This window comes from Novosphingobium guangzhouense, from assembly GCF_002896965.1.
In the GTDB taxonomy this organism is placed as follows: Bacteria; Pseudomonadota; Alphaproteobacteria; order Sphingomonadales; family Sphingomonadaceae; genus Novosphingobium; species Novosphingobium guangzhouense.
This window is the reverse complement of sequence record NZ_LYMM01000062.1, coordinates 55,247-169,919: the sequence shown is the minus strand read 5'-3', so window position 1 is coordinate 169,919 and position 114,673 is coordinate 55,247. Positions and strand designations below refer to the sequence as shown.

General features: G+C 64.9%; 97 protein-coding genes and 2 tRNA genes (2 of these 99 cut by a window edge). 48 read left to right on the top strand and 51 right to left on the bottom strand.

All coding sequences use genetic code 11. From position 1 onward, the window contains the following. A protein-coding gene (locus A8V01_RS21240; RefSeq protein ID WP_103098286.1) for a M16 family metallopeptidase crosses the window boundary here: on the bottom strand, nucleotides 1-1,960 show its 5' portion. Its footprint begins 971 nt before the window's first position; only the first 1,960 of its 2,931 coding nucleotides appear in the window; its start codon is at nucleotides 1,958-1,960; its stop codon lies off the left edge, out of view. Between the two features lie 83 nt (nucleotides 1,961-2,043). Further along, nucleotides 2,044-2,499 carry a nuclear transport factor 2 family protein gene (locus A8V01_RS21235; protein WP_103098285.1) on the bottom strand — a complete coding sequence of 152 codons (456 nt, stop codon included), beginning with the start codon at nucleotides 2,497-2,499 and terminating at the stop codon, nucleotides 2,044-2,046. 272 nt (nucleotides 2,500-2,771) lie between these two features. Between A8V01_RS21235 and clpB the strand changes: the two genes are divergently transcribed. Next, entirely contained in the window at nucleotides 2,772-5,351 is a 2,580-nt protein-coding gene (gene clpB / locus A8V01_RS21230) for an ATP-dependent chaperone ClpB (protein WP_103098284.1), read from the top strand. A gap of 134 nt (nucleotides 5,352-5,485) precedes the next feature. Here clpB and A8V01_RS21225 read toward each other — a convergent pair whose 3' ends face one another. Both A8V01_RS21225 and A8V01_RS21220 read right to left on the bottom strand, forming a co-directional pair. Further along, entirely contained in the window at nucleotides 5,486-8,473 is a 2,988-nt protein-coding gene (locus tag A8V01_RS21225) for a TonB-dependent receptor plug domain-containing protein (RefSeq protein ID WP_103098370.1), read from the bottom strand. Between the two features lie 274 nt (nucleotides 8,474-8,747). Beyond that, a complete protein-coding gene (locus tag A8V01_RS21220; protein ID WP_170066024.1) occupies nucleotides 8,748-11,792 on the bottom strand; it encodes a TonB-dependent receptor plug domain-containing protein in 3,045 nt (1,014 codons plus the stop codon). A gap of 468 nt (nucleotides 11,793-12,260) precedes the next feature. On the opposite strand from A8V01_RS21220, the gene A8V01_RS21215 reads away from it, so the two are divergent. From A8V01_RS21215 to A8V01_RS21205, 3 genes are read left to right on the top strand one after another with little or no spacing between them, the layout of a single operon-like run. After that, the gene (locus A8V01_RS21215) at nucleotides 12,261-13,046 is read left to right on the top strand and encodes an SDR family oxidoreductase (RefSeq protein ID WP_103098282.1); all 786 of its coding nucleotides are present in this window, start codon (nucleotides 12,261-12,263) and stop codon (nucleotides 13,044-13,046) included. A gap of 6 nt (nucleotides 13,047-13,052) precedes the next feature. Then, entirely contained in the window at nucleotides 13,053-13,691 is a 639-nt protein-coding gene (locus A8V01_RS21210; RefSeq protein ID WP_103098281.1) for a TetR family transcriptional regulator, read from the top strand. Then, nucleotides 13,691-13,954 carry a hypothetical protein gene (locus A8V01_RS21205; RefSeq protein ID WP_103098280.1) on the top strand — a complete coding sequence of 88 codons (264 nt, stop codon included), beginning with the start codon at nucleotides 13,691-13,693 and terminating at the stop codon, nucleotides 13,952-13,954. The genes A8V01_RS21210 and A8V01_RS21205 overlap by 1 nt, the downstream gene beginning before the upstream one ends. Nucleotides 13,955-14,655: 701 nt before the next feature. Here the strand turns inward: A8V01_RS21205 and A8V01_RS21195 are convergent. The 7 genes from A8V01_RS21195 to A8V01_RS21165 form a co-directional block, all read right to left on the bottom strand. Beyond that, nucleotides 14,656-15,669 carry a type II secretion system F family protein gene (locus A8V01_RS21195; protein ID WP_103098278.1) on the bottom strand — a complete coding sequence of 338 codons (1,014 nt, stop codon included), beginning with the start codon at nucleotides 15,667-15,669 and terminating at the stop codon, nucleotides 14,656-14,658. A gap of 10 nt (nucleotides 15,670-15,679) precedes the next feature. Further along, nucleotides 15,680-16,651: a type II secretion system F family protein gene (locus tag A8V01_RS21190; RefSeq protein WP_103098277.1), complete on the bottom strand. Its 972-nt coding sequence runs from the start codon at nucleotides 16,649-16,651 to the stop codon at nucleotides 15,680-15,682. Between the two features lie 42 nt (nucleotides 16,652-16,693). Continuing rightward, on the bottom strand, nucleotides 16,694-17,962 hold the full coding sequence (locus A8V01_RS21185) for a P-loop NTPase family protein (RefSeq protein ID WP_103098276.1): 1,269 nt from the start codon (nucleotides 17,960-17,962) through the stop codon (nucleotides 16,694-16,696). A 5-nt stretch (nucleotides 17,963-17,967) separates the two neighbouring features. After that, the gene (locus A8V01_RS21180; protein ID WP_342747404.1) at nucleotides 17,968-18,624 is read right to left on the bottom strand and encodes a CpaD family pilus assembly protein; all 657 of its coding nucleotides are present in this window, start codon (nucleotides 18,622-18,624) and stop codon (nucleotides 17,968-17,970) included. A gap of 15 nt (nucleotides 18,625-18,639) precedes the next feature. Continuing rightward, nucleotides 18,640-20,241 carry a type II and III secretion system protein family protein gene (locus A8V01_RS21175; protein WP_211295099.1) on the bottom strand — a complete coding sequence of 534 codons (1,602 nt, stop codon included), beginning with the start codon at nucleotides 20,239-20,241 and terminating at the stop codon, nucleotides 18,640-18,642. A gap of 47 nt (nucleotides 20,242-20,288) precedes the next feature. Beyond that, a complete protein-coding gene (gene cpaB, locus A8V01_RS21170; protein ID WP_103098274.1) occupies nucleotides 20,289-21,299 on the bottom strand; it encodes a Flp pilus assembly protein CpaB in 1,011 nt (336 codons plus the stop codon). Nucleotides 21,300-21,402: 103 nt separating this feature from the next. Beyond that, on the bottom strand, nucleotides 21,403-22,137 hold the full coding sequence (locus tag A8V01_RS21165; protein WP_103098273.1) for a prepilin peptidase: 735 nt from the start codon (nucleotides 22,135-22,137) through the stop codon (nucleotides 21,403-21,405). Between the two features lie 95 nt (nucleotides 22,138-22,232). Between A8V01_RS21165 and A8V01_RS21160 the strand changes: the two genes are divergently transcribed. Next, complete coding sequence (locus A8V01_RS21160; protein WP_103098272.1) at nucleotides 22,233-23,231, top strand: alpha/beta fold hydrolase; 999 nt, start codon at nucleotides 22,233-22,235, stop codon at nucleotides 23,229-23,231. A gap of 72 nt (nucleotides 23,232-23,303) precedes the next feature. Continuing rightward, a complete protein-coding gene (locus tag A8V01_RS21155; protein ID WP_103098271.1) occupies nucleotides 23,304-24,389 on the top strand; it encodes an NAD(P)/FAD-dependent oxidoreductase in 1,086 nt (361 codons plus the stop codon). A gap of 3 nt (nucleotides 24,390-24,392) precedes the next feature. On the opposite strand, the gene A8V01_RS21150 is transcribed toward A8V01_RS21155, so the two are convergent. From A8V01_RS21150 to ispH, 4 genes are all read right to left on the bottom strand, one after another. After that, nucleotides 24,393-25,496: an FUSC family protein gene (locus A8V01_RS21150; protein ID WP_245892758.1), complete on the bottom strand. Its 1,104-nt coding sequence runs from the start codon at nucleotides 25,494-25,496 to the stop codon at nucleotides 24,393-24,395. Nucleotides 25,497-25,561: 65 nt separating this feature from the next. After that, nucleotides 25,562-25,996, bottom strand: coding sequence for a ribonuclease HI (rnhA, locus tag A8V01_RS21145; RefSeq protein ID WP_103098270.1), 435 nt, complete (start codon nucleotides 25,994-25,996; stop codon nucleotides 25,562-25,564). Continuing rightward, nucleotides 25,993-27,009, bottom strand: coding sequence for a homoserine kinase (gene thrB / locus A8V01_RS21140; protein WP_103098269.1), 1,017 nt, complete (start codon nucleotides 27,007-27,009; stop codon nucleotides 25,993-25,995). Before thrB ends, rnhA begins: the two co-directional genes overlap by 4 nt. A 3-nt stretch (nucleotides 27,010-27,012) precedes the next feature. Further along, the gene (gene ispH, locus A8V01_RS21135) at nucleotides 27,013-27,987 is read right to left on the bottom strand and encodes a 4-hydroxy-3-methylbut-2-enyl diphosphate reductase (protein ID WP_103098268.1); all 975 of its coding nucleotides are present in this window, start codon (nucleotides 27,985-27,987) and stop codon (nucleotides 27,013-27,015) included. A gap of 68 nt (nucleotides 27,988-28,055) precedes the next feature. Here ispH and A8V01_RS21130 point away from each other — a divergent pair, with 68 nt between their 5' ends. After that, nucleotides 28,056-28,715 carry a hypothetical protein gene (locus A8V01_RS21130; RefSeq protein WP_103098267.1) on the top strand — a complete coding sequence of 220 codons (660 nt, stop codon included), beginning with the start codon at nucleotides 28,056-28,058 and terminating at the stop codon, nucleotides 28,713-28,715. A gap of 21 nt (nucleotides 28,716-28,736) precedes the next feature. Here the strand turns inward: A8V01_RS21130 and A8V01_RS21125 are convergent, their stop codons facing one another. The 6 genes from A8V01_RS21125 to A8V01_RS21100 form a co-directional block, all read right to left on the bottom strand. Then, nucleotides 28,737-29,486, bottom strand: coding sequence for a lysophospholipid acyltransferase family protein (locus A8V01_RS21125; protein WP_425437351.1), 750 nt, complete (start codon nucleotides 29,484-29,486; stop codon nucleotides 28,737-28,739). A 19-nt stretch (nucleotides 29,487-29,505) separates the two neighbouring features. Then, complete coding sequence (locus A8V01_RS21120) at nucleotides 29,506-29,949, bottom strand: Fur family transcriptional regulator (RefSeq protein WP_103098265.1); 444 nt, start codon at nucleotides 29,947-29,949, stop codon at nucleotides 29,506-29,508. A 190-nt stretch (nucleotides 29,950-30,139) separates the two neighbouring features. After that, nucleotides 30,140-30,586: a Ros/MucR family transcriptional regulator gene (locus A8V01_RS21115; RefSeq protein ID WP_103098264.1), complete on the bottom strand. Its 447-nt coding sequence runs from the start codon at nucleotides 30,584-30,586 to the stop codon at nucleotides 30,140-30,142. Between the two features lie 167 nt (nucleotides 30,587-30,753). Then, on the bottom strand, nucleotides 30,754-31,212 hold the full coding sequence (locus A8V01_RS21110) for a GNAT family N-acetyltransferase (RefSeq protein ID WP_103098263.1): 459 nt from the start codon (nucleotides 31,210-31,212) through the stop codon (nucleotides 30,754-30,756). Further along, nucleotides 31,212-31,853, bottom strand: a complete 642-nt coding sequence (gene tsaB, locus A8V01_RS21105) for a tRNA (adenosine(37)-N6)-threonylcarbamoyltransferase complex dimerization subunit type 1 TsaB (protein ID WP_103098262.1) — start codon at nucleotides 31,851-31,853, stop codon at nucleotides 31,212-31,214. The genes A8V01_RS21110 and tsaB overlap by 1 nt, the downstream gene beginning before the upstream one ends. A 34-nt stretch (nucleotides 31,854-31,887) precedes the next feature. Continuing rightward, the gene (locus A8V01_RS21100; RefSeq protein ID WP_103098261.1) at nucleotides 31,888-32,463 is read right to left on the bottom strand and encodes a NifU family protein; all 576 of its coding nucleotides are present in this window, start codon (nucleotides 32,461-32,463) and stop codon (nucleotides 31,888-31,890) included. Nucleotides 32,464-32,592: 129 nt separating this feature from the next. Between A8V01_RS21100 and A8V01_RS21095 the strand changes: the two genes are divergently transcribed. From A8V01_RS21095 to A8V01_RS21085, 3 genes are all read left to right on the top strand, one after another. Further along, complete coding sequence (locus tag A8V01_RS21095; protein ID WP_103098260.1) at nucleotides 32,593-35,526, top strand: M16 family metallopeptidase; 2,934 nt, start codon at nucleotides 32,593-32,595, stop codon at nucleotides 35,524-35,526. Between the two features lie 172 nt (nucleotides 35,527-35,698). Continuing rightward, on the top strand, nucleotides 35,699-37,072 hold the full coding sequence (locus A8V01_RS21090) for a class II 3-deoxy-7-phosphoheptulonate synthase (RefSeq protein WP_103098259.1): 1,374 nt from the start codon (nucleotides 35,699-35,701) through the stop codon (nucleotides 37,070-37,072). Between the two features lie 152 nt (nucleotides 37,073-37,224). After that, the gene (locus tag A8V01_RS21085; protein WP_103098258.1) at nucleotides 37,225-39,117 is read left to right on the top strand and encodes a CocE/NonD family hydrolase; all 1,893 of its coding nucleotides are present in this window, start codon (nucleotides 37,225-37,227) and stop codon (nucleotides 39,115-39,117) included. Between the two features lie 82 nt (nucleotides 39,118-39,199). On the opposite strand, the gene A8V01_RS21080 is transcribed toward A8V01_RS21085, so the two are convergent. Together A8V01_RS21080 and A8V01_RS21075 are read right to left on the bottom strand one after the other, a co-directional pair. Next, nucleotides 39,200-40,951, bottom strand: coding sequence for a chloride channel protein (locus A8V01_RS21080; RefSeq protein ID WP_425437350.1), 1,752 nt, complete (start codon nucleotides 40,949-40,951; stop codon nucleotides 39,200-39,202). A gap of 78 nt (nucleotides 40,952-41,029) precedes the next feature. Beyond that, nucleotides 41,030-41,824, bottom strand: coding sequence for an SDR family oxidoreductase (locus tag A8V01_RS21075; RefSeq protein WP_103098256.1), 795 nt, complete (start codon nucleotides 41,822-41,824; stop codon nucleotides 41,030-41,032). A 214-nt stretch (nucleotides 41,825-42,038) separates the two neighbouring features. Here A8V01_RS21075 and A8V01_RS21070 point away from each other — a divergent pair, with 214 nt between their 5' ends. Continuing rightward, on the top strand, nucleotides 42,039-42,536 hold the full coding sequence (locus A8V01_RS21070) for a nuclear transport factor 2 family protein (protein ID WP_170066023.1): 498 nt from the start codon (nucleotides 42,039-42,041) through the stop codon (nucleotides 42,534-42,536). Nucleotides 42,537-42,552: 16 nt separating this feature from the next. Here A8V01_RS21070 and A8V01_RS21065 read toward each other — a convergent pair whose 3' ends face one another. The 7 genes from A8V01_RS21065 to A8V01_RS21035 all read right to left on the bottom strand — a co-directional run bounded on the left by A8V01_RS21065 (nucleotide 42,553) and on the right by A8V01_RS21035 (nucleotide 49,890). After that, on the bottom strand, nucleotides 42,553-42,987 hold the full coding sequence (locus A8V01_RS21065) for an Rrf2 family transcriptional regulator (RefSeq protein WP_103098254.1): 435 nt from the start codon (nucleotides 42,985-42,987) through the stop codon (nucleotides 42,553-42,555). 179 nt (nucleotides 42,988-43,166) lie between these two features. Next, nucleotides 43,167-43,820, bottom strand: a complete 654-nt coding sequence (locus A8V01_RS21060) for a YjbE family putative metal transport protein (RefSeq protein WP_103098253.1) — start codon at nucleotides 43,818-43,820, stop codon at nucleotides 43,167-43,169. Then, the gene (locus A8V01_RS21055) at nucleotides 43,817-44,899 is read right to left on the bottom strand and encodes a D-alanine--D-alanine ligase family protein (protein ID WP_103098252.1); all 1,083 of its coding nucleotides are present in this window, start codon (nucleotides 44,897-44,899) and stop codon (nucleotides 43,817-43,819) included. The genes A8V01_RS21060 and A8V01_RS21055 overlap by 4 nt, the downstream gene beginning before the upstream one ends. Further along, nucleotides 44,892-45,956, bottom strand: a complete 1,065-nt coding sequence (locus tag A8V01_RS21050) for an AbrB family transcriptional regulator (RefSeq protein WP_245892757.1) — start codon at nucleotides 45,954-45,956, stop codon at nucleotides 44,892-44,894. The genes A8V01_RS21055 and A8V01_RS21050 overlap by 8 nt, the downstream gene beginning before the upstream one ends. After that, nucleotides 45,953-47,254 (bottom strand): CitMHS family transporter, encoded by a 1,302-nt coding sequence (locus tag A8V01_RS21045; RefSeq protein ID WP_103098251.1) that lies wholly within the window; start codon nucleotides 47,252-47,254, stop codon nucleotides 45,953-45,955. Before A8V01_RS21045 ends, A8V01_RS21050 begins: the two co-directional genes overlap by 4 nt. Nucleotides 47,255-47,293: 39 nt before the next feature. Beyond that, nucleotides 47,294-48,796: an OprO/OprP family phosphate-selective porin gene (locus A8V01_RS21040; RefSeq protein WP_211295098.1), complete on the bottom strand. Its 1,503-nt coding sequence runs from the start codon at nucleotides 48,794-48,796 to the stop codon at nucleotides 47,294-47,296. Then, the gene (locus A8V01_RS21035) at nucleotides 48,793-49,890 is read right to left on the bottom strand and encodes an ABC transporter substrate-binding protein (RefSeq protein ID WP_211295097.1); all 1,098 of its coding nucleotides are present in this window, start codon (nucleotides 49,888-49,890) and stop codon (nucleotides 48,793-48,795) included. The genes A8V01_RS21040 and A8V01_RS21035 overlap by 4 nt, the downstream gene beginning before the upstream one ends. A gap of 96 nt (nucleotides 49,891-49,986) precedes the next feature. On the opposite strand from A8V01_RS21035, the gene A8V01_RS21030 reads away from it, so the two are divergent. After that, on the top strand, nucleotides 49,987-50,652 hold the full coding sequence (locus tag A8V01_RS21030) for a response regulator (protein ID WP_170066022.1): 666 nt from the start codon (nucleotides 49,987-49,989) through the stop codon (nucleotides 50,650-50,652). Continuing rightward, complete coding sequence (locus tag A8V01_RS21025; RefSeq protein WP_103098249.1) at nucleotides 50,649-52,040, top strand: sensor histidine kinase; 1,392 nt, start codon at nucleotides 50,649-50,651, stop codon at nucleotides 52,038-52,040. Before A8V01_RS21030 ends, A8V01_RS21025 begins: the two co-directional genes overlap by 4 nt. Nucleotides 52,041-52,124: 84 nt before the next feature. Here the strand turns inward: A8V01_RS21025 and A8V01_RS21020 are convergent, their stop codons facing one another. The 7 genes from A8V01_RS21020 to A8V01_RS20990 form a co-directional block, all read right to left on the bottom strand. Continuing rightward, on the bottom strand, nucleotides 52,125-52,988 hold the full coding sequence (locus tag A8V01_RS21020) for an OmpA family protein (RefSeq protein ID WP_103098248.1): 864 nt from the start codon (nucleotides 52,986-52,988) through the stop codon (nucleotides 52,125-52,127). Between the two features lie 442 nt (nucleotides 52,989-53,430). After that, nucleotides 53,431-54,093 (bottom strand): acetyltransferase, encoded by a 663-nt coding sequence (locus A8V01_RS21015; RefSeq protein WP_146037344.1) that lies wholly within the window; start codon nucleotides 54,091-54,093, stop codon nucleotides 53,431-53,433. After that, nucleotides 54,086-54,955 carry a glucosamine kinase nucleotide-binding domain-containing protein gene (locus A8V01_RS21010; protein ID WP_103098246.1) on the bottom strand — a complete coding sequence of 290 codons (870 nt, stop codon included), beginning with the start codon at nucleotides 54,953-54,955 and terminating at the stop codon, nucleotides 54,086-54,088. Before A8V01_RS21010 ends, A8V01_RS21015 begins: the two co-directional genes overlap by 8 nt. After that, nucleotides 54,952-56,649, bottom strand: coding sequence for a D-lactate dehydrogenase (gene dld, locus A8V01_RS21005; RefSeq protein ID WP_103098245.1), 1,698 nt, complete (start codon nucleotides 56,647-56,649; stop codon nucleotides 54,952-54,954). Before dld ends, A8V01_RS21010 begins: the two co-directional genes overlap by 4 nt. Continuing rightward, entirely contained in the window at nucleotides 56,646-57,737 is a 1,092-nt protein-coding gene (locus tag A8V01_RS21000; protein ID WP_103098244.1) for a beta-N-acetylglucosaminidase domain-containing protein, read from the bottom strand. The genes dld and A8V01_RS21000 overlap by 4 nt, the downstream gene beginning before the upstream one ends. Then, nucleotides 57,734-58,897, bottom strand: a complete 1,164-nt coding sequence (nagA, locus tag A8V01_RS20995; RefSeq protein ID WP_103098243.1) for an N-acetylglucosamine-6-phosphate deacetylase — start codon at nucleotides 58,895-58,897, stop codon at nucleotides 57,734-57,736. The genes A8V01_RS21000 and nagA overlap by 4 nt, the downstream gene beginning before the upstream one ends. Beyond that, on the bottom strand, nucleotides 58,894-59,916 hold the full coding sequence (locus A8V01_RS20990; RefSeq protein ID WP_103098364.1) for an SIS domain-containing protein: 1,023 nt from the start codon (nucleotides 59,914-59,916) through the stop codon (nucleotides 58,894-58,896). The genes nagA and A8V01_RS20990 overlap by 4 nt, the downstream gene beginning before the upstream one ends. Nucleotides 59,917-60,095: 179 nt before the next feature. Here A8V01_RS20990 and A8V01_RS20985 point away from each other — a divergent pair, with 179 nt between their 5' ends. The 7 genes from A8V01_RS20985 (at nucleotide 60,096) to A8V01_RS20955 (ending at nucleotide 69,593) form a co-directional block, all read left to right on the top strand. Further along, the gene (locus tag A8V01_RS20985; RefSeq protein WP_103098242.1) at nucleotides 60,096-61,193 is read left to right on the top strand and encodes an anhydro-N-acetylmuramic acid kinase; all 1,098 of its coding nucleotides are present in this window, start codon (nucleotides 60,096-60,098) and stop codon (nucleotides 61,191-61,193) included. Between the two features lie 146 nt (nucleotides 61,194-61,339). Continuing rightward, complete coding sequence (locus A8V01_RS20980; protein ID WP_103098363.1) at nucleotides 61,340-64,051, top strand: TonB-dependent receptor domain-containing protein; 2,712 nt, start codon at nucleotides 61,340-61,342, stop codon at nucleotides 64,049-64,051. Nucleotides 64,052-64,253: 202 nt separating this feature from the next. Next, nucleotides 64,254-65,816, top strand: coding sequence for a sodium:solute symporter (locus A8V01_RS20975; RefSeq protein WP_103098241.1), 1,563 nt, complete (start codon nucleotides 64,254-64,256; stop codon nucleotides 65,814-65,816). A 13-nt stretch (nucleotides 65,817-65,829) separates the two neighbouring features. After that, nucleotides 65,830-66,732, top strand: coding sequence for an N-acetylmuramic acid 6-phosphate etherase (locus tag A8V01_RS20970; RefSeq protein ID WP_103098240.1), 903 nt, complete (start codon nucleotides 65,830-65,832; stop codon nucleotides 66,730-66,732). A gap of 6 nt (nucleotides 66,733-66,738) precedes the next feature. Beyond that, on the top strand, nucleotides 66,739-67,467 hold the full coding sequence (locus A8V01_RS20965; protein WP_103098239.1) for a GntR family transcriptional regulator: 729 nt from the start codon (nucleotides 66,739-66,741) through the stop codon (nucleotides 67,465-67,467). A gap of 93 nt (nucleotides 67,468-67,560) precedes the next feature. Then, the gene (locus tag A8V01_RS20960; protein WP_103098238.1) at nucleotides 67,561-68,238 is read left to right on the top strand and encodes a response regulator transcription factor; all 678 of its coding nucleotides are present in this window, start codon (nucleotides 67,561-67,563) and stop codon (nucleotides 68,236-68,238) included. Beyond that, entirely contained in the window at nucleotides 68,235-69,593 is a 1,359-nt protein-coding gene (locus A8V01_RS20955) for a sensor histidine kinase (protein WP_103098237.1), read from the top strand. Before A8V01_RS20960 ends, A8V01_RS20955 begins: the two co-directional genes overlap by 4 nt. A gap of 185 nt (nucleotides 69,594-69,778) precedes the next feature. Here the strand turns inward: A8V01_RS20955 and A8V01_RS20950 are convergent, their stop codons facing one another. From A8V01_RS20950 to yghU, 4 genes are all read right to left on the bottom strand, one after another. Continuing rightward, nucleotides 69,779-72,277, bottom strand: coding sequence for a TonB-dependent receptor (locus A8V01_RS20950; protein ID WP_211295095.1), 2,499 nt, complete (start codon nucleotides 72,275-72,277; stop codon nucleotides 69,779-69,781). A 197-nt stretch (nucleotides 72,278-72,474) separates the two neighbouring features. After that, a complete protein-coding gene (locus A8V01_RS20945) occupies nucleotides 72,475-73,575 on the bottom strand; it encodes a CorA family divalent cation transporter (protein ID WP_170066021.1) in 1,101 nt (366 codons plus the stop codon). A 37-nt stretch (nucleotides 73,576-73,612) separates the two neighbouring features. Further along, nucleotides 73,613-73,687 (bottom strand) — tRNA-Gln (locus A8V01_RS20940). A 101-nt stretch (nucleotides 73,688-73,788) separates the two neighbouring features. Beyond that, nucleotides 73,789-74,634, bottom strand: coding sequence for a glutathione-dependent disulfide-bond oxidoreductase (gene yghU / locus A8V01_RS20935; RefSeq protein WP_103098235.1), 846 nt, complete (start codon nucleotides 74,632-74,634; stop codon nucleotides 73,789-73,791). Between the two features lie 187 nt (nucleotides 74,635-74,821). Between yghU and A8V01_RS20930 the strand changes: the two genes are divergently transcribed. Then, nucleotides 74,822-75,409, top strand: a complete 588-nt coding sequence (locus A8V01_RS20930) for a DUF7700 domain-containing protein (protein WP_103098234.1) — start codon at nucleotides 74,822-74,824, stop codon at nucleotides 75,407-75,409. Nucleotides 75,410-75,465: 56 nt separating this feature from the next. On the opposite strand, the gene A8V01_RS20925 is transcribed toward A8V01_RS20930, so the two are convergent. Both A8V01_RS20925 and A8V01_RS20920 read right to left on the bottom strand, forming a co-directional pair. Further along, entirely contained in the window at nucleotides 75,466-76,566 is a 1,101-nt protein-coding gene (locus A8V01_RS20925; RefSeq protein WP_103098361.1) for a branched-chain amino acid aminotransferase, read from the bottom strand. A gap of 602 nt (nucleotides 76,567-77,168) precedes the next feature. Next, the gene (locus tag A8V01_RS20920; RefSeq protein ID WP_245892756.1) at nucleotides 77,169-77,771 is read right to left on the bottom strand and encodes a hypothetical protein; all 603 of its coding nucleotides are present in this window, start codon (nucleotides 77,769-77,771) and stop codon (nucleotides 77,169-77,171) included. Between A8V01_RS20920 and A8V01_RS20915 the strand changes: the two genes are divergently transcribed. The 8 genes from A8V01_RS20915 (at nucleotide 77,764) to A8V01_RS20880 (ending at nucleotide 83,420) form a co-directional block, all read left to right on the top strand. After that, nucleotides 77,764-78,546, top strand: coding sequence for a TlyA family RNA methyltransferase (locus tag A8V01_RS20915; RefSeq protein ID WP_425437349.1), 783 nt, complete (start codon nucleotides 77,764-77,766; stop codon nucleotides 78,544-78,546). The two genes, A8V01_RS20920 and A8V01_RS20915, sit on opposite strands and share 8 nt — an antisense overlap. Before the next feature lie 103 nt (nucleotides 78,547-78,649). Beyond that, nucleotides 78,650-79,204 carry a TspO/MBR family protein gene (locus A8V01_RS20910; protein ID WP_103098232.1) on the top strand — a complete coding sequence of 185 codons (555 nt, stop codon included), beginning with the start codon at nucleotides 78,650-78,652 and terminating at the stop codon, nucleotides 79,202-79,204. 62 nt (nucleotides 79,205-79,266) lie between these two features. Beyond that, nucleotides 79,267-79,518 carry an accessory factor UbiK family protein gene (locus A8V01_RS20905; RefSeq protein WP_103098231.1) on the top strand — a complete coding sequence of 84 codons (252 nt, stop codon included), beginning with the start codon at nucleotides 79,267-79,269 and terminating at the stop codon, nucleotides 79,516-79,518. A 76-nt stretch (nucleotides 79,519-79,594) separates the two neighbouring features. Beyond that, nucleotides 79,595-79,858, top strand: coding sequence for a hypothetical protein (locus A8V01_RS20900; protein WP_103098230.1), 264 nt, complete (start codon nucleotides 79,595-79,597; stop codon nucleotides 79,856-79,858). 27 nt (nucleotides 79,859-79,885) lie between these two features. Then, complete coding sequence (gene recO, locus A8V01_RS20895; protein ID WP_103098229.1) at nucleotides 79,886-80,491, top strand: DNA repair protein RecO; 606 nt, start codon at nucleotides 79,886-79,888, stop codon at nucleotides 80,489-80,491. Nucleotides 80,492-80,501: 10 nt separating this feature from the next. Further along, on the top strand, nucleotides 80,502-81,545 hold the full coding sequence (leuB, locus tag A8V01_RS20890; protein ID WP_103098228.1) for a 3-isopropylmalate dehydrogenase: 1,044 nt from the start codon (nucleotides 80,502-80,504) through the stop codon (nucleotides 81,543-81,545). A 58-nt stretch (nucleotides 81,546-81,603) separates the two neighbouring features. Beyond that, a complete protein-coding gene (locus A8V01_RS20885; RefSeq protein WP_103098227.1) occupies nucleotides 81,604-82,800 on the top strand; it encodes a glycosyltransferase in 1,197 nt (398 codons plus the stop codon). Next, a complete protein-coding gene (locus A8V01_RS20880; RefSeq protein WP_103098226.1) occupies nucleotides 82,785-83,420 on the top strand; it encodes a DUF2238 domain-containing protein in 636 nt (211 codons plus the stop codon). The genes A8V01_RS20885 and A8V01_RS20880 overlap by 16 nt, the downstream gene beginning before the upstream one ends. Here A8V01_RS20880 and A8V01_RS20875 read toward each other — a convergent pair. Next, nucleotides 83,407-84,702, bottom strand: a complete 1,296-nt coding sequence (locus tag A8V01_RS20875) for a phospholipid carrier-dependent glycosyltransferase (RefSeq protein ID WP_103098225.1) — start codon at nucleotides 84,700-84,702, stop codon at nucleotides 83,407-83,409. The two genes, A8V01_RS20880 and A8V01_RS20875, sit on opposite strands and share 14 nt — an antisense overlap. An 80-nt stretch (nucleotides 84,703-84,782) precedes the next feature. Between A8V01_RS20875 and A8V01_RS20870 the strand changes: the two genes are divergently transcribed. From A8V01_RS20870 to A8V01_RS20855, 4 genes are all read left to right on the top strand, one after another. Beyond that, nucleotides 84,783-85,991 (top strand): trans-sulfuration enzyme family protein, encoded by a 1,209-nt coding sequence (locus A8V01_RS20870; protein ID WP_103098224.1) that lies wholly within the window; start codon nucleotides 84,783-84,785, stop codon nucleotides 85,989-85,991. A gap of 87 nt (nucleotides 85,992-86,078) precedes the next feature. Then, a tRNA-Asn gene (locus A8V01_RS20865) sits at nucleotides 86,079-86,153 on the top strand. 133 nt (nucleotides 86,154-86,286) lie between these two features. After that, a complete protein-coding gene (gene apaG / locus A8V01_RS20860) occupies nucleotides 86,287-86,685 on the top strand; it encodes a Co2+/Mg2+ efflux protein ApaG (protein ID WP_103098223.1) in 399 nt (132 codons plus the stop codon). 37 nt (nucleotides 86,686-86,722) lie between these two features. Then, nucleotides 86,723-87,511, top strand: coding sequence for a LysR family transcriptional regulator (locus A8V01_RS20855; protein ID WP_103098222.1), 789 nt, complete (start codon nucleotides 86,723-86,725; stop codon nucleotides 87,509-87,511). Nucleotides 87,512-87,629: 118 nt separating this feature from the next. Here A8V01_RS20855 and rlmN read toward each other — a convergent pair whose 3' ends face one another. After that, nucleotides 87,630-88,946 carry a 23S rRNA (adenine(2503)-C(2))-methyltransferase RlmN gene (gene rlmN / locus A8V01_RS20850; protein WP_103098359.1) on the bottom strand — a complete coding sequence of 439 codons (1,317 nt, stop codon included), beginning with the start codon at nucleotides 88,944-88,946 and terminating at the stop codon, nucleotides 87,630-87,632. A 313-nt stretch (nucleotides 88,947-89,259) separates the two neighbouring features. Between rlmN and A8V01_RS20845 the strand changes: the two genes are divergently transcribed. Beyond that, nucleotides 89,260-89,931 (top strand): outer membrane protein, encoded by a 672-nt coding sequence (locus A8V01_RS20845; protein ID WP_103098221.1) that lies wholly within the window; start codon nucleotides 89,260-89,262, stop codon nucleotides 89,929-89,931. Nucleotides 89,932-89,987: 56 nt separating this feature from the next. On the opposite strand, the gene A8V01_RS20840 is transcribed toward A8V01_RS20845, so the two are convergent. From A8V01_RS20840 to A8V01_RS20825, 4 genes are all read right to left on the bottom strand, one after another. After that, nucleotides 89,988-90,482: a hypothetical protein gene (locus tag A8V01_RS20840; RefSeq protein WP_103098220.1), complete on the bottom strand. Its 495-nt coding sequence runs from the start codon at nucleotides 90,480-90,482 to the stop codon at nucleotides 89,988-89,990. Between the two features lies 1 nt (nucleotide 90,483). Next, the gene (locus A8V01_RS20835) at nucleotides 90,484-91,260 is read right to left on the bottom strand and encodes a TSUP family transporter (RefSeq protein ID WP_245892755.1); all 777 of its coding nucleotides are present in this window, start codon (nucleotides 91,258-91,260) and stop codon (nucleotides 90,484-90,486) included. Continuing rightward, nucleotides 91,257-91,736: a transcription elongation factor GreB gene (greB, locus tag A8V01_RS20830; RefSeq protein ID WP_103098219.1), complete on the bottom strand. Its 480-nt coding sequence runs from the start codon at nucleotides 91,734-91,736 to the stop codon at nucleotides 91,257-91,259. Before greB ends, A8V01_RS20835 begins: the two co-directional genes overlap by 4 nt. Before the next feature lie 69 nt (nucleotides 91,737-91,805). Further along, nucleotides 91,806-93,800, bottom strand: a complete 1,995-nt coding sequence (locus A8V01_RS20825; protein WP_103098218.1) for a lytic transglycosylase domain-containing protein — start codon at nucleotides 93,798-93,800, stop codon at nucleotides 91,806-91,808. Between the two features lie 100 nt (nucleotides 93,801-93,900). On the opposite strand from A8V01_RS20825, the gene dapA reads away from it, so the two are divergent. From dapA to A8V01_RS20785, 8 genes are all read left to right on the top strand, one after another. Beyond that, entirely contained in the window at nucleotides 93,901-94,782 is an 882-nt protein-coding gene (gene dapA, locus A8V01_RS20820) for a 4-hydroxy-tetrahydrodipicolinate synthase (RefSeq protein WP_103098217.1), read from the top strand. A gap of 131 nt (nucleotides 94,783-94,913) precedes the next feature. Beyond that, nucleotides 94,914-95,396: an SsrA-binding protein SmpB gene (gene smpB, locus A8V01_RS20815; RefSeq protein WP_103098216.1), complete on the top strand. Its 483-nt coding sequence runs from the start codon at nucleotides 94,914-94,916 to the stop codon at nucleotides 95,394-95,396. Between the two features lie 9 nt (nucleotides 95,397-95,405). Beyond that, the gene (locus A8V01_RS20810; RefSeq protein WP_103098215.1) at nucleotides 95,406-96,005 is read left to right on the top strand and encodes a DUF2062 domain-containing protein; all 600 of its coding nucleotides are present in this window, start codon (nucleotides 95,406-95,408) and stop codon (nucleotides 96,003-96,005) included. Then, a complete protein-coding gene (locus A8V01_RS20805; RefSeq protein ID WP_103098214.1) occupies nucleotides 96,002-98,422 on the top strand; it encodes a hybrid sensor histidine kinase/response regulator in 2,421 nt (806 codons plus the stop codon). Before A8V01_RS20810 ends, A8V01_RS20805 begins: the two co-directional genes overlap by 4 nt. Nucleotides 98,423-98,544: 122 nt before the next feature. After that, nucleotides 98,545-99,618, top strand: a complete 1,074-nt coding sequence (gene recA / locus A8V01_RS20800) for a recombinase RecA (protein ID WP_103098213.1) — start codon at nucleotides 98,545-98,547, stop codon at nucleotides 99,616-99,618. Between the two features lie 201 nt (nucleotides 99,619-99,819). Continuing rightward, the gene (alaS, locus tag A8V01_RS20795; protein WP_103098212.1) at nucleotides 99,820-102,468 is read left to right on the top strand and encodes an alanine--tRNA ligase; all 2,649 of its coding nucleotides are present in this window, start codon (nucleotides 99,820-99,822) and stop codon (nucleotides 102,466-102,468) included. Continuing rightward, nucleotides 102,465-102,956, top strand: a complete 492-nt coding sequence (locus A8V01_RS20790; protein ID WP_103098211.1) for a hypothetical protein — start codon at nucleotides 102,465-102,467, stop codon at nucleotides 102,954-102,956. The genes alaS and A8V01_RS20790 overlap by 4 nt, the downstream gene beginning before the upstream one ends. Further along, nucleotides 102,949-103,881, top strand: coding sequence for a glutaminase (locus tag A8V01_RS20785; protein WP_103098210.1), 933 nt, complete (start codon nucleotides 102,949-102,951; stop codon nucleotides 103,879-103,881). The genes A8V01_RS20790 and A8V01_RS20785 overlap by 8 nt, the downstream gene beginning before the upstream one ends. A gap of 5 nt (nucleotides 103,882-103,886) precedes the next feature. On the opposite strand, the gene A8V01_RS20780 is transcribed toward A8V01_RS20785, so the two are convergent. Continuing rightward, complete coding sequence (locus A8V01_RS20780; protein ID WP_103098209.1) at nucleotides 103,887-104,825, bottom strand: DMT family transporter; 939 nt, start codon at nucleotides 104,823-104,825, stop codon at nucleotides 103,887-103,889. A 113-nt stretch (nucleotides 104,826-104,938) separates the two neighbouring features. Between A8V01_RS20780 and A8V01_RS20775 the strand changes: the two genes are divergently transcribed. Further along, complete coding sequence (locus A8V01_RS20775) at nucleotides 104,939-105,415, top strand: Lrp/AsnC family transcriptional regulator (protein ID WP_103098208.1); 477 nt, start codon at nucleotides 104,939-104,941, stop codon at nucleotides 105,413-105,415. Here the strand turns inward: A8V01_RS20775 and A8V01_RS20770 are convergent. Then, nucleotides 105,412-107,190: a cation:proton antiporter domain-containing protein gene (locus A8V01_RS20770; RefSeq protein ID WP_103098207.1), complete on the bottom strand. Its 1,779-nt coding sequence runs from the start codon at nucleotides 107,188-107,190 to the stop codon at nucleotides 105,412-105,414. The two genes, A8V01_RS20775 and A8V01_RS20770, sit on opposite strands and share 4 nt — an antisense overlap. Before the next feature lie 100 nt (nucleotides 107,191-107,290). Here A8V01_RS20770 and A8V01_RS20765 point away from each other — a divergent pair, with 100 nt between their 5' ends. The 5 genes from A8V01_RS20765 to ligA form a co-directional block, all read left to right on the top strand. Continuing rightward, nucleotides 107,291-108,085: an outer membrane protein assembly factor BamD gene (locus A8V01_RS20765; protein ID WP_103098357.1), complete on the top strand. Its 795-nt coding sequence runs from the start codon at nucleotides 107,291-107,293 to the stop codon at nucleotides 108,083-108,085. A 425-nt stretch (nucleotides 108,086-108,510) separates the two neighbouring features. Further along, complete coding sequence (locus A8V01_RS20760; protein ID WP_103098206.1) at nucleotides 108,511-111,000, top strand: TonB-dependent receptor; 2,490 nt, start codon at nucleotides 108,511-108,513, stop codon at nucleotides 110,998-111,000. A gap of 271 nt (nucleotides 111,001-111,271) precedes the next feature. Beyond that, nucleotides 111,272-111,424, top strand: a complete 153-nt coding sequence (locus A8V01_RS28750) for a hypothetical protein (RefSeq protein WP_170066020.1) — start codon at nucleotides 111,272-111,274, stop codon at nucleotides 111,422-111,424. A 65-nt stretch (nucleotides 111,425-111,489) separates the two neighbouring features. Then, nucleotides 111,490-113,154 (top strand): DNA repair protein RecN, encoded by a 1,665-nt coding sequence (gene recN / locus A8V01_RS20755; RefSeq protein ID WP_103098205.1) that lies wholly within the window; start codon nucleotides 111,490-111,492, stop codon nucleotides 113,152-113,154. Between the two features lie 90 nt (nucleotides 113,155-113,244). Beyond that, a protein-coding gene (gene ligA, locus A8V01_RS20750; protein ID WP_103098204.1) for an NAD-dependent DNA ligase LigA crosses the window boundary here: on the top strand, nucleotides 113,245-114,673 show its 5' portion. It continues 707 nt past the right edge of the window; 1,429 of the gene's 2,136 nt are visible here — the first part of the coding sequence; its start codon is at nucleotides 113,245-113,247; its stop codon lies beyond the right edge, outside the window.

Genomic DNA, 114,673 nt, shown 5'->3' with positions numbered 1-114,673 from the left:
GTTCGGCCTGTGCCTGCCCGCGCGCGCGATCGAAATCGGCCTGCGCGAAGGCAGGGTGCAGCAGGATATCCGAGGCGAGCGCCAGCGAGGGCGCGAGATTGGCGCTCAGCGCGCTCATCGTCAGGCTGCTGGTGTCCATCGAGGCACCGGTGCCGATGGACGCGCCAAGCCGTTCCTGCTCCTCCGCGATCTGCGTGGCGTTGAGGCTGGTGGTGCCTTCTTCCAGCATACCCAGCATCAGCCCCTGCGTGCCCGGCGTATCGAGCGCGTCGGCGGCGTAGCCGGCATCGAAATCGATCGACATGACCAGCTTGGGCACCGTGGTGCGGCGGGCAAGGGCGACGGGGATGCCGTTCGAAAGCGTCGTGCGTTCGATCGCCGGGAAGGCGAGGGCGCTGACCGGCGCGACCGGCGGCGCGGCGCGCTTGGGCGCAGGCGCCAGCCGGGGCGCCTTTCCACCCTTGTCCGCCGGAGCGGGCGGATTGGTCGCTTCATCGCCCCAGCCGCCCATGCTTGCGCCGTCTTCGGTGCGCTGGCCGGGGACCACGGCAATCTTGTAGACCGGCCGGCTCAGCCACTTGTGCATGGCCGCCCGCACGGCAGCGGGCGTCAGCGCGGCGATGGCCTGAAGGTCGGCCTTGTACTTGGCCGGATCGTTCGAATAGACCTGCCCTTCGGCCAGCGTGGCGCCCTTGCCGGAGAAGCCGCCGACCTGTTCAAGCCCGCCGATCTCGCCCGACAGGATCGAGGTGACGGCACGGCGCACTTCGTCCTCGCTTGGCCCGCTGGCGACGAAATCTGCGATGACCTTGTCAAGCGCGGCTTCGGCGCTTGCCCGCTCGACGCCCGGCTTCACGTCCATCGAGGCGTCGAGGAAACTGGCCTGCTCGAACGTCATGGCCGAAGCGGAGGCGGAGACGGCCAGTTGCTGCCCGCGCACCAGTTCGTTGTCGAGCCGCGAGCTGGCAAGGCCGCCCAGGATGTGCATGCCGATCCGCAGCGCCGGGGCGTCGGCATCATTGAGGCCCGGCCCGCTCCAGTCGCGGCTGAGGCGCAGGGTCGGCACCTGATCGGTCAGATCGCGGGACATCGGTGCGGGCAGGGTGACCGGCCCTGCGGAAACCGGCGCGACCTCAGGCCCCTTCGGGATGGCACCGAACCACTTTTCGACCTTGGGCTTCGCCGTTGCCGCATCGATATCGCCCGAAAGGACAAGGACGACATTGTTGGGGCCGTAGTGGTCGGTGAACCACTTGCGCACGTCGGTCAGGCTGGCGGCGTCAAGGTCTGCCATCGAGCCGATGGTGGAGTGGTGATAGGGGTGGCCGACCGGGAACAGCCCTTCGGCCACGGCATATTCGGCAAGGCCGTAAGGCTGGTTGTCGCCCTGCCGCTTTTCGTTCTGGACGACGCCGCGCTGCTTGTTGAGCTTGTCCTGGGTGACTGCGGGCAGCAGCGCGCCCATGCGGTCGCTCTCCATGAACAGCGCAAGGTCCAGCGCGCCGGTGGGCACCGTTTCGATGTAGTTCGTGCGGTCGTACCAGGTGGAACCGTTGGTCGAGGTGGACCCCGCAGCTTCCAGCGGGATGTCGAAGTTGGGCACGTTGGACGAGCCGCCGAAGAACAGATGCTCGTACAGGTGCGCGAAGCCGGTCTTGCCGCGCGGTTCGTTCTTGGAGCCGACCTTGTAGTATAGCGTGACGCCCACGATCGGGGCCTTGCGATCGGTGTGGACGATGGTGGTCAGCCCGTTGGCCAGAACGAACTTTTCGTAAGGAATATCGACTTTGGCGACCAGTTCCTGCGGCGAGGCTGCGGCGGGCCGGGCCTGAGCGGGTGGCTGTGCCGCAGGCGCTGCCGGCGTACCGGCGACGGGTGTGCCCGAGGGCGCAGCGGCACATGCGGAGAGGAGAAGGGCGGCGGCAAGAGCGCTCAGGCTCGACGTGGATACGGGTCGCATCAGGGGAGGTTAGCAGCTTGTTTGCGGCTGGCCAGCGGCAAACTTTGCAGGGCCTTCCCGAATTTGCGGGTGTGGCGTTCCCTTTACCCCCGCTTGAAGATCTGTCCCGAATCGAACAGCGATATGCGCCATTCCCCATCGGCATCGCGGCGGCATTCCATTTTCACGTCCGCCACCGCCAGCGGATCGCAGTATGTGTCGAAAGGCCCGTCGCCGAGCGCGGCGAAGAAGACCAGCAGATAGCCCACTTTGGCGTGGTCTTCGGCTTCGAACCCGACGCGCAGCGAAGTGATGATGTGGCGCATGGTCATGAGCCCGGCGCCCGCCTTCATGGTTTCGGCACGGCCCTTGTAGAACGCCTCTACGTCTTGCAGCCCTTCGCGCCACTGGCCGCCCACGTTGTAGCGCACGTCTTCGGAAAGGCAGCCGGTCTTGCGCATTTCAAGGCCGTTGTGGATGTCGAGTTCATCGCCCCACTCGTAGATGACCTGCTTGATCGCAAGCACGTCTGCCGCCTGCTGGGGTGTGAATTTCGCCATAGAGCCTCTTCCCGTCGGGTTATCGCCGCAAGGCTAGGGCAGCGGTTCCGGCGCGGCTAGGCGGGCGCCTGTTTTAACGCCCCGGCGAAGCCCCCTCTGGCAATTCCCGTAACCCTCACCCATCTTTGGCGCGGAGCCGGTTCCGGCCCGTTCTCGTTGCGCCCGATCAAGGTTCGCGGGCAATTTTGCAGAATAATCGAAAATCGGGCAGGCCAGCCCTTGTGTTGTATAAATGCAACACTATCTCGGTGGGATCAGGAGGCAAATCCAAGATGAATCTCGAAAAGTTCACCGACCGCGCCAAGGGTTTTCTGCAGGCCGCGCAGACCGTCGCGATCCGCCTGAACCACCAGCGCATCAGCCCGGAACACATGCTCAAGGCCCTGCTTGACGATCCCGAAGGCATGGCCGCCGGGCTGATCAAGCGCGCGGGCGGCAACCCGGTCTTCGCGACGCAGGAACTCGACAAGGCGCTGGGCAAGGTTCCGGCCGTGTCGGGCAGCGGCGCTTCGGGGGCGCCGGGGCTGGACAACGACGCCGTGCGCGTCCTCGATGCCGCAGAACAGGCGGCGACCAAAGCGGGCGACAGCTTCGTTACCGTGGAGCGGCTGCTGCTGGGCCTTGCCCTGTCGCTGACGACCCCGGCGGGCCAGGCGCTCAAGGCTGCCAATGTCACCCCGCAGGGGCTGGAAGCGGCGATCACCGAACTGCGCGGCGGACGTACCGCCGACAGCGCAAGCGCCGAAAACGCCTACGATGCGATGAAGAAGTACGCCCGCGATCTGACGCAGGCTGCGCGGGACGGCAAGCTCGACCCGGTCATCGGCCGCGACGAGGAAATCCGCCGTACCGTGCAGATCCTTGCCCGCCGCACCAAGAACAACCCGGTGCTGATCGGTGATCCCGGCGTGGGCAAGACCGCCATCGCCGAGGGGCTTGCCCTGCGCATCGCCAACGGCGACGTGCCCGACAGCCTGAAGGACCGCCAGCTGATGGCGCTCGACATGGGCGCGCTGATCGCGGGTGCCAAGTATCGCGGGGAGTTCGAGGAGCGGCTCAAGTCCGTGCTCGACGAAGTGAAGGGCGCCGAGGGCCAGATCATCCTGTTCATCGACGAGATGCACACGTTGATCGGGGCGGGCGCTTCCGAAGGCTCGATGGATGCGGGCAATCTCTTGAAGCCTGCCCTTGCGCGCGGCGAACTGCACTGCATCGGCGCCACTACGCTGGATGAATATCAGAAGTACGTGGAGAAGGACGCCGCCTTGCAGCGTCGTTTCCAGCCGGTCTTCGTGGGCGAACCTACGGTGGAGGACACGATCTCCATCCTGCGCGGGCTCAAGGAAAAGTATGAACTGCACCATGGCGTGCGGATCACCGACGGCGCGATCGTGGCGGCGGCGACGCTGTCCAACCGCTACATCACCAACCGCTTCCTGCCCGACAAGGCGATCGACCTCATGGACGAGGCCGCGAGCCGCATCCGCATGGAAGTGGAGAGCAAGCCCGAGGAGATCGAGAAGCTGGATCGCCGCATCATCCAGCTCAAGATCGAGGAAATGGCGCTTGGCAAGGAGACCGACGAGGCATCGAAGGACCGCCTCGCCATTCTGCGCGAGGAACTGGCGAACCTTGAACAGCAGTCGAGCGAACTGACCACCCGCTGGCAGAACGAGCGTGACAAGATCGCCGCCGAGGGCAGGCTGAAGGAACAGCTGGATGCCGCGCGGATCGAACTGGAACAGGCCCAGCGCGGCGGTGACTACGCAAAGGCGGGTGAACTGTCGTACAGCACGATCCCGTCGCTGGAAGCCAGGCTGGTCGAGGCGCAGGCGTCGGCCGGGAATGCTCTGCTGCGCGAGGAAGTGACCGAGGACGATATCGCCGGTGTTGTCAGCCGCTGGACCGGGGTGCCGGTCGACCGGATGCTGGAAGGCGAGCGCGAAAAGCTCCTCAAGATGGAGGAAGTGATCGGCGCGCGCGTGATCGGGCAGAAGGACGCGGTGGCGGCCGTATCCAAGGCGGTGCGGCGTGCACGGGCGGGTCTGCAGGACCCGAACCGGCCGCTCGGCTCGTTCCTGTTCCTTGGCCCCACGGGCGTCGGCAAGACCGAACTGACCAAGGCGCTGGCCGGCTTCCTGTTCGATGACGATACCGCGATGGTCCGCATCGACATGTCGGAGTTCATGGAAAAGCACGCGGTCGCCCGCCTGATCGGCGCGCCTCCGGGCTACGTGGGCTACGAGGAAGGCGGCGTGCTGACCGAGGCAGTGCGGCGGCGCCCTTATCAGGTCGTGCTGTTCGACGAAGTGGAGAAGGCGCATTCCGACGTCTTCAACGTGCTGCTGCAGGTGCTTGACGATGGCCGCCTTACCGACGGGCAGGGCCGCGTGGTGGACTTCACCAACACGCTGATCATCCTGACGTCGAACCTTGGCAGCCAGTACCTTGCCAGCCTTGACGAAGGCGTGGACGTGGCCACGGTCGAACCGCAGGTGATGGAAGTGGTGCGCGGGCATTTCCGGCCCGAGTTCCTCAACCGTCTGGACGAGATCGTGCTGTTCCATCGTCTTGGGCAGGAACACATGGCGCCGATCGTCGAGATACAGGTGGCCCGCGTGCAGAAGCTGCTCAAGGACCGCAAGATCGTGCTCGACCTGTCGGAATCGGCAAAGCGCTGGCTGGGCCGCGTCGGCTACGATCCGGTCTACGGCGCCCGCCCGCTCAAGCGCGCCGTCCAGCGCTACCTGCAGGACCCGCTGGCGGAAAAGCTGCTGGGCGGCGAAATCCCCGACGGCTCGCACGTGCGCATAGACGACGGCGACGGCGCGCTGGCGATCAGCGTGGAATAAGGCTGCGCGGGGCTTTGTCCCGCCAGCCGGAGCGGAGCGGGGGGAGCGGTCCCCGCTCCGCTCGCAGGGGATGGAAAACGGGCCGGGAAGCAGTGCTTCCCGGCCCGAATTTCATGCAGCCATATGCCTGATTATCAGAACACGTTGGCCTTGATGCCCATGAAGAACGAGCGGCCGACCGCGCTGATCGGGTAAGCCACCGCGCCCACGTCAGGCTTGGTATCGAACAGGTTGTTGATGCCGCCGTACAGGGTGAAGCGGTCGTCGACGTTGTACGATGCGTACAGTTCGTGCTCCCACTTTTCCTTGTACCAGATATAGCCGGCGGGCACGTAGTCGGGGTTCGCGGCTTCCTGCTCACGCGTGACGCGGCGGGTCTTGTCGAACCAGTTGATGCCGTAGTTCAGCGAGAACGGCCCCTTGATCCAGGTAAGGTCGAAGGTCGCGCTGAACTTGGGTGCCGGGTAATCCGAGCTGTCACGCTCGTTTTCCGCGACCGCGCCGGGCGAGGGCACGAATTCCAGCTTGTTGAGATAGTTGCCGACCAGGCTCAGCATGAAGCTGCCCACTTCGGGCGAGGCTTCGAAGCGATACTTCAGGTTGAGGTCCAGACCGGCGGTCTTGTACGAGGCGACGTTCTGCGGAACGACGCTGAAGTCGTTGATGTAGCCGGTGGTGCCGCTGCGGCTGATGAGCGAGCAATACTGGTTTTCAAGCGTCGGCTGATCGTAGCACAGATCGACGATGTCCTGCGCGGTCGAGTAGTTGATCGCCTGCGTGATACGAATGTTGTACCAGTCGGCGCTCAGCGTGAAGCCGGGCAGGAACTGGGGACGCAGCACGACGCCTGCGGTCCAGGTCTTGGCCTTTTCTTCGCGCAGGCTCGGGTTGCCGCCCTGGGTTCCCAGCAGGCTGCTGTTCTGCGGCGAGGTTTGATCGTCGGCCGGGTTGAAGTTGATGATCTGCTGCGGGGTAAGTCCTGCTGCCGTCAGCGCTGCGGTACAGTTGGCAGCGCGCGTCGAAGTTCCCTCGGCGATACGCTCCGGACCGCAGGGGTCGGTGATGAACTCGTAACCGCCGCTGGTGCCGGCGAACAGTTCGGTGATGTTCGGTGCGCGGACCGAGACCGAGTACGTACCGCGGAACGAAACGTCCGTGATGGGTGCGTAAGTGCCGCTCACGTTCCATGCCGTGGTGGTGCCGACCGTTGAGTAATCGGACACGCGGAAGGCGCCGCCCAGGCTCAGTTCATGCGCGAGCGGTGCGTCGAGCAGGATCGGCAGGCGGACTTCCGCATAGGCTTCCTTGACGTCGTAGGAGCCGGTATCGATCGTCGCCTGCGCGCTGTCGGCAAGGAAGCCGTTCTGCGTGTAGTACGAAGGAACCTGACGGCTGCTTTCCTTGCGGTATTCAAGGCCGGCCGCGAAGCCGATCGGACCGCCCGGAAGTTCGAAGAAACCGCCGGTATCGCCCGAGATCGATGCCGAACCGACATACTGGCGCAGACGCGCATAGTCGGTGTGCGTAGCGAGAATGAACGCCAGAGCCTCGGGCGAAGGCGATCCGTTGCCCAGCACGTTGAGCGGCACGCACTGGCCGGGCTGGAACGTCAGCGGAGCGCCCGCGTAGTAGGGCGAGCCATAGCTGTTGCCCATGATTTCGGTCTGGCCGGGAAGGTTGATGCGGCAGGTGACGCCGCCGTTGCCGTCCGACACCGCATCCAGCGCGGCCGAGTAGCGATCAAGGATGCGATCGCCCGAAGCGGTTGCGCGCTGCGTCGACTGTCCGAAGACGAACGAGGCATCGTACTTGAGGTGCGGGGTCAGGTCGCCATTGGCGCCCACGACGGTGCGCCACAGTTCACGGTCCAGCTCGGAACGGCGGATGCCGAAGTCGAAGTTGTCGCGGCTGACCAGTGCGCCATCAGGTGCATCGGCGCCGAAGCGCTCGTTCAGGTAGTAGTTATCCGCAAACAGTTCGGTGAAGAAGTCATAGGTCGGCTGTGCATATGTGAACGCCTTCGACTTCACATACTTGGCTTCGGCGTAGAAGTTCAGCGCGGGGCTGACTTCATAGTGGCCCATGACGTTGAACATGTGGCGCCGCAGGTACGGCGTGTAGTCGCCGTAATAGGAATCGCGCGGAGTGCTGTCGCCGCCCACGGTGAACGCCGTTCCGGGAACGTAAGTGCCCAGATCATAGGGCGTGCCTTCGCCGGTGAAGTCGGGGACGCCGTCAAAGTCGATGTCGATTGCGCCGCCCATCGAACTGTCTGCCCAGCGCAGGTTGTTCATCAGGACGCGGTCGGGCACGTTCGGATCATCGCTGGCAGAACCGGGCGCGCCGTCGGCAGGATTGCGCACGAAGGTCCAGGTCGGGCCGGTCTTGCCGTAGTTCAGGCGCTTGCGCTGCGAGAAGCGGTCCGTCTTGTTGAATTCGTAGGCAACGGTGATGTTGCCCTTGCCGTCGTCGAAGTTGGTACCGGCCGTGGCGGCAAGGAACTTCTCGCCCGCGTCGCCGCGCTGCGAGATCGAGTTCTGCGCGCGGATGCGCAGGCCCTCGAAGTCCTTCTTCATGATGAAGTTGACCACGCCCGAAACGCCGTCCGCACCGTAGATCGCCGAGACGCCGCCGGTCAGCACGTCGACGCTTTCGATCAGGTCGGTCGGGATGGTGTTGGTATCGACCGATGCGGTGCCGGGATAGCCCGCCACGTGGCGGCGGCCATCGACCAGCACCAGCGTGCGCGCCGTGCCGAGGTTACGCAGGTTGAGCAGGTTGACGCCGGTGAGCTGGCCGTTGGGCAGGTTGGAGCCCGCCGAGTCGATGGCGCGGCGCGAACCGAGCAGGGCCGGGCTCTGCGTCAGGAATTCGGTGATGTTGACCTGGCCCGACTGTTCGATCGTCTGCGAAGTGATCGAAACGACCGGGTTCGGATTGTCGAAGCCGGCAGGCACGGTGATACGAGTGCCGGTAACGACGATGGAATCTCCAGCGTCTTCGGCAGCCTCGGTGCTGTCCTGAGCGCCGGTGTCCTGCGCCCGTGCGGGCGCGGCGGCCAGAACGGCTATCGCCGGAATCGCGGCGACGCCAAGAAGCAGCGCGCTCCTTGAGGTTTTCATGGTGTGTCCCCTTGTTGCCTTCATGCGGACCTATGGCCCGCGACCCGGCCGGAAATCCGGGTCGATGCCGCTTATCCTGCCTTTGGAATCTGCGACTGCAACAGAGATTTGCAAAGAAACTGAAACATATACGTAATGCGTTGTAACATCGCAACACGTTGCGACAAACCGTTGCCAGAAGCGTCCGAGCGATCGAATTCCTGCAATTGCCAGGCACAAAAAAGAGGGCGGCCTCCGAAGAGACCGCCCCCGTTTTCTGACTTAACCTGACGGTTTAGAAGTCGACCTTCGCGCCCAGGCGGAAGTAACGGCCGACCATGTTGGCCTGGCCCCACGCCGGGTTGTAGTTGAAGATCGAGTACGCAGCCATCGGATCGAACTTCGGCTTGATCGCGAACGCGTTGAGGATGTTCGCATAGATCGAGAAGTTGTCGCTGACCTGGACGTTCGCCGAAATGTCGAAGTTCCACTGCGCGCCGACCTTGCACTTCACGGCCGAACCATCGGGGTAGTTCACGGCGTTGTCGCCGGTGCCGCAGCCGGTGCCGCTGTAGTCGACCGACCACAGGTCGTAACCGTGCGTGTAGTACGCCGTACCGGTCAGCGACACCTTACCCATGGTGAAGGTGTTCTGCCACGAACCACGCCACTTGGGCGAACCCGAGCAAGAGGTGTAGTCGCAGGGGCTGAGCGAGCCGTCGTAACGCTCGACGCTGCCGTTTGCACGGATCATTTCGTACTTGATGAGGTACGAGGCATCGAGGCTGCTCGTCCAGGTAACCGGACCGAAGTCGTAGGAAACGTTCGCACCGAAGTCGATACCCTCGACAACCTGCGAGTCGCCGTTGGTGTACGAGTATTCGATGAAGCCCGGGTTGGCGAGCGCACCGGGGAATGCCGGGTCGGCATCGAGCGGACGGATGGTCACGCCTTCAACCGCGTTGGTGTTTCCGGTGGTCAGGTAGGCGTCCAGAGCCGCATTCTGTTCGTCGGCAGAGACGCCGCCGATGATGCCCTTAATCTTCGTGCGGAAGTAATCCACAGTGAAGCTGACGTTGCGCATCGGTTCGAAGACGGCGCCCAGGGTGTAGCTGGTCGACTTCTCGGGATCGAGCTCGGGGTTGCCGGTGCCGGTACGACCGAGGCTGTAGGCCGCGGTCACGTAGTTGTTGTTGTTGTGCGAGGCGCAGTAAGCCACGTACTCTTCACAGTCGATCGAGAAGCTGGTGTAGCCGGTGGTCGGCAGACCGTATGCTTCGTTGAACGAAGGGATACGGAAGCCCTTCGACCAGGTACCACGCAGCAAGAGCTGTTCGATCGGCTTGATCTTCACGCCGAACTTGGGCGAGAAGTTCTTCTGACCGGAAGAGTAGCTGTCGTAGCGGCCCGAAGCCGACAGTTCGACCTGATCGATGATCGGGGCGCTGATGTCGTAGAAGGCCGACTTCACGTTGCGGCTGCCGGCTGCGCCGACTGCGTTGATGGTGAAGTAACGGTCATACGGATCGGCATCGTTGGCAGGGTTGGCCGACTGGTCGTCGAGCGATTCCTTGCGATACGAAGCGCCGACAGCGACCTGCAGCGAACCGCCGGGCAGTTCGAAGAGTGCGCGCTGGATGGTGCCTTCGACCTGCCACAGCTTGGAGGTCGAAACCTTGCGGTTCACCGGAGCCACGTAGTCACGCACTTCCTGCGAGTTCAGCCAGGGCTGCGCAAAGTTGTACTCACCGGTTGCGATAAGGTCGGCAAGGCGCTGCGGGATCAGGTAGTTGCGGCTGGTGCGGGTCAGCTGCACTTCCGAAGCGGTGGCGCCGAGGGTGTAAGCCCATTCGTCGTCGCTGCCGAAGGTGCCGTTGACGCCTGCCTGGACACGCATCGAACGCGCACCCGTTTCAACCGTCTGCGGCTTGTCATAACGACCGCGCAGCACTGCGGTCAGGCCTTCAGAAGCGAAGGGGTTGTTCGGGTTGAGCGTGCCGTTGGCAGCGTTACAGCCCGAGCTGACGTTAATGCCGTTCGAGAACGTGGCAGTGCCGTCAGAGCAGACATAAACCGGCAGGACGACCTGCGACCAGCTTGCGCTGCTCGGCGGCGGGGTCGAGTTCGGGAACGCGGCAGGGCTGAGCTGGGCGTAAGTGCTGGTCTTGGTCCAGTCGACCGAGACGAATGCTTCCGCCTTCTCGCCAAGCTTGACCGTCGCGCGACCGGCGAAGCCATAGCGCTTGGTTTCCGGACGGATGGTTGCGTAAAGGTCCTTGAGGTCAGCCGAGCAGACGTTGGGGCCGTAAAGGCCGCCGCCGGACGCGCTTGCAGGCAGAGTCGTCGGAGTCGAGTTGAACGCCGCGCAGTCCGGGTTCAGGAGCTGATAGCGGCTGACGGGGTTGCCGTCCGCACCCAGCAGCAGGTCACCCTCATCGTCACGGAACACGCCGTTTTCGTCGCCGCGGCCCACGATCGGGGCGAGCGGGATGGTCGAACCACCAAGCGTGCCGTTCGGGTTGACACCGAACGTGTACCAGCGGGTGGGCGTGTTAAGGCAGCTGCCGGCGTCGTTGCAGATGCCGCCGAGGTAGCCGGTGTTGAAGGGATAGCCGCGGTTGCGCGCGTAGATCTCTTCGTTCTTGCGGTACATGCCGCTGACGTAGACGTTGAAACCGTCGGTTTCGAGATCGCCGTGTCCGACCGTGACGTCGATGCGCTGTTCGCTGCCGTCGCCGTGGTCGGAAATGCCGTTCGAGAGGTTCGCGTGTACGCCCTGAACCTGCTTCTTGGTGATGACGTTGATCACGCCGGCAACCGCGTCAGCACCGTAAGTCGACGAAGCGCCGTCCTTCACGACTTCGATGCGATCGATCACCGCGTCGGGGATCGAGTTCAGGTCGACGAAGTTGCGGTGGCCGTCGTCCGCGACGGGATACATGGCCATGCGCATGCCGTCGAAGATCGTCAGGGTGTTCTGAACGGTCAGGCCGCGCAGCGAAACGGCGTTGGCGCCGGCTGCGAAGTTATTGCCGTTGTTCCAGCCTTCCGAGATGGTGCCCGAACCGTTGGCGGAAAGGCGCTGCAGGGCTTCGGCAGCGGTGTTGATGCCGCGCTGCTCGAAGTTGTCGGCCGAAATCACGGTGACCGGCGATGCCGTTTCAGCATCGGTGCGGCGCAGCAGCGAGCCGGTGACGACGATGACATTCGAATCGTCTGCGGCCGTCTCTTCCGCGGTCTGCGGAGCTGCGTCCTGCGCGTGCGCGGTTCCGCACAGCAGTGCGAAAGCCGTAAGGCTTGTCGCGCCGCGCAGCGCGGCCTTCTGGATGGTGGTTTTCACTTTTGTGTCCCTTGTTGCTTCGTTCATCAGGCGGATGCGTGACCAATTCCGACTGATGACCCGTTGCTGGCTTTCTGATGCGCGCACGCATCGTGATGCCATGCGCAATCTTGTTGCGCCGGAGTGTTCTCCTTTCAATGGATTTTGCCGAGTTGCAAAAAATGGGTCGCCGGTTGTGGTAATGGCGCAACACGCATTGGCACGCAGTCGCCGGCCATGGGTGATGGGGCGAGGATTCAAGCCAATTACGGCAAACAATAGACCTGTTGCATATGGGCATTGTCCACAGTGTTTCTTGCGTGCGGCATCGCCCCGGTGAAATCCTGTTGCGTTGTTGCTTGTCGTTCATGTGCAACGGATTGACCCTGCGGCGCGGGGCACTTAATCGGTTGATTAAACCGCATCGCGCAAAATGGTTGGCTCGCTTTACCGGATCGGCATAGGGCGCGCAGAGAAAAGGAAATCGGCATGAAACTGGACAGTTCGCTCTCTGCGGTGGTCACTGGCGCGGCCTCCGGTCTGGGCGCCGCCACGGCGCGGGCGCTGGCGGAAAAGGGCGTCAAGGTGGCCATCTTCGACCTCAATGCCGATGCCGGAGAGGCGCTGGCGGCAGAGATCGGCGGCGTGTTCTGCGCGGTCAATGTCACGGACGAGGACAGCGTGATCGCCGGATTCGCCAAGGCACGCGCCGCGCACGGGCAGGAGCGGGTGCTGGTGAACTGCGCAGGGATTGCGCCTGCCGCCAAGACCGTGGGCAAGAATCGCGAAACCGGCGAGCCGCGCGCCCATGACATGGCGCTGTTCGAGAAGGCGATCGCGATCAACCTTGTCGGCACCTTCCGCTGCATCAGCAAGGCCGCCGCAGGCATGGCCGCGCTTGAGCCGGTCGATGCTGCCGGTTCGCGCGGGGCTATCGTCAATACTGCCAGCGTTGCCGCACAGGACGGGCAGATCGGGCAGGCCGCCTATGCCGCGTCGAAGGGCGGCGTACTGGCGATGACGCTGCCGGTCGCGCGCGATCTGATGAGTGAGGGCATTCGCGTGAACACTATCCTGCCGGGCATCTTCGAGACGCCGATGATGGCCGGGATGCCCCAGGGCGTGCAGGATGCACTGGCGGCCATGGTGCCGTTCCCCAAGCGTCTGGGCAAGCCGGAGGAATACGCCAAGCTGGCGCTGTTCATGCTGGAGCATGACTATCTCAACGGCGAATCGATCCGTCTCGACGGTGCGATCCGCATGGGGCCGAAGTAACCGCAGATGAAGGAACGGTCCGTCTCCGCCGCTGAAGCCGTGCCGCCCGGCGCGCGAGCGATGCTGCTTGACACCGCAAGCGCGATCATGCGCGACGGCGACGTGATCGACATCTCCCTGTCGGAACTGAGCCTGCGTTCGGGGCTGAACTCGGCGCTGGTGAAGTACTACTTCGGTAACAAGGCCGGGCTGCTCAAGGCGCTGCTCGATCGCGACTGGGAGGCGATCGTCGCCAGCGTCGATGCGCTTGTGGCCAAGGACGGGTGGGAGCCGGAGGCGAAGCTGCGGCGGCATTTGTGGAAGGTGGTCGATACCTTCTACGAAGTGCCCTACCTCAACCGCCTGACCATGCGCATGGTGCGTGAGAGCGACGATACAGAGGCACGGCGCATCGCCGACTGCTACCTGTCGCCGATCTACCGCGCCTATGAACAACTGATCGGCGACGGCGTGCGGGCCGGGGTGTTCCGCGAGATCGACCCGCAGCTGTTCTATTTCACGGTGACGGGCGCGGTGGACCGCTTCTTCTCGGCGCGGCTGGTGCTCAAGCACTGCTTCGATCAGGACACGCTGACCGAGGAACTGCGCGACCGCTACCGCGAACACACCATCGACATCATCATGGCGGGCATCCTCGCACGCTGATGGCCCGCAAGAAGAAGCGCTACCTTACCGCGACGATGGCGGACGGCTACGTCAAGACCATCGGCCCGACCGCGGATACTTTCACGCATTACTGGCGCGTGGTGGCCGAATTGCAGAACGGCAAGACGGAAGTGTTCTGGGGCCACGCCCGCTCTCTGGCGGAGGCGAAGAAGAAGCGCCTGCCGCTGGACGAGGCGGCGAAGATGCGCGGATGGAAGGGGTTCCAGTTCGAAATCGCGGAACTGGTGGAGACGGATGGGTAAGCGCGCGCCGGCCTCGGGGGCTTCGACAGGCTCAGCCTGAGCGGGGTTGGAAGGTCTGACTTGGGTGCATCGGTGCAAGTTCTTTTTCACCGCATCGTCACCCTGAACTTGTTTCAGGGTCTATCAAGCCGATAGCCCAATTCCATAGTCCGCGAACCGACGGTGCGGTTTGCCGTTCAACGCTGCGGCACCAACCGCACGATGGACCCTGAAACAAGTTCAGGGTGACGGCGGATTTGGGTGGGAAACGGACCTTAATCTTCTGGGTCCATTATAGGCCGACCCGTCGCCAGTCGCTTAACGGTGTGAATGGCGAGAGATGTGAACAAGACAATGCCATATGTGCCGCCAAGCATAACTCCAGCAGCCATCATTACCGTGGACCAGTAGCGCGTCATTTCAATCCCTACGACGCGAACGAGAAAAGCCGCGCCGAGCAGGTAAAGGAAGGCTAGAATAACCCCGCTGCCGAGAAAGTAAGCGCGCATACGGCGTCGAGCACGCTTGAAGCGCACCGCGCTCATGGGGTTCGTTTGCCACTCATCGGCACTGTTTGGCAGTGATATTTAAGTTCCGCAATGAGGCGTAACCCGCCGTTGCCACAATCGCACTCATAAGCCGCACGAGGGGCGTCGACAGTTTGGGGAGCGTGAGGGTGTTAACCCTCGCCCTTGTCCTTGAACTTTCGTGCCCCCTGAAAATCAGCCTGCCTTGCCCGGACCGGAGCCGGAGAATGCGTCTCCGATCGAGCAGGCTGCGGGGCCGAGGATCACGACGAACAGCGTGGGCAGGATGAACAGGATCAGCGGCACGGTCATGATCGCGGGCAGGCGGGCGGCTTTTTCCTCGGCGCGCATCATGCGTTCGTTGCGGAATTCGGCCGAAAGCACACGCAGGGCGGAGGCCAGCGGAGTGCCGTAGCGCTCGGTCTGGACCATGGTGGTGACCACGCCCTTCACCGCATCGAGATTGACGCGATAGGCAAGGTTCTCGAACGCGGCGCGGCGTTCCGTCAGGAACGACAGTTCGATCGAGGTCATCGAGAATTCGTCGCCCAGTTCGGGATAGGCGCGTCCCAGTTCGCGGGACACGCGCTCGAAGGCGGCGTCCACCGTCAGGCCTGCCTCTGCGCAGATGACCAGCAGGTCGAGCGCATCGGGCAGGCCCTTGCGGATCGCGTCGGTGCGCTTGGAGACGAGGTTCTGGATGTAGATGTCCGGCCCCTTGTACCCGGCCAGCACCATGGCCGCGAAGCCCATGAACTTCTTGAAATCCGACCATTCGGGGAAATAGTTGATCCCGTAGATCACCAGCGCGGCGATACCGCCCAGCACGATCGGCGCGACAAGGCGGGCAAAGACGACGGCGACAGCCCATTCCTTGTTGCGGATGCCTGCCTGAGCCAGCTTCTGCTCGATCGTCTTGATTTGGCTGTCCTGCAGCATCCGGGCCTTGCCCAGGAACGCGCCCAGCCGGTCGGTGGTGTCGTTGCGGCGCACCACGCTCTGGCGCTTGCGGGCGGTGGCGACGATACCGGCCTTGAGCTGTTCACGCCGGGCGTTCAGCGCCTTGACCCGCTTCTGCATCGGATCGCGGATGGTGACGGCGGTGTAGATCGCGAAGAGCACGGCGGCGGCCGCAACCATGGTAAGCAGCGTGCCGACGAACGTGACGTCGAAGCCGAGGAGGGTGGGACCGGCGGGTTGGTCTAGCATGGGCTGGTCCTCAGATCTCGAAGCTGACCATCTTGGCCATGATGAAGGCGCCGATGCCCATCCACACGGCGCCGCCGATTCCGGCGACGATCAGGCGTTCGTCGATGAAGAACTGGCCGATGTAGTTGGGGCTGATCCACCAGATCATGGCGAAGACGATGAACGGCAGCGAGCCGACGATATAGGCCGAGGCCTTGGATTCCGAACTCATCGCCCGGATCTTGAGCTTCATCTGCGCGCGCTTGCGCAGCACGTCCGACAGGTTCGCCAGCGTTTCAGCCAGGTTGCCGCCGGTTTCGCGCTGGATGGCAAGGGTGATGCAGAAGAAGTTGAATTCCGGCATCGCCAGCCTGTCGGCGGTTTCCTGGAGCGCGTCCTCCATCGTCTTGCCCACCTTCATGCGGTCGGTGATCAGCTTGAACTCTTCAGCTACGGGGCCGGGGATTTCCTGCGATACGATGGTGAGCGTCTCCGACACCGGCAGGCCCGAACGCAGGCCGCGCACGAGCAGGTCGATGGCGTCGGCGAACTTGACGGTGAAGGCGTTGCTGCGGCGCTTGATGAAATGGCCCACGACCATGTGCGGCAGCCCGGCGCCCACGAAGATGCCGAACGCCAGCGCCAGCAGCAGCGCGCCGGACTTGAGGAACAGCAGCAGCGTCACCACCGCGCCGAGGCCGATCGAGCCGTAGAGGTACTGCTGCATGGTCCAGGGCAGGCCCGAACGGTGCAGCCGCAGTGCCAGCGCCTCTGCGCGCGATGCGGAACCGGCGATCTGATGAATGCGCGGCTTGCGGGCGGCGACAGCGCGGCGCATCTGCGCCTCCAGCCGGTCATTGGCGCTGTCGGAGTGGCGGAAGCGCACGGCTTTCAGGCGGCGCGTCGTCTCTTTCTTGGGCGACGGCCCGGAAAGCAGCGCCCAGAACAGCAGCGCGAAGCCGGCAAGCCCCGTCGTTACCATGATGACCTGAAGGAAGTTCATAGCCTTTACCGAACCTTGCGCCGTTGCCGGACCTTGCACCCCTTAGGAGGACGCAGGGGCCTTTTTCTTTGCCTTGGGCATCATCGCCTTGAGATCGAACTTGCCGAGCAGCGAGGGCTTGGCCGCAGCGGCTGCATCTTCGCCGATGTCCGCAATGTCGCGCGCAAGATCGCGCAGCACCGCGCCCGACTTTGCCGTGCGGTTGGCATCGGCAAAGGTCTGGCCCAGCTTCGCGGCCATCGAAGCGGCCTTGAGGTCATAGGGGATCGACAGGTCGATGCGTGTTTCGATCGAGGCTTCGAAATCGGCCTTGCTGATTTCCGCCATCGCGCTCTGCACCTTGTTGGCGACCACGATCAGCCGGGTCTGCGGCGCATTGGCCCTGAACCACGAAAGCAGGCGGATGGTATCGCGCGCGGAGGCCAGCGTCATCTCCGTCACCAGCACCGCAACGCCAAGGTTGGCGACGAGCTGGGGGAAGTTGATCAGCATGTTGCGCGGCATGTCCACCACGGTCATCTCGAACGCCGCGCGGAATTCCTCCTCCAGCTGCATGAAGGCGGAGCCGTCGGTCAGCAGGGGCGAATTGATCGGCGCTTCGGCGGACAGGATCGCGAGGTTGTCGTTGGCGCGGATCATCGCGCGTTCGATGAACAGGCCGTCGATGCGGCTGGGGTTCTCGATCGCGTCGGTCAGGCCGCGTCCCGGCTCAAGGTCAAGGCACAGCGCGCCGGTGCCGAAGTGGATGTCGAGATCGAGCAGCGCGGTCGGCAGCTTGTGGTCGGTGCTGAACAGCCATGCCAGCGAGGTGGCGATGGTAGAGGCGCCAACGCCGCCGCGCGTGCCGATGACGGCAACCGAAGTATGCTGCTTGCCCGAACCGGCGTCCGCCACGCGCGGGGCGGAGAACACCGACTGCGCCTGCGCCAGTGCATCGCGCACGGCGGCGGACTGCAGGGGCTTGAGCAGGTAGTCATGGATGCCGCTGGCGATCAGATCGCGGTAGAGGCGCACGTCGTTGACCTGGCCCACGGCGACGACGACCGTGCCCGGTTCGCACACTTCGGCCAGGGCGTTGATGTCGCTCAGCGGGTCGCCGCTTTCCGACAGGTCGACGAGCAGGATGTTGGGGCTGGCCGAAATCGCCAGCGATTGCACGGCGTTGCGCAGGCCGCCCTTGTAGCACTTTTCCGGCTGCCAGCCCATCTCGATGGCGACAGGGCGCAGAACGTCCAGCGATGCCTCGTCGCACAGGAACGCGGCGAACTGGTCGCGGCTGCCGGGGCCACCGGTCTTCCAGGGAGCGTTCATGGCCATCAGTTTTCCTTGCTGCCGGTCTGCGAGACCGTGTTGCCCTTGCCGGTGGTCGGCGCGGCGCGGTAAGCCTCGATCGCCTTGTTGGATGTCATCACCACCGTCGATCCGGTGTCGGTCTGGCCGTGGACAAGGTCTTCCGGGTTGGCGACCATGGCGGCAAGATTGGAATTGATCGCGCAGCCGTAATTGGTGGATGTCGCGTTGCCGGGATTGAAATCGCTTTTCGCGGACCAGTCCGGGCAGCCGGGCACATGGGCCTTGGCGCGGCTGATGGTGATGCGCGCGGTGCCTGCGGGCACGGTGCCGGTCGGCGCGGTGGCATCGTCCAGCACCACGCCGTAGCGGTCTGCCACGGTGGCGATGGCGCTGCGGGTGGCGCCGCTCATGTTCGGGTCGTCGATCGAGATATGGTCGCCGTACTTGAGGCCCACGGCCTCGAACCACCCTGCGAGACGGGCCTGTTCGCCATAGGCGAGGCCATCGCCGCTGCTGGTCACGTCGATGCGGTAATCCGATTTGGTGACCACCGGCTGGTGGACCGAGTACATCGAACGGTTTTCGGGGATGCCGCCGCAACCTGCCAGTGACAGGCCAAGGGCAAGGGCGATCGCCGTGCTGGCGATGGGAAGGCGGGCGAGAGTAGCCTTGCGCATCATGGTCACCTTTCTCGCTTAGAAACTGAAGCCGGGCTTGGCGGTATCGCCGGACGCGGTGCGTTTGGACTTCTTGCCCTTCACGGGCGCGGGATCGGCAGTGCCCACGGGCTCTCCTATGGCGGGGCCGCTGTTGCCCGACGGCGCCATGGTCGCCTCGGGGCGCTTGGCGCCGCTGCTGCTGTCGCTATCCATGTTGCCCAGGATGCGCTGCAGTTCGTTGGGCGAATTGAAGCCGTCGGTCGGCAGCGCGACTTGCGATGCCGCGTTCATCGGGTTGACCAGGTAAGGGGTGACGATGATCACCAGTTCGGTCTCTCCGCGCCGGTAGCTGGTCGAACGGAACAGCGAGCCGAGGATCGGCAGGTCGCCCGCGCCCGGCATCTTCTGGATCGTGTTGGACGTGTTGTTGCTGAGCAGTCCGGCGATCATGAAGCTCTGGCCCGAACCCAGTTCGATGGTCGTTTCGGTGCGGCGCACGGTCAGCGCGGGCACTTCGTAACCGTTGAGCGTGACCGAGCCTTCGCTCGACAGTTCGGACACTTCGGGACGCACGCGCATCGAGATGCGGCCGCTGGACAGCACCGTGGGGGTGTAGCTGAGGCTGACGCCATACTTCTTGTATTCGATCGACGTCGCCCCAAGGCCGTTGTTGACCGGGATCGGATACTCGCCGCCCGCAAGGAAGTCTGCCGTCTCGCCGGAAAGCGAGGTGAGGTTGGGCTGTGCCAGCGTGCTGACAAGGCCCACCGTCTCGCCCGCGTCCAGCGCGCCGAGGATGTTGAGGCCCAGCAGCTTGCCCGCGAAGCCCAGGGTGGTGCCCGTGGCGGTGGCGGTGACGTTCGAGCCGGTCAGGTTCGCGAGCTCGCCGGTGACCGGGTCGATCCCGACTTGCGAAGTCGCCCCCGTGCCCACGCCCAGTACGCGGCCGGGGTAGAAGTTGTTGCCGATCGTGCCGCCCTGACCGACGCCGAATTTGAAGCCGCCCGTACCGTCGAGAGTGGCGAGTTTGGTGCTCAATGACTTGAGCAGCGAGCGGCTGACTTCGGCGATGCGCACCTGCAGGTTGACCTGCAGCGGCGTGGCGATGCGCAGGCGGCTGATGACGTTGGAATCCTTGCCCGCATAGGCATGGACAAGCCGCTCCGCCTCCGCGGCATCTTCGGGGTTCTTGATCGTGCCGGTGAGCAGGAAGGTGTTCGATCCCATCGTCGAGACGCCGATCTTCGCGTCCGGCATGGCGAGGCGCAGCATCGAATCGACGCTGTCGAGGTTCGATCCCACGCGCACCGTGCCTGACCAGACGACCGCGCCCGCCGCGTTGCTGGCGTAGACGGTGGTGGTCCCGCCCGCTTTGCCGAACACGTAGAACTGCTTGGAAGACTTGACCTGCACGTCCGCTACCGCATCGTTGGCGACGAAGACGTCTGCCATCGCGCCGGGCACGTTGACGAGCTGGCCCGCTCCGATCGACAGGCTGACGTCCTGCGTCGGCTGCACGACCGAGGCGGCCGGAGTCTGAGCATGGGCCTGAGCATGGGCTGGGGCGGCGGTCATCGCCGTCATCGCGGCAGTCGCGGTTACGGTAGTCAGTGCGGACTTGAGAAGACGCTGCTTCATCGTGATGCCCTCAAAGGGGGATGGACGGGTGCCGGACGCGGTCATCGTTACTTTCCCACCGGCTCGACGGTGGTGTCCTTGCCGCGCGTTACGCGCACGACGGGGCCGACATGCACCGGGGCGGCCGCTACTTGCGGAGCCATACCCGCGACGGGAGCGGCCTGAGCCGGGGCGCTGCCACCCTGCGGCGGGCGCGAGGAGCGCTGGAAGCGCGATACGTCGGCGCCGGTGACGAACGTGGTGGCGCCGTCCATCGGGCGGTTCATGGCCTGGCTCATGAACTTCTCTTCCTGCTCGCGCGTGGCGCCTTCGGGCAGCTTGACGTCGCCGCTGGCAAGGATGCGGTCGAATTCGCCCTGATTGTCGGCGATAGAGCGCAGCGACAGGCTCAGCTGGCCGATGGTCTGCGCGACGGCGACCTTTTCGGCGATGCGCGGGGTGACTTCGAGCGTGACGGTGCGGAAGCCTTGAACCTGTGTCTTGCCGTCTTCCACCGTGCTGGCGGTCGCCTGATCGGTGGCAAGGACGCGCAGGTTGCGCAGGATCGTTTCGGCGGTGCGCAGCGAATCGCCCTCGCCGGTGACGTTTTGGGTCAGCACCAGATCGATGCGGTCGCCGGGGAAGACGAAGCCGCCCACGCCCGTATCGGCCGAAACCGAGATGGTGACGGCGCGCATGCCCGGCCCGAGCGCGGCGGCAAGGAACCCGCGATCGCCCGGCGCAACGAGGGCGCCTTGCGTCAGCGGCTGGCCGGCGGTGATCGGAAAGCGCACCACGGTGCCCAGCAGCTTGGTCATGTCGGCCTTGCCGTCGACGTAGTAGGCGTCCTGAACAAGATTGTTCGGCCAGCTCTGGAACGAAACCGAATCGGCCGTGATGATCGTGCCCACGGGCAGGGCGCGCTGGGCGACCAGCACCTTGGGCCCGGTCTGCTCAGCTGCCGGCACAGCCCCGGCCTGCGGCGCTGCGCCGCCTGCGAACATCGTCCTCGCAGCAAAAGCGGTAAAGGCCGCAACGAGCAGCGCAACCGCAAGCAGCACCACTTTCTTCCTGTCCATGGCTTGGAAAGCCCCTTAGTAAAAATCCCCGAACCGTTCGGGCTTATGGGGTAAATTGGTTAAGAACGGGTTCACCCCGTTACTTGCGTAAACCGCGTTAGCTTCAGCCCGCCACGGCTGCAGGCTGGCCTGCGGACTGGCCTGAGGGCTGGACTGCGACAAGGCTTTGCGAGCCCATCACCCACAGCGCCGCGGCGGCGATGGCGATGCCGTAGGGCACCTCGATTCGCGATTTCTGGCGGCGCATGATGTGGCGCATCCCAAAGAGGAAAAGGCCCAGTACGACTGCTCCGGCAAGCGGGATCGCCCACAGGCCGGGCAGGACGTCGGCAAGCGCCTGCAGCGTTCCGGGCGGCACCACCGGGCGGTCGGTCGCGATCGCAAGGACGATGGCCCCGGCGCAGCACACCCACGCCAGCGCAACGATGCCTGCAACGATATCGCGGGCGCCCTCCTTGCGGCCGGGCGTCATGTTGAAGGCCGCCATGGCAAGCGAGGCGCCGCCCCCCAGAACCGCCATCAGCACGATCAGTTGCAGGAACGCGGCGGGCGCAAACCACAGCGCCAGCGCGGCCAGCAGCTTCACGTCGCCGCCGCCCATCTGGCCGATGGCGAAGAGGACGCAGGCGACCGCGAAGGTCAGTGCCGCCAGGCCGATCTGCACGCCGATGGCGAAGGGGCCAAGCCCCATCGCCAGCCACCACAGCGGCGCGGCGATCGCGATGCCAAGGTTCAGCCAGTTGTCGATGTGCCGCGCGCGCAGGTCCGTGAACGCCGCGAAGAGCAGCGCCGTTGCCAAGGCAGCCAGCAATGCGTAGGAAAATACAGCGCCCGTCATGTTTTCGTACCTCGGATCGCGTGCGCTCTACCGTGGCAACCGCTACCAAATAGTAACTACGACACATCGATCACGAACCGGGGCTTGCCACCACAGTGACCATCGCCGTCGACAGTTTCATCCAGTCTCCCGCACGCCGCGCGATCCCGGCAGCAGCGTGCGAATCGCGCTGGGCCTTGCCGGACGGCCACCTGCTGCGCCGGATCGACTGGGCCGCAGACACGACCGCAAGCGGGCAGCGCGGCTCGATCCTGTTCATGCCGGGGCGCGGCGACGCTTACGAGAAATGGCTGGAGACGCTGGACGGCTGGCACCGCGAAGGCTGGAACGTCACGTCCGCAGATTGGCGCGGGCAGGCGGGTTCGGGCCGTCTCGGCCGGGATGGGACGACCGGGCACGTTCCCGATTTCGCTCTGTGGGTGCAGGACTACGCGGCGCTTTATGCGGACTGGGCGGCTTCGACACCGGGGCCGCACGTTGCCATCGCGCATTCGATGGGCGGGCAGATCGTGTTGCGGGCAGTAGCCGAAGGCGCGGTGAAACCCGATGCGCTGGTGCTGTCCGCGCCGATGCTGGGCATCCACCCGACCTGGGTTCCGGCAGGGGTACTGCACAGGCTTGCACGCGGGATCGTGCGGCTGGGTGATCCGCGACGCCCGGCGTGGAAGGGCGGCGAAAAGCCGGGTGCGCAGCCACGCGCACGCAGCCTGCTGCTGACTCATGACGAAAGCCGCTACGACGATGAGGACTGGTGGCGCCGTCAACGCCCGGCCATCGGCATGGGTGCGGCAAGCTGGGGCTGGATCGAACGCGCGCTCGCCTCGATCCGGTCGCTGGAGCGGCCCGGCATGCTGGAAGCAGTGGACGTGCCGGTGCTGCTGCTGGGCACCAGCATTGACGGCCTCGTCTCGTGGCGGGCGATCCGCCGCGCGGCGCAGCGGCTGCCGCATGGCGAACTGGTGGCCTTCGGGCCCGAATGCCGCCACGAAATCCTGCGCGAAGTCGATCCGGTGCGCAATCGCGCGCTGGGTGCCATCAGGGAGTTTCTGGATCGCTGCGCCGCGCAGCAAGGCGCTTCGACGGGCGCTGCCTGAGCCTTTCGGCGCTCCATCCGTACCATACAGGGCTTCCAAATCCCGGCGCACATGCTCTAGGGGCTGAGCGGGATGGAAGCAGCGTTCGATATCGTCATCGTCGGGGCCGGGATGGCCGGGGCATCTCTGGCCGCCGCCATCGGCCGATGCGCGCGTGTGCTGATGCTGGAGGCCGAAGAGCGGCCCGGCTACCACGCCACCGGCCGTTCCGCCGCGTTCTGGACCGAAAGCTACGGCGGCCCCGGTGTGCAGCCGCTGACGACCGCATCGGGGCCAACCCTGCGCGACCTTGGCGTTTTGACCCCGCGCGGCGCGCTGACGCTGGGCCGCGCGGGGCAGGAGCGGGACGTCGAACGCTTTGCCGCGCGTTACCGCGCGCTGGGCGTGGAAATGCACCTGCTGGACCGCGCCGAGATCGCCGCTCGGGTGCCTGCGTTGCTGCCCGAATGGACTTGCGGTGCGCTTGAGCCCAGCACTTGCGATATCGATGTGGCGGCGCTCCACCAGCATTATCTGGCCGAGGCGCGGCGCGGCGGCGTTGGCTTGTGGTGCCGCGCCGGGCTTACCGCGCTGGGGCGGCGCGGCGGCGGCTGGCTGTTGACGCTTGCCGATGGCCGGCAGGTGCAGGCGGGCGTACTGGTCAACGCGGCAGGGGCCTGGGCTGATGACGTGGCGCGTCTGGCGGGCCTCGCCCCGCTGGGCATCGCGCCTTATCGCCGCACTATCGCGCAAGTCGCGGTCGGGATGCAGGTGCCGGACGACCTGCCGCTGGTGCTCGACGTGGCGGGAAGCTTCTACTTCAAGCCCGAAAGCGGCCGTCTCTGGCTTAGCCCGCATGACGAGACGCCAAGCCTGCCCTGCGATGCCGCGCCTGAGGAAATCGACGTGGCGCTTGCGGTCGATCGCTTCGAACAGGTCGTCGGCTGGCCGGTGGAGCGGGTGGAGCATCGCTGGGCGGGCTTGCGCTCGTTCGCGCCCGATCGCCTGCCGGTCTACGGCTTTGCACGGGATGAACCCGCGTTCTTCTGGTTCGCCGGGCAGGGCGGCTTCGGCATCCAGACCGCGCCCGCTGCCGCCGATCTTGGCGCGCGCCTGCTGACGGGGGAGGCACCCGGAGCGGTCGATCCTGCGCCCTTTGCGCCGGGGCGATTCGGCTGACGGCTATTCCGCGTTCGGGGCGGCAGGGGAGCCTTGCGGCACCTTGCGCCCCGGTGCGACGAAGTGCCAGGCCAGCAGTACCGGCTCCAGCACCGCCATGCCCACGAAGACGCTCAACAGCCGTTGCGCGGCGGGGCCGATGGCTGCGTGTTCGTAACTGTCGGGCACCAGCACGACCAGCACTGCCAGCGTGAACTGCAGGCCAAGATACGTCACCTTGGGCAAGCCGTTCTCGATATGGCGGCCGACGATGATGCCGATGCAGGTGCCCGCGATGAGGACGGGCACACTGCCTTGCGCCAGTATCAGCACGACCAGAGCCAGCGCGCCGCCCGCGATGCAGCCCAGCGCGCGATGGAGCAGGCGGCGCGATACGGGAACAAAGCCGCTCGCCCCGATGCCAGCGACAGGCACGATCATCACCGCCATGATCGTCACGGCGGCCTGCGGCAGTTCGGGCAGGTTGAAAAGGGCGTGGAGCAGCGGCAGCATGGCGATGGCAAGCCCGGCCTGCGATGCGTGGCGCGCCGCGTGAGGGTGCCAGCGCATCCGGTCCGGCGGCGGCTTGCGGTCCATCCACCAGCGCTTGCCCGCCAGCGCACCGGCGGCCAGGCTGACCAGCGTGCAGGCGAGCGTGCCGGCCACCACTTCCAGCAGGCGCGTCTGCGCGAAATGGATGGTGTCGAGGTCCGGCCGCTCGATCTTGTCGAACAGGATCATCTCGAAGGTCAGGCCGAACAGCAGCCAGGCATAGGCGCGCCGTGCCGTCAGCATTCCGTAGAGGCCGATGGCGCCCACCGTCTCGGCCGCGATCATCGCCAGCGGCAGGGAGTGCGCGGCATAAGGCACCACCAGCAAGGCAAGCCCGCAGCCCACTGCGGTGCCAACGATGCGCAGCACGCCGCGCACAAGCGTTTCGGCGATGTCGCTCTTGAGCAGGACGAAGGCGCTGAAGGCGGCCCATGACACCATCTCCGCGCCGATGGCATGGGCGATGACGATGGCCAGCAGCACGGAAGCCACGCAGGCCCATTCGTCCGCCATGCGCGGGCCCGGAGTGAACAGGGCGCGGATCTCGGTTTTCAGCATGGGGGAAAGGGCGCGCATCGGGGACAGTCTAGGAAGAACCGCAGACGAATTGAAGCACGTCGTCTCCGGCACCGGGAAAGGCGTCAGGCAGCAGCCTTGGCGGCGTCGCTGGCCAGCTTGTCCACCCGCTCGTTCTCGACGTGGCCGGTGTGGCCGCGCACCCATTGCCATTCGACCTTGTGGCGGCCTGCAGCCTCGATCAGTTCATGCCACAGGTCGGCATTGCGCACCGGCTGCTTGCTGGCGTTGACCCAGCCCTTCTTCTTCCAGCCGTGGACCCATTTGGTGATCCCGTCGATGACGTACTTGCTGTCCGTGCAGAGTGTGACCTCGCAGGGCTCGATCAGGGCGTTGAGCCCCTTGATCGCGGCCGTCATCTCCATGCGGTTGTTGGTGGTGTCAGGCTCTCCGCCTGACATTTCCTTTTCATGCGGGCCCATGCGCAGCAGCACGCCCCAGCCGCCGGGGCCGGGGTTGCCCTTGCAGGCGCCGTCGGTGAAGATTTCCACCTGTTTCATGCGGACACTCCATCTACGAACGTCCGGGCATTTTCGGGGTTCGCGTAGAATTCCAGCCGCCGGGCAAAGGCCATGGGATCCTTGGGCGTCACCAGCGCATCGGCAGGCGTGTTGAGCCAGTCGTACGCGCGGGTGGCCAGGAAGCGCACCGCCGCGCCGCGCGCCAGCAGGGGCAGCGCCGCCTGCTCTGCCTTACTCAGCGGACGCACCGCGCAGTAGCCTTCAAGGAGCGCCGTGGAGAGCGCCGGGTCAAACCGGGCGCCGTCCGAACTGAAGCACCATGCCGCATGTGTCACGGCAACGTCGTAGGCGAACAGATCCGTGCAGGCGAAGTAGAAGTCGATGAGCCCTGTAACCTTGTCGCCCAGCATCAGGACATTGTCGGGAAACAGGTCTGCGTGGATGACGCCGCGCGGCAGGTCTGCGGGCCACCGGGCGGCCAGCAGGGCCAGTTCGCGTTCGACGATGCGGCCAAGTTCCGGGTGGATCGATTCGAGCCCCTCGCGCCCGCAGTCCGCCAGCAGCTGTTGCCAGGCGGGCAGTGCCAGCGAGTTGGCGCGCGAGGCGGGGAAGTTCGCCGCCGCCAGATGGATCTGCGCCAGCGCCCCGCCCACCGCGCGGGCCTGTTCGGGGGTGGGTTCGGAAACCGAGACGCCGGGCAGGAATTCGATCAGCGCCAGCGCCTTGTCGCCGTCCGGCGTCCGATGCAGGCGATGGCTGGCGCCTTCGCAATCATGCATCGTGCGCGCAACCGGGGCGCCATGCTCTGCCAGATGATCGAGCAGGTCGAGGAAGAACGGCAGGTCCGCGATCTCGGTGCGGCTTTCGAACATAGTCAGGATGAAGCGGCGCGGCCGCTTTTGGCCATCCGGGCCGTCCTGTTCGGTTTCGATCAGCCAGTTGCTGTTCGAAACGCCCTCCGCGATGCCCTTGGCCGAAGTCAGCGTGCCAACGTCGAACGCGGCGATGATCCCGGCCATCTCCTCGGCGCCGAGTCGTGTGTATACTGCCATGGTTCAGCGGGCCAGCTGGCGCGGAAGCTTGAAGGTCATATGCTCGCGCTCGGTCACGATTTCCTCGGCGGCGACGGTGCGCAGCGTCTTGATGCGGGCGATCACTTCGTTGACCAGTTCCTCGGGTGCGGAGGCACCGGCGGTGAGGCCCACGGTGGCGACGCCTTCCAGCCATGCGGGATCGATTTCCGCAGCGCGCTGGATCATGCGACCGGTGACGCCGCAACGCTCCGCCACTTCGACAAGGCGCAGCGAATTGCTGCTCTTGGGTGATCCGATCACCAGCACCAGATCGCACTGCGGGGCGATCTGCTTGACGGCGGCCTGCCGGTTGGACGTGGCATAGCAGATGTCTTCTGCCTTGGGCGCGACGACTTGCGGGAAGCGGGCCTCGATCGCCTTGATGATCGCATGCGTGTCATCGACCGAAAGCGTCGTCTGCGACAGGTAGGACAGCTCCGTTTCCGCCGGGAAGCTGAGAGCGGCGACATCGTCCACCGTTTCCACCAGCGTCATGTTGCCTTCGGGCACCTGGCCGAACGTGCCGATCACTTCGGGGTGGCCGGCATGACCGATGAACAGGATGTGGCGGCCCGCCTCGATCTGGCGCTCTGCCTGGCGGTGGACCTTGCTGACGAGCGGGCAGGTGGCATCCAGCCATTCGAGCCCGCGCGCGCTGGCCGCTGCGGGAACCGACTTAGGCACGCCATGCGCGCTGAAGATTACCGGAACGCCATCGGGCACTTCGTCCAGTTCCTCGACGAAGATGGCGCCCTTGGCCTTGAGGCTGTCGACCACGAACTTGTTATGGACGATCTCGTGACGCACGTAGACAGGCGCGCCGTACAGCTCGATCGCGCGCTCCACGATCTCGATGGCCCGGTCTACACCGGCGCAGAAGCCGCGCGGGGCGGCGATCAGGAGGCGGATCGGCGTTTCGCCGAGGCTCGCCGTCGTGGACTGAAAGGGCGCGTTCATGTTCGTCCCCCTAGCGCTTTGCCGCGCGCCTCGCTAGGGCAAGCGCACGCCATTCGAGGAAGTTCACGATGAATGCACGCCGCCTGACCGCTACTGTCCTGTGCTCTGCCGCCGCGTTGACCGCGCTTAGCGGGTGCAAGACCAAGGGCGAGATCGTGGTCGATCAGGGTGTCGGCATCACTGCCGTGCGCTCGAAGTGCCCGGCGGTCGGTATCCCCGACTACACCGGCGACATCACCACTTTCCGTGGTCCCGCCAAGACGGCGGATGCCATCGACGTCGTCGCCTCGATGACCCAGGTCCGCGCCCAGTGCGACGAAGCCGTGGGTGAAAAGGTCACTTCTGCGGTGAGCTTCGAGGTCCGTGGTCGCCGCAGCGATACCAGCGGTGCGCGGCAGGTGACCTTGCCCTACTTCGTCAGCGTGCTGCAGGGCGGTGGATCGGTGATTTCCAAGCGCGTGGGAAGCGTGACGCTCAACTTCGCGGACGGTCAGGCGCGCGCGCAGGCGACCGTCAATGCCAACGCCTTCATCGATCGCGGCGCCGCAACGCTGCCTGACGAGATTCGCGATCGCATCACCCGCAAGCGCAAGGCAGGCGATACCGATGCCGCCGTCGATCCGCTGTCCGAGCCCGATGTGAAGGCGGCAGTGGCCCGCGCCTCGTTCGAAGTGCTGGTCGGTTTCCAGCTGGACGAAAGCCAGCTGGCGTACAACGCCACGCGTTGAGGTAAGGGCTGGGGCGGGAGGCTATCCCGCCCGCGCGGCTTCTATCGCCATGCGCGCTGCAGCAGCCATGCGCTTGCGATCGGCGCGGTCTTCGCGCGGTAGTGGGGGCAGGAAGTGGATCGTCAGGTCCACCGGGCGCCAGCGAGCGAGGATGCCCAGCGCATTGTCCAGTCCCGGCTCTTCGCCGACCCATGCCACTTTGCGGGTTTCGGCGCCGTAATCGAGCCACACCGGCTGTACCGGAATATCCGAATCGCCCTCGATCGCTGAGAGCAGCGAGGACTTGAAGGGCAGCGTGCCCGTTCCGTCCGAACAGGTGCCTTCGGGAAAGATCGTCAGAGCGCCGGTATCGGCAAGAGCGATGCGGACCTTTTCGATCTGCGCGGCGACGCTACGGCGTTCATGCCGGGCAACGAAGACGGTATCGTTCAGTTCGCAGAGCCAGCGCAGCGGGCCGATCTGGGCCAGGCCGTCATGCGCGACGAAGGCGCTGCCGGTGCGCCCGGCGATGGCAAGGATGTCCAGCCAGGTGACGTGATTGGCAAGGAAGAACGTGCGCCGGGCAGGGCGCGGGCCGCTTGTCCGGATGCGCAGGCCCGCAATCGCGCCGACGCCGCGCAGGAACAGGCGCGGCACCGGATTGTGTGCGGTGAAGATCGCGAAGAGATAATAGAGCGCCAGGCTTGCCGCCAGCAGCGCCAGCATGGCGGTCAGGCGCAGCGCGATCAGCGGCCAGCCCCAGGCCGCGACGCGGCGTCGGGCAAGGGGCATGGCCGCAGTCATTCGCGCATCAACGACGCAGAGGGGACTCGGCGTCTTCGCGGCCGAGGCGGACGCCGTAAAGCTCCATGCGGTGATCGACGAGGCGATAGCCAAGGCGTTCCGCGATCTGGCGCTGCAGCGCTTCGAGTTCGGGGTCGACGAATTCGATGACCTGGCCGCTTTCAACATCGATCATGTGATCGTGATGCGCTTCGGGCGCGGCTTCGTAGCGGGCGCGGCCATCACCGAAGTCATGGCGATCAAGGATGCCGGCTTCTTCGAACAGGCGAACGGTGCGGTAGACCGTGGCGATCGAAATGCCGGGATCGATCGCGGTTGCGCGCTCGTGCAGCTTTTCGACGTCGGGGTGATCGGTGCTTTCCGAAAGAACCTTGGCGATCACGCGACGCTGTTCGGTGATGCGCAGGCCGCGTTCGGCGCAGAGGGCTTCGATGTCGATGGGTTGGTTCACGATGGACCTGTAAATAAAGAAAGAGGCGCACCGCCTAGATAGGGCGATGCGCCTGCAATCACAACCGAGTTGAAAGGCCGGTTGTTGGGCTGTGGCAATCGATCGCAACCTTTGTCCCCGGAAAATCGAATTTCCGTAACGCGAGTGCAGATGCGTCGAACGTCAGGCCCGTGCCGACCTTTCCGCAGGATCAGGCCGCGGCGGTCTTGGGCTTGCGACCGCGACGGGCGTTCGACTTGCGGCCCAGGCCGATCTTCTTCGCGAGTTCGCGACGCTTTTCGGCATAGTTGGGAGCGACCATTGGATAGTCGGCGGGCAGGTTCCAGCGCGCGCGATATTCTTCCGGGGTCATGTTGTAGTGCGTCATGAGGTGGCGCTTGAGCATCTTGAGCTTCTTGCCGTCTTCAAGGCACACGATGTAGTCGGGCTTGACCGATGCGCGGACCGACACTGCCGGTTCGGGCTTTTCTTCTTCGACCACCGGTGCGCCGCCAAGACCCGCAAGGGCGCCGTAGACGTTGGTGATCAGGGTGGGCAGATCTTCGACCGAGACACTGTTGTTGCTGACGTGCGCGGCGACGATGTCCGACGCGAGCGTGATGAGCGTCTCATTCATGTCGGTCTGGATAGTTTCCATATGTTCTACGTCCTTTGGTGCGACCAAATTATTAGGGCAACAATCCTTTGCGGGGCTGTTGATGCGACGCAATGAACGATTTTTGCGGTGAATGCAAGTTTGATTCAAAGTTGCACATGATCTGCATTAAAGGAAATATTAATGCAGATTCTATGGCCTTCGGTATTTCAGCCTATATCGTGTGCAAAAGTAAGGGCATCTAGCCGCTCACCGCTGGGTGTGCGGTAGTATTCGCGTCTTTCGCCGATAGGGCTAAACCCGAAATTTCTGTAAAGTAGTTCGGCTGGATTGCCTTTTCGCATTTCCAGAAGTAGCCGATGCGCGCCACGTTCCCTTGCGCCCGAACGAAGCACTTCAAGCAGTTTGCGGCCAAGTCCCCGGCCTCTGCTTTCAGGAATGACTGCGAGAAGCAAAAGTTCCTCTTCCTCGAATCCGGTGCGGGACAAGAAAAAGCCGGCAGCCGATTCGTTATCGGCCGGTGTGTGACCTTGCGCACACAAGATATGATAATGGGTGTTTCCGAACTTCAGCGCGTCCTCGACTTGGCGGCGGTTCCACGCTTCGCCGTATATCGGATCGAAGGATGCGCCCATGACGGCCATGATCCGGTCGAGGTCGTCGATCATCAGGCCGCTCCGGCCGGCAACTTGGCGTCCGGCCCACGTCCGTAGAGGGGGTGAGTCTCCGTCAGCAGTGCCGATGCGGGCAGCAACGCGAATGCGCGGGCGTCAGGCAACAGGGGCAGCGCGCGCCCGAACCCCCGCGCAGTGACGAGCGCCTGGGCCTGGCTGCCGGCCACCAGATCATTGGTAACAGCAAGAGATGCCGCGTCGGGGCGCAGCGAGGCGAGGGCAGAGGTGCTTGCGCCATCGGCGGCGAAGCTCTCCACGAACCATTCGCCATGGCCGCCGGTGGTGACGACCGAGAGCGGCTGCGCTCCTTCTGAATCGCGTGCCATCGCGGCGATCAGGGCGAGCGTGGGATATCCGGCGATTTGCGCGCCCCATGCCAGCGCCAGCGCCCGCGCTGCGGCCAGGCCCACGCGCACGCCGGTAAAACTGCCGGGGCCAAGGGCGACGGCGATGCGGTTTGCACGTCCCTTGCCGGGCAGCGCCGCGATCATCGGCACCAGAGCTTCGGCGTGACCGCGCCCGAGCAGGCGGTATTCGCCCGCGACCAGCGTGTCGCCGGAAAAGAGCGCGACCGAGCAGGCGTCGGTCGCGCTGTCTATGACGAGCGTGGAAGTCGATGGGGTGGAGGTGGTCAAGCGACTGTTCCGGGCCGCAGAGACAACGGGCCGATCAGGCCGCGCGCACTTCGCTGACTTCGGGGACGTAATGCTTGAGCAGGCTTTCGATGCCGTGCTTGAGCGTCGCCGACGAGGAAGGGCAGCCCGAGCAGGCGCCCTGCATGGACAAATAGACCACACCTTCGCGGAAGCCGCGATAGACGATGTCGCCGCCGTCGTTTGCAACGGCAGGGCGCACGCGGCTTTCGATGAGATCCTTGATCTGCGCCACGATGTCGGCATCGGCGGGGTCATCGCCAAAGTCTTCGTCCTCGGCCGGGACGGAGAAGCCGCTGGCGTCGCCGCCACTGAACAGCGGCGCCTCGGAAACGAAATGATCAAGCAGGATCGCGACGACTTGCGGGCGCAGCGAGGGCCATTCAACGCCCGGCGCGGCAGTAACGGCTATGAAGCTGTTGCCGAAGAAGACGCTTACCACGTCACCCAGATCGAACAGCGCCTGCGCCAGCGGAGAGCTTTCCGCATCCTCGGGTGAGAGAAATTCGCGCGTTCCCGCTGCCATCACCTGCCGTCCGGGCAGGAACTTGAGCGTGGAGGGGTTGGGTGTGGCTTCGGTTTCGATGAACATGATGTTCGCGATTTAGGTGAAGTGTCGGGAGGGTCAAGAGCACAACGGGAATGGATGCGGTGAAACAGGCGTTGAAATGCGCGCGCTATTCACTGGCCCTTAAGGAGAGCCCTCCCTATACCTTGCGCAATGAAGACCCCCCCGCGCGCCGCTCGCTCGCTCGCCTGCCTGCTTCTTCTTGCTCAGGCTCCGATCCCGCTTCTGCTGGTGCCGGAGGCTCAGGCCCAGTCGGTGCCTGATACGGGGCCCATCGTGGCGCCGTCCGTCGGGCAGTCCGATCCGTGGCTCTATCGCGGCAGCGACATCCCGCATGACCCCGAATGGTTCTTCGGCGAACTGCCCAATGGCCTGAAGTATGCCGTGCGCAAGAACGGTGTGCCGCCGGGGCAGGTGTCGATCCGCATCCGCGTCGACGCCGGCTCTCTTTATGAGACTGACGACGAGCGCGGCTATGCGCACCTGCTGGAGCACATGCTGTTCCGCCAGTCTAAGTATATCCCCGAGGGCACCGCGATCGCCGCGTTCCAGCGTCTTGGCGCGACCTTCGGCAGCGATACCAATGCGGTGACTTCCACAACGCAGACGGTGTTCAAGCTGGACCTGCCCAACGCCACGCCCACTTCGCTGGACGAGACGTTCAAGCTGATGACCGGCATGGTCACCGCGCCGACGCTGTCTGCGTCCAATCTCAAGCAGGATCTGCCGATCGTGCTGTCCGAAATGCGGGAGCGGGGCGGGGCGTCCAAGCGGGTGCAGGACGCGATGCAGAAGGTGCTCTATGCTGGGCAGCCGCTGGCCAATCGTGAGCCGATCGGCACGGTCGAATCGCTGACCTCGGCCACGCCGAACAGCGTGCGCGCTTTCTATTCGCGCTGGTATCGCCCGGACAACGTCTCGGTGATCGTTGCGGGTGATGTCGATCCGGCGATGCTGGAAAGCTATGTGAAGAAGTGGTTCACCGACTGGAAGGTGCCCGGTCCCAAGGCGATCGCTCCCAGTTTCGGCGATCCCGTGGCGCCGGCGGGCGCCGATCCCAGGAACCCGGTGGGCGAAACCCGCGTGCTGGTCGAACCCGACCTGCCGCCGTCGCTGATGTACGCGGTGCTGCGCCCCTGGCGTCAGGTGACGGACAACATCGTCTACAATCAGGGCCTGATGACCGACGCGCTGGCGCAGGCGATCATCAACCGCCGCCTCGAATCAAAGGCGCGGGCAGGGGGCAGCTTCCTTTCGGCCTCGGTCAATCAGGACGATGTTTCGCGCTCTGCCGACGCCACATTCGTATCGGTGACGCCGCTGGGTGACGACTGGCAGGCGAGTTTGCGCGATGTGCGCGCAGTGATCGCCGATGCGCTGACCCGTGCGCCCACGCAGGCCGAGATCGACCGCGAGGCGGCGGAAATGGAAGTCGCCTTCCAGGTGCCCGTCGAACAGCAGCGCATCCTGCCAGGCAGCAAGATCGCGGACGATCTGGTCAACGCGCTCGACATTCGCGAGACGGTGGCCGCGCCGCAGGACGTGCTCGACATCTTCCGCAAGTCCAAGCCGCTGTTCACCCCGCAGGCAGTGCTGGAACATACCCGCAAGCTGTTCACGGGCAACGTCACCCGCGCGCTCTTCACCGTGCAGAAGGACGGCGCCGCGACGGACCGCCAGTTGCAACTGGCGCTGGCAGAGCCGGTCAAGGCCGACGCCAGCGTGCGCACCGCGCTCAAGCCCGTTTCTTTCGAGAAACTGCCCGCCATCGGCGCACCCAAGAAGGCCGTCAGCGACACGCCCACCGGCCTGCTTGAGATCGAGCAGCTGACTTTCGCCAATGGCGTCAAGGTCATGCTCTGGCCGGTAGTCGAAGAGCCGGGCCGCGTCATGGTCAAGGCGCGTTTCGGCGGCGGCTATCGTTCGATCGATCCCAAGGATGCGGCGTATATCACGCTGGGTAATTACGCGCTGGTAGGTTCGGGGCTGGCGACGCTGGGGCAGGACGATCTTGATCGCATCTCCACCGGCCGCAAGATGGGCTTCGATTTCGAGGTGCAGGACGCATCGTTCCAGCTTTCGGCCGAGACCCGCCCGCAGGATCTGGCCGACCAGCTCTATCTCTTCGCGGCCAAGCTGGACTTGCCCAAGTGGGATGTCGCGCCATTCACCCGCGCCAAGGCAGCTGCGCAGATCCAGTATGCCACGTTCAACACATCGCCGCAGGGCGTGCTGAACCGCGACCTGCAGTTCTACCAGCGCGGGCAGGACAAGCGCTTTGCCACCCCCACGCCCGACCAGATCGAGACGACCACGGCGGATGGCTTCAAGCGCGTGTGGAGCAAGGCGCTCAAGGAAGGGCCGGTCGAAGTCCAGATCTTCGGCGATTTCGACAAGACGGCCGCGATCGCCGCGCTGGAGAAGACCTTTGGCGCGCTCAAGTCCCGCCAGCCTGCGCCTGCGGTTACCGCAGAGGCGAAGATCGACGTTCCGCAGCCTTCGGACAAGCCGATCGAACTGATCCATCACGGCGATCCCGATCAGGCCGCCGCAGTCGTCTCGTGGCCGACCGGGGGCGGCGCCATGGGCATCCGCGAATCGCGCCAGCTGGAAATCCTCACGCAGCTGTTCACCAACCGCCTGATGAACGCAGTGCGCGAAAAGCTGGGCGTGTCCTATGCGCCTTACGTCTATTCGCAGTGGCCGGTTGACCTTGCGGCGGGCGGCTCGATCACGGCCGTGGCGCAGCTCGATCCCAAGTCGGTGCCGGTGTTCTTCCAGACCGCCGATGAAATCGCGCAGGATCTGATCGCCAATCCGCCCACGGCAGATGAACTGGCGCTTGTCACTGAACCGCTGCGCCAGCAGGTGACCCGCGCCGCGTCGAGCACTTCGTTCTTCATGAGCCAGCTGGAAGGCGCCACCACCGATCCCACCCGCCTCGGCACGGTGCGTTCGGTGCTGAGCGACTATACGGTCACCACACCGCAGGCGATGCAGGCGCTGGCGGCACGTTACCTTGGCCGCGATCATTCGTGGCGGCTTGAGGTCATGCCCGAAGGCAAGGAAGCGCTGGCAGCGAAGTAAGAACCGCCCCTGTCGCTGCCTTTGCGCAACCGATCACGCTGATCGGCAAACCCGGCTTTGCAAAAATTGCCGGCAAGCGCTAAAGGCCGCGCCTTGCTTGCGCTGCCCGGAGGACCTGCAGCGCTTGGAAAAGCCCATGCAATCCCGCAGCGGGCCTCACGGAGTACGAATAGTGGCTACCAACTGGACACCGGAGAGCTGGAAGACGCAAGAGGCGCGCCACCTCCCGGTTTATGGCGATCAGGCGAAACTCAGCGAGGTCGAGGCCACGCTTGCGAAGTTTCCGCCGCTCGTCTTTGCCGGTGAAGCCCGTGCTCTGAAGGCCGATCTTGCCGAAGTCGCCGCCGGTCGCGGTTTCTTGCTGCAAGGCGGGGACTGTGCCGAAAGTTTCGCTGAATTCAGCGCCGATAACATCCGAGACAGCTTCCGCGTGCTGCTGCAGATGGCCGTGGTGCTGACGTTCGCCAGCAAGCAGCCGGTGGTGAAGGTAGGCCGCATGGCCGGCCAGTTCGCCAAGCCGCGTTCTGCGCCCACCGAAATGGTCGGCGGGGTGGAGATGCCCAGCTACTTCGGCGACATCATCAACGGCATCGAAGGCAACGCCGATGCCCGCCGCAATGACCCGGAACGCATGCTGCGCGCCTACACGCAGTCGTCCTCGACGCTGAACCTGCTGCGCGCCTTCGCGCACGGCGGCTATGCCAACCTGCGCCAGGTCCACCAGTGGACGCTCGATCACATCGGTCGCAGCCCCTGGGGCGAAAAGTTCGCGCAGATGGCCGACCGTATCGGCGAGGCCTTGGACTTCATGGCCGCCTGCGGCGTCGATCCGTCCAGCGTCCCGCAGCTGCAGGGCACGGACTTCTACACCAGCCACGAAGCACTGCTGCTGCAGTACGAACAGGCGCTGACCCGCCGCGATTCGCTGACTGGTGACTGGTACGACTGTTCGGCCCACATGCTCTGGATCGGCGACCGCACCCGCTTCGAAGGCTCGGCCCATGTCGAATACCTGCGCGGCGTCGGCAATCCGATCGGCATGAAGTGCGGCCCCAGCCTTGAGCCGGACGCCCTGTTGCGCATGCTCGACACCCTCAATCCGGGCCGCGAACCGGGTCGCATGACGCTGATCAGCCGCTACGGCCACGACAAGGTCGAAGCGGGCCTGCCCAAGCTGGTGCGCGCGGTGAAGCGCGAAGGGCATCCGGTTGTATGGTCGTGCGACCCGATGCACGGCAACGTCATCAAGTCCGAAAGCGGCTTCAAGACCCGTCCGTTCGAACGCATCCTGGCCGAAGTGCGCGGCTTCTTCGCCGTCCATCGCGACGAAGGCACGCACGCGGGCGGCATCCACATCGAGATGACCGGACAGGACGTGACCGAATGCACCGGCGGCGCCATCGCCATTACGGATGAGGCGCTCAAGGACCGCTACCACACGCACTGCGATCCGCGTCTGAACGGCGCGCAGTCGATCGAACTGGCGTTCGAGATGGCGGACCTGCTGAACCTTGAGGTTACGCAGGGGCAGAAGCAGGCGGCTTAAAGGGGATCATGCAGGGGTTTGTCACCCCTGCGCCCCTGTGAATTGGCGTCGCCGCGCATAACTTCAACGATATACGGGGTGCAGGGGTGGTAACCCCCTGCATTCTTCTTCCCTCCTTGACCCCATGAAATGCACGGTCCACCCATGGGATCATGACAAAGCATTTCAGCTATACCGCCGCCGTCGCGGCCCTCGCTCTTGCCTCCTCGCTTTCGGCGCAGGACGCCCCGCTCACCGACACCATGATGAACGAGCAGGTGAAGTCCTACGACTGGGTTCGTCCCCAGGCGGACTACGTGCGCAAGACCGTGATGATCCCGATGCGCGATGGGACCAAGCTGTTCACCGTCATCATCTACCGCAAGGGCACCAGGGACGGGCCGATCTTGCTCAGCCGCACGCCGTACAACGCGGACAAGATGAGCAGCCGCAACCGCAGCCAGAAGATCGAGGAAATCCTGCCCGTTGCCGACGCCGAGTTCGTCAACGATGGTTACATCCGCGTCTATCAGGACGTGCGCGGGCTGGACGGGTCGGAGGGCGACTATGTCATGAACCGTCCGCTGCGCGGGCCGCTCAACAAGACCAAGGTCGATCACGCCACCGACGCTTACGACACCATCGACTGGCTGGTGAAGAACGTGAAGGAAAGCAACGGCAAGGTCGGCATCACCGGCTCGTCGTATCTTGGCTTTACTTCGCTGATGGCGCTGATCGATCCGCACCCTGCGCTTAAGGCCGCCGTGCCGCAGAGCCCGATGGTCGACGGCTGGATGGGGGACGACTGGTTCCACAACGGCGCCTTCCGCATGTTCGGCTTTGATTACGACCTTGGCCAGACGGTGAAGAAGGGCGGCGGCGAAGTTCCGCGTGGCGGCGGCGATGATTACACCGCCTATCTCGAAGGCGGATCAGCGATGGATTACGCCAAGGCTTACGGCCTGCTTGACCTGCCGGTGGTGCGCAAGGTGCTGGAACACCCCAGCTACGATGCGTGGTGGCAGGGGCAGGCGGTCGACAAGCTGCTTGGCGCCCGCAAGCTGACGGTTCCCACGATGCTGGTGGTAGGCCAGTGGGACCAGGAAGACAGCTATGGCGCGCCCGCCGTCTATCAGGCGCTGAAGGCGAACGGCACGCCCAATGACATGGTCAGCCTTGTGATCGGGCCATGGCGTCACAGCCAGGTCAATTACGAGGCACGCGAACTCGGCCCGCTCAAGTGGGAGGGCGATACCGGCCTGCAGTTCCGCACCCGGTACATGAAGCCGTTCTTCGACTGCCACCTGAAAACCAATGCGCCCGCCTGCGATACGCCGCCGGTGCTGACTTACGCCACCGGCGAGAACAAGTGGGAAGTGTCCCAGCAGTGGCCGGCGGGCGCCTATACGCCGCTCTACCTCGGCGCGAATTCCAGCCTTTCGTGGTCGAAGGGCGCGGCGGGGACCGACAGCTATGTTTCCGACCCGGCAAAGCCGGTGCCCATGCTGCCGCGCCCCGTGACGATGAAGGGTGACGAATGGCGCACCTGGCTTGTCCACGACCAGCGCTTCGTCGATGGCCGCACCGATGTGCTCAGCTATTCCACCGGCGTGCTGGACAAGCCGGTCCATATCAAGGGCGCGCCCAAGGTGGATCTGCGCGCGGCGACTTCGGGCCGGGACAGTGATTTCGTGGTCAAGCTGATCGACGTCTATCCGCGTGAAAACTCGGCCGATCCGACGATGGCGGGCTATCAGCTGGGCATCGGCATCGAAATCTTCCGCGGCCGCTATGTGGGCGGTTTCGACAAGCCGCAGACTCTTGAGCCGGGCAAGGTCTATGACTTCAAGTGGGCGCTGCCCAACGTCGATCACGTGTTCCTGCCGGGCCACAAGATCATGGTGCAGGTGCAGTCGACCCTGTTCCCTCTCTATGACCGCAATCCGCAAAGCTGGGTGCCATCGATCATGGAAGCGAAGCCTTCGGATTACGTCAAGGCGACCGAGACGGTGCACTTCGGCGGCGATCAGGCCAGCGCAGTGTGGCTGCCGGTGGCGCAGGACTGACCCTGATCTGAGCGGTGGTGGAGCGAATGCGCCCCACCGCTCAGGCTGAGCCTGTCGATGCCCCGTCGGCGGGGCGCATCGGTCAATTCTCTCCGAACAGTTCCCGCTGCGAGGCTTCGATTTCCTCGAAGTAGCGGCGCCTTGCGTGGCGTTCCGTCACCACGCCGACCACGTTGCCGACGCCGTCCACCACTGCCAGTTCATCGGCCACGGCAAGGTCGAAGGCTTTCAGCATCGCGCGGATGTCGGTGACGGGAGACAGCGTGTTCCCGGTCAGCGTTGCCAGCGTACCTACTTCGGTGCCGGGGGACAGTTCGGGGTTGTAGGCGGACGCTGTCGTGACGATCCCGGCATAATGGCCGTCCTCGTCCAGCAGGATCGCCTTGCTGGTGGAGCCCAGCGGCACGCGCGCGCGGAAGTCCTCGATGGACAGGGCTGCCGGTGCGCTCGTCCAGTCCTTGCGCATGATGCGGCCGGCCGTCAGCGCCAGCATCCAGCCGATATCGCGCGGAGAGCGGATGATCGACCCGCGAACGTGCAGGCGCCAGGTGGAGAACGAATAGCCGAATGTTTCGCGCGTGAGGGCGCTTGATACCAGCGACGCGGTCAGCACCACGCCCATCAGCGAGAAGTCGCGGGTGGTTTCCAGCATCAGCATGGCCAGCGTCATCGGTCCGCCGACGACCGAGACGGCCAGCGCGCTCATCCCCACCAGTGCCGCATCGTTGATGTCGAGCGCGATGCCCGCCATCGATGCCAGCGCTGCAAAGATCAGTCCCACCAGCGATCCGATGAACAGTGATGCGAAGAACAGGCCGCCGCGAAAGCCGAAGCTGATCGAGATGGCCGACGCCAGCACCTTGAGCACCAGTATGGTGACGAGGAACTGCAGCGCCGGCTGCATCGCGATGTTGAGGTGCATGGCCCCGTGACCGGCCGACAGCGTCTGCGGTGTGACGATCGCCAACGGGATCAGCAGGAACCCGCCGATCACCGGCTTCCAGCGCGATACGCGCCCGCCCACGCGGCTCATCTGTTGTTCGGCGAAAGTGACAAGCCGCATCATGGCGATGCCCACCAACGCACAGGCAAGGCCGAGCAGGGTGTAGATGAAGTAGTGGCCGGTGGTCAGGGTACGGTCGGCGGCGGTGGCGATGAGGTAGGGCTCCACCCCCAGCGCGCGGGTGACGAAGGCGGCACCCAGCGCGGCGGCGACGACCGGGGCAATGGCGGCGGGCGTGTAAGTGCCGATGACGATCTCGAAGGCATAGAACGCACCCGCCAGCGGTGCGCCGAAGGCAGCGCCCACCGCAGCGCCCGCGCCTGCGCCCACAAGCGTGCGCATGTCCGACCGGCGCAGCTTGAACCACTGCCCCAGCACCGATGCAACTCCGCCGCCCATCTGCGCATAGGCGGCCTCCAGCCCCACCGATGCACCCGCGCCGTTGGAGAGGATCGTCTGTGCCGAGATCACCAGATTGTCGACGAAGGGGATGCGTCCGCTGTGCAGCGCGTTGGCCTCTACCACGTCGATCGGGGCGCGGCGTCGGCGGCGCAGCAGGTGGGCCATGCCCACCAGCAGCAGCCCGCCGAGCGGCAGCGCCAGCAGGCGCCAGTGGTTGTGGATTTCTCCCAGCGCGCTGAGACGATTGGTGCCGATGCCGTAGAACAGCCGCTGCAACCCGTGCGCCAGAAACGCCTGCAGGTTGGTGAGCCACCCCGCTGCCAGCCCCGCGACAAGGGCCAGCACGATGAAGGCCATTTCGCTGGAGCGCAGCCGTTGGCGCTGCCGGATGGCCAGCCCTTTGAGCGCGTGAAATCCCATGCGTCGCATCGGGCCGATTGGGCCGGGTGGGCAGGGGGAGTCAAGGATAACGTGGCGGGCACGGTTGCGCCCGCCAGAGGTCCCGTTTTACTTCGGCGGCATCCGGATCGCCCCGTCAAGGCGGATGCACTGGCCGTTGAAGTAGATGTTGCGGACCAGTTCCAGCACCAGCGAACCGAATTCCTCCGGATTGCCGAGGCGGCGGGGGAAGGGAACGGCCTTGCCCAGATTGTCGTACACTTCGGGCGCGTGTTCCTTCACCCGCAGCATCGGCGGGGTGGCGAAAGTGCCGGGCATGATCGCGTTCACGCGGATGCCAAGGTCCATGAGGTCGCGTGCCATCGGCAGGACCATCGCGTTCACCGCGCCCTTGCCGCCGCCATAGGCGACCTGGCCGATCTGCCCGTCCTGCGCGGCGGCCGAAGAGGTAAGGATGATCGTGCCGCGTTCGCCGTCATCGTTCAGCGGATCCGCGGTGGCCATGCCAAGGGCGGCGATGGAAGCGACGCGGTAGGATGCGGTGAAGATACCTTCGGCTGACTTCGCGATCTGTTCGGTCGGCGTGCGCTTGTAGGCGCCGACCTTCTTGTCGAACGAGACGGTCTTGCCGCCGCCTGCAACGACTGCGCAGTGCACCACGATGCGTTCCTGCCCATGGGCTTCGCGCGCCTTGGCGAAACCGGCCTCAACGCTGTCTTCGCTGGTGATGTCGACGTTGCAGAAGATGCCGCCGATCTCGGCGGCGAAAGCCTGCCCTGCATCTTCGCTGATGTCGAAGATGGCGACCTTCACGCCTGCATCCGCCAGCGCCCTGGCGCTTGCCCGGCCAAGGCCCGAAGCGCCGCCGGTCACCACCGCGGCAAGAGTGTTGTCGATCTTCATACTCGTCTCCCCGAATCGTATCGAGGGTCTGGCTAGCGCAGCCCGGTCCGCCATGTCGCGGCACCGATGCTAACCCGCTGCAAGCATCGCTCCGGCGTGTCGGGCGGACGGAAAGATGGCCTGTAACGGCAATCGACCTTGCCTGCATGGCGCGACGACTTGCGCTGATAGCGCGGTGCGTCTTGGCTTGCCGTGGCAACGAAATGGGGGAGCCATGGCCGATCGCGAAGCCATCGTGGAACTGCTGAACCTTTACGGCTTCGCGATGGATACGCGCCGCTGGGACTTGTTCGACCGCATTTTCACAGTCGATGTGGATGCTGATTACGGCCCCACTTCATGCTGGACCGATCGGGAGAGCTTCAGGACCGACTTCGGGACATTCCATGAAATGTTCGATGCGACGCAGCATGGCATGAGCAATCACCTCGTCCGGGTCGAGGGGGACAGTGCCCAGGCACACACATATGGCAACTGGCGCCTTGTCCGCCATGCGGCCGGCGATCCGCCGGTATGGGACGGCAGTGGCTGGTACGACGATCGGCTGCGGCGCACGCCCGAAGGCTGGCGCATCGAAAAGCGGGTATGCCGGGTGGTGTACTGGAGCGGCAATCCGAAAGTGCAGGCGCCGTCGCACGACACGGTGTTCCGGCTGGACTTATGCGCGCTGCACGAAGAGGACCGTGCGGGCCGCCTCGGCTTCAGGCCATAAAGAAGCCCGAACAGAATCAAGCAACGGGCGCAAAATTGCCGAATATCTGCCGCAGGTCATCGCGGCGGGTCAGTGCATCGGCCAGCGTGTAACGGTCCAGCACGTCAAGGAAGGCGCGGGTCGCTTCGTTGAAGACGCGCGGCAGGGTGCAGGCCGGGGCGACGATGCAGTTCTTGCAATCGACCAGCTGGAAACTCGTTTCCGTGTGGCGCACGATCTGGCCGACGGTGATTTCTTCCGGGCGTCGTCCCAGTCGCAGGCCGCCGCGTCGTCCGCGCACGGTTTCCAGAAAACCGGCCTGGCCGAGATCCTGCACAACTTTCATCAGGTGGTTGCGCGAAATACCATAAGTTTCAGCGATTTCCGCGATGGAGGAAAGATCCCCATCATCCCGCGCACCAACGTGAAGAAGGACGCGCACGGCATAGTCTGTGTAACGCGTCAGTTGCAAGCAAGTGATCCGTTTAAGGCCATTCGTCAGTCATGTGACGCAACTGCACTGCCATGCAAGCAACGATGACACAATGTCTCGATACGGAACGATGGGCGAAACAATGGGCGGAATGAGCAGGGCAGCAGGACGAATGCGGCGAACCGTTTTCATCCCGCTGCCCCTTCCGGTCAGGCCGCTCAGATAAGTGTCATGATCCCGCGCGAGGGATCGACAAGCCCTTCCCAGATCATCTTGCCGGCAACCCACAGGATCACCATCAGGCCGACATAGGCCAGCCAGCGATAGCGTTCGATCACGCGGGCCAGCACGTTGGCGGCAAGGCCCATCAGCGCCACCGAGAGGATGAGGCCCACCGCAAGGATGCCGGGGTGATCGCGCGCAGCACCGGCAACCGCAAGGACGTTGTCGATGCTCATGCTGACGTCGGCGACGGCGACGGCCCATGCCGCGCCGGCAAAGCTGCGGGGCGCGACTTTGGCGATCGTCGAATCGGGTTCGTCGTCAGTGTGGTCCTCGCGCAGTTCGCGCCACATCTTCCAGGCCACCCAGACAAGCAGCAGGCCGCCTGCGAAAACAAGGCCGACGATCTGCATCAGCTGGCTGACGACAAGGGCAAAGGCCACGCGCAGGACCAGCGCCGCGATCACGCCGATCATGATGACCTTGCGACGCATCGCGGCCGGAAGCCCGGCGGCCAGCGCGCCAACGACGATGGCGTTGTCGGCCGCCAGCATCACGTCGATCAGCACCACCTGCCCGAAGGCCGACAGTGCGGAGGGACTGGTTATGTTGGAGAAGTCGGCAACGATGTGCTGCCACAGGTCGGTCATGGAGTATTGTCCCTGTTGGTCCACGCGCCGCGGATCGCCGCGACGAGCAGGTCTGGATAGCGCCAGCCGATAGCGGCGGCGGCGATGGTGGAAAGGCTGTCCTCAAGTTCCCGGCCGGGGCGGCCCGCGCCGGTGAGGTTGGGTTTGATATTGACGTCGAAGATCAGGAACGCGCCGTTCTGGTCCTGTCGGCAGTCGATCCGCATCGGGGTGCGGATGCCGATGATCGCGGCGGCCTGTTCGCAGGCGCTGATGACGGCGGCGATGGCGGGGTCGGCGCATTCCTGTGCCGTCATCGCGGCGCTGTTGGAACTGACGGGCACGTCGCCGTTATAGGGGGCGACATCGTCGTGCTGGTCGAAACGACGAACCGGGGGAAGGGCAAACGGTCGCTCCTCTCCCACCCGCGCTGCGGCGGGCATGACGGTGATGGTGATTTCCTGACCCGGCAGGAACTGTTCGATCATGATCGCGGAGCCGAACTTGCCGCCCTCGACGATGGCGCGGGTGCCTGCGACCATCTGCGCGAAGTTCCGCGCCACGCTGACGCCCTGGCTGCCACGCCCGCGCAGCGGCTTGACCACCAGCGGCAGATGCGTGGCGAAGCGTTCCAGCTGCGCCTCGATATCGGCGGCGGCGCCATCGACCACCCATGAACGGGCGACGGGCAGCCCTGCCGCCAGGAGGCGCGCATTGGTCGCGGCTTTGTCGTCCACCTGCTGCATCGTGCGCGGATCGGGGCTGACCACCCAGGCGCGGCGGCTGGCGTCTTCGATGGGATGGCCGTCGAACACCACGGTATTGGCCCAGAGCAGCGTGGCCCCCGCGGCCAGCGCGGCGTCGATCCCTTGGGGCGTGTCGGGCCATACCCAGTCGAACACCGAAGTCGGATCGGGCTGGGGCATCGGCGTGACGATCGTACAGCCGACAGAAGCCAGCGCCACGCCCATGTCCGCACCGCTGTCCGAATAGCCGCCGGGCTTGGCGTCCTTGCGCTGGCCGTCGATCACCGGCGGCTCGATCGCCTGATAGAGCAATGCGATCTTTTCAGCGAAGGGATCGGGTCGGGGATCAGGCATTTGGCGACCTCATGAACTTGAACGCAGCGGGCGCGCCGATGATGACCAGCACCACCCGGACGAGGTGATGGACGATGACGAAGCTGGCCTCCAGCGCCAGGCTGAGGGCCACCATGCTCATCTCCGCCACGCCGCCGGGCGAATAGGCCAGCGTCACCAGCGCCGGGTCGAGCCCGGTAGCCCAGCCGATGCCGAAAGCCCAGCCGAAGGTTATGATCAGAAGGATGGCGGTCGATCCCGCCGCCAGCATCAGCGTGCGCAGCAGTGTAGGCAGGTCCAGCCCGACGAAGCGGCAGCCGATTGTCGCACCAAGGCCCACTTGCGCTGCGGCGATGGCCCATGCCGGGATGTGAAAGTCGCTGAGCCCGGTCAGGTGGACAGCGGCGCTGACGAACAGCGGCCCCATCAGGTGCCATGCGGGCAGCTTCAGCGCGCGACCGATCGCGCTGCCCACGATCATGCAGCCCAGCGCCCATGGCAGCAGGGTCCAGTCGGCCGTGCCAGTCACTTGTGCGGGCAGCGGGGCGTGGCCGGTCTCGGCTTCGAACAGGCGGATCAGGAACGGCAGGATGAAGACGACAAGGAATATCCGCGCGCCGTGGATCAGGCCGATCATCCGCTCGTCCGCCCCGCGCTCGGCGCCAAGGACGACCATCTCGGCGATCCCTCCCGGCATTCCGGCGAAGTAGGCGGTGGGCGGGTCGAACCTGGCGATCCGGCGGAAATAGAAGACGCAGGCCAGCGCGGCGCTGGCAAGGAACAGCGGCAGCAGGGCAATCGGCACGATCCACTGCATCGCCTGCGCGGCAAGGCCGGGGTGGAACGAACTGCCCAGCACCACGCCCAGCACGGCGGACATCGGCCTGCGGGTGGCGGAACTTGCGGCGATCGGCAGGCGCGCGATGCTGCCTGCCGCGCACGCGGTCATCGATCCCAGCACCCACGGCAGCGGGGCGTGGATCGACCAGAAGAACACACCGCCGCACGCGCCCACGGCGAGTGCGGCGATGAAGCGCAGGATGACGCCTGCAGGATGGCGGGCATCCGCCGGCATCATCCGACGAACGGGAAGGCCAGCACCGCCATGCCCACGATGGTCATGACAAGGCAGCACAGCGCCGCCGGGACCAGCGTGAACTTCTGGTGATCGGCCAGATCCACACCGGCAAGGCTCACCAGCAGGTAGGTGGAGGGCACCAGCGGGCTCAGCAGGTGGACAGGCTGGCCCATCAGTGATGCGCGGGCGATCGCCATCGGCTCCACGCCATAATGCGCCCCGGCTTCCGCCAGGATCGGCAGCATGCCGAAGTAGAACGCGTCGTTCGAGATGAAGAACGTGCCCGGCAGGCTGATCAGCGCGGTGATCGGCGCCATGTAGGGACCAAGGACCGGCGGGATCAGGCCGACCACTTCCTTGCTCATCGCCTCGACCATGCCGGTGCCCGAAAGGATGCCGGTGAAGATGCCCGCCGCGAAGATCAGCGAGACGACTGAGAGCACGTTGCCCGCATGCGCGCTGATGCGCTCCTTCTGCGACTTGGTGTCGGGGTAGTTGGCGATCATCGAGATGGCGAAGGCCAGCATCATCAGGATCGGCAGCGGCAACACGCCCCAGACCAGCAGCACCAGCAGCGCGATCACAAGCGCGCCGTTGAACCAGATCATCTTCGGACGGCGCGCTTCGGGCCACTGCGACACGGCAAGGTCGGCGACTTCGAGCTGGGCCGGGGTTTCGACCTTGCCGATGCGGCGGCGTTCCTTGCGGCCGAAGTAGATGGCCAGGCCGATCAGGAACGCAAGTCCCGCGATCATGCCGGGGATAAGCGGCAGGAACATCGCTGCCGGGTCAAGCTTGAGGGCGCTTGCCGCGCGCGCGGTCGGGCCGCCCCACGGCGTCAGGTTCATCACCCCGCTCGTCACCATCAGCAGACAGACGAGGTACAGGCGGTTCATGTCGTAGCGCTTGTAGAGCGGCAGCATGGCGGCCATCGTGATGATGTAGGTGGTCGAACCGTCGCCATCGAGACTGACGAGCGCGCAGAGCACGACCGAACCGATCAGGATCAGCATCGGGTCGCCGTGGACCAGCCGGATCAGGCGGCCGACCAGCGGGTCGAACAGGCCGGTGTCGGTCATGGTGCTGAAGAACAGGATCGCGAACAGCAGCATGACGCCGGTGGGCGCAAGGTTCTTGACGCCGTCGATCATCATGTCGCCAAGCCCCGAATGGAAGCCGGCGACAAGGGCGAAGAGGGTGGGCACGACGGTCAGCGCGACCAGCGGGGTCATCCGCTTGGTCATGATGAGCGTCATGAATGTGGCCACCATCAGGAAGCCGATAAGGGCGAGACTCATTGTTGGTCCCCGGTTCTGGTCATGGTTTGAAGGAAAGGCTTAGAAGGTGACGCCGACGCGCGCGGTAAGCGTCTCGCCGTCATCCTTGCCGGTGTAGATTCCGGCGGTGTTCTCGGTGTTCCAGTGGATCGCGTTGACCTGGAAGCGCACGAAGCTGTTGAGATACCAGTTCGCGCCCAGCGTCGCCGCCCACCCTTGCGCGGGCGTTGCGATGTCCTTGAATTCAAGGTTTTCGTAGCGCGCGGTCAGTTCGATCGCGCCGGGACCGCCGTCGAAGACGGGGCGCAGCACCTTGGGCTGGCCGAAGCTGCCAAGACGCGGGTTGTAGGGCGGCAGGTCGCCGGTGATGAAGAAGCCGCCCGAAACGCTCCACGCCTGCGTGACGAAGTCCGGGCGTCCATTGTCGAGCCGCGCGTGACGTTCGCCCGCTTCGGCCATGACCCACAGCGGGCCGGAATAGCCGCCCAGCTCCGCGCCGTAGCCGGTGGTGCCGGTGCCGCCGATGATATCGCCGGTCGAAAGCCGCAGCGCGCCGTTGAAGCGGCCGCCGATCACGGTGTTGCGGCCCAGCGAGTTCTTGCCGGGCTGCAGATGCTCGTCAAAGCCCCAGATGCCGAGGTGAAGCACCTGACGGGGGCTCTTGATCGGGTTCCAGTGCGCGCGGGCGATCACGGTGCGGTTGTCCGAGGCTGACTGGTCGCCGTCGATGCGGTCGCCGGTGACGGTCAACGATGCGTGGCCGGTCTTCCAGAACAGGCGCGGCATGATGCCAAGGCCATAAAAGGCGCGCTGCGGGATGATCGCGGTGGCAACCACGGTGCGTTCGGCGAACGGGGTGGAATCCGAGCCGGTCGAGCCTTCGAAGCTGCGGTCGTTGAACAGGTGGCCGACGCGCACGTCATAGTCGAGGCCGGGCGCGATCTTGTTCTTCCAGCCGATGAAGGCAGTGACCACGTCCACCGCGTTCTCGGAGAAGTCGCTCTCGAACTGGTAGAACAGGTGGGTGCCGACGGTGCCTTCAAGGCCCATGCGCAGCGCGCGCATGCCGGTGGTGGTCAGGTTGCGGCCGTCGTATTTCGAGCCGGTCGTGGTGGTCACATCGGTGATGATGCGGCCGCGCGGCTTGAAGCTGAACGTGCCGTCGCCCGAATGGAAGACGGGCAGGCCCTGACCCCATTCGGTGGTCACGTCGGTAGCGGCAACGGCAGTGGCGCGCACGCGCTCGATATCGCGCTCGGCGGGGCCGGGGGGGATGATCTGCGGGGCGTAGGGCTTGGTGGTCAGGACTTGCGGTGCGGGCTCTGCAGCGGCCACTTCGGGGGCGCTTTGCTGCGGGGCGTCTGCTGCAGCAATCGGTGCGCTGCGCTGGGCCTCAAGCGCATCGACGCGCTGGCGCAGGGACGCGATCTCGGCGGCCTGCGCGCGCACCAGATCGGCAAGTTCGTCACGCGTGGGGGCCTGTGCCAGCGCGGGATTGGCACTTACCAGCGCAAGGAATGCTGCGCCGGCCATCAAGGTCCGGTTACTCGAATTGAACGTCATGGTTTTTGTTCTTTCCCTGCGACCAGGGCGGCGTTCCATTCGCGCAGGAACCGCTGCCGGGTAAGGTGATCCAGATTGACAAGAAGTTGAGGGCCCACGCGCACCACGCGCGTCTGCTGGGCGGGAAGGCGCCGGGCGGGCACGTCGGTGCGCACCGGCCACAGACTGTGCCGGGCAAGCTGGGCCTGCCCGGCGCGCGAAAGAAGGAAGTCGAGGAACAGCCGCGCCGCCGCCGGATGGCGCGCGTCACGACCGATGAATGCGATGCGCGATGTGACCAGAGTGTAGTCCCGCGGGAACACCACGCCCATCTGCGGATTGCGCCGCGCCTGTTCCAGCGCGTAAGACCCGATCACGTTGTAGGCGAGCGCCAGCTTGCCCGAAGCCACGCCCGACAGCATCGGCTGGGTGCTGGTTTCAAGCACGGGCCGCGTGGCGCCGATGGCTTCCACCAGCGAACGGGTGTCGCGCGTCGCCAGGAAGTCCTGCGACAGATAGAGATATCCGGTGTGCGAGCGTGCTGCGTCGAACGTCGCGACCTTGCCGGTGAAGGCCGCGCGGCGCTTGCGCAGCAGCATCTCCAGTTCCTGATGCGTGCGCGGGGCCTGTGCATCGGGCACCAGCTTGCGGTTGTAGACGAAGCCGATCGGCTCGGCGGTGACGCCATAGCCCATGTTCTTCCACACGGCGGTATCGGGCAGCGCGGGCTTTTCCGGGCTGGCATACTGCTGCGCATAGCCATCGTTGATGAGCTTGATCTGCTGGTCCATCGCCGAAGACCACACGATGTCCGCCGAATACTGGCGCTGCCGCGTTTCGCGGGTGTAGCGCTGGTACATTTCGGTAGAGCCGATATCGGCGTAATAGACCGCGACGCCGGGGAAGAGCCGTTTGAACTCCGCCACCACCGGGACCATCTCGGCGCGGTCGGCATTGGCGTAAATGCGTACCTTGCCCTCGGTGCGGGCGTCGGCGATCAGGGCATCGTAGCTGCGCGGATATCCGGCGGGCCGCTGCGGCGCCTCCGGCTTTTGCGCAGCTGCGGGACCGGCCAGAAGGACCGTGATCGCCAGAACAGGGGTGAAAGAACGCATTGCCGACTCCTCTCGCTTTCCGCCTCTATGTTCGGATAAGCAGCGCTCGATGATCTACGTTTTCAACCTGTCACTGACCTTTCATGGATACCGACCGTGAGAATCCTCATCGTGGAAGACGACGCGGCCCTTGCGCGCGGCATTGTTTCGCTGCTGCGCGCGGCGGGGCATGCCGTCGATCACGTGGCGGGCGGGGAAGAGGCGCTGTCGGTCTCGGCTACCGAGCCGTATTCGCTGGTGATTCTCGATGTCGGCCTTCCCGATATCGACGGGTTCCAGGTGCTGGCCCGCCTGCGGGCGCGGGGCGATCAGGCGCAAGTGCTGATGCTCACCGCGCGCGATGGTCTGGACGACCGGGTGCGCGGCCTTGACCTTGGCGCGGACGATTACTTGCGCAAGCCCTTCGAGGTAGAGGAACTGGAAGCGCGCGTGCGTGCTCTGGGCCGTCGCCGGGGCGGGGACGCCGCGCCCGAGATCGTGATCGGCACGATGACGGTGAACCGCTCTACCGGCCGGGTCGAAGTTGCCGGGCGGGCGATCGAACTGCGGCGGCGGGAATGGTCCGTGCTTGAAGCACTTGCGGCGCGTGCAGGGCAGATCGTCACGCGTGAGACGCTGCAGGCGGAAGTTTTCGGTTTCGACGATCCGGTCGGCTCCAACGCGCTTGAGGTCAACGTCACGCGCCTGCGCAGCAAGCTGGCGCCCGATGGCCCCGCCATCCGCACCGTGCGCGGCGTCGGCTACATGCTCGACAGGTCATGAGCGGGGGCACCTCCAGGGCCATCTCGCTGCGCTATCGCCTGTTGCTGGCGATGTTCGGGCCGTTGGCGGTGCTGGCGCTGGTGCTGGGGCTGTTGGGCTGGGTGCTGATTTCCGACGTCGTGCGCCGCACCAACGACCGTGTGCTGGGCGGCGCGTTGGGGGCGATCGCGGAAACCGTGCAGGTGGAGCGCGGCGAAGTCACGCTGGACCTGCCGCCCGCCGCCTTCGGGATGCTGGAGAATTCCGAACGGGACAACGTCTACTATCGCATCGCCGTGGGCGGCGCGCTGCTGACCGGCTATGCGGACTTGCCCGCGCCCGACCCTCCCACCCTGTCGAGCGAGGAGCCGCGCTTTCGTTTCGCGCAGTTTCGCGGGCAGCGCATCCGTATCGCGGAGATCCGCCGCAACCTTCCGCGTATTGATGCGCCTGTGGTGGTGCAGGTGGCGGAGACGCTGCAGAACCGTAATTCGCTGCGGGACAAGCTGATGATCGCGTTGCTGATCGGTGAGTGCGTGCTGGTGGGCATCGTGCTGTTGCTGATCCGTCCCGCGCTTGGCTGGAGCCTGCGCCCGCTGTCCGATTTGCGCGGCGTGATCGAGGCGCGTGATACCCGCGCCGCGCCGGACCTTTCGCCCTTGCGCACCGGCCCGCTGCCCAGTGAACTGAGGCCGCTGTCGCGATCGTTCGACCGGCTGCTGGCGCGGCTGGACGATGCCACCACCGGCATGCGCCGCTTCACCGCCGACGCATCGCACCAGATGCGCACGCCACTGTCGGTGCTCAAGGTGCAGGTGGCGCTGGCACGGCGCGGCCGGTCGGATCGCGAACGGTCGGAGGCGCTGCACGAAATCGAGGACGCGACCGACCGGCTCGAACGTCTTCTGACCCAGCTGCTGACCCTTGCCCGCGCCGACGAGGCAGGCGAACTGCCGCCCGATCATGAAATCGACCTCAAGGAACTGAGCCAGCACGTCATCTCCCGCCGCATCCGGCAGGCGATAGAGGCGGAGGTGGAACTGCTGCTCGAATGCGGGGAGGGGCCTTTCCGCATCAAGGGCCATCGCACGCTGGTGTTCGAGATGCTGTCCAACCTTGTCGACAATGCGATCCGCTACAACCGGCGGGGCGGCACTGCGCAGATAGAGCTGTTCGCCGATCCCGGTGCGATCAGGCTAGTGGTGTCGGATACCGGGCCGGGCATCGCCACCGATCAGCGCGAACTGGCGATGTCGCGCTTTGTGCGCCTGCAGGGAGAGCGGGGACCATCGGGCAGCGGCCTTGGCCTTGCCATCGTGCGCTCCAGCGCGGAACGGATGGGCGCACAGCTTGAACTGGGGGATGCCGATCCCGGTTTGCGGGTAACGGTGACGTTTACCGTGGATTGAGTGGCACCGTGGATTGATCGGCGCAAAGAAAAACGGGCGGCCTGTCGGGGCCGCCCGCTCTTTCAGCGTCGATATCGATGCCGCTTAGATGCCGTCGACGGCCTTGCTGACCATGATGTTCACGGCCACGCGGCGGTTCAGAGCCTTGCCTTCTTCGGTCGTGTTATCCGCGACGGGGTCGGCCATCGACATGCCGGTCGGCGTCAGCATGCGGTAGGGCTTCCAGTGGCAAGCCTGCTGCAGATAGTTCACCACGGCGCTGGCACGCTTTTCGCTGAGCGCCTGGTTGATCTCTTCCGAACCGGTCGAATCGGTGTAGCCTACCACCAGCAGCAGTGCGTTCTCCTGCGCCTCTGCCTGGGTCGCGGCCTGACACAGGCTCTGCTTCGCTTCAGGCGACAGCTTGGACTTGCCGGTGTCGAAGTTCACGTTGGTCGTGCCCTTGATGTTGTACTTGTCGATATCGCCCATGCGGGCCTTCAGGCCCTCCGTCGCGGCTTCGTTAGACGCGAAGCGCTGGTCGGTGCCGTTGTGGATCATCTGGGCGGTCTTCATGTCCTTGCCCTTCAGATCGATCTTGCTGGCAAGGAGGGCGCCGCCACCCTGCAGCGTTTCCACTTCGACCGGGATGCCGTTGAGCAGAGAGGTCGCGGCAAGCTTGTCGCTGCCAAGGCCGAGGAAGCCCTTGCTGGCCTTGATCTTGGTGGCATCGTTGATGGTCACGACCGTGCGGGTGCCGTCTTCGGCGGTAACCTGCATGCGGTCACCGCTGCGTGCCGAGATGATGCCCTTCACGTCCGGGCCCTTGACCATTTCCGGGCTGGTATCGGTGACCTGCACCGAGAGATCGGATTCGCCGGCGTCCTGCGCCGAAACGCTGACCGAGGCAACGCCGCCCAGCAGGGCAGCCATCAGGAGAATTCGGGGGGTCTTGGAAATGACACTCATTGCGCTACTCCTTCAAACACGTTCAACCGGGCCTGCGCATCGCAGCTATTCGTCCGACCGACGCCCGCACGATCGCGGTTGCGGCGGCCAGAACCCCTCCATTCAGCTTCTAAGATGTGCGGCGGAGCGACACCTGAACACCATGGAGGTTCTGGTTGTTCAGGTTCACCTTGCGGTTAGATGAACACGGCTCGTCGCACTCGCCGGAGGCCGGTGGCCAGAGAGCATTGTGCGACGAACCGAAGCTGTCACGTGTGCGCAAGCACAACTCTGCTTATCATGAGAATACATGAGGGGAATTTGGGAAGGGTGTTTGCGATAGTGGAAGGTTTTTTCGCGGCGTGCTGGGAACCGGAGCTATGTGCGCGGGTTTGGTGTTGCAGCCTACTTGCAGCAAGGCCGCATCAAGTAATTACTAGCGATATTGTTCAAGTATAAGTGCTTATTTAGGCGTGGTATTATCCCGCGACAAAAGCTTCGCCGGAACACCCCCTACAATGCTTTCCGCCGTGACATCGCGGATCACCGCCGCTCCTGCCCCGACGATCGAGTCGTGGCCGACTTCGATCCCCTGAATGACGGCCGCATTGATCCCTACGAAGGCGCCTGCGCGCACCGTGACGCACCCGGCCAGCCGAACGCCGGGGCAGATGTTGGCGAATGCCTCCAGTCGGCAATCATGATCCACGACCGCCGCGTGATTGACGATGACGCCTTCGCCAATCGTTGCGCGCGGGCCGATGATGGCGCCCGCAAGCACTACTGCGCCCGGATCGATGGTTGCGCTGGGGGATACGATTGCGGCCGGGTGCACCACGGCGGCAAAGCACGCGCCGCGCTGGCGCAGGCGCTCGGTCAGTTCGCGGCGCAAGGTGTTGGAGCCGCAGGCAATGACGAAACTGCGCCCTTCGACAGTGCAGGCATCCAATTGACCAAGCGGCGGGCAGTCGAGCACGGCGGCAGGAGCGTTGCGCGCTATCGCAGCGAACCCGGCTACGGGAATGCCGGAAAGCAAGGCCGCCTCGTAGACGACCGCGGCGTGCTGCCCGCTGGCACCCGCGACGATGACAAGGCTGGGCTTGCGGTCAGGCGGTCCCTCAGGCATCGTCCGGCGCGTACCCCGCCAGCCGCAGCGCACCGTCGAGGGAATCGCCCAGCGCCTCGCTCAATCGGGCCACGGTGCGCGCGCGCAGCCAGGGGCGCATGCGCGGAGCCAGCCCGCCGACAAGCGTGCAGCGCGTTGCGCCGCGTTCGAAGATCGTCTCGATGAAGCGCTCTATGTGCCCGGCGGCATTCTCGACGATGGAGCGGGCGATAGCGTCGTCGGCTTCCGCATAGTCCATCACCAGTGGTGCGAAGGTGCCGTAGTCACGCGGGGTGGCCTGATCCATCCAGGCGATGGCCTGCGCGGTGTCATGCTCGAATCGTTCGGTCACGGCGGCGCTCAGCGGGGTCTTGCGGGTGCGCCCGTCAAGCGCGCGCAGGGCGTGGCGCATGGCGGAAAGGCCGAGCGCCGCGCCGCTGCCTTCGTCGGAGATGGGGAAGCCGTAGCCGCCGATCGTGAATTCGCGGCCCTCGACCCGCAGCTGTGCAGCGCTGCCGGTGCCGATGATCAGGATCGCGCCGTCCTGCCCGCCGTGCGCGCCAAGGTTGGCGATCTGGGCGTCGGTGGCGTAGCTGACCGAGGCGAATCCGAAGTCGAGTTCGGCCAGCGCCTCGCGCACGCCGGGGCGAGTGATCCCGGCGATGCCCATTCCGGCATGGACCGTGGCGCGCTGGAGGTCGGACAGGTCTGCCTGTGCCACGGCCTGATCGGCGGTGTCCTTCAGCGTTTCGTAAAGCGCCTCGATCCCGATCCGCGCGTTGGCGGTGCCCGAACGACCCTCGCCGATCACTTCGCCTGCAGCATTGATGAGCCGTGCGCGGCAGTTGCTGCCGCCTGCGTCGATGCCGAGGTAATAGGTCATGCGGGGTCTCCGGTGCCGGACCAGCCGCGCGCCTTGGGCGTGTGGCCGATGCCGGGGTTGAGCTGGTTGCGCGGGTCTATGCTGCGGTAGAAGTCCGCCAGCTGGGGCCGTGCGATATAAAGGTGACCGACGTTGTGTTCGGCCGGATACTGGGCGCCGCGCTCGTCAAGCAGCTTCCACAGGGCGTGTTCGAAGGCCAGCGGATCAGTGCCTTTCCTGACGATGTAGTCCTGATGGAATACCTGACAGAAGAAGTGCCCGTAATAGAGCGTGTGGATCGTCTGCGCGGCGAGATCGGCGGGCAGGTGTTCCTGCCATTCCATCGTGTTGCGGGGCAGCGCGACGTCGAGCGCGACGATATCTTCCACCTCGGAGCGATGAACGGCACGATAGCGCACCGCCGCGCCTGCAGCCACGAAGCGGTGGAGAAACGCCTTTGCGGCTTCCTGCGCGGTGCATTCGAAGTGATCGGCAACCGCGTCACCGAACAGGCCGGCAAGCAGCGCGCGCACCGCATCGGCCTGATCGCGCGATACCTTGAGGATCAGGTGATGGTCGAAGCGGGTGCGCCATTTGCGCATGCGCGGGGGCAGATGGTCGGGCAGGAAGCGGGCCGCGGCCTGCATCATGCGTTGCATCAGGCGATCGCTGACGCCGTCTCCGGCCACACCGTCGAACCGGGCCTTTGCTGCGAAGAGGGCGGGCAGGCGATCGGTGCCCAGCTTCTCGATGGCGACGAAGGTATCGCGGCCATAGCGGTCGGCAATGTCGAACGCGTCGGCGTGCATGTACTCGCCCGCGATCGGCGGGGCAGGCAGATCGCGCAGCATGGTGCGGCGCAGCTCCGTCAGGCGCGCGGAATCGCTGGTGCCCAGGTAGAAGGTTGCGGCCTCCTCCTCCCGCGCGAAAGTGTCAAGGCGGACGGCGAAGACGATCAGCTTGCCCGCGCTTCCAGCCGCTTCGAACAGGCAGCGCGGGTCAGCATTGAAGCGGGCGGGGACAGGGCTGTCGATGTCGCGCACGTGGGCGGCATAGTCATGGTCGTGGGCGCGGCGCTCTTGTGCCGGGTCGACGTCGGCGTCGGTGAAATCGCCGGCGTCTAGCCGCGAGAGGATTGCCTCGGGATCATCTCCAAGCGCGATGCCGAGGTGATTGAACAGGCGCAGCGTGCCGTCCGGCTGGACCTGCGCGTAAAGCGCCATCTCGGTGTAGGCGGGGCCGCGCCGCACCAGCGATCCGCCCGAATTGTTGCACACGCCCCCCACCACCGAGGCGCCGAGGCAGGACGATCCGATGACCGAATGCGGTTCGCGCCCATAGGGACGCAGCGCCTGCTCCAGCCGGTTCAGCGTAGTGCCCGGCATGCAGAGCACCTGTTGCCCTTCGCGGATCACGCGCAGCCCCGCCAGCCGCGTGGTGCTGATGATGACGAGACCGCCGGGATAGTCCGCTCCGTCCGGCGTCGATCCGCCGGTGAGGCCGGTGTTCGATGCCTGGACGATGATCGATACGTCCGCCGCCACGCAGGCGCTCGCCACCTTCCACAGCTCCACGAGCGAGCCCGGCCGCACCACCGCCAGCGCCGGGCCTTCGCCGGTGCGATAGCCCTTGCGGTATCGCGCCGTGGCGCGCGCCGATGTGAGCACGTGCCGCTTGCCGACCGCTGCGCGCAAGGTGGAGAGGAGGGCGCTCACTGCGTCTGCACCTCATCGTCGGTCATAAGGTCTTCGCCGTTCAGCCAGCGCACGATCTCGCGCGCGGCGGGGTGATCGATCGCTTCGTAGCGCGCCCATAGCCGGTTGCCCCGCGCGCCAAGGCGTTCGAGGCCGACGTCCTGCAATGCGGCGATGTCCTGCTGCAGCATGGCGGCCAGTTCCTCTCCCACAAGCGTGCGTGCCGCAGCGGCGAAGGCGGCCCCATAGGCATAGCGTTCCCGCTGGTCGTAGACCATCGGCAAGGTCAGCGCGGGGATGCAGCCAAGGTGCGCCTGGATCGCCGGATTGACCGCGTGGCCGGTGATATGCTGCGCAGCATCGGCGCTGCGCCCGGTGAAGGCGCGCAAATGCAGGAAGCGCGACATGCGCGCGCCATCGTTCACCGGCCAGTTGTCCCACAGGCACACCGGCCGCCCCAGTTCGCCCGCCACGCGCTCAAGGTGGGCGGGCTCGATGGCTTTCGAGCACACCTCCTCGCCAGTCCAGTAGACCTGCACCGCCGGGTCCAGCATGCGGCCCAGATCGCCAAGGTAATCCTGCGGCCGCTGTTCGAAGACGAGGTCCAGCACCGGATCGTCGGAATAGTATGTCGGGCAGGTGTAGACCCGCGTGGCGTGCGTCAGGTCGGCGCAGAAGTTCACCACGTCCGCCTGCCGCGCGGCCAGTTCAGGCATGTCGCCGCGCAGGTCGTCGAACAGGATGCAAAGATCGTCGATGCCCAGCGCATCAAGATCGGCGACCCGGCGCGTAAGGTCGGCGCGGGCGTCATCGTCGAAGGGGTGGGTTGAGCCCACCGGCGTCAGCGCGATGCCGAACCGCATGCCTGCCGCGCGCACTTCGGCCGACAGGCGCGCAAGCCCGTCCGCCTCTGCCGCGCCGTGCGTGCGCCGCCATTCCCGGCGCAGCGGCCGGTCCGCCTTGGGGCCGTAATGGTAGAAACCATAGCCTGCTGCGGCGAGCGTGCGCACAACATAGCTGCGCTCCGCCTCGTCCCAGATACGGCCGAAGCGGCCTTCGATGAGGCCCAGTTCGGGACGGGGTTCGGGACGGGAGAGGGTCGCACTCATTCGCGGCTGTCCTCGCGCTGGCCGCCGATCCACGTTGCGGTGACAAGGCGCGCTTCGTCAAGGTGGACAAGATCTGCGCGCAGGCCAGGCGCGATCGTGCCCGTTTCCTTATCCAGTCGCAGGAAGCGGGCGGGGTTGCCGCTGGCCATGCGCGATGCGGTGACGATGTCGCAGCCGATCATGTCCATCGTGTTGCGCACCGCCTGCGCCATCGTCAGCGCCGATCCGGCAAGCGTACCGTCAGGGCCACGGCAGCCGCCGTCGCCGACGGTGATGTCCTGCCCCATCAGGGTGAAGCGGTTGGAACGGCCGCCAACGGGTGGCATCGCGTCTGTCACCAGCATGGCGCCTTCCACGCCGCGCGCCATCAGCGCGACGCGCATGGCGGCAGGGTGGACGTGCAGCCCGTCGACGATCAGGCCGAAGTGGCTGGCGCGATCTTCCAGCGCGGCGCCCACCATGCCGGGTTCGCGACTGAGGAACTGGGTCATCGCGTTGAACAGGTGCGTGAAGCCGCAAAGCCCCTCGGCCAGCGCCGCGCGGGTCTGGTCGTAGTCGGCCAGACTGTGCCCGGCGCAGACAAGGATGCCCGCATCCGCCAGCGCGCGCACGCTGCCTGCGGGTGCGAGTTCCGGGGCAAGGGTAACGATGCGGCGGCCGGTGGTGGGAGCAGCAAGGCGGGCGATCACTGCTGCATCGACGGTGCTGAAGCGCTGCGCGTCGTGGATGCCCTTCTTCACGGGGTTGAGGTGCGGCCCTTCGATGTGGACGCCCAGAACGCCGGGAACCCCGGCCGCCAGCGCGTCCTCACCCGCAGCGATGGCGGCATCGACCACGGGGGCGTAGTCGCTGATGAGCGTGGGCAGCAGGCCGGTGGTGCCATAGCGGCGGTGGGCCTGCGCGATCGCACGGATACCCTCGATGCAGGGCATGTCGTTGAACAGCACGTCGCCGCCGCCGTTCACTTGCGTATCGATAAAGCCAGGCAGCAGCCAGCCGCCGCGCAGATCCTCGACCGCGCAGTCATCGGGTACCGTTTCGGCAAGCCCGACGATGCGTTCGCCTTCAAGGATCAGCGCCTGCCTTTCGACCACGCGGTCGGCCAGCACGATGCGCGCGCCGGTGATGGCGGTGCGGCTGGTGGTCCCTTGGCGGCTCATAGCGTGCGGGTCACCTTGTTGAGATGCGGCGGGCTGTCCGGGTTGCGGCCGCGCGCCAGCGAAAGCGCTTCGGCCAGCGCGTAGAAGCTCTGGATCTGGGCGATGGCGCCTGCGGCCGGATGCACATCGGTGCGCATCGGCAGGACCAGTTGCGCGGCTGCAATGTCTTCGGGCAGGCCCGCCGCGATCACTCTGGCGCCGCGCGCAGCAAAGTCTTCCAGACGCTCGCGAAGGCCGGTGCGCGCCACGTCGAGCGGGGCAAGCACCAGCACCGGATCGCCTTCGCCCACCAGTGTCATCGGCCCGTGCGCCACTTCGGCACTGGAGAATGCCTCGGCATGGAGGCTGGAGGTTTCCTTGAGCTTCAGCGCGGCCTCGCCCGCGATGGGCAGGGTGGGGCCGCGGCCAAGCACCAGCATGTCGTCGGCATCGCGCAGCAGCGGCACGGCTTGGGTCCAATCGGCATCGGCGGCGTTGTGCAGTACGTCGCCGATGGTGCCCAGCGCGGCAAGCAGGCCCGCGTCCTGGCTCCACTCCGCAACAAGGTGGGCAAGGGCGACAAGGGTGCACACGAAGCTCTTGGTCGCCGCCACGCTGGTTTCGCTGCCGGCGTGGACCGGGATGACGATATCCGCGCGCTCGGCCAGCGGAGAATCGACCACGTTGACGATCGCGATCACCAGCGCTCCCTGTCGCTTCGCATCTTCGGCAGCGGCGATCAGGTCCGGGCTGCCGCCCGACTGCGAGATCGCTATCAGCGGCACGCCCGCAAAGCGCGAAGAGGTTGCCTGATAGAGCGAGCCGACCGAAGGCGCATGGCTGAGCGTGGGCACGCCCGCATAAGTTTCCAGCAGGAACTTGGCAAATGCGGCGGCCTGGTCAGAGCTTCCGCGTGCCAGCGTGGCGGCGAAGGGCGGGGCAAGTTCGCGCAGGCGCTCGCCCGCCGCGCGGACGAGATCGGCGTTCAGCTGAAGCTGCGCGGCGGCGCGGGCCGGGGCCTCGTTGGCCTCCTGTGCCATCTTTGTGGCGCCCTTGAGTGTCGTTGTGGTCATGGTCTGTATAGATACCAGTTCGTCAATTTTCCACAAGTGGCATTAAATTGGTTTTGTGAATCGCAGTCCACATGATACCGCTTGTCGCGTTCACTCGATGATGCCGTCCCCGGAAGTCGGCACGATGGCGGCGGAGGTCAACGCGGATGCTGGTACTGGGTTATATGAGCGGCACCTCGCTCGACGGTGTCGACGCGGCGCTGATCGAGACGGATGGTGAACAGGTAGGCGCGTTCGGACCAAGCTTCCTGTCGCCGTTCTCCGATGCCGAGCGCGGACTGATAGAGTGGGCGACGGCGGAAGCGCTGGCGTGGAACGGGCATGGCGCGGCGCCCACCAGCTTCGCTGCGGTGGAAGCGGTGGTCCATGAAGTTCACATGCGTGCGGCGCGCGCAGTGATTGCCGAGGCTGGGCGGGCGCCGGATCTGGTGGGTTTCCACGGTCAGACGGTGCTGCACCGGCCTGAGCGGCGGCTCTCCGTGCAACTGGGCGATGCGCAGCGGCTGGCGGATGCGCTGGGCGTGCCTGTGGTCGCGGGGATGCGGCAGGACGATCTGGCGGCGGGCGGGCAGGGCGCGCCTCTGGTGCCGGCCTATCACGCGGCGCTGGCGGGCAAGCTGGGGCTGGGGGCGCCGGTTGCGTTCCTGAACCTTGGCGGTGTGGCCAACGTGACCTTTATCGGCGCGGATGGCGGGCTGATCGCCTTCGACACCGGGCCGGCCAACGGGCTGATCGATCAGGTCGTGCAGGCGCGCGGGCGTGGCCGTTACGACGATGGCGGGCGTTTCGCTGCGGCGGGGCGCGTGGATGAGGCGGTGCTGGCGCAGTTGTTATCGCATGGGCACTTCCGCGAAGAGGGACCGAAATCGCTCGATCGCTATGACTTCCCGCTCGAATGGGCGGACGGCTGCTCGCTTGAGGATGCGGCGGCAACACTGACGGCGTTCACGGCGGAATCGGTGGCACTCGCGGCGCGCAGTCTGCCGCAGCAGCCGCGGCTCTGGGTGGTCTGCGGCGGTGGATGTCACAACCCCGTGCTCATGCAGGCTTTGCGCGATCGGATCGGTGATTGCCGCGCGGCAGACGATCTTGGTCTGCGCAGCGACTTCGTGGAGGCAGAGGCGATGGCCTTCCTTGCAGTGCGCAGCTTTCGGGGCTTGCCGCTGACTTATCCGGGCACTACGGGCGCTCCCGCAGCGCTGACCGGGGGCACGCTATGGCGTCCGGAAGCTGCATTCGCATAGAACCAATAGCATACCGGTACTTTACAAATCAAAACCGGTATGGTTGATGGAAAAATCCAGCGAAAAACCGCCGAGTCCTCGGGTCGCCCCATGGGGCATCGGGCGGTGACTGGGTTCAGGGAAGTCGGAAAATGAAGGGAAATCCGATGGTTAAGTTTAACAGGAACGCGGTGGGCGTCGCTGCGCTCGCCATTGCGCTGGTCAATGCGCCGGCCTTTGCCCAGTCCGCTGACGATTCGGCCGCCGGCGCAGACATCGTCGTCACCGGCACCCGCATTTCGCTGCCGGGCGTCAAGTCCAGCAGCCCGATCGCCTCCACTTCGGAAGAGCAGATCAAGCTGCAGTCGGCACTGACCATCGAGGATTTCTCGACCAAGATTCCCCAGCTTTCGGGCGGTGTCCGCCAGGGTTCGCAGGGTAGCGACGCGTTCGGCGCCCAGGTTCTGGAACTGCGCAACTTCGGCCAGAGCCGCTCGCTCGTTCTGATCGACGGCACCCGCGCCGCGCCGTTCAGCTTCCGCAACTCCGTGGACGTGAACTCCATTCCCGCATCGCTCATCAAGCGGACCGACGTGCTGACCGGCGGCGCCGCTGCCGTCTACGGCGCCGACGCGGTTGCGGGCGTCGTGAACTTCATCCTGAATGACGATTTCGAAGGCATCCGCGCCAACGCCTCCAGCCGCCTGTCGACGCGCGGCGGTGCGCAGTACGGTGGCTCGATCATGCTGGGCACTGGCCTTGGCGATCGCGGCAACCTGGTGATCGCGGCGGATTACACCCAGCGCGACCTTATCCGCGCCGGCCAGCGTGACTGGGCCGAGACGCCCAACCAGACGATCCCGAGCATCGGCGGCGTCTTCACCGACGTGGCCAGCGGCCGCAAGTTCGGCTTCACCGACAGCGGCGAATTCACCACCAATCCTTCGGCCACGTCCAACGTGTCTGATCGCTACCCGCTGGTCTCGCCGCTCAAGCGCATCAACGTCGCCGCGCTCTACAAGTACGAGATCACGCCGCAGATCGAAGTCTACGGCCGCGCGATGTACACCAACACCCGCACGACCGAGACGGGCACGCCGGGCGCGACGCCGGTGTCGATCAACGGCACCTATTCGATCAGCGAGAGCAACCCGTTCCTGACCGATGCGATCCGCAACCAGCTGACCTTCGTGAACGGCACGGCGCAAGTCGGCATCTCGCGCTCGCTCTATGAACTGGGCCTCATCGAATACGAGACCGAGCGTAACACGCTGCAGCTGCAGACCGGCCTGCGCGGTCCGCTGACCAGCGCGATCAAGTGGAACGCCTATGCGCAGTACGGCCGTTCGACCGAGAATACGCTGATCAACGGTGACGGCCTTGTCGCGAACAATGCGGGCGCGAACAACTTCGCCTCGATCGTCAATACTGTCGACATCTTCGGCCCGAACGCGGATGGCCTTGCCGACGCGCTGGGCACCTCGATCAATGGCTTCAACCGCAAGCGTGATCAGTTCGTCGCCGCCGCCACCCTCAGCGGCACGCTGGAAGAGCTGTTCTCGCTGCCCGCAGGCCCGATCGGTTTCGCGGTCGGCGTCGAGTACCGCCGCGAGACCGCGAACATCGATCAGGACACCGCGCTGCTGACCGGCAACACGTACCGTCAGGGCGTGCAGGCGGCCTACAGCGGTTCGTTCGATGTGAAGGAACTCTACGGCGAAGTACTGATCCCGGTGCTGCATGACCTGCCGCTGATCCGCAAGCTGGACGTCGGCGGCGCATACCGCCTGTCGGACTACAATCTGTTCGGCACCCACGGCACCTGGAAGGTCGAGGGCAACTGGGAAGTCGACAGCAACGTGCGCGTTCGCGGCACGTACCAGCGCGTGCTGCGCACCCCCAACTTCGGTGAATTCGCGGGCGGCGTTTCCTCGCTGCCGTTCAGCAACCTGGTTACCGTCGATCGCCTCAAGCCGCGCTACGGTGGTGACCCTTGCGTGCTTGGCACCGGCAATGCCGAGCAGTGCGCCCGCTTCGGTGCGCCTGCGGTGGGTTCGGCGGATTCCAACGCCGCCAGCTACCTGACCGGCAACTACTATTACGGCGGCAACCCGGATCTGAAGCCGGAAACCGGCTACACCACCACTGCAGGCGTCGTGATCACCCCGACATTCGTGCCGGGCCTGACCGTGACCGTCGACTGGTACGAGCTTGATCTCAAGGGCGCGGTCGGCGTGATCCAGCCGATTGCAGCGATCACCAGCTGCTACATCACCGACCCCACCGCCGGTAACCCGCTGTGCCAGCTGGTGACCCGCAATTCGGACGGCACCTTCAAGGACGCCTACGTCAACAACCAGAACCTTGGACGCCTGCTGCAGCGCGGCCTCGACATCTCGGCCAGCTACACGCTGCGTCAGGACTGGCTGCCGGGCGATGGCCTGCGCCTGAGCTATCAGGGCAATATCGTCACTTCGTACAAGATCCAGGCGAACTCCACTGTCGCCGCGATCCAGTGCAAGGGCACGTTCGGTGCCACCTGTTCGAGCGACGGCACGACGCTGGTGCAGCCCGACTATCGCCACACCGTTGGCATGGGCCTGCTTCTCGACAAGGGCGTGATCCAGTTCGACTGGCAGCGCATCGGCAAGGTGCGTTCGAGCACCGTCGGCTCGACCGAGACGATCAAGGCGCAGAACACCTTCGATCTTTCGGCCTCGTATGACTTCGTCGAGGGCATCACGATGACCGCAGGCGTCTACAACCTGTTCGACAAGAACCCCCCCAGGGTGACGACGGGCGGTGTGTTCAACACCTTCCCCGACACCTACGATATCCTTGGGCGCACGATCGGCCTTTCGCTGACCGCGCATATCTGAGGAACATTCCCACCCTGACGGTGCGCCCGGCCACTTCTCCTCCGGCCGGGCGCCCGCTTTTTCCTCTGGGTGGCTCTGGTTTCGGGGGCTTCGACAAGCTCAGGCTGAGCGGTATTCACGGACCTGCTTTCAAGTCCGCTCACGCTGGGCTTGTCGAAGCCCCGGCTATCCGACGACGACACGTATTTTGGAGACTATCGCGATGACGCTGCCATTTTCCATGGCGGACTGGCTGGTGATCGCCGCCTACCTCCTGCTGCTTGTCGCGGGCGGGTGGATATTCACCCCGCGCAAGACCGCTTCGGCGCATGACTATTTCCTTGCAGGCGGCAGCGTGCCCGCGTGGCTGGCAGCGATTTCAGTGCTGTCCGCGACGCAATCGGCCGCGACCTTCCTGGGTGGGCCGGACTATGGCTACCACGGCGATCTGACGTATCTTTCGGGGAACATCGGCGGCCTCATCGGCGCGATCTTCGTCGCGCACGTGATGATCCCGCGCTTCTACGCGATCAAGGCGACGACCGCTTACGAACTGCTTACCATGCGCTTTTCCGAAAAGGCGACGCGCTGGGCGGGAGGCATGTTCCTGGTCGGCCGTGTCTTCGCAGGGGGCGCGCGCGTCTACCTTGCGGCGATTGCGCTGGCGATGGTCATCACCGGCACTGTGGAAGCGCAGGGCATCATGATCGCGGCTGCCGTGCTGATCGTGGCCAGCGTGCTGTTCACGTTCGTCGGCGGGCTCAAGTCGGTCCTGTGGAATGACCTGATCCAGTTTGTGGTCTATCTGGGTTCGGCCATCGCGGTGCTGGTGTTCCTGCGCCTGTCGATCCCGGCCTCCAACGCAGAGATCGTTCAGGGGCTGATGCACACGCCCGAAGGCGTTAACAAGCTCAAGCTGTTTGACTTCTCGATGGATCTTTCGCGTCCGTTCTCGATGCTGGCGATCGTGCTCGGGCTGTCGCTGCTCTACATCGCCAACGCGGGCATGGATCAGGATACCACGCAGCGCCTGCTTTCGTGCAAGGACGCGAAGACCGGCGCGAAGAGCCTCTATCTCTCGGTGCTGGCAACGGTGCCGACGGTGGGCATGTTCATCGTCATCGGCCTTTTGCTTTATGTCTTCTACGATCGCCCGGACCTGATGGGCGGCGCCACCGCGTCTGCCGGGAACCAGTTCGGCGGCGAGAAGATCAGCATCTTCATGCACTATATCCTCACGCAGCTTCCGGGCGGCCTGCGCGGCCTTGTCACCATCGGCATCTGCGCGGCGGCCGTTGCCACCACCAACTCGGCGCTCAACGCCATGTCCTCGGTGCTGGTGCAGGACTTCTACCGGCCGTGGAAGGAAAAGCGTTCCAGCCCGCCCGAGCATCACTACGTCAGCGCCGGACGCGCAGGCATGGGCGTGATCGGTTTCGCGATGTTCGTGATGGCGATCGTCTCGTTCTACTGGCAGCGCTACACCGACATGGGCCTGCTGGAATTCGCGCTGCAGGTGATGGTGTTCACGTATGCGGGGCTGCTGGGCGTCTACTTCACCGCGCTGTTTACCTCGCGCGGGACGACCGGGTCGGTGATCGCCTCGCTCATTGTCGGCTTTGTCACGGTTCTGTTGCTTCAGCCCGGTATCGCCCACGCCGTCGGCATGCCCAAAGCGCTGAGCGGCCTGTCGTTCCCGTTCCAGCTCTGCATTGCCACGCTGGTGGCCTTCGTGGTCTGCGTCGTGCCTGCCGGTTCCGGCAAGGCACTGGCGGCCACCGACTGATCCAAGGTATACCATGAAAACCGAAGCTCTCGACCCCCGTTACCGCGATCTTGACCTCTGGCCGACTGACCTTGCCGTAGAGGCGATGCTGGAAGGGCAGATGGCCGCCATCGCCGCGCTTCAGTCGCAGACCCAGGCCATCGCCCGCGCGGCGGAAGCAGCAGCAGAGCGGCTCGGCGAAACCGGGCGGCTGGTCTTCGTGGGCGCCGGAACATCGGGCCGTCTTGCGGTGCAGGACGGGGCGGAACTGTGGCCCACGTTCGGCTGGCCGATGGGGCGCATGGTGTTCCTCATGGCGGGCGGCACCAGCGCCCTTACCGAAGCTTACGAAGGGGCAGAGGACGATGTCGAGGCCGGCCGGCGCGAGGTTGTCTCGGCGGGGATCGGTCCTAGCGACGTAGTGATCGGCGTCGCCGCCAGCGGTCGCACACCTTACACGCTCGCGGCTATCGAACAGGCCCGTGCCCTGGGCGCGCTGACCGTCGGTGTCGCCAACAACGCCGGTTCGGTGCTGTTGAGTGCCGCTGAGTGCCCGATATGCGCCGTCACCGGCAGCGAAATCGTGGGTGGTTCCACGCGAATGAAGGCGGGCACCGCGCAGAAGGCGATGCTCAACCTGCTTTCCACCGCAATCATGATCCGCCGTGGCCTCGTCTACGAAGGCCGCATGGTCGCCATGCGCATATCGAACGCGAAGCTCTTGCAACGCGGGCGCGGCATGGTTCAGGATATCGCGGCCGTGGATGCCGAAGCCGCCGCGCAGGCCCTTGAAGCGGCGGGCAACGACATCCGGCTCGGCGTTCTGGTCGCGCTGGGTGCCTCCGTTGACGAAGGGCGGTCGCTGCTTGCCGCCGGTGGTGGAGACTTGCGCAAGGCTTTGAAGAAAGTCGGAAAAACGCTGGAAGGGCGAGGCTGATCGACCATGCGTGACATTGCCTGGACGCGAAACGACGACGGCGGGCCGCTTTACCTGCAACTCGCGCGGAGCCTGCGCGAGCATATCAGCAGCGGTGGCATCGATCCGGGCAGCGCACTCCCTTCCGAGCGTGATCTCAGCGAGATGGCGGGCATGTCGCGCGTGACCGTGCGCAAGGGCATCGAACAACTGATCGACGAAGGCGTGCTGGTGCGCAAGCAGGGGTCCGGCACGTTCGTCGCGCGCCGGATCGAGACGCCCGGCAGCAAGCTGAGCAGCTTCAGCGACGACACCCGTTCGCGCGGCGAAGCGCCGGGCGTGGTGTGGATCAACAAGACTTACGCCCAGCCCACCGAAGAAGAAGCGGCCGCTCTGGAGGTTTCCCCGATGGCCCGCGTAGCGCGCCTCGGCCGCGTGCGCCTGGCCGGGGGCGAGCCGCTGGCGATAGAGCATGCGGTGATCCCGGCGCAGTTCCTGCCCGACCTCGATGCGCTTGGTGATTCGCTTTACGAAGCGCTTGATATTCACGGCTTTCGGCCGACTTCGGGCCTGCAGCGGGTGCGCGCATCGCTGGCGACGCCGACCGAAGCGGGCATCCTCAGCGTCAAACAGAACTCCGAAGTCCTGCGCATCGAACGCGTGACGCGCATCCCTGACGGCCGCATTGTGGAGTTCACCCGGTCCGTTTATCGCGGCGACCGCTACGAATTCGTGTCCGAACTGAAGGACATCTGACCGGGGCTCATTCGCGGGCGGCGTCTGCGGGCTGGCGTTGCCGCCGGTCGCGAAGTATGGCCCAAGGCTCAACTTTACGCGGGACAGGTCCGCATGAGCCTTCGCATACTTCTGGTCGAGGACGACCGACACCTGAGCCGCCAGCTGACAGAGCAGCTGACCCATTTCGAGCATGACGTGGCGGCGGCCGGGGACGGCCCCGAAGCACTGTCGATGCTTGGCAGCAGCGCCTTCGACGCCGTGGTGTTGGACTGGATGCTGCCCTCGATGGACGGCATTACAGTGCTGCGCGAAATGCGCGCGCAGGACATGACGATGCCGGTGCTGATGCTTACCGCGCTTGGCCAGACGCTCGACAAGGTGGAGGGGCTGGAGGCCGGGGCTGACGATTACGTCGTGAAGCCGGCCGATCCGCTCGAACTTAACGCGCGCCTCAATGCCCTTGTGCGTGGGCGGCGGACCAGCGAACAGCCCGGCGATACGGTAGCGGCAGGAGATATCGTCATCAGCCCCTCACGCGTGATGGCATGGCGCGGCGGGCAACCGCTGGCACTTTCGCAGACCGAGTTCCGGCTGCTTCTGGAACTGGCGCGCGATGCCGGGTCGGTGGTCACGCGTCCGATGCTGATTGAGCGCATCTGGGGGCAGGACTTCACGACCACCACCAATATCGTCGACGCGCACATCCGCCAGCTGCGGATCAAGCTGCAGCAGCACGGGGACGACCCGATCGGCACCGTGCGCGGCATGGGGTACGTGTTGCGGGCATGAGGCCACTCCCCCGGTCGCTGCGCGGTCTTACGATCGTGTTCCTCGCGCTGTTCCTGACGGTAACCGCGCTGGCGGGGTTCGGGACGTTCTTCGCAACGGCCTCAATGGTGCGGATGCTGGTCGACGAGCGTATCGAGTCGGAGAGCGAGGCGTTGGTGCCCAAGGGCACGGTGCCGGTGCGGGAAGAACTGGCCCGCCATATCGTGGAACTCAACCGCCAGCGTGATACCGGCGACCTTGGCGTCCTGCTTACCGATGCGCGCGGTGATCGGATCGCGGGCAACGCCAGCTTCAGCCGGGAACTGCCGCTGGGCTATTCGTCGCTTGGCCGGCAGGACCGGATCGTCGGGCTTAGCGCTGGGCGCGTTCTTGTGCGTGAGGTCGGCGGCGGGATGAGGCTTGCCGTCTTTGCCGAGACTGAACCGGTCGACAATTACTTCGCGATGCGGCGGCGTATCTACCTTGCAGGGTTCGGTGCCATCATTCTGGTGGTGCTGGCCGGATTGCTGGCGTTCCGGCGACTGGTGGGCAAGCGTATCGACGCTGTGCGCCGGACGGCGGAATCGATCATCGAGGGTGACCTGACGCACCGTGTGCCGATGCCGGGGGACGAAGGGGAGTTCGATCAGCAGGCCGGGGCATTCAACCGGATGCTGGATCGTATAAGCCTGTTGATGGGGGAAATTCGCAACGTTTCCAATAATATATCACATGAGATGCGAACCCCGCTGGCGCGCCTTCGCAACGAACTGGCCATGCTGGAACAGAGCGCCGAGGCAGAGCCCTTGCGCGCGCGGCTGGCGATGGCACGCGAGCAGGCCGACGAACTGCTCGGCATGTTCGCCGCGATGCTGCGGATAGCCGAGATCGAGAATGGATCGCGCCGTGCGGGTTTCCGGTCGCTTGATCTGGGCGCGCTGGCGGCGGAAATCGTCGAGATGGTCCAGCCCGTGGCCGAGGAGCGCGGTCAGCGCGTGTTGATGGAGCGTGCGGACGCGGCGCCGCTGACGGGCGATCGTCAGATGTTGTCGCAACTGCTCGTCAACATGCTGGAGAACGCTGTGCGGCACACGCCGCGCGGCACGCGCATCAGGGTGTCCGTCGCGCGTGATGCGCAGGCGGTGGTGCTGGTGGTGACGGACGATGGCCCCGGCATTCCGGCGGCCCAGCGTGCGCTGGTGATGCGTCGTTTCGGCAGGGTTCAGAACGCGGGGCAGGGCGAGAGCCGGAATGGGCCGCAAGGCCATGGCCTGGGTCTGCCGCTGGCGGAGGCGATCGTGCGGCTGCACCGGGGAACGCTGGTGCTGGAGGATGCCGGACCGGGCCTGCGTATCGTGGTGACGCTACCCCGGTAAGACGGCGGGTCTTGCCGTATCGGACAAAAAAGGGACCGACGTGACGCGGGGGAGGCGTCGCGCCGGTCCGGTGCCGTGACCGCGCGGGGGGGCAGGGCGGCGAAAGCTTGCCTTCATCGTGAAAAGGCAGGCAAGGTCCGCGCGATCGCGGGTGTTCCCCGGCCCCTGAAGGCCGGGGAGAACGATCAGAACGCGATGCTTGCGTCGAGACCGAAAGTGCGCGGGGCGTTGAAGTTTCCGTAGTCGCCCAGAACGTTGTTGATGCTGCCCGATGTAACGTCGCTGGTCGGCGCGCCGGGCAGGCTGTTCGAGGGATCGCGGCGGAATACGTACTGTTCGTTGAAGATGTTGCGGCCCCACAGCCCCAGCGTCAGCTTCTGGTTGCCCACGCCGATGTCCGCCAGCGAGATGCGCCCGTTGAAGATCAGCGAAGCGTCATTCTTGGTGGCGAACTGGTCGAAGGCCTGCGTCGCCTGCGAATAGTTGCCGTCGAAGTGGAACTTCAGCTTCGTGTCGTTGCCGCCGATCGGCAGGACGTAGTCGATCGATCCGCTTGCCGCGTTGCGCGGAGTGAACACGATGTAGAACTGCTGGTAGACGCTGGTGGACCGCCCAGCCGAATCCTCGGCGGTGATGAGCACCGGCGGGATCTTGGTGTAAGTGTAGGCGTAGGATGCGCTCAGCGTCAGGCCGTCGATCGGCTCCAGCGTCAGGTCTGCTTCGATACCGCGGATCTTGGTGATGCCGGGGGCGTTGATGGTGACCAGATTGTTGAAGCTGCTTGAACCGACGAACTGGATCGAGCTGATGTCGACCTGGCTGTTCTTGCGGTCCATGATGTAGCCGGCAAGGTTGAAGCGGGCACGGTGATCCCAGAAGTCCGACTTCAGCCCCACTTCGTAGGACTTCACGTCCTCCGGGTTGAACGCCTGATAGTTGGACGTGCGCGAGCTTGCGCCGCCGGCACGGTAGCCGGTTGCGTACTTGGCATAGACGTGCATGTCGTCGCTCACGTCGTAGGCCACCGTCGCCATCGGATTGAAGCGGTTCCACGTCGCGTCCAGCGGCTTGTAGCCCACGCTCGCAGCTGGCGGGTTGGTGTCGTAGTTGACGTTGCGCGAATAGTGCAGGACGCCCTTCTTCTCGTCATGCGTGTAGCGGCCGCCAACGGTCACGTGCAGCTTGTCGGTGGCGTTGTAGGTCAGCTGGCCATAGGCGGCGTAGCTCTTGGACCAGACTTCCGATGCACGGTCGATCGAACGGCAACCCACTTGCGATCCGAACCCGCCAGACCCGGTGCAGGCATCGAGGATGGTGTAGACCGGCTGGCCATTGGCATCGAGGTAGACGCCGTTCGAGTTCGGCGTTGCCGCATCGTCGCTGACGTGCTCGTTGAAGTAGAACAGCCCGGCCACGTAGTCGAACTTGCCAACGGAGCCCACGGCCTGCAGTTCCTGGCTGAACTGGTTCTGGTGCAGGTCGGCAAGGCTGTAGCGGCTGAACGCGCAAGGCGCCGCCTCGGTGCAGGCTGAGGTCAGGTTGACCACCGGCGGACGGTGCGCGCCGCCCGAATTGTCCCACTGCGTCGCGTCGACGCCGCGCCATGCGGTGATCGAACGGACCTCGATTTCGGGAGAGACGGTCCACTTGAGGGTGTTGGTGAAGCCGTGGGTCTTGTCGACGCTGGGCCGCTGGGGAACGCCGATGTCGGCTTCCTTCATGCGCGTCTTGCCGTTGACCACGACGCCCGGCATCAGCGGCTTAACGGTGCCGGTGATGGTGGTGTAATCAGTGCCGGGCAGCTTGCAGGCGGCATTGGCAGCCTGAGTGCCGGCAACGCAGCCGTTGGGGTTGTAGTTCAGCAGCTGGCTGTAGAACGGCGTGTTCTCATCGCGCGCGACGTCATAGGAAAAGTCATTGGTGATGTTGCTGGTCGGCTGCCAGCGTACGGCGGCGCGCAGGCCCTTGCGGTGGTAGTAATTCCAGCCGGTCTGCCCTTCGAGCGGGTTCTTCGTGGTAGCGTCCTGATGCTGGATCACGCCGTCAAGCTTGACGGAGAACCCTGCGAATTCCGGAAGGTCCAGGTGGACCCCGCCATTGTACGAGCCATAGTTCCCCATGCCGCCGTCAACCCGGCCGCCCCATTCGCCGCTGGGCGCCTTGGACACGATGCTGAGCGCGCCGCCTTCGGTGTTGCGGCCGAACAGCGTGCCCTGCGGCCCCTTGAGCACTTCGACGCGCTCGATGTCGAACAGCGCGGCGTTCAGGCCGTGCTGGCGGCCCATGTACACGCCGTCGACGTAGATGCCGACGCCCTGTTCACGCGCGGGCTGGTTGGCGTCGAGCGGCACGATGCCACGGATGCCGACGGTGAGGGCGCTCTGGCGTGCCTCGAAAGTCGCGACGCGCAGCGACGGCACGGCGCCGTCGGCAAGGTCGTAAAGGCTCTGGACGTGACGGTCCTTGAGCGCGGCCTGATTGACCACCGCGATGGAGATCGGCGTTTCCTGGAGGTTCGTCTCGCGCTTGGTGGCGGTGACGACGATATCGCCAAGACCGGATTCGGCTGCGGCGGCATCAGCGGCCGCATCGGCGGCGGGAGCATCGGCCCAGGCGTTTGAGGCGCCCATGCTCGCAAGGATCGAACCGGCGAGCAGCGTCGCGCGGACAATCTTATTCATCATGTTGAATTTCCACCCTTTTATGGCAGAATTTGTCTGCCTCGGGGCGGCTAATATGGCTGCATCACGACAGTTGTATGGAAGTTCGATGACACCGGAGTCGCGCGACCCTCATGTTCGTCTCATCTTCGGATCAAGCCACTGAAAGGGCGTGCAATTCACGGCGGAAACATTTTGAAAAAATCTGAGTTGGTCGCAATCTAGCGGAAGAAGCCCTTGCTCCTGAGGAACAGATAGGTCGCCAGCGCGGTCCCCGCAGCGATGCCGGCGGCGATGAGGGTGCCATGCGCGCCGGAAAACGGCAGGCCGCCCGTATTCATCCCGAACAGACCCGTCACCAGCGTGGCAGGCAGCATCAGCGCTGTCATGACGGAGAGCAGGTAAAGGTTTTGGTTGGTTCGCTGGTCCTGTTGAAGATCGAGTTCATCGCGCAACAGTCTCAGCTGCCCCTGTACCGCCAGTGCATCCGCATCGAGCCCCTGGAGCCGCTGCGACAGTTTCTCCACCGTGGGCTGTAGAGTTTCGGGCAGGTCATCGTCCTGTTCCAGCCTGCGGAACACCCTCTGCGCGCCGTCCAGCATTCGATGGATCTGGGCAAGGCGACGACGGATATCGAGCAGGTTGCGGCTCGTCGGTGGGCGATGCCCATCGAGATAGGCGTCCTCGGCGGCCTGCATGTCGACGGAGAGGTCGCGGATTACCATGTCGATGTTCTGCGTCAGTGCGCTGACAAGAAGGTCGAGCGCCGCAGCAGGGCCGGTTATCCGGGCGCCGTTCTCGACGCGCTGTTTGACGATGTCGGCCGCTCCCAGCGGATGGCGCCTTGCCGTGACGATCAGGTTGCCCAGGATCGCCACGCGCAGCGCGCCCACCCTTGCGGTATCTCGCACATCGAAATCCCGCTCGAAATCGTGAAGAATGCAGCACACGGCAATGCTTTGAGCGCCGTCTGCCGAGGTGCTGTCCGTCGAAGTGCTGTCCACAAGGGCGCGCTGGTGCGAATCGGATGACAGCAGCAGTTCGCGGGCAGGCACCGGGAACAGGGTGGACTGCTCGATCCATGATCGCGTCCCATGGTCCGCAAGGTTCAAATGAAGCCAGCGGAACCGGCCGGTCGGCGCGGCGCTGCATGGCGCGGTTTCGTGGCTGCCGTCGGGCGCGAAGTCCAGCCCCCATATCAGGCCGGGCGCAGCCGCCCCCGCTGCGCCGAGCGCAGCGCTGAAATCCAGTGCAGGTTTTGCGGTCGGCTTGTCCGTATGCGCCTCGTCAAAGGGCTTCTTGGCATGCTGCGCATATAGCACAGGCTCACGCCGGATCGAGGTGGATGTCAGGGAAAACTGGCTGGGGCGGCAGGATTCGAACCTGCGAATGCCGGTACCAAAAACCGGTGCCTTACCACTTGGCGACGCCCCAGCAGAGCGGCGATGCCTTGCGCGGCCGCTTGGGAGAGGCGCGCTTAGCGTGTTGTCCCGGCGCTGGGAAGAGGTTTTTCCCCAGCGCCGGGCAGATCATCGTCAGGCGTTCAGCACTGCGTCGATGTCCGCGACGCTGTGGCGCTCCGGTACGAAGCCTTCGCCCTTGCGATTGACGATGCGGCCGCGGCGCACGGGCTCGCGTGCGCCCAGTTCCTCGCCCCAGCGCATCAGGTTGGCGTAGCTGGGTACATCGAGGAAAGTGGCCGCGTCGCCATAGGCATCGCCGCGCACGAAGCCGCCGAACCAGCCGTAGGCGGCCATGTCCGCAATCGTGTACTCGTCACCTGCAAGGTAACGGGTTTCGCCCAGACGCTTGTCGGCAACGTCGAGGATGCGCTTGGCCTCCATCGCGTAGCGGTCGATCGGGTATTGGTACTTCTCCGGTGCATAGGCATAGAAATGGCCGAAACCGCCGCCCAGCATCGGGGCGCTGCCCATCTGCCACATCAGCCAGTTCATGCATTCGGTGCGGCCGGGGCCGGACGCGGGCATGAAGGCGCCGAACTTTTCGGCAAGGTGGAACAGGATCGAACCCGATTCGAACACACGCACCGGCGCTTCGCCCGACACGTCGAGCAGGGCGGGGATCTTGGAATTGGGGTTGATCGAGACGAAGCCCGACGAAAACTGGTCACTGTCCGCGATCGAGATCAGCCAGGCATCGTATTCGGCTGCATATCCGGCGGCGAGCAGCTCTTCGAGCATGATCGTCACCTTCTGCCCGTTTGGCGTGCCGAGCGAATAGAGCTGGAAAGGGTGGTCGCCGCGCGGCAGTTCTCGTTCATAACGGGCGCCGGCGGTGGGGCGGTTGATGCTGGCGAACTCGCCGCCGTTGGGCTGATCCCAGGTCCAGACCTTGGGCGGGGTATACGTGATATCGGCCATGCTGGAACGCTCCTTGGGAGATGGAAGACGGCGCACAGGTAGGTGCGCCAGAGTGCGCCGACAAGGTTGAGAAAAAGCAATAAAGGCGCTTCCTCCGGACGTTCGATCAAGACGGCGCGATTGACAGCGGGTGGGTGCGTGCGCGCTATTCGCCTGCCGGATAACAGTCGCACGGGAGAGCGCCTGCATGACCATCAATGTCGCCACACGCCCTGCTGCCAACCGAACCGTCGAAACCATTCGCGGTCAGCATCACAAGTTCATGCTTATCCCGATGATTGAACGTCATGCCCGGTGGTTCGATGCCGGGCCAGTCTCGATCGCGGTGGAGGCGCGGGCACTGGGAGATTCCCCGCGGCGCATGGTCCGGGGGCCGAGCATCCACGTCTTCAACGCGACGCGCAACGAGGAATACCTGCGGTTCGATGTCTTCGGGAAGGTGCTGCACTATCACTACATTCTGAACGCAGCGGGGCATAATGTGCTGTGGGGTTATGATCCGGGCGCGAACGGGCCGATGATCCCGTGGGTCGTCGCAGCCTTGCAGGACCGGCTGCCGATCATGCTGCGCGCCGCCGGGGCTGGTGGACTGGCGGATGAAGTGGAGCAGCAGGGCTGGGACGTTTCGGTCCTGCCACTAGTCGCGCGAGAGGCGACCATGGCGCTTGCCCCGCGTGACGACGATATGGAGCGCGCGCGCGAGGGGATGGACTGGATGCATGAATGGAAGCGGATCCATCCGCAGTTCAACACGGTGGAAGAAGGGGAGTATTGAGCAAAAAGGAAAAGGCGCGACCCATGTGAGCCGCGCCTTTTCCTTTTTTGTCGTCCTTAGCCGATCTTGCGGATCCAGCCATGTGTGTCGGGTGCCTCGCCCCGCTGGATCGAGACTAGGCGGTTCTTCAGCTTGCCGGTCAGCTGGCCGGGGCCGCCGGAGCCGATGGTGAATTCACCATCGCGACCGGATACCTTGCCGACCGGGGTGACCACCGCCGCCGTGCCGCAGGCGAAGGTTTCCACCAGCTTGCCCGAGGTCGCATCTTCGCGCCACTGGTCAAGGCTGTAGCGGCCTTCCTTCACCGTCAGCCCTTCTTCGCGGGCAAGCTGCAGCAGGCTGTCACGGGTGATGCCGGGCAGGATCGTGCCGGTCAGTTCCGGGGTCAGCAAGGTGCCGTCCTCGAACGCGAAATAGAGGTTCATGCCGCCCAGTTCCTCGATCCACTTATGCTCGGCGGCGTCGAGGAAGACGACCTGGTCGTGTCCGCGCGCGATGGCTTCGGCCTGGGGCACGAGGCTGGCGGCGTAGTTGCCGCCGCACTTGGCAGCGCCGGTGCCGCCCGGCGCGGCGCGGGTGTAGTCCGAAACCCAGATCGACACGGCAGGCGCGCCCGACTTGAAGTAATTGCCCGCGGGGCTGGCGATGACGATGAACTTGTACTGCTTGGCAGGGCGCACACCGAGGAATGCCTCGGTCGCGATCATGAAGGGACGCAGGTAGAGCGAAGCGCCTTCGCCTTCCGGGATCCACGCGCGGTCGATCTGGACCAGCTTCTCGATCGCCTCGACAAATACGCTTTCGGGCAGCGCCGGCATGGCAAGGCGTTCGGCCGACATGTTGAAGCGCGCGGCGTTGGCTTCGGGGCGGAACAGGGCGATGGCGCCATCGGCCTGCTTGTAAGCCTTGAGCCCCTCGAAGATTTCCTGGGCGTAGTGAAGGACGGCCGCTGCGGGATCGAGAGGGATCGGCTGGCGGGGACCGATTACCGCGTCATGCCAGCCCTGGCCTTCGGTCCACTCGATCGTCACCATATGGTCGGTGAAGTTCGTGCCGAACCCCGGATTGGCCAGCACTGCGGCGCGCGTTTCCACGCTGGCAGGGGCAGGGTGGGCGAGGGTGGTGAAAGTCAGGCCGGCATCGGCGAGGGTCGCCATCGAACGTTTCCTTGTTTGCAACAGGATTGCGCCGTTGAACGAAAATTTCACGGAATGCAACCCGAAAGCAATATTGCTTCTCAGGCTTTCAGTCTTAGCACGACGGCGGAGGCAGGCAAATCGGTTGAGTGCCAACAACTGAGAAGGGCCGCACCGGTTGCCCGGTACGGCCCTTCACATGGTCAGCGGCCGGGAAGTGCCGCCAGCGAAGCCTTTATCGCCTGTGTATCAGCGATAATGCCTCGCGACGGAAATTGCCGACCTCTCTGCTGAACCATGAGACATCGGATCACCTCCTTTCGCGCTGTTGAGCCATAAGGCGTCGCCTTGCGGCGACTGGGACTTCGGTTAATCCTGGGCGCGTATCCCGGGGCCCGTCGTCTTGAATAAAATCTGGTACATCCCGCAGCGCACAACAAGTCTTGAAAACTAATTTTTTGCGGTCATGATCGGGACTTCCGGCCAGTTATCCCCAGCCGCGCGGTGACTTGAAAACACGGCTTTTGGGGGGTGTGGAGTGCGGCCTGAAAGGTGCTCCCGGCAGTGTGACGACCCCAGTTTTCTCCCCGGTATTTCGCGCCGCTTTCATGTCGGATAACGGTTCAGCGGCAATCCTCGATCACGCGAGAAATTTCGGTCCAGCTTGGCAGGTAGAGCGTGGGCTGTCCGGTGACGATCACGGCAAAGCGGCCGCGGCTGAAGGCCATCCAGTCGAGCGAGGAATCGCGCGCCGACATGGTGACGACCGCGCCGCGCGGCGTGCTGGTGGCTGCCAGAGGGCGCACACCGGCGGAGGTGGCGATGGACATTGCCACCGGCCCGCTTGTGGGCTGTCCCGCGCGCAGCAGCGTAATGGTGCGCCCGGCGTCGCACTGGACGATGAATTGACCGTTTCCGAAGGTCGCGCCTGATGCGGTGCCGTTGCTGGCATAAGTCCACTCACCAGGGGTTTGCGCGGCGTCGCGCCAGTTGGCAGGCGGCGGCGGAGCGGGGGCCAGCGCGGGGCGCGGCTGCGGCGCGGATGTTGGCGCTGCCGGTGGAGCAGAGGCTTTCGGGGGGGCGGGAACACATCCGGGCAGCGCCGTGATGGCCATGAAACCAAGGGCAAGCAGGGTGGGGCGGATGGTGGTGCGGCTACGCAGATTTGCCTTCATGCGCGTGGTATGGAATGAGGCGCCGCCCATCTCAAGTGCGTACATGCCCATGACCGACCCGCTTCCGCCCCGTTCCATCGAAAAGAAACCCGCCAAAGTCCGGGTCGATCAGTTGCTCGTCGATCGCGGGCTGGCTGAAAGCCGTACCCGCGCGCAGGCGCTTGTGCTGGCCGGGCTGGTGTTTTCAGGCGAAACCAAGATCGCCAAGCCCGGCCAGTCGGTGAAGGGTGACGCCGCCATCGAAGTGCGCGGACGCGATCACCCCTGGGTTTCGCGGGGGGGAATCAAGCTGGCCCATGCTATCGAGCACTTCGGCCTCGATCCGAAGGGCGCGATCGCCATGGATATCGGCAGTTCGACTGGCGGTTTTACCGATGTTCTTCTGACGAACGGTGCAGAGCGTGTATTCGCGGTCGATTCGGGCACCAACCAGCTGGCATGGAAGCTGCGGACCGATCCGCGCGTCACCGTGCTGGAGCAGACCAGCGCCCGCATCCTCACGCCCGAACAGATCGATGCACCGTGCGACTGGGTGGTCTGCGATGCCAGCTTCATCGGGCTTGCCAAAGTGCTGGAGGTGCCGCTGCGCCTTGCCGCGCCGCGCTGCCGGGTGGTGGCGCTGATCAAGCCGCAGTTCGAGGTCGGGCGCGGCGAAGTGGGCAAGGGCGGCGTCGTGCGCGATCCGGTGCTTCACTCCCGCGTCTGCCAGGAAGTGCGCGACTGGCTTGAGGGGGACGGCTGGACCATCCAGGGCATCGTCGAAAGTCCAATCAAGGGGCCGGAAGGAAACGTGGAGTTTCTCGTTTCGGCACACCGCGGGGCCTGAGCGGGGGAACTTGCGGGTTCGCTAACGATTGCGCAGAGGCCCTGCGCGTATCACAAACCGCGCCATTCTTGGGTAAACTCCTGATTCGGAGCCTTTTGCGCGCATGAATTTGTTAGCTTCCTCCAGCCAGTTGCGGGCCAGCCTGATGCGCTGGGTTCTGGTGTGCGTGCCCGTGGTCGTGCTGCTGGGGTTCCTTTCAGGCCAGTTGGCCGGAAGCGGACCGGGCAATGCGTGGTTCGACGAGCTGGTGAAGCCGGCCGTCTATCCGCCGCCGGTCACTTTCGCGATCGTATGGACGGTGCTTTACGCCGTGATGGGCGTGGCGCTGGCGATGATCCTGGCGGCGCGCGGGGCGCGCGGGCGGGGCATTGCCGTTCTGGCGTTTGCCGTTCAGTTCGTGCTCAACCTTGCCTGGTCGCCGGTGTTTTTCGGGATGCACCGGATGAGCGCCGCGCTGGTGCTGATCGCGGCGATCCTGCTGGCAGCAACGGTCACGACGACACTATTCGCCCGCGTCCGCCCGGTCGCGGCAGTGCTGCTGGTGCCGTATGTGTTGTGGCTGGTATTCGCGACCTATCTCAACTTCGCGTTCCTTCAGGCCAATCCGGGGATGGACGGGGTGCAGCGTTCGGGCGCGGTGGAGCGTTTCCAGATCTGATCGCCTCCACCGACTCGCATTCCCCCCTTGCGCCGCGCCGCGCCGCGCTCCATCTAGCGGCCATGCAAAGCGAAAACCCCTTCGTCGCCGACTTCGCCAAGATGTTGAACAGCGCCGCCGGCACTCTGGCCGGCATGGGCCGCGAAGCGCGCGACGGCGCGCGTGAACGCGTGAAGGAGTTCATGGGCGACATGGACTTCGTCAGCCGCGAGGAATTCGACGCGGTCAAGGAACTGGCGGCAACGGCGCGCGCCGAAACCGAATCGCTCAAGGCGCGTCTCGACGCTCTGGAAGCGAAGCTGGGCGCCAACTGATCGATCACGCTGTGTGCGCCGGGAACGTTTCTCGCGCACACAGGGTTGAGCATCGTAACCCATCAAGAGGGACACGATGTTCACGCAGCTCAATCCCACGATACCGCTTCACGTCGTCGGCAAGGGCGATGGCTATGCCATCGGCATGATCGACTACGGGCAGGAGCATAACCTGATCTGGGTAACCGCGCTCGATTCCTCGGGCGAAATCTGGTGCGCCCCTAACCAGACTGTTCGACTTGGCCGCAATTGGACCATGGGCCGCGCGGAAAACCCCCTTATCACCAAGGACAAGGCGGCCGAGCATCCGCCGGAAGCGGCTCTGGACGTTTGCAACTGACGTGTTGAGCGGCCAGAGGAGTGGGCGATGCATTTTCGTGCCCCCGCTCTGGTCTGCGCCGCGCTGCCGCACGGTGAAACCGCCGTCATCGCCCGCCTGCTGACGGCCGAGCACGGCCTTGTCGCGGCCTTCGTCGCCGGGGGCAGGGGGCGCGACCTGCGGCCCGTCCTGATTCCCGGCAACACTGTAGAGGCGGACGTCCGCTCAAAATCCGACACCCAGCTTCCCTTCGCGCGGCTGGAACTGCTGCAGAGCCGCGCGCCCTGGATCACTGAGCCGCTGCCCGCCGCTGCGATCGGCTGGGTAACCGCGCTTGCCGCGTCCGTTCTGCCCGAACGTCAGCCGTTTCCCGCGCTGTACGATGCGCTTTCCGGGGTGCTTGAAGCGATCTGCGTGGCGCCTTCCGCACGGGGGTGGGCGCTGGGGTTGCTGCGTTATGAAGTGCTGGTGCTTCGCGAACTGGGTTACGGGGAAAAGATCAGGCGCCCGCCTGATGGGGACTGGCCCGCGCTGCTCGATACCTTCGATGCCATTGGCCGCGAATTGGCGCGCTACCCGCTTGCCGATCGTAGAAGAGACGTTATGGCGGCCCGCACCCTGCTGCGTGAGCGGCTGGTACGGATCGGAAGCTGAGGAAACGACTATGCGCATCGCTGTTTTTGCCGGAGACGGGATCGGTCCCGAAGTTACTGCAGAGGCGGTGCGCGTGCTCGAAGCGCTCAACATCGACGGTCTTGAACTGGTCGAGGGCGATGTGGGCGGTGCGGCATACCGCAAGCACGGGCATCCGCTGCCGCAGCAGACGCTGGACATCGCGCGCTCTGCCGATGCGGTGCTGTTCGGCGCGGTGGGAGACTTTTCGCTGGATCACCTTGAGCGCGCGCTGCGCCCCGAACAGGCGGTGCTGGGGTTGCGCAAGGAACTGGGCCTTTTCGCCAACCTGCGCCCCGCGACGGTGTTCAAGGGTCTTGAAGACCTGTCGACCCTGCGCCCCGAAGTTTCGGGCAAGATCGATCTGCTGATCGTGCGCGAACTGAACGGCGATGTGTACTTCGGCGAGAAGGGCACCCGCACACTGGAAGACGGCCGCCGTCAGGGCTGGGACATGATGTCCTATGCCGAGGACGAAGTGCGCCGCATCGCCCATGCCGGCTTCAAGGCCGCGCAGGGCCGTTCCAAGAAGCTGTGCTCGGTCGACAAGGCCAACGTGCTGGAAACCTCGCAGCTGTGGCGCGACGTGGTGATCGAGGTTTCTGCCGAATATCCCGACGTCGAACTGACGCACATGTACGTCGACAACGCGGCGATGCAGCTGGTGAAGAACCCCGGCGCATTCGACGTCATCGTCACCGGCAACCTCTTCGGCGATATCCTGAGCGATCAGGCCAGCATGTGCGTGGGCTCGATCGGCCTGCTCGCTTCGGCCAGCCTGGCTGAAGGCACTTTCGGCCTTTATGAGCCGATCCACGGTTCGGCCCCGGATATCGCGGGCAAGGGCCTGGCCAATCCGATGGCGACGATCCTTTCCGCCGCCATGCTGCTGCGCCATTCGTTCGGCCTCGAAGCCGAAGCGGCCCGCATCGAAGCCGCTGTCGCCGCCGCGCTGGCGGACGGTATCAAGGGCGGCGATCTTGGCGGTTCGGCCGGCACGAAGGAAATCGGTGACGCGGTGCTCGCGCGCCTGTAAAGGTTGCGCGGACACGCAATAATCGTTTCTTGACGTTTACCACGTAAAAACAGGGCGCATGAACATTTCCACGACCGATCTCGCGCAGGCTTCCGAAGCCGCCATTCGCGCCGTTTCGCCTCAGGCGAAACCGCTCGAACTGGCGGTGGTCCTGCCGACCTACAATGAGCGCAAGAACATCGCGACGATGATCGAGCGACTCGACAAGGCTCTGGCTGGAATCGCGTGGGAAGCCATCTACGTCGACGATAACAGCCCGGACGGCACTTCGGATGAAGCGCGTCGTCTCTCGCTGGTGGACCCGCGCGTGCGGTGCATTCAGCGTATCGGGCGACGTGGCCTTGCTAGCGCCGCGATCGAAGGCATGTGCTCTACCGCTGCACCGGTCGTGGCAGTGATGGACGCCGATCACCAGCACGATCCCGCGCTGCTGCCGGGCATGCTGGCGGCGATCACCTCGGGCGAATACGACCTCGCCTATGCCTCGCGCTTCGCCGAAGGCGCCAGCACCGAGGCATGGGGCCGTCCTGACCGCGTCAAGGCATCGGGCCTTGCCAACCGTATCGCCAACAAGGTGACCGGGGTTGAGCTGACCGACCCGATGAGCGGCTTCTTCATGCTGCGCACGCAGACCCTGCGCGCCGACGCGCACCGCCTTTCCGGCGTGGGCTTCAAGATCCTGCTCGATATCCTGGCGACGGTGGATACCCCGCTGCGCGTCAAGGAATTCCCCCTCAACTTCGCCGCGCGAGCAGAAGGCGAAAGCAAGCTGGACCAGACCGTCGTGTTCGAATTCCTCGTGGGCCTTTACGACAAGTGGCTGGGTCGGATCATCCCGACCCGTTTCGCGCTGTTCGGCACCGTGGGCGCCATGGGCGTGGTGGTGCAGCTGGCAGTTCTGTGGGTGATGTTGCACATCGTTTTCGGTGAGCGCTTCGTCTACGGCAACTGGTCGGAAAGCACGACCTTCAACATCTCGAACACGATCGCCGCGCTGGTGGCGATGACGTTCAACTTCGTGCTCAACAACGAATTGACCTATTCGGACAAGCGCCTGCGCGGCTTCGCACCGCTGATGCGCGGCTGGGCGCAATTCGCGCTGACCTGCTCGCTGGGACTGCTGACCAACATCGGTTCGGCTGCCGTACTCAAGACGATCGGCGTGCATGACGTGCTGGCGGTGATCACCGGGGTGCTGCTGGCATCGGTGTTCAACTTCGCGCTCTCGTCGAAGTTCGTATGGGGCAAGTACTGACTTCGAGCCGCCCGCAAGCGGTTCTGCTGGGGCTGACGGCGCTATGGGCGCTCGTCAGCCTCGTTGATTCTCCATACCCGAATCTCGCACCGTTGCAGAACCTGCCGACGCTGGTGATCGTTGCAGGGCTGTGGGCGGCACTGCGACGCTGGCCGATGCCAACCAGCGCGGTCGCCTGCGTCTGCCTGTTCCTGTGGCTGCACACGCTGGGCGGGCGCTACATCTATTCTTTTGTTCCCTATGAGGAATGGGCAAGGGCGCTTGGCCTGCCATCACCTGCGGCGACGTTGGGGCTGGAGCGCAATTCGTGGGATCGTTTGGTGCATTTCAGCTTCGGCGCCTGCTGGGTCCATCCCATCTCGGCATGGCTGGCGCGTCACCGCAAGCTGTCGCTTTCGCTGGCAACCTATATCGCGGTGGAGTTCGTGCTGGCGGGCAGCGCGATCTACGAAATCTTCGAGTGGCTGCTCACCCTATTCATGGCCGGTCCGGACGCCTTGGCGTACAACGGCCAGCAGGGCGATCCGTGGGACCCGCAAAAGGACATGGCGCTTGCCGGGCTCGGCGCGGTGGCAGCCGCAGCATTTCTGCGGCTGCGGACGCGGTTCACCGCCAGCTAGGCAGCCACATCCACGCGTTGTAAGCGTCCTTGAAGGGAAGCGGGCAACCAGAGATGATCGGGTAGAAGATCACGAACAGCGCGAGCGACAGGCCGAAGACCCAGCGCGCCACCAGCCGCCAGCGATCGCGCCGGTCCCACAGGCTGTCGAGGCCCAGCGCCAGCAGCGCCATCAGGAACGCGCCGGGCAGCAGGTAGTGGTAGTAGAACTGCACCGGCTTACCGTTCACCGCCCACATGCCCACGCACACGAAGTAAAGCACGGCAAAGAACAGCACGTCGCGGCGGCGCCGGAATAGCGCGGCCCAGATGCTCCAGAAGAACGCGAGCAGCCCGGCTATCATCGCCATCGGGTTGCCGATCATCACGACGCCGCGATGGGCGCCGTCGACGTTCTGGAACAGATACCAGATGCCGCGCCAGTCGACGATCCACTGATACCAGTAGGTCTTGTAGGGATGCGGCTTCTTCACGCTGTCCTGCAGGCGCACCATCAGTTCGTGCTGCTCCACGAAGCCCCATGGGGACAGCGTGTGGTGCGGGTAGAACATCGCCGGGATGAACGTCGCCCAGTAGACCGCGATCGGGAACAGGCCGAGCCACAGCGCGGCCTCGACCATGCTGATGCCCCTGATCGGGCCCGCGCCGCGCTTGCCGATGAAGATCGGTCCGGTCTCAGCGATGCGCATCGCGAGGAATGCGAGGCCGGGCATGGCCAAGGCCGGAGCGCCGCTCCACTTTGCGCCCAGTGACAGGCCCAGCGCAAGGCCGCTCAGGATCAGGTGCAGCCGCGCCAGTCCCGTGCGCTTGGCGCGCCATGCGGCCGCGAACTGCCACAGGCCAACCATGCACAGCCCGGCCGCGATCATGTCCAGCATGGCGATGCGGCTTTGCACGAACCACATGAAGTTGGTGGCCAGCAGCGCCGTCGCCAGCACTGTCGCGCGGCGCAGATGCGTCACGTGCCACACAAGGCGCGCGAAGGCGAAGAGGCCGAGCCCGCCGAACAGTGCCGGGCCGATCCGCCACGCCAATGGCTTGTCGCCCAGGAAATGGATGGCGGCCGCGATCACTTCCTTCGCGAACAGCGGATGTTCGCGGTTGGCGGGGATCAGTTCGAGCAGCTTGAGAGCTGCCGGTACGTAGTGGACTTCATCGAAATAGTAGCGTGACGGGATCGTCAGGCGCCACAATACCAGCGCCTGAAACGCAGCGACGATGAGGAGGCACCAGCCGAGCGGATCGTGATGTGTCTGGGCGTGGTTCTGGCGGGAAAAAGGCATCGGATGGGCGGATAAAGTGGGCCGCAGGTTTGGGCAAGCGCGCTTGCACAGACTCGCGCGCGCCCCTAGAGGCATGGCCCATGAAACGCACCACCGGACAGGATCGCAGCCAGACCCAGAGCTGGCGTCCCGCAACCCGCGCAATCCGCGGAGGCACCTGGCGTTCGGAGATGGGTGAAACGAGCGAGGCGCTGTTCCTCACTTCGGGCTACAGCTATGACGATGCCGCCACTGTCGCCGCCCGCTTCCAGGGTGAGCAGGACGGCATGACCTATTCGCGCCTGCAGAACCCGACGGTGGCGATGCTGGAAGAACGCATTGCGCTGCTTGAAGGGGCAGAGGCGTGTCGCACGCAGGCCACCGGCATGGCGGCGATGACCGCCGCGCTGCTGTGCCAGCTTTCCGCAGGCGACCACATGGTAAGCGCGCGCGCCGCGTTCGGTTCGTGCCGCTGGCTGGGCGACCACCTGCTGCCGCGTTTCGGCGTGGAAGTGACCAACGTGGATGCGGGCGACCTGTCGCAGTGGGAAGCGGCGATCAAGCCGAACACCAAGGTCTTCTTCTTCGAAACTCCGGCGAATCCGACGATGGACGTGGCAGACCTTGCCGCCATTGCCGAACTGGCCAAGGCGCACGGCATTGTCACGGTTGTCGACAATGCGTTCTGCTCGCCCGCGCTGCAGCGGCCGATGGAGTTCGGTATCGATGTCGTTGCCTATTCCGCCACCAAGCTGATGGATGGGCAGGGGCGCGTCCTTGCCGGTGCCGTCTGCGGATCGGAACAGTTCATCAACGATGTGCTGCTGCCGTTCCAGCGCAACACGGGCCCGAACCTTTCGCCGTTCAACGCCTGGGTCGTGCTCAAGGGGCTTGAGACGCTGGACCTGCGCGCCAAGAAGCAGAGCGAGAACGCGCTGGAGCTTGGCCGGTTCATGGAAAACCGCGTGCCGAAGATCCTGCACCCCTGGCTGGACAGCCACCCGGCGCAGGCGCTGGCGATGAAGCAGATGGACGCATGCGGCCCGATCTTCTCGTTCGTGCTCGATGGCGGGCGTGAACAGGCGCACGGGTTGCTCGATGCGCTCAGGCTGATCGATATCTCGAACAATATCGGCGATTCGCGTTCTCTGATGTGCCACCCGGCCTCGACCACGCATCACAACATGGGGCCGGAAGGGCGCGAGGCGATGGGCATCGGCGAAGGCATGCTGCGCATCAACGTGGGGCTCGAAGATATCGAAGACCTCAAGGAAGATATGGACCAGGCACTGAAGGCCGTCGGCCTTTAAGGCACGCGGCAGCGGAGTTTTTCCGCTGCCCATTGTCAGAAAGGTGTTGCAAGATATTCGTCCGGCGGCCAGAGGCTGTCGGACCGTTCCCCGATAGCTCAGCGGTAGAGCATTCGACTGTTAATCGAATGGCCGTAGGTTCGAATCCTACTCGGGGAGCCAGTTCTCCCGCGCTCCGGAATGAGCGCGTCGCGCCGCTTTTCCGCGCCAGAAGGCCGCAGCCGCGCTTCTTCGGAACCTGCCCACTTCTACACGGTTGTAGGCTGACGGACTTCTCGTTAGGCTACTTGTTGTTATGAAGGAACTCTTCCAGCACGCTGCGATCACCGACGGTCTTACCGTGCGCGTGGCCGTAAACTTCCTGCCCGAGCAATCGCGCATCGAGGCGGGAAAGTGGTTCTGGGTCTATCACATCCGGATCGAGAACGACACGGATCACACGCTCCAGCTGATGACGCGCCACTGGCGCATCACCGACGCCACCGGCAAGGTCGATGTCGTTGAGGGAGAGGGCGTCGTCGGTGAGCAGCCTATGCTCGAACCCGGTCGCAGCCACGACTACGTATCGGGTTGCCCGCTTTGCACCCCGCAGGGTTCGATGGAAGGCTATTACACCTTCCGCCGCGAAGATGGCGAAGAGTTCCGCGCCAGCATTCCCTTTTTCCCGCTCGCTGCGCCTGCGACCGCAGGCTGATATTGCTCCTGAGGGCCGCGGCGCTTAGGGAAGCGTCATGAAGCGCACGCACTTGCCCCTCAACGCCCTGCGCGTCTTCGACGCTGCGGCGCGCCACCTTTCGTTTACGCGCGCGGCCGACGAACTGGCGGTGACGCCCGCCGCCGTCGGCCAGCAAATCCGCGCGCTGGAAGACCTTCTGGGCGTGGTGCTGTTTCGCCGCACCAGCAAGGGTCTGGAACTGACCGAAGAGGCTGGTGCGGGCCTTGCCGCGTTGCGCAGCGGATTTCTGCATTTCGAGGATGCGGTGCAGGCGATGCAGGCGGGCCAGTCCAGCCACGTCTACACCATTGCCGCACCGCGCGAATTCTTTGCCGCCTGGCTGGCGCCGCGCCTTGCGGCTTTCCGGGCAGCCAATCCGCAAGTGCGCTATGTGCTCGTCGATGGCGAACTGACCGACTTTACAGAGGCTAACCTTGACCTTGCGGTGCGATGGACCGACGGGCCGGGCGATCTTGAAGGCGTGCCGCTGGGTGCGGCCGAATGGGTCGAGGTGGGTTCGGGTGACTGGATCGGCTGGCCGGGTGATCCGGAGCCGGACGGAGAAGACGAAGAGGCCAAGCCGCCGGTCGTGGTGAGCGATGCCGGGCAGGCAATCGCCGCCGCGCTTGCGGGCATCGGGCGCGCGCGCATTCCTGCGCTGCTGGCGGCCGGTGTTGCCGGTCGAGATGCGGCGGTGAGCGATGCGATGCCCAGCCGTCGCGGTTACTGGCTGGTCGCGCCGACCCCGCAGTGGCGGCAAAAGAAGGTCAAGGAACTGGTCGCGGCGCTCACCGGGGCCCAGTGAAGCTGAAGCCTGCATGTTGCTTCGGCAAGCTTTGGACGAGCGGGGCTTGCTAAAGTCTCCGGCCCGCAATGACGAATAGTCCAGTTCCTGCCGACCCCGGCTTGCGGCGCGCGCCGCTTCACCCCAGCGCGGCTTCCTTTTCCGCCAGCAGGCGGTCTATCTCGGCGCGGCTTTTCTTTTCCGCTGCCGTCTTGAGCTGGCCGCAGGCGGCATCGATATCGCGCCCGCGCGGGGTGCGGACCGGGGCCGAAATCCCGCCTTCGAACACGATGTTGGAGAACGAGCGGATGCGATCCGGCGTAGAGCATTCGTAAGGCGCGCCGGGCCAGGGGTTGAACGGGATCAGGTTCACCTTGGCGGGCAGCTTGTAATGCTTGAGCAGGCGAACAAGTTCGCGCGCGTCGTCATCGCTGTCGTTCTTGTCCTTGAGCATCACGTATTCGAAGGTGATGCGCCGCGCGTTGCTGGCGCCCGGATAGTCGGCGCAGGCCTGCAGCAGCTGTTCGATGCCGTACTTCTTGTTCACCGGCACGATCTCGTCGCGCACGTCCTTGGTCACCGCATGGAGCGAGACGGCAAGGTTCACGCCGATCTCTTCGCCGCAACGTTCCATCTGCGGGATCACGCCCGAAGTGGAAAGGGTGATGCGGCGCTTGGACAGGGCAAGGCCGTCGCCGTCCATGACCAGCTTCAGCGCATCGCGCACGTTGTCGAAATTGTAGAGCGGTTCGCCCATGCCCATCATCACGATGTTGGTGAGCAGGCGCCCGTCGGAGGTGTAGGAACCTTCGTCCTCGTCATCGTCCAGCCCGGCCATGGTCGCAAGGCGGCTGTCGTCCGCGCTCTTGGGCCATTCACCCAGCGAATCGCGCGCAAGCATGACCTGCCCGACGATCTCGCCCACGGTCAGATTGCGGACAAGGCGCATCGTGCCGGTGTGGCAGAAGCGGCAGTTGAGCGTGCAGCCCACCTGTGAGGAAACGCACAGTGTTCCGCGATCCGCGTCGGGGATGAACACCATTTCGAAATCGTGCGCGTCAGCCGTGCGCAGCAGCCACTTGCGGGTGCCGTCGCTGGAATGCTGCGCCTCGACGATTTCGGGGCGACCGATGACGAAGCGTTCCGCCAGCCAGGGGCGCATGGCCTTGGCGATGTCGGTCATCGCTTCGAACTCGGTCACGCCGCGATGGTAGAGCCAGTGGTATACCTGCTTGGCGCGCAGCTTCGCCGCCTTGACGTCCAGCCCGGCACCTTCGAACAGTTCGGCGATGCGCTTCTTGGGCAGGCCGATAAGGTCGACGCGGCCGTCTTCGCGCGGGGTCACGCCGTCCACGAGAGTGGGGCGGGCGATGGTCGTCGGATCGACGTTGCCCGGGATCGGCGTGAGGCCGGCGGCGGTTGCAACCGCTGCGGTGGAGGTGTGCTGGTCTGACATGATTGGCGGCCATATAGTGCATTTGCCCGCGAAACGAAAGATGTGCGCCGGCGCGCATGCGACGGGCGGGTGCGCGCGGGCCTGCGCGAACGGCGCGCGCTTCGTCAGGTTCCCGTCACACATCGCGCAAAAAACTCCGTCCATCGACGTAGTGTTGCTAAAAAACATCAATGTTTTCGTTGTGTTAGGTTCAGGAAACTCCGGGCGGTCAGTGTGCTTTTGACCAGTCCAAGGCGGGGCGACCCGCTTGCTGGCAACCCGATGGGCAAGCGGGAATACCCCGCCTCACGGGATCGTTTTTGGAGTACCGTTTATGAAGAAGATCCTTGTTTGTCTCGCCGCAGGAACCGCGATTGCCTCGGCCGCACCGGCCTTTGCGCAGGACGTTGCCCCGGTCGATCCGTTCTCGCAGTTCCACGTCGAGGCACTGGGCGGGTATGACATCACCAAGGCTGGCAGCAGCATCGACGACGACGTCAACGAGGACAACGATCAGTCGATCGACGGCTTCACCTATGGCGTGGGCGCGGGCTACGACTTCCGTTCCGGCAACCTGGTCTTCGGTCCCGAAGCAGAAGTGACCTGGTCGACCGCCAAGACCAAGTTCGATGACGGCGACTTCGAAGGGTTCGGCCTCGGCAACGTCAAGACCAACCGCGACCTCTATGTCGGCGCGCGCGTCGGTTACGTGATCAGCCCGAAGACGATGGTTTACGCAAAGGGCGGTTACACTAACGCCAAGTTCGACGTGAACAGCACCTTCGGCACGGTCGAGACCAACCGCGACATCGATGCGGACGGCTGGCGCATCGGCGCGGGTGTCGAGCAGGCGGTGACCAACAACGTCTTCGCCAAGCTTGAATACCGCTATTCGAACTACAGCAAGGGCGAGATCGACTACACCAACGAGATCCCCGACAGCGACCGCTTCAACCTTGACCTTGATCGTCACCAGATCATGGCTGGCGTGGGCGTGCGCTTCTAAGTTTGCCGTCTCATGGCGAGGGAAGGGCGGGGCCGCGGCTCCGCCCTTCTTCGTATCTAGCGCAGTTTCGCGCAGCCAATCAGCGCGGCATCCATGGCCGAGGCAGCGCCGGGAAGGGCATAAGTATCGCCGAAGGGCAGGCCCCGGCTATCGCGCGCGCCGATGGTCATCGACCGGGCGGAGCGCATGGCTGCCGTGATCGCGGCATTGTCTGCGTCCGTGCGCGGCCAGGCGTCGCCGCCGCCGCCGGTCAGTTGCAGGCGGTGGTCACCCACGCGCAAAGTTATCCTGGCGTCCTGGGCCAGCTTGCGTGACAGGCGGAAATGCACCTGACCGCGCGCGCCGCGCTTGGGCCAGGTGCCGATGGCTGCATAAGGCTGATAGTCCCGCCGCTTTGCGCTGGCCTCTGCCTTCGCGATGGCATAGCAGCGCGGGACCAGCGGATCGCGAAACGCGCCCCATGCGCCGTAGAGGCCAAGGCTCTCACGCGCTGCGGCGGGCGCGGCAAGTGCTATGCAGGAAAGTGTCAGCAGGGCCGCGAAGCGCAGCATCTCAGAACAGGCTCCACAAAGGGTTCTGCGGGTCGGAGAGCAGCTTTACCGTCAGCGCGAACGACATGACGACCAGCAGTGGCCGCACCCCCTTGCCGCCGTAGCGGATGGCGAGGCGCGCGCCGACCTGATTGCCCGCGACGTTCGCCGCCGCCATCCCCGCGCCCAGCAGCCAGAGCACCTTGCCGCCCGCGATCATCGCCAGCAGGCCCGCGACGTTGGTGGACAGGTTCAGGAACTTGGTATTGGCGATCGCGCGGACCAGACCGAGGCCGCCCAGCGCCACCAGTGCCGTGGTCAGGAACGATCCGGTGCCGGGGCCGAAGAAACCGTCGTAGAAGCCGATGCCGGTGGTGATCAGCGTCAATCCGATGCGGCCAACGCGGGCGTGGCGGTCCACCTCGCTCATTGGAGGGGCGAGGAGGAAGTACAGCCCCATCGCGATCAGCAGCACCGGCACAAACGCGGCGAGAAACTTCGGATCGACGAACTGTACCGCCGTCCCGCCTGCCACCGAACCGATGAACGCACCGAGGGCAGGGAGAGTGAAGGCCTTCAGGTCGATATGGCCCGCGCGGTGGAAGGTGAGAAAGGCAGACGAGGTGCCGATCGTGCTCTGCAGCTTGTTGGTTGCCAGTGCCGAAACCGGCGGCACGCCCGCCGCCATCAGGGCAGGGATCGTCAGCAGCCCGCCGCCGCCGGCCAGCGCGTCTATGCCGCCGGCAAGGAAGGCGATGGCGATGAGGAAGCCGATGGCTTCTGCGCTCAGTTCGATCACGGGTAGCTGACCGCCATGATCTCCCATTCCTTTTCACCGGACGGCAGGCGCACGATCCGCAGATCTCCTACCGTCGCACCGCGCAGGGCGCGGGCAATCGGGGCGCTCCAGCCGATGCGGCCGGTCGACGCATCCTGTTCATCGTCGCCGACAATGGTGATGATCAGCCGCTCGTCGTCCTCGTCGGCAAGTTCGACGGTGGCGCCGAAGAACACCTTGCCGCGTTCGGTCTGGTCAGCCGGATCGACGACGCGCAGGGCCTTCATGCGCCGGGCGAGGAAGGCCAGTTCACGGTCGATCTCGCGCATGCGCTTGCGGCCGTAGAGGTAATCGCCGTTTTCCGAACGGTCACCGTTTCCCGCTGCCCACGACACGATCTCCACGATCTCGGGGCGCTCCTTGCCGAGAAGGTGGTCGTAGCGGGCGCGCAAGGCAGCCATGCCCGATGGAGAGATAGGAGGACCGGCAGGTTTCATCGCGCGGGCTCTATCGCGTCGCCGGGCTTATTGCGAGAGTGTTAAGCGCCTGTGCCGATAAGGCCCGTCTCAGCCCGGCGAGCGTTTGCCGGGCATGAGCCGCGAAAGCTTGTTTGCACCGTTGTAGTCCGACTTTTCGGGATACATCGTCTCGTAGACCACGGCGTTTTCCAGCACGCGCTGGACGTAGTTCTTGGTTTCGTAGATCGGGATCTGTTCCAGCCAGTCGAGCCATTCCACAGCGCCTGTGCGGGGATCGCCGTTGGCACGCAGCCACTTGTTCACGTTGCCGGGACCGGCGTTGTATGCGGCGATCGCCAGCGGCAGCGCGCCGCCAAAGTAATCCTTCACGCGGCGGAAATACCCGTCGCCCAGCAGGATATTATAGCTGGGGTCGCTGATCAGCGAATCCTGGTTGTAGGCAAGGCCCATCTTGCCCGCCTGTTCGCGCGCCGTGCCGGGCATCAACTGCATCAGCCCGCGCGCACCGGCATGGCTGAGCGCGTTCTGGGCGAACTGGCTTTCCTGCCGGGCAAGGGCGTGAACCATCGTCCAGTCGGTGCCCTGCGGCGTTGGCACCAGCGGGAAGGAGATCTTGCCGAACTGCTCGAATCCGCCCGCATGCGCACTCTGCCCCATGATGACGGCAAGGTCGCGGCGGCCGATTTCGCGCGCCAGATCTGCGACGAGCACGTAGTCCTCGGCCGTCTGGGCCTGATTGGAAATCTCGCGGTAGAACTGGACGCCGGTGCGCCAGTCGGCATCGCGGGCAACATCACGAACGGCGCGGGTGATCGGCAGCGAAGCGAACGATGTGCGCTCGGCCGTGCTGGGCACGGCGCTGGGCCGGGTGTCGAGGCTGGGAATCGGGCGGCCGAGCCGTTCGAGCGAGAGCTGGCCATAGAAATACTGCGGATACTGCGCGGCCATCTCGAAGTAACGGTTGGCACCTGCAGTATCCCCGCCCATCGCGGCGGCGCGACCGGCCCAGTAGAATCCCTTGGACCGGGTGCCCGGCGTCTGCGCGGCGGCGCCGTAGCGGTAGAACAGCGGCGCGGCCTGGCGCGGGCTGGACAGACTCCACAAGGCCTTGGTCCCGCCCAGCCACATCAGCGTGGTATAATCATCGCGCACGCGGAAAGACTGGCGGCTGACGTCGGTGCCGGGGGCAAAGGCATCGTCGATCGAAGCGGCGATACGTACCGCGCTGGATGCGTCGGCGCCTTTCGCGGCGGTCAGCAGTTCGCGCACCCACAGTTCCGGCTGGGGCACCGGGCGCGACAGCGGCGGGCGGTTGGCCAGCAGGCTTACTTCGCCCGCGCTGTTGCCTGACCGGCGCGCCTGCACCGCGCGGTTGTAGACGTAGCCGGGATCGGACGCGATGCTGGAGGGCAGGCTGACGCCAAGCGTACCGGGGGCGGAGCCCTGCAGCAGCGTCAGGCGTTCCATGAACTCGGCGCGGCGGGCGGCCGACACGAAGGACACCTGCCGTTCCGCTTGTGCCGTTTCACCCTGCCAGAGCAGCGCGTCCATGCGCGCATCGTGGTCGGCGGTAGTGAACTGGCCCCGATAGAGGCCGAGGAGAGCGGCTTCGTCCGCGTCGATCAGCGCGCCCTTGCGCCAGGCGGCAACCGCATTGGCTGCGGCATCGGCACGGCGCATCGTCGCCAGCGCCACGGCATAGCGGCCTGCGGCCCGGCTGCCCATCGGTTCGAAGCGGTCAAAATAGCCGATGACGGACTGAGGCGAGGGCGCTTCGGTCAGCAGTGCTTTTTCGGCATAGCCGCGGATCTTGTCCTGTTGCGGGTAACCCGGATAAGTCAGCAGGAACGAAGTATAGGCCGCAAAGCCCATGCGATCGTTGGCTGACAGCAGCTTCCACCGGTCGATCGACTGGTGGACGTTCATGTCGTGGCTCTGCATCGACTGCGCCCGCGCTGCATCCCATTCGCGCCCGTCTGCCGTAGCGGACTGGGCCATCGCCGGCTGGACAAGTGCCGAAGCGGCGAAAACGGGTAAAGAAATGCTCAGCAACAGGTGGGTGGTGCGCAACATGCTGGACATTTTCTCTGCAGGCTCCTTATCAGGCGCTGAATGTGACGCTCAGGCCAGGGGGGTGTTCCCCATCTGGGTGATCATTGAGCATCGCTAAGAGGTAAAGTCCATGTTCTCCGGCTCGATTCCCGCGCTTGTCACACCGTTTCGCGACGGGGCGTTCGATGAACAGGCTTTCCGGCGGCTGGTGGACTGGCAGATCGAATCGGGCTCTTCGGCGCTGGTTCCCTGCGGCACCACTGGAGAGAACTCGACGCTGTCGAACGCAGAGCATCATCGCGTGATCGAAGTCTGCATCGAGCAGGCGGCGGGCCGTGTGCCGATCATTGCCGGCTGCGGCAGCAACGATACGATGAACGCGCTGCTGCACATGAACTTCTCGAAGAAGTGCGGCGCGGCGGCGGCGCTGCTGGTGGCGCCTTACTACAACCGCCCCAGTCAGGCGGGGCTGCTGGCTCACTTCAGCTATCTGGCCGAGAACAACGACCTGCCGATCGTGCTCTACAACGTGCCGGGCCGCACCGTCACCGACCTGCTGCCCGAAACGGTTTGCGAACTGGCGCGCCGTTATCCGGGTCGCTTCATCGCGATCAAGGATGCCAGCGGCGATCTCAGCCGCGTGACCGACCATCGCATGGGCATCGGCAAGGACTTCGTGCAGCTTTGCGGTGACGACGAACTGGCGCTGCCGTTCAACGCGGCGGGCGGCGTCGGCTGCATCTCGGTGACCGCCAACGTCGCGCCTGCACTGTGCGCGCAATTCCAGGCGGCCTGCGCGGCGAACGATCTGGAAAAGGCGCGCGAACTGAACGACCGCCTGTACCCGCTCCACTATGCCATGTTCGAGGACAGCTCGCCCGGCCCGTGCAAGTACGCGCTGGCGCAGGTCCATGACTGGATCGCCAACGAATTGCGTCTGCCGCTGGTCACCTGCGGCGAAGCGGCGATGAAGTCGGTGGACGAGGCGCTGGTTCACGCCGGGCTGGTGTAATTGGCTGGGGGCTCTCGACAGGCTCATGCCGAGCTTGTCGAGCCCTATCCGGCACGGCCGGTCGCAGCACGACGAAACCGGATCAAAGGGGCGTTTTCTTTTCGCCGTCTTGTCCCTACATGCGGCAGACTATGGCACGCCCTCAAAACTCCGTATTCGACAAGTTCAAGACCGTCGCCGAGAATCGCAAGGCGCGGTTCGACTATCATATCGAGGACAAGTTCGAGGCGGGCATCGCCCTGACCGGCACCGAAGTGAAGTCGCTCCGCTTCGGCGAAGGCTCGATCGCCGAATCCTTCGCTGAAATTCGTGGCGGCGAATGCTGGCTGGTCAATGCCAACGTGCCTGAATTCAGCCACGGCAACCGTTTCAATCACGTCCCCAAGCGCCCGCGCAAGCTGCTGCTGCACGAACGGGAAATCTCCCGCCTGCAGGGTGCGGTGGAACGCAAGGGCATGACGCTGGTGCCGCTGTCGATCTATTTCAACAGCCGGGGCCGTGCGAAAGTCGAACTGGCGCTCGCCAAGGGCAAGAACGCCGCCGATAAGCGCCAGACCATCAAGGACCGCGACTGGAAGCGCGATCAGGCCCGCATCATGCGCGACCACGGCTGAGGCGCGCAGATGAGCGCGCTCCTCCACCGCCTGTCCGTTTGGTTGCATCGCCAGATGCCCACGCACGCGCAGCTTGAGGCGAACCGCTTTACCGCGCCCTTCGCGCGGCGGCAGGAACTGTTCCGCTTCACTCGCCGTTCGGTCCCGCGGGGCATGGCGGTGGGGATGTTCATCGGCATCTTCGCGCTGATTCCGGGCGTCCAGATCGTCGGCGCGGCGCTGATGTGCGTGCCGTTTCGTGGTAATATCCCGCTTGCGGCGGCCGTGACCTTCATCTCCAACCCGTTCACCACGCTGCTGATCATCCTTCCGCTGGCGGTGTCGATAGGCAACAGCTTCGGCTATCACGCCGATATCGCCACGGTGAATGCCATGGTGCGTGAGGGCGCGGGGTTCCAGCAGTGGTGGCACTGGCTGCTTTCGGACACCGCGCCCGCGGTCGTCATCGGCCTTTTCATCCAGTCGGTGATCGCCGCGTTCGTCAGCTATTTCCTGACCTTGTGGTTCTGGCGCTGGTGGATCGGCCACAAGCACCGCGCCCGCCGCCTTCGTCCCCGCCCGGATCGCGGCGAAGCACCTACGGAAAACCCCACGGAAACCCCCGCATGAACTCTGCCGTACCGCGCCCCGGAATGCGCACTGACGTCCTCGTCGTCGTCGGAGCCCTGCTTCTGAGCGCCGTGCTGGTCTGGATTGTCTCTGGCGACGTGCTCCTGATGAGCACTTTCCTGGCCGCCGTCCTCGTGTTCGGGGCAGGGGCATGGGTTCTGGCACGCCGCCGTGTGCCTGCGGCCGAGGCTGAGTTTGCCGAACCTGACTGGTCCGTCACCGTCGCCGGGATAGAGCGCGCCGACATGGCCATCGCCGTCACCGACCGAGCGGGGCGACTCACTTGCGCCAATTCCTGCTTCGAAAACTGGTTCGGCCCCGCCGCCGCGCCGCCAAGTCTGCCGGTTCTGCCTGTGTCACTGGAACGTCTGGCCGATGCCACCCGTCGTGCCTGGCGAGACGGGCACGGCACCGCCGAGATCGCGAACGAGGACGGCGTCCACTGGCGCGCAGACGTGCGCCGCACCGGGCGGGGGGACGATTTCCTGGTCTGGCGCATCAGCGCAGTGGGATCGAGCGACCCGGTGGGCGAGTTGGTCGCGCAGCTTGACGGCAAGCTGGGGCGCGGGCTGGCCAAGGCGGGAATCGCCGCCGCGCTTGTCGATCCCGATGGCACCATTCGCGCCGCCAGCGCCGGCTTTGCGCTGCGCGCCACCGGCGATGCCAACATGGACATGACCGGGGCAGACTTCGTGGCGCTGCTGGGGCAGGAAGAGGGCGAACGTATCGGTTGGGCGCGTGATGGCGGGCGCGGCGGTGCATTGGTGCTCTACCACGTCCCCGTCACCGATCCCGACCGCGCGGACGAAGCCGATCCGAACACCACGCCTTCGCTCATGCTTGTCGTCGAGGCCTCGCAGGGGATCGGGACGGGCGGCGGTGGCACCGGCTCCGTGCCGCATCTGGAGGCGTTGCTCAGCCAGTTGCCGCTGGGCCTTGCCATGGCCGATCGCGATGGACGGCTGCTTTTCGCCAATCCCGCATTCATGCGCGCAGCCGGGCAGGAAGGGCAGGAGCCGCCGACCTATCCCACCGATCTGGTGGTAAAGGATGACAAACGCGCACTGTCCGAAGCGATCCGCCGGTTCGCTCAGGGGCCCGCAGCGGCTGGCGATCTGGCGATTCGCCTGACCAGCCAGTCCGATGACCCTGTCTCGCTCAGCCTTGCGGGTGTGCGGGGGCTGGGCGATGCCGCAGTGTTGCTTGGGCTTACCGATACGTCCGAGGAAATGCGCCTCAAGCGGCAGGTCGCGCAGGCCACGAAGATGCAGGCGGTGGGCCAGTTGGCGGGCGGTGTCGCCCATGATTTCAACAATGTGCTCACCGCAATTCTGGGCACCTGCGATCTTATGCTGATGCGTCATACGCCCGGCGATTCGGACTATGACGACATCCAGCAGATCCGCGCCAACTCCAACCGCGCCGCGTCGCTGACCCGACAGTTGCTCGCCTTTTCGCGCCAGCAGACCCTGCGGCCCGAAGTCATCCAGCTTCCCGACGTCGTCGCGGACGTATCGCAGATGCTGCGCCGTCTGATCGGTGAGAAGATCCAGCTGGCCGTCACCCACGACCGCGATCTCGGCCCGGTCCGCGCCGATCCCACGCAGCTGGAGCAGGTGATCGTCAACCTGTGCGTCAATGCGCGCGACGCCATGCAGGCGCGCGGGGACGGTGCCGGGCGCCTGACCCTTGCCACCCGCCGCGTCACCACCACCGACGTGCGCGCAATGCGTTCGGAAATCATTCCTGCGGGCGAATACACCGCGCTCATCGTCGAAGACACCGGCGGCGGTATTCCACCCGAGATCCTTGGCAAGATCTTCGAGCCTTTCTTTACCACCAAGGAGCAGGGCAAGGGCACCGGGCTTGGCCTTTCTACCGTCTACGGCATCGTAAAGCAGTCGGGCGGGTTCATTTTCGCGGAAAGCGATCCGGGAAAAGGCACGCGCTTCACGGTTTACCTGCCGGTGCATCACGCGCCTCCCGGAAGTCAGCCGGAAAAGGTCGCCAGCGCACCGACTCCGGCACCGACGCAATGGGCGGGCGGGGGTTCCATCCTGCTGGTGGAAGACGAAGACCCGGTCCGCATCGTTGCCGAACGCGCGCTGACCCGCCAGGGTTATCAGGTGACCTGCGCACGCGATGGGGAAGAGGGGCTGGAACTGGTGGAGCAGGGCGGCAAGTTCGATCTCGTCGTTTCGGACGTGGTGATGCCCACGCTGGACGGGCCAGCCATGGCGCGCGAGATTCGCCGCTTCGCCCCGAACCTGCCGGTGCTCTTCATGTCCGGCTATGCGGAAGAGCAGTTGCGCAAGCAGATCGGTATTTCCTACGCGTGGTTCATGCCCAAGCCTTTCTCGGTTCAACAGCTATCTGAAAAAGTCGGGGAAGTTCTGGCACAGACGGCGCAGCGCTGATTTGCGCATTAAAAAACGGAAATTTGCCGAAGTTCCCCTCTTGTTCCCGTAGAACGAAGCGAGTACACGACTTCGTGTGACGTTGACCTTTCCGGTCACGCCGGTAGCAGGAGGGTAGTGACATGGCTGCTCAGCTCAAGCTGATCCAGGAAGGCAAGGAAAAGGACGCAATGGACCGTCAGAAGGCGCTCGAAGCCGCACTCGCGCAGATCGACCGTGCGTTCGGCAAGGGCTCTGCGATGAAGCTGGGCTCGAAAGAAGCGATGCAGGTCGAAGCGATCTCCACCGGCTCGCTCGGCCTCGACATTGCGCTGGGCGTCGGCGGCCTGCCGCGCGGCCGCGTGATCGAGATCTACGGCCCGGAAAGCTCGGGCAAGACCACGCTGGCGCTGCACTGCATCGCCGAAGCGCAGAAGACCGGCGGCACCGCTGCCTTCATTGACGCTGAACACGCGCTCGATCCGGTCTATGCCAAAAAGCTGGGCGTCAACATCGATGAACTGATTGTCTCGCAGCCCGACACCGGCGAACAGGCACTGGAAATCACCGATACACTGGTGCGTTCCAACGCGATCGACGTGCTGGTGGTCGATTCGGTCGCCGCACTCGTTCCCCGCGCCGAAATCGAAGGCGAAATGGGTGACAGCCACGTCGGTCTTCAGGCCCGTCTGATGAGCCAGTCGCTGCGCAAGCTGACCGGTTCGATCAGCCGTTCGCGTTGCATGGTGATCTTCATCAACCAGCTGCGCATGAAGATCGGTGTCATGTACGGCAATCCGGAAACGACCACGGGTGGCAACGCTCTGAAGTTCTACGCCTCGGTTCGCCTCGACATTCGCCGTACCGGCGCGATCAAGGACCGCGACGAAGTCGTCGGCAACGCCACCCGCGTCAAGATCGTCAAGAACAAGGTCGCCCCGCCGTTCAAGCAGGTCGAATTCGACATCATGTATGGCGAAGGCGTGTCCAAGATCGGCGAAATCCTCGATCTCGGCGTCAAGGCAGGCATCGTCGAGAAGTCGGGCGCGTGGTTCAGCTACGATTCGATCCGCATCGGACAGGGGCGTGAGAACGCCAAGACTTACCTCAAGACCAATCCCGAAGTCTGCGATCGCTTAGAAAAGGCGATCCGCGCAAAGACCGAAGGGTTGGCCGAAGAAATGATGGTCGGACCTTCCGAAGAAGACGACAACTGATGAAGCGAAAGGCCCCGGCAGAAATGCCGGGGCTTTCTGTTTGGCGCGTGGTCGGTGTGGGAGCGGGGGTGTAGACCCTCACGCCGGCGTCACCCTCACGCCAATATGGTGCAAAAACCCGCGCATCATCGCAATTGCCGACCAGTCTGACCGCAGAACCCCGCTTGCCGCCGCGCGCGGTGTCCATTATCGGCCCACATCATGCAGACTACGAACGACATCCGCCGGTCCTTCCTCGACTACTTCGCCAGCAATGGTCATGAGGCCGTGCAGTCCGCGCCGCTGGTCCCCTACAATGACCCGACGCTGATGTTCGTCAATGCGGGCATGGTGCCGTTCAAGAACGTGTTCACCGGCCTTGAAACCCGCGCCACGCCGCGCGCCACATCGTCGCAGAAGTGTGTGCGCGCGGGCGGCAAGCACAACGATCTCGACAACGTCGGCTACACTGCCCGCCACCACACCTTCTTCGAGATGCTCGGCAATTTCTCGTTCGGAGACTATTTCAAGGAGCAGGCGATCACCCATGCGTGGACGCTGCTGACGAAGGAATGGGGCCTGCCGGTCGAAAAGCTGCTGGTCACCGTCTACCATACGGACGACGAGGCGTTCGATCTGTGGAAGAAGGTCGCAGGGCTTCCTGAACAGAAAATCATCCGCATCCCCACGAAGGACAACTTCTGGGCAATGGGCGACGAAGGGCCGTGCGGTCCGTGCTCGGAAATCTTCTTCGATCATGGCGATCACATCTGGGGCGGCCCTCCGGGTTCGCCGGAAGAGGACGGCGATCGCTTCATCGAGATCTGGAACCTGGTGTTCATGCAGTTCGAGCAGGCGGCGGGCGAAATCGTCGGCAACCTGCCCAGACCCTCGATCGACACCGGCATGGGGCTGGAGCGTATCTCCGCCGTCATGCAGGGCGTCCATGACAACTACGATATCGACACCTTCAAGGCGCTGATCGCCGCGTCCGAAAGCCTGACCGGCGTTGCCGCCGAGGGTGACAGCCGCGCCAGCCATCGTGTGATCGCGGACCACCTGCGGTCCACCAGTTTCCTGCTGGCAGACGGTGTGCTGCCTTCGAACGAAGGGCGCGGCTACGTGCTTCGCCGCATTATGCGTCGCGCGATGCGCCATGCGCACCTGCTGGGCGCCAAGGACCCGCTGATGCACCGTCTGGTGCCCGCGCTGGTTGCCGAAATGGGCCAGGCCTATCCCGAACTCGGCCGCGCGCAGCCGCTGATCGAAGAAACGCTGGAGCGCGAAGAAGTCCAGTTCCGCCGCACCCTGTCGAACGGCATCAAGCTGCTTGACGAGGCGACTGCGGGCATGGGCGAAGGCGGAGAACTGCCGGGCGAAACTGCGTTCAAGCTCTATGACACTTACGGTTTCCCTTACGACCTGACCGAAGACGCGCTGCGTTCGCGCGGCATCGCGGTCGACAAGGCGGGCTTCGACGCTGCCATGGCGCAGCAGAAGGCTGCGGCGCGCGCCGCGTGGAAGGGATCGGGCCAGGCCGCCGACAGCGAAGTGTGGTTCGACATTGCGGAGCGCGAAGGCGCCAGCGAATTCACCGGCTACACCTCAACCACCGGCGAAGGCCAGGTCGTGGCGCTGGTGAAGGACGGCAAGGAAGTCCCCTCGGCCTGTGCGGGCGACGCGGTGATCGTTCTCACCAACCAGACCCCGTTCTACGGCGAATCGGGCGGTCAGGAAGGCGATCGCGGCACGATTTCGGGCGCCGGTGGCCTCAAGATCGTGGTGACCGACACCGCCAAGCCGCTCGGCCGCCTGCACGCGATGAGCGGCACGGTGGAGGCGGGCACGATCAAGGTCGGCGATGCGGTCGCCATGGCGGTCGACGTCGAGCGCCGCGATGCCGTGCGCGCCAACCATTCGGCCACGCACCTGCTGCACGCGGCGCTGCGCGGCCGTCTGGGCGATCATGTGACGCAGAAGGGCTCGCTGGTCGCTGCCGATCGCCTGCGCTTCGACTTCTCGCACCCCAAGGCGCTTTCCGAAGAGGACATCGCCGCGATCGAGGCCGAGGTGAACGCCGAAGTGCGCGCCAACGAACAGGTGCTCACCCGCCTGATGACGCCCGAAGACGCCATAGAAGCAGGTGCCATGGCGCTGTTCGGTGAGAAGTACGGCGACGAAGTCCGCGTACTTTCGATGGGCCGCGCCTCGGGTGACCGTACCTACTCGGTCGAGCTCTGCGGCGGCACCCACGTGCGGGCCACGGGCGACATCGGCGTGTTCCGCATCGTATCGGAAAGCGCGGTGTCCTCGGGCGTCCGCCGCATCGAGGCGATGACCGGTGAAGGCGCGCGCCAGTGGCTCGTCGGCCGCGAGGATGCGCTCAAGAACGCCGCCAGCCTGCTGCGCACGACGCCGGAAGACGTGGAAGCCCGCGTCGCCGCGCTGCTTGACGAACGCCGCAAGCTGGAGCGCGAACTGGCTGAGGCGAAGAAGGCGCTTGCTCTTGGCGGCGGTGGTGCGAAGGCCGAAACGGCCGATGAGGAAGTGAACGGCGTCAAGTTCTCCGGTCAGGTGCTCGAAGGGCTTGATCCCAAGGAGCTTCGCGGCCTGCTTGATCAGGCCAAGCAGCGCCTTGGTTCGGGCGTGGCGGCGATCGTCGCGGTGAACGACGGCAAGGCGAGCATCGCCGCCGCCGTCACCGAAGACCTCACCGGCACGGTCAGCGCCGTCGAACTCGTGCGCAAGGGCGTGGAGGCCCTTGGCGGCAAGGGCGGCGGCGGCCGCGCCGATATGGCGCAGGGCGGCGGGCCGGACGGAGACAAGGCGGCGAACGCCATCGCGGCGGTCAAGGCGGCGCTGGCGGGGTGATCCTGAAGGAGGGCGACCGCAGGACTCTGGCCTTTGCAGGCTGCGGGTTGTGGCTGGCGTCTTCGCTCATGCCCCTGTTCGGCGGCGCCGCGAAGCACGCCGTCAAATGTCGCGGGCGTGAACCGCCGGCCGGCACCTTCGATGACTGCTTCATTGACGACATTCCGGTTTTGGAACTGGGCGCACCGATGCTGGCGCTGCCGCTGTTGTTCCTGTTCGGCTCCTTCGCCATGGCGGTATGGTCGCCACCGCCATGGCAGCGGCAGCGTCGCTGGCGGCTTGCCCCACGATGGGGAACGGCAGCCTATCACCCGAATTTTCCCATCGCCTGCATGATTGGCGCGGCATGGTGCCTGTGGCGGGCCGCTCTCTATCCGCTCGAAGCGCAGACTTTGCCGTTCATGGCGTTCTGGCTTGTTTTCGCCGGATGGTTCGCCGGGGCAGCATGGGCGTGCCGGCAGGATGCGAAGGTTCCCGAGGATGCCTGACCTTGGTGCCATCATTGCCGAAATCGCCGCAGAGATCCAGGCCGAGACGGAGCGCGGCACCGTTGCCTCTTACATTCCGCCGCTGGCTTCGGTGCCGGTGGGCAAGTTCGGGGTCGCCGTGGTCATGGCCGACGGCGCCGTCCATGCTGCAGGCGATGCGGACGAGGCGTTTTCGATCCAGTCGATCTCCAAGGTCTTCGCGCTGACGCTGGCGCTAGGTGCGGTGGGGGATCAGTTGTGGAACCGGGTTGGGCGGGAGCCTTCGGGCTCGGCGTTCAATTCGATCGTCCAGCTGGAAACCGAGCATGGCATTCCGCGCAATCCTTTCATCAATGCGGGCGCGATCGTGGTTTGCGACGTGCTGCTGGGCCGGTTGCAGCCGCGCGAGGCGATCGGGCAAATGCTGCGTTTCGTGCGTGAACTGGCGGGAGACGACGACACCATCCGCATAGACGATGCGGTGGCGCGGGCCGAGCAGGAAACCGGATTTCGCAACATGGCGCTGGCCAATTACATGCGCGCCTTCGGCAATATCCATGGCGAGGTGGAACTGGTGCTGGGCACGTACTTCCACTTCTGCGCGCTGGCGATGAGCTGCCGGCAGCTGGCTATGGCGGGACGTTTCCTGATGGGCGACGGGCGCGTAGAGGGCCACCGGGTCGTCACTGCGCGGCGGGCGCGGCGCATCAACGCGCTGATGATGTCCTGCGGGCATTACGACAATTCGGGTGACTTCGCCTATCGCATCGGCCTGCCGGGAAAGTCGGGGGTGGGCGGGGGGATACTCGCGGTGGCGCCGGGGATCGCCAGTATCGCGGTGTGGTCGCCGGGGCTGAACAAGGAGGGTAACTCCCACCTCGGCCAACTGGCGCTGGAACGGCTCGTGCACCGCACCGGCTGGTCGGTTTTCGAGCCCAGGGGGTAGGCAGCTCAGCCCTTGCGATGGGCGGAAAGGCAGGTGATCACGCTGGCCACCACCAGCGCGAACGCGGCCAGTTCCATCACGCTCGGCAAGCGTCCTTCCCATGCGAAGCCGTAGATCAGCGCGAAAAGCGTTTCGAACAGGATCATCTGACCGACCAGCGTCAGCGGCAGCAGGCGACTCATCCGGTTCCACAGCGCGTTGCCAAGGATCGAGGCAAAGAGCGCGACGGCCACGCAGACGGTGGCGAAAGTCAGCCATTCGGGCGCGGGCTGGCGCCAGTCGTCCAGCACGATAGAGACGGGAAGCAGCAGCAGCGCCTGCGCTCCGGTGACAAGGCCGGTCAGCAGGTTCCATTCGTGGACCGAGACTTTGGTGCGCACCAGGCAGCGGGCATTGCCGATCGCGAATGTGGTCCAGGATGCCAGAGCGCCGATGGCGCAGGCAAGCCCGGTCAGTTGCGCCGACGTCGATCCCGAAGCAGGGGCGGCAAGCGCCTGCCAGCCTATGCAGACGGCCCCTCCGGCGCAGAGCAGCAGCGAGGGGGCAAGGCGGCGCAGCGGCACCGCGCCATGATCGCGGCTGCCCACTATGGTCACGGCCACCGGCAGGAATCCGATCACCAGCGAGGTCATGGCCACTCCACCCGACTGCACGGCACTGGCAAGGAACACGAAGTAGGCGATGTTGCCAAGCAGTGCGAGCCAGGCGAGGCTCCACCATTCGGGTCGGGTCAGCGCAGCGAAAACCTGGCGGCGGCGCGGAGCGATGAGCAAGGCGGATGCGGCGCCGTAGCACAAGTAGCGGCCGATGCTCAGCTGGAGCGGGGAGAAGCTTCCCGCCAGTTCGGGGGCAAGGAACACGAGGCCCCACAGGGCACCCGCGCCGATGCCGCAAAGTACGCCGGTTATCCGGTTGTCAGTGGAGATCGCGGGGCTGGTGGTCATGCTGTGGTGCCGTTGAGTGCCGTTAGGGTCGTGTCTGTACGGCGGGGGGATATCACTGCTCTGGTGGGTTGTGTGCTCTTGATTTGGCATCCAAACGCAACAAAAACTCGCACATGCCCAGAAAGACCACGCCGCTCGACGGCTTCGACCGTCAAATCCTGCGAATCCTGCAGCGAGACAACAAGACCCCGCAGCGTGCGATCGGAGAGGCGGTGAACCTTTCGGCAGCCGCAGTGCAGCGGCGGATTGCGGCGATGGAGCAGTCAGGGGCGATTGCCGCCAACGTCGCGCTGATCGATCCGGCGGCGCTTTCGCTGACCGTGACTGCGATCGTCGAGGTTTTCCTGCGTGACGAGCGGACCGCCAGTATCGACCGCGCCAAGGCGCTGTTCCGCGAAACGCCCGAGGTGCAGCAGTGCTATTACACCACCGGCGGAACGAGCTTCGTTCTGGTCGTCGTCACTACCGACATGAGCACTTATGAAGTGCTGACGCGGCGGCTGTTCTCCGACCATGAATGGGTGGCGAGTTTCCGCACGCTGGTTGCGCTTGATCGGGTGAAGGTTGGCGCGGAAGTGGTTGTTCCTTAAGCTCTTTCAGCTTCGCGAAGCTGGCCGGATTTCAGGGATGGCTTCTCTGAAAGGCCGCCGCGCTCCATGATCATTTCGCGGAATTCGTCGCGCTTTTCGTGGATCGATGCGATGATCGGGCCCATCGCGACACCGGTTTCGACCAGCGCCGCCTCGGATATCTGAAGCGAGCTTTCCAGCGTTTCGGGCACTGCATAGCTGGCCCCTGCACGGTAGAGTTGCGCGGCGTGATCAGCGTCGCGGGCACGGGCAAGGATCGGCAGGTCGGGGAACTGGATGCGCAGCTTGCGCACGATTCGCTGGGCAGTGACAGGCTCGTCCATGGTCAGGATCACGGCCGCCGCATCCCCCGCGCCAAGCCGAACCAGCGCATCGCCGCGCCCGGCATTACCGAAAGCAACGCTGTAGCCAAGGCGCCGACCATGCGCGACGAGGTCCGCGTCGCTGTCGATGGCAAGGTAGGGGCGGCCGTGGCGGGTCAGCATATCCGCAACAAGGTGGCCGACGCGGCCGAATCCGACGATCAGGGTGCGCGGCCGGGTGCCATCTTCGGCGGGGCGGTGCGGGGCTTCCACCCCGTCGACACGCTTGGCCATGATCTTGCCGACCATGGCGAGCAGGGGCGTCACTGTCAGCCCGAGGGCGGTGACGATCTGCCAGAACTGTGCGGTTCCGGGCTGGATGAGCTGGGCGGTACTGGCTGCCGTCAGCACGATCAGGGTCGTTTCGGACGGGCTCGACATGAGAATGCCGGCCTCCGTCGCGGTGCCGCGCCGGGCGCCCATCACGCGCAGCATCACGCCGGTGACGACCGACTTGAGCACGATCACTACCACGGTCGCGATAAGGATGGAGCCCAGGTTTTCCCAGACCACGGCAAGGTCGATGCTCATGCCGATGGTGATCAGGAACACGCCAAGGGCGAGGCCCTTGAATGGTTCGGTGATCTGCTCGACCTCGGAATGGTATTCCGTCTCGGCGATCAGCAGGCCGGCGACAAGGGCACCGACGATGGGTGACAGCCCGGCTGCGGCGGTCGCCAGCGAGGCGACGATGACGACCAGCAGGCTGGCGGCAAGGAACAGTTCCGGGCTCTTGGTGCGGGCCGCCTGCGCGAAGAGCGGCGGCAGAAGGTAACGACCGAAGATCAGCAGCCCGCCGACCGCCACGGTGCCCCAAAGCAGCGTATTGAGCAGATCGCTGACGCCGTCTCCGGTGTGTGGGCCAAGAGCGCCGAGCAGGAAGATGATGGGGACAAGGGCGATATCTTCGAACAGCAGCATCGCCAGCGCGGCCTTGCCGACAGGCGTCGTCGTCTCGGTGATCTTGAGCACCAGTGCGGTGGACGACAAGGCCAGCGCAAGGCCCAGCGCCATTGCACCGGAAAAGCTCTGGCCGATCACGGCGAGAATGAAGGTCAGCGCGGCGGCGATGACGATCAGTTCCAGCGATCCCAGCCCAAAGACCATGCGCCGCATTTCCCACAGGCGGGCGAAGGAAAGTTCCAGCCCGATCGAGAAAAGCAGCAGGATGATGCCGAATTCGGCGAATATCTCCAGCCCGTCAGGGTCGGTGATAGTCACATAATGCAGCCAGCGGTGATCGAACACGTGGCGGCCAAGGCCGAATGGGCCGACCAGCAGGCCGACCAGGATGAAGCCGATTACCGGGGTGATGCGGAACCGGTTGAACACCGGGATGACGATGCCTGCCGCGCCCAGGATTACCAGGGCGTCGGACATCATCGGAGAATAAAGATCGCTGCTGCCGGCCATGCCCCGACGCTAGCGTGTGCAACGCGCTGCGACAATTGCGCTGTCCACTCCTGTGCAACTTCACTTGGCGTTCAGCGAAGCGCTGGTTATAGACCCGTCCATGTTCGCACGTTCGTCGCTCAAGACCGCCATCCTCGCCGCCGCTACCGGGGCGATCGTTCTCACTGCCGGTTGCGGCGGGCGCGCCAAGAACCGCGACACCGCCTATGTCGCGCGTGACGTGGACACGCTCTACGCCGCCGCACAGCAGCGCCTCGACACCGGCCGCACCAAGCAGGCCGCCGCGCTGTTCGACGAGGTCGAGCGTCAGCACCCTTATTCCCCCTGGGCGCGCCGCGCCCAGTTGATGAGCGCGTTCAGCTATTACGCCGCGCGTGACTATAACAAGGCGATCCAGTCGGCGCAGCGCTTCCTGTCGATCCATCCGGGCAACAAGGATGCGCCCTACGCCTATTACCTGATCTCGATCTGCTATTACGAACAGATCAGCGACGTTACGCGTGACCAGAAAACCACGCAGCAGGCCAAGCAGGCGCTGACCGACGTGATGCGCCGCTATCCCGGCACCACTTACGCCCGCGATGCGCAGCTCAAGATCGACCTCGTCAACGATCACCTCGCCGGCAAGGAAATGACCATCGGCCGTTCGTATGAACGCAGCGGCAAGTGGCTGGCGGCAACGCTGCGCTTCCGCAATGTGGTCGACAATTTCCAGACCACCAGCCACACGCCCGAAGCGCTCTATCGTCTTGTCGAAGGCTACCTTTCCATGGGTATCCCGGAAGAAGCACAGAAGGCCGCCGCCGTGCTTGAGCACAACTATCCGAACAGCGACTGGTACAACCGGGCGTTCAAGCTGATGGAAAAGCACGCGCCGCAGAACGTCGCGGCCTGATCGGGTCTTTCTTCCCCGGCTCTACCGGGTAGGGTGCTCCATCGTCGATGCCCGAAAATGCGGCCCGCCATCCGGCGCGGCCGCTTTTTCGTATGTGCAGCGCAGCGGCGATGCCTCGGTTCATCGCCGCGCAGTTTCGCTTTAGCGCCTGATAGCGGAAATCTATTGTCCACTAAATAAGTTGAGATTAGAAAAGCTCAACAAGAGGCGAAACGGCCCGGAGGAAAACTCATATGAGGGCCGCGCAGGGCATTCCCGCAGCTTTCCCATGATTTCTTTCGGCCACCAGCAAGCTGTGCATTCGACCACGAAGCGCAGACCCGCAGCCTCAAGACATACCTGCCGGCCCTGAGAGGGGGCAGGCCGACCAGGTGCACACCGGACAGCCGGATGCATTCAATTCCCTTACATGAGGATTTGAAAGCATGACTTCGTTCGTCCGCCGGACTCTTCTGGCCACAACCGTACTCGCATCGGCGACAGCAGGCATCACCGCGGCGCATGCCGAGGATGCCGCGCCTGCTGCTGCGACTTCTGCTTCGGCTGCGGCCGATGAGCAGGACAATCCCACTTCGGTCGGCACCGGGGCGCATGACCGGGGCGGCGACATCGTCGTCACCGCGCGCCGCCGTCAGGAATCGAGCCAGGAAGTGCCGCTCGCGATCTCGGTCGTCGGAGGGGAGCACATCGATTCGACCGGGTCGTTCAACGTCGGGCGCTTGCAGCAGCTGACGCCGACGCTGCAGTATTATTCGTCCAACCCGCGCAATACCGCCGTCAATATCCGCGGCCTTGGCGTGCCGTTCGGCCTGACCAATGACGGTATCGAGCAGGGTGTGGGCATCTACGTCGACGACGTCTACAATTCGCGTGTGGCTTCGGCGACGTTCGATTTCCTTGACGTTGCACAGATCGAGGTTCTGCGCGGGCCTCAGGGCACGCTCTATGGCAAGAACACCACAGCGGGCGCGATCAACATCACCACCAACCAGCCCACCTTCGATTTCGAGGGCAAGGCTGAGGTTTCGATCGGCAACTACAACTTCAAGCAGGCCAAGGCGGCGATCTCCGGGCCGTTGAGCGATACTCTGGCGGCGCGTCTTGCGGTGTCTTCCACCAGCCGTCGCGGCACGATCTACAACGTCACCAGCAACCAGTGGATCCAGAGCCAGGACAACCTCGGCCTGCGAGGCCAGTTGCTGTGGAAGCCGACCGGGACGGTAGAAGTGACACTGGCGGGCGATTTCAGCACGCAGGACGCCAATTGCTGCGGTTCGGTCTACGTGCGGACAGGGACAACCCAGCGCGCGTTGAACCGCCAGTTCGAAGCGCTGGCCGCGGCGCTGGGCTATGAGCCGGTCAGCCGCAATCCGTTCGACCGCCTGACCGATCTCGACACCCCGCTCAGGGCAAAGAACAAGGTCGGTGGCGCGTCGGTGCGCGTGAAATGGGACGTGGGTCCGGGCACCCTGACCTCGATCACCGCATGGCGTTTCTGGGACTGGGACCCGTCGAACGACCGTGACTTCACCGGCCTGCCGATCGTCAGCAAGTCGCAGAACCCCTCGCAGCAGGATCAGTACACGCAGGAACTGCGGTACAACTACAGCAGCGACCGGATCGATTTCGTTGTGGGCGCCTTCGGCTTCTATCAGCGAATCGACACGCAGGGCACCGAAGAGCACGGCTCTGCGTCCAGCCGCTGGAATATCTCGCCGTCGAACTCGCTGTCCAACGATCCCACGGCGCTGGATGGGCTGGTGGCCTACAACAGCCAGTATCTGAAGAACACCAGCGCGGCGCTTTATGGCCAGCTGAGCTGGCACATCACGCCGGAACTCACGCTGCAACCGGGCGTTCGCCTGAACTACGACAAGAAGGAAGGTTTCTACCAGCGCCGGGTCTTCGATGCGGCCGGTAACGAAATCCTGCTTGGCGGCGATTCTACCCCGCTCAAGACGGCGCAGCTGGCGATTTTCACTCCGCAGGAAATCTCGCCGACGTTCAGCGACTGGAACTTCAGCTACGACTTTACGGCCAGCTACAAGGTGGCGCCGGACGTGCTGCTCTATGCGACTTATGCCAAGTCGTTCAAGTCGGGCGGCATCAACCAGAACGGCGTGCCGATGGCGTCGGACAACATGACGCCGCTGTATGACGTGGCAACGGTAAAGCCCGAATCGGTCCATCATTACGAAGCAGGCATCAAGACACAGTTCTGGGATCGCCGGGTGACCTTCAACCTTTCGATCTTCCGCACCGACATCAAGAACTACCAGGCTAACGTGAACAACGGCCAGTTCGGCGTGCTGCGCGGTTATCTTGCCAATGCCGGCGCGGTCCGTTCCCAGGGGGTCGAGGCTGACTTCTCCGTCCGGCCGAGCGAACGGTTCAACGCCTACGTGAACGGTGCCTATACCGACGCGAAGTATCGCAAGTTCGTGGATGCGCCGTGCCCGCCCGAACTGTCGGGCGGAACGACCGCCGTAGGCGGGCAGACGCCGGATGCACCGGGTACGCCGGGGGGTATCAGCCCTGCCAACTGCGACATTTCCGGTCAGCGCCTGCCCGGCGTATCGGAATGGTCGTTCTCCTTCGGCGCCGAGGTCAACACCCCGACCAAGCTGCTGGGCAAGGAGGGCGAGGTCTACTTCGGCTATGACGGTTCGGTGCGTTCCAACTTCTCGTCCAATCCGTCGCCATCCGCCTATACGTGGATCGACGGCTACAGCCTGCACAACTTCCGCGCCGGTTTCCGCACGCAGAGCGGGTTCGACGTCTACGGCTGGGTTCGCAACGCCTTCGACGAGAACTATTTCGAACAGCTCATGGTCGGGCCGGGCAACACCGGCCTGATCGCCGGCCTGCCGGGTGATCCGCGCACCTGGGGGTTCACCATCAAGTCGAACTTCTGATCCTTAGCCCCGACCTGCAAGTCTGTGCCCCTCGCATCAAGCCCATGATGCGAGGGGCAAATTTATTTTCGCCTGGAGGGAACTTTCTCCGAAACTCTGATCCGAAAAATCGCTTAAATCGTTTGCGGCATGAACTTAAAGTAATTTCTCTTGAGCAGATTTTAGCGTTACCCAGAAATTCACCAGTTAAGGTGAGCCTGCATAAACGGGTTCCGGCGCCTAGCCGGAGTAACCCGCCAGCAGGGTGGGATGGGTCGCGAAATCAATGGACATGAAGCATAATTTTCCGCTCGAGCCGGATACCCGCGTGGAATCCGCAAGCCCACGCGAGTGGCGGCCTGAACTGTTTGCCATCGTCGGCATCTTCGTTGCCTTGTGGGTCGCTCTGGCTGTCCATTACCTGAACGGGGGCACCGGCTGGTAATTGACAGCGATGCGCGCGAAGCGGGGTGACGGGCCAATCCGCATCCGCTAGAACGCTTCGCGAACATGCTCAGCCGTCTCTCCATCCGCAACATCGTCCTGATCGAGGCGCTTGACCTCGATTTCGCGCGTGGCCTTGGCGTCCTTACGGGCGAAACGGGCGCGGGCAAGTCCATCCTGCTTGATGCGCTTGGCCTTGTGCTGGGCAATCGGGCGGACAGCGGGCTTGTGCGCGGTGGAGAGGGCAAGGCCAGCGTAACCGCCAGCTTCGATGCTTCGGCGCTGCCCGCAGCGTTGCTGGCAACGCTTGAAGATGCGGGCGTGGAGATCGAGCCGGGAGAACCGCTCATCCTGCGCCGCCAGCTCAAGGCGGACGGTGGCTCCAAGGCGTTCCTCAACGACCAGAGCGTGGGCGTGGCGCTGCTGCGCGAACTGGCGCCCGCACTGGTGGAAATCCACGGCCAGCACGACGATCGTGGCCTTGTGAACGCGCGCGGCCACCGCGCCCTGCTTGACCGTTTCGCGGGCGGCGAGGTTGCGGGGGTGGAGGCTGCGTGGAAGGAATGGCGCAGCGCGCAGGACGCGCTCGACCTCGCGCGCGATCGGGTTGCCCGTGCGGCCGAGGATCAGGACCTGCTGCTGGCGCATTTGGCCGAACTGACCGCTCTCACCCCTGTCGAGGGGGAGGAAGATGAACTCGCCGGAGCCCGTGCAGACATGCAGAAGGGCGAAAAGCTGGCCGACGATCTTTCGGCCCTGCAACACTTGTGGACCGGCTCCGATTCCGCGCTGGCTATCCTGCGCGGTGCGGCCCGGCGGCTCGATCGTATCGCAGGTGAGCATGAATTGCTGGCCGAAGCGCTGTCGGCGCTTGACCGAGCGGTGATCGAGGCTGGAGAGGCTGAGGACAAGCTGGACAAGGCTGCAGAGGCGCTGGCGTTCGATCCGGCCGAACTCGACCGGATCGAGACGCGCCTGTTCGACTTGCGCGCAGCTGCCCGCAAGCATGGCTGCCAGGTGGACGATCTGCCCGCGAAGATGGCGGAAATGCGCGCCGCGCTCGATGATATCGAGGGTGGCAACGATCATATCGTTGAGCTGGAAAAGACGGCGCAAAAGGCTGCGCTCGTCTATCGTGAGAAGGCCGGCGCCCTGCATGATCTGCGCCGCGCGGCGGCGAAGAAGCTCGATGCGGCGGTGGCAAGCGAACTGGCGCCGCTCAAGCTGGATGCTGCCCGCTTCCAGACCTCGGTGGTGCGGATGCCTGAAGAGCGCTGGGGCGCATCAGGCATGGATGCGGTGGAATTCCTCATCAGCACCAACCCCGGATCGGACTTTGCGCCGCTCGGCAAGATCGCCAGCGGCGGCGAACTTTCGCGCTTCATCCTCGCGCTCAAGGTGGCGCTGGCCGAAGAAGGCGGCGCAGCGACGGTGATCTTCGACGAGATCGATCGCGGCGTGGGCGGCGCGGTGGCCGACGCCATCGGCGAACGCCTTTTGCGTCTTGCATCGAATGGCCAGTTGCTGGCGGTGACGCACTCTCCGCAAGTCGCCGCGCGTGGGGACCGTCACTACATGATCGCCAAGTCCAGTCAGGGCACGGTCACGCGCACCTCGGTCACCCCGTTGACAGATGCAGAGCGCAAGGAAGAGATCGCCCGCATGCTCTCCGGCGCGGAAGTGACCGACGAAGCCCGCGCGCAGGCCGATCGGCTGCTTGTACGGGCCTGACCGGCCTCTGATCTGATCTGATCTGATCGGCCACGGGTTTGATCAGCGGGGGAGTGGCATCGGCGGGCGCAACGTTGCATAGCCGCAGCCATGACCGCCGATTCCCTTAACGAAGCCGAAGCCGCCAACGAACTGATGCGGTTGGCGCGCCAGATCAATCGCGCCAACCGGCTCTATCATGCCGAAGACGCGCCCGAGATCAGTGACGCTGAATACGACGCTCTGGTAAGGCGCAATGCAGAACTGGAAGCGGCTTTTCCGCATCTGGCCCGCGCGGATTCTCCAAGCAACAAGGTCGGCCACGAAGTCGCCGCATCGCCGCTGGGCAAAGTCGCACATGAAGTGCGGATGATGAGCCTCGACAATGCCTTTACCGACGAGGAAGTGGGCGAATTCCTAGCGCGCGTGCGGCGCTTCCTGTCGCTGCCCGCCGACGAACCGCTGGTGATGACGGCAGAGGACAAGATCGACGGCCTGTCCTGCTCGCTGCGCTACGAACACGGCAGGCTGGTACGCGCAGCGACGCGCGGTGACGGGCAGGTGGGCGAAGACGTTACCGCCAACGTCGCGCATATCGCGGACATCGTGCAGGAACTGAAGGGCGAGGGTATTCCCGAGATCTTCGAAGTGCGCGGCGAGGTCTACATGGAAAAGGGCGCTTTCCTGGCGCTCAACGCCCACCTGATGGACGAGGCCCGAGAGGCCGCCGAAAGCAGGGGCGAAGCGTTCGACGACAGCAAGGTGCGCCAGTTCGCCAACCCGCGCAACGCGGCGGCCGGGTCGCTGCGCCAGAAGGATGCCGCCGTAACCGCCAAGCGTCCCTTGCGATTCTGGGCGCACGGCTGGGGCGCTGCCAGTCATGTGCCGGGCGAAAGCCAGCACGAAGTCATCCGCCGCATCGAGGCGTGGGGGCTGCCGGTTTCTCCGCAGTTCCGCCAGTGCCATTCGCTGGACGATATGCTGGCCGCCTATCGCGCCATTCGCGATGGCCGCGCTGCGCTGCCGTTCGAGATCGACGGCGTGGTCTACAAGGTGGACCGGCTCGACTGGCAGCAGCGGCTGGGCTTTGTCGCCAAGGCGCCGCGCTGGGCCATGGCGCACAAGTTCCCGGCAGAGCGGGCCGAAACGGTGCTGGAATCGATCGACATCCAGGTTGGCCGCACGGGCAAGTTGACGCCGGTGGGGCGTTTGAAGCCGGTGCTTGTGGGCGGCGTGACGGTGACCAACGTGACGCTCCACAACCGCGATGAAATTGCGCGACTGGGCGTGCGTCCGGGGGACCGGGTGGTGCTGCAGCGTGCCGGCGACGTCATCCCGCAAGTCGTCGACAACCTTTCCCGCGAGGAGCCGCGCGATCCTTATGTGTTCCCGGATCATTGCCCCGAATGCGGCTCCGAAGCCGTGGCGGCTGAGGGCGAGGTGGACGTGCGCTGCACCGGCGGCCTCATCTGCCCGGCGCAGCGGACCGAACGGCTGAAGCATTTCGTCAGCCGCGCCGCTTTAGACATCGAGGGGCTGG

Coding starts and splice junctions, on each gene's coding strand:
- A8V01_RS21055 (WP_103098252.1), bottom strand. CDS start 44,899: ATGCCTGATCCCCGACCCGATCCCTTCGCTGAAAAGATCGCATTGCTC.
- dapA (WP_103098217.1), top strand. CDS start 93,901: ATGTTCTCCGGCTCGATTCCCGCGCTTGTCACACCGTTTCGCGACGGG.
- A8V01_RS21100 (WP_103098261.1), bottom strand. CDS start 32,463: ATGTTCATCGAAACCGAAGCCACACCCAACCCCTCCACGCTCAAGTTC.
- A8V01_RS28750 (WP_170066020.1), top strand. CDS start 111,272: ATGAAGCATAATTTTCCGCTCGAGCCGGATACCCGCGTGGAATCCGCA.
- A8V01_RS21115 (WP_103098264.1), bottom strand. CDS start 30,586: ATGGAAACTATCCAGACCGACATGAATGAGACGCTCATCACGCTCGCG.
- A8V01_RS21180 (WP_342747404.1), bottom strand. CDS start 18,624: ATGATGCGCAAGGCTACTCTCGCCCGCCTTCCCATCGCCAGCACGGCG.
- rnhA (WP_103098270.1), bottom strand. CDS start 25,996: ATGAAACAGGTGGAAATCTTCACCGACGGCGCCTGCAAGGGCAACCCC.
- A8V01_RS21130 (WP_103098267.1), top strand. CDS start 28,056: ATGAATGCACGCCGCCTGACCGCTACTGTCCTGTGCTCTGCCGCCGCG.
- A8V01_RS21165 (WP_103098273.1), bottom strand. CDS start 22,137: ATGACGGGCGCTGTATTTTCCTACGCATTGCTGGCTGCCTTGGCAACG.
- A8V01_RS20855 (WP_103098222.1), top strand. CDS start 86,723: ATGAAGCGCACGCACTTGCCCCTCAACGCCCTGCGCGTCTTCGACGCT.
- A8V01_RS21185 (WP_103098276.1), bottom strand. CDS start 17,962: ATGAACGCTCCCTGGAAGACCGGTGGCCCCGGCAGCCGCGACCAGTTC.
- A8V01_RS20970 (WP_103098240.1), top strand. CDS start 65,830: ATGAAAACCGAAGCTCTCGACCCCCGTTACCGCGATCTTGACCTCTGG.
- A8V01_RS21225 (WP_103098370.1), bottom strand. CDS start 8,473: ATGAAAACCTCAAGGAGCGCGCTGCTTCTTGGCGTCGCCGCGATTCCG.
- A8V01_RS20950 (WP_211295095.1), bottom strand. CDS start 72,277: ATGATGAATAAGATTGTCCGCGCGACGCTGCTCGCCGGTTCGATCCTT.
- A8V01_RS20870 (WP_103098224.1), top strand. CDS start 84,783: ATGAAACGCACCACCGGACAGGATCGCAGCCAGACCCAGAGCTGGCGT.
- rlmN (WP_103098359.1), bottom strand. CDS start 88,946: ATGTCAGACCAGCACACCTCCACCGCAGCGGTTGCAACCGCCGCCGGC.
- A8V01_RS20760 (WP_103098206.1), top strand. CDS start 108,511: ATGACTTCGTTCGTCCGCCGGACTCTTCTGGCCACAACCGTACTCGCA.
- clpB (WP_103098284.1), top strand. CDS start 2,772: ATGAATCTCGAAAAGTTCACCGACCGCGCCAAGGGTTTTCTGCAGGCC.
- A8V01_RS21000 (WP_103098244.1), bottom strand. CDS start 57,737: ATGAGTGCGACCCTCTCCCGTCCCGAACCCCGTCCCGAACTGGGCCTC.
- A8V01_RS21085 (WP_103098258.1), top strand. CDS start 37,225: ATGACAAAGCATTTCAGCTATACCGCCGCCGTCGCGGCCCTCGCTCTT.
- A8V01_RS21010 (WP_103098246.1), bottom strand. CDS start 54,955: ATGACCTATTACCTCGGCATCGACGCAGGCGGCAGCAACTGCCGCGCA.
- A8V01_RS20785 (WP_103098210.1), top strand. CDS start 102,949: ATGCCTGACCTTGGTGCCATCATTGCCGAAATCGCCGCAGAGATCCAG.
- A8V01_RS21235 (WP_103098285.1), bottom strand. CDS start 2,499: ATGGCGAAATTCACACCCCAGCAGGCGGCAGACGTGCTTGCGATCAAG.
- A8V01_RS20910 (WP_103098232.1), top strand. CDS start 78,650: ATGAATTTGTTAGCTTCCTCCAGCCAGTTGCGGGCCAGCCTGATGCGC.
- A8V01_RS21025 (WP_103098249.1), top strand. CDS start 50,649: ATGAGCGGGGGCACCTCCAGGGCCATCTCGCTGCGCTATCGCCTGTTG.
- A8V01_RS20960 (WP_103098238.1), top strand. CDS start 67,561: ATGAGCCTTCGCATACTTCTGGTCGAGGACGACCGACACCTGAGCCGC.
- smpB (WP_103098216.1), top strand. CDS start 94,914: ATGGCACGCCCTCAAAACTCCGTATTCGACAAGTTCAAGACCGTCGCC.
- A8V01_RS20975 (WP_103098241.1), top strand. CDS start 64,254: ATGACGCTGCCATTTTCCATGGCGGACTGGCTGGTGATCGCCGCCTAC.
- A8V01_RS20840 (WP_103098220.1), bottom strand. CDS start 90,482: ATGCTGCGCTTCGCGGCCCTGCTGACACTTTCCTGCATAGCACTTGCC.
- recA (WP_103098213.1), top strand. CDS start 98,545: ATGGCTGCTCAGCTCAAGCTGATCCAGGAAGGCAAGGAAAAGGACGCA.
- leuB (WP_103098228.1), top strand. CDS start 80,502: ATGCGCATCGCTGTTTTTGCCGGAGACGGGATCGGTCCCGAAGTTACT.
- A8V01_RS20765 (WP_103098357.1), top strand. CDS start 107,291: ATGTTCGCACGTTCGTCGCTCAAGACCGCCATCCTCGCCGCCGCTACC.
- A8V01_RS21215 (WP_103098282.1), top strand. CDS start 12,261: ATGAAACTGGACAGTTCGCTCTCTGCGGTGGTCACTGGCGCGGCCTCC.
- A8V01_RS20775 (WP_103098208.1), top strand. CDS start 104,939: ATGCCCAGAAAGACCACGCCGCTCGACGGCTTCGACCGTCAAATCCTG.
- nagA (WP_103098243.1), bottom strand. CDS start 58,897: ATGAGCCGCCAAGGGACCACCAGCCGCACCGCCATCACCGGCGCGCGC.
- A8V01_RS20920 (WP_245892756.1), bottom strand. CDS start 77,771: ATGGGCATGTACGCACTTGAGATGGGCGGCGCCTCATTCCATACCACG.
- A8V01_RS21110 (WP_103098263.1), bottom strand. CDS start 31,212: ATGATCGACGACCTCGACCGGATCATGGCCGTCATGGGCGCATCCTTC.
- A8V01_RS21045 (WP_103098251.1), bottom strand. CDS start 47,254: ATGAGTCTCGCCCTTATCGGCTTCCTGATGGTGGCCACATTCATGACG.
- A8V01_RS20990 (WP_103098364.1), bottom strand. CDS start 59,916: ATGGCACAGGAGGCCAACGAGGCCCCGGCCCGCGCCGCCGCGCAGCTT.
- A8V01_RS21075 (WP_103098256.1), bottom strand. CDS start 41,824: ATGAAGATCGACAACACTCTTGCCGCGGTGGTGACCGGCGGCGCTTCG.
- A8V01_RS21020 (WP_103098248.1), bottom strand. CDS start 52,988: ATGAGTGTCATTTCCAAGACCCCCCGAATTCTCCTGATGGCTGCCCTG.
- A8V01_RS20905 (WP_103098231.1), top strand. CDS start 79,267: ATGCAAAGCGAAAACCCCTTCGTCGCCGACTTCGCCAAGATGTTGAAC.
- A8V01_RS20955 (WP_103098237.1), top strand. CDS start 68,235: ATGAGGCCACTCCCCCGGTCGCTGCGCGGTCTTACGATCGTGTTCCTC.
- A8V01_RS21035 (WP_211295097.1), bottom strand. CDS start 49,890: ATGCGTTCTTTCACCCCTGTTCTGGCGATCACGGTCCTTCTGGCCGGT.
- A8V01_RS20930 (WP_103098234.1), top strand. CDS start 74,822: ATGACCATCAATGTCGCCACACGCCCTGCTGCCAACCGAACCGTCGAA.
- A8V01_RS20925 (WP_103098361.1), bottom strand. CDS start 76,566: ATGGCGACCCTCGCCGATGCCGGCCTGACTTTCACCACCCTCGCCCAC.
- A8V01_RS20880 (WP_103098226.1), top strand. CDS start 82,785: ATGGGGCAAGTACTGACTTCGAGCCGCCCGCAAGCGGTTCTGCTGGGG.
- A8V01_RS20875 (WP_103098225.1), bottom strand. CDS start 84,702: ATGCCTTTTTCCCGCCAGAACCACGCCCAGACACATCACGATCCGCTC.
- A8V01_RS20770 (WP_103098207.1), bottom strand. CDS start 107,190: ATGGCCGGCAGCAGCGATCTTTATTCTCCGATGATGTCCGACGCCCTG.
- A8V01_RS21125 (WP_425437351.1), bottom strand. CDS start 29,486: ATGCCCCTTGCCCGACGCCGCGTCGCGGCCTGGGGCTGGCCGCTGATC.
- A8V01_RS21070 (WP_170066023.1), top strand. CDS start 42,039: ATGGCCGATCGCGAAGCCATCGTGGAACTGCTGAACCTTTACGGCTTC.
- A8V01_RS20980 (WP_103098363.1), top strand. CDS start 61,340: ATGGTTAAGTTTAACAGGAACGCGGTGGGCGTCGCTGCGCTCGCCATT.
- A8V01_RS21175 (WP_211295099.1), bottom strand. CDS start 20,241: ATGAAGCAGCGTCTTCTCAAGTCCGCACTGACTACCGTAACCGCGACT.
- A8V01_RS20845 (WP_103098221.1), top strand. CDS start 89,260: ATGAAGAAGATCCTTGTTTGTCTCGCCGCAGGAACCGCGATTGCCTCG.
- thrB (WP_103098269.1), bottom strand. CDS start 27,009: ATGGCAGTATACACACGACTCGGCGCCGAGGAGATGGCCGGGATCATC.
- A8V01_RS21210 (WP_103098281.1), top strand. CDS start 13,053: ATGAAGGAACGGTCCGTCTCCGCCGCTGAAGCCGTGCCGCCCGGCGCG.
- A8V01_RS20805 (WP_103098214.1), top strand. CDS start 96,002: ATGAACTCTGCCGTACCGCGCCCCGGAATGCGCACTGACGTCCTCGTC.
- A8V01_RS20780 (WP_103098209.1), bottom strand. CDS start 104,825: ATGACCACCAGCCCCGCGATCTCCACTGACAACCGGATAACCGGCGTA.
- A8V01_RS21095 (WP_103098260.1), top strand. CDS start 32,593: ATGAAGACCCCCCCGCGCGCCGCTCGCTCGCTCGCCTGCCTGCTTCTT.
- alaS (WP_103098212.1), top strand. CDS start 99,820: ATGCAGACTACGAACGACATCCGCCGGTCCTTCCTCGACTACTTCGCC.
- cpaB (WP_103098274.1), bottom strand. CDS start 21,299: ATGGACAGGAAGAAAGTGGTGCTGCTTGCGGTTGCGCTGCTCGTTGCG.
- yghU (WP_103098235.1), bottom strand. CDS start 74,634: ATGGCCGATATCACGTATACCCCGCCCAAGGTCTGGACCTGGGATCAG.
- A8V01_RS20915 (WP_425437349.1), top strand. CDS start 77,764: ATGCCCATGACCGACCCGCTTCCGCCCCGTTCCATCGAAAAGAAACCC.
- A8V01_RS21190 (WP_103098277.1), bottom strand. CDS start 16,651: ATGAACTTCCTTCAGGTCATCATGGTAACGACGGGGCTTGCCGGCTTC.
- ispH (WP_103098268.1), bottom strand. CDS start 27,987: ATGAACGCGCCCTTTCAGTCCACGACGGCGAGCCTCGGCGAAACGCCG.
- A8V01_RS20900 (WP_103098230.1), top strand. CDS start 79,595: ATGTTCACGCAGCTCAATCCCACGATACCGCTTCACGTCGTCGGCAAG.
- A8V01_RS21060 (WP_103098253.1), bottom strand. CDS start 43,820: ATGACCGACCTGTGGCAGCACATCGTTGCCGACTTCTCCAACATAACC.
- A8V01_RS20965 (WP_103098239.1), top strand. CDS start 66,739: ATGCGTGACATTGCCTGGACGCGAAACGACGACGGCGGGCCGCTTTAC.
- recN (WP_103098205.1), top strand. CDS start 111,490: ATGCTCAGCCGTCTCTCCATCCGCAACATCGTCCTGATCGAGGCGCTT.
- A8V01_RS20885 (WP_103098227.1), top strand. CDS start 81,604: ATGAACATTTCCACGACCGATCTCGCGCAGGCTTCCGAAGCCGCCATT.
- apaG (WP_103098223.1), top strand. CDS start 86,287: ATGAAGGAACTCTTCCAGCACGCTGCGATCACCGACGGTCTTACCGTG.
- A8V01_RS20810 (WP_103098215.1), top strand. CDS start 95,406: ATGAGCGCGCTCCTCCACCGCCTGTCCGTTTGGTTGCATCGCCAGATG.
- A8V01_RS20985 (WP_103098242.1), top strand. CDS start 60,096: ATGCTGGTACTGGGTTATATGAGCGGCACCTCGCTCGACGGTGTCGAC.
- A8V01_RS21155 (WP_103098271.1), top strand. CDS start 23,304: ATGGAAGCAGCGTTCGATATCGTCATCGTCGGGGCCGGGATGGCCGGG.
- A8V01_RS21080 (WP_425437350.1), bottom strand. CDS start 40,951: ATGCGACGCATGGGATTTCACGCGCTCAAAGGGCTGGCCATCCGGCAG.
- A8V01_RS21040 (WP_211295098.1), bottom strand. CDS start 48,796: ATGACGTTCAATTCGAGTAACCGGACCTTGATGGCCGGCGCAGCATTC.
- recO (WP_103098229.1), top strand. CDS start 79,886: ATGCATTTTCGTGCCCCCGCTCTGGTCTGCGCCGCGCTGCCGCACGGT.
- A8V01_RS21050 (WP_245892757.1), bottom strand. CDS start 45,956: ATGATGCCGGCGGATGCCCGCCATCCTGCAGGCGTCATCCTGCGCTTC.
- A8V01_RS20825 (WP_103098218.1), bottom strand. CDS start 93,800: ATGTCCAGCATGTTGCGCACCACCCACCTGTTGCTGAGCATTTCTTTA.
- A8V01_RS21195 (WP_103098278.1), bottom strand. CDS start 15,669: ATGCTAGACCAACCCGCCGGTCCCACCCTCCTCGGCTTCGACGTCACG.
- greB (WP_103098219.1), bottom strand. CDS start 91,736: ATGAAACCTGCCGGTCCTCCTATCTCTCCATCGGGCATGGCTGCCTTG.
- A8V01_RS21150 (WP_245892758.1), bottom strand. CDS start 25,496: ATGCGCGCCCTTTCCCCCATGCTGAAAACCGAGATCCGCGCCCTGTTC.
- A8V01_RS21015 (WP_146037344.1), bottom strand. CDS start 54,093: ATGCCTGAGGGACCGCCTGACCGCAAGCCCAGCCTTGTCATCGTCGCG.
- A8V01_RS21205 (WP_103098280.1), top strand. CDS start 13,691: ATGGCCCGCAAGAAGAAGCGCTACCTTACCGCGACGATGGCGGACGGC.